The following is a 115,343-nucleotide window of genomic DNA, read 5'->3' on the forward strand; positions in this document are numbered from 1 at the left end:
AGCACTACTGCCTTATTATAGCTGGCTTAATTCTCAATATCCAAACCGTAGTAGATGTTGATAAAATTGCTATTGGTGGTGGTATCAGTGCCCAACCAATTTTAATAAGTGGTATTAATAAAGAATATGACAAATTGGTACAGGAAAAGAACCCTATCATAGGAAATACTTTAACTAAGCCTGCCATTGTTTCTGCCCATTTTAGGAACGACTCAAATTTATATGGGTCACTTTACAATTTACTGCTGCAAATTAATAGAGAAAATAAATATTAATTAGATTTTGAAAATCTCGAAGTAGATAACTTTGAGATTTTTTGCTTTCTCCTGTTACTTTTTTGCCAAAGAATTTTTTTAAGAAATCCCTCTCTTTTATTTCCGAGTCCACATTTGCGCTTTTTATATGGTAGAATAACTAAAGTTAATAGAGGAGGCTGTCATGACTAAAGTTAAGTATAAGCGTATAGTTTTAAAAATTTCTGGTGAAGCACTTGCTGGTGATGAAGGAACTGGAATTAATCCCACAGTCATTAGTCATTTAGCAAAAGAAATCAAATCAGTTCATGATCTCGGTGTTGATATTGGTATTGTGGTTGGTGGCGGTAACATGTGGCGTGGTGAAACTGGTGCAAAACTAGGAATGGAGCGTTCACAAGCTGATTATATGGGTATGCTTGCTACAATAATGAATGGTTTAGCTCTTCAAGATGGCTTGGAACATGTAGGTGTACCTACTAGACTACAAACATCTATTGAAATGAGGCAAATAGCAGAACCATATATTAGAAGAAAAGCAATTCGTCATTTAGAAAAAGGGCGAGTAGTAATTATGGGTGGTGGTACTGGTAATCCTTACTTTTCGACTGATACCACTGCTGCATTAAGAGCTGCTGAAATAGGCGCAGATGTTATTCTGATGGCTAAAAACGGAGTTGACGGAGTTTACTCTGCTGATCCGAAAGTTGATCCCAATGCTAAAAAATATACTGCACTTTCTCAGTTAGATCTTATTTCCAAAAACTTAAAAGTCATGGACAGAACGGCAAGTTCACTTTCAATGGACACGAACATTCCTCTAATTGTATTCAACGTTAATACTGAAGGTAATATTAAAAAAGTTGTTTTAGGCGAAAATATTGGAACAGTAATCGGAGGAGAAAATAATGAATAATGATGCAATTAAAAAAGCACAAGATAATATGAATAAATCTATTACCGTTTTTGAAAAAAACTTGGGCTCTATTCGTGCAGGTGTTGCTAATGCAGCTTTACTTGAAGGTGTAAAAGTTGATTATTATGGTGCCCCGACACCATTAACGCAAATGTCTAGTGTCACTATTCCTGAGCCGCGGGTATTATTAATCACTCCCTATGACAAAAGCAGTCTTGATAATATTGAACATGCTCTTTTGGCTTCAAACCTGGGCTTAACACCTGCAAACGATGGTAAGGTGATTCGTTTAGTGATCCCGCAACTTACTGGTGAAAGACGACAAGAAATTGCCAAAGAAGTCAACAAGATGGCTGAAGAGAGTAAGATTGCCATTAGGAATGTTCGTCGTGATGCTATGAACAGTCTAAAAAAACAACAGAAAGACGATGAAATCACGGAGGACGAACAACGCAATTTGGAAAAGAAAGTGCAGAAAGTTACAGACGATGCTACTAAAAAAATCGACAAAATTGCGGAAGAAAAGCGTAAAGAAATTACACAAGGCTAATTAAATGGCAAGTAAAAAAAATCAATTAAACCATTTAGCTATTATAATGGATGGTAATGGTCGTTGGGCAACCAAGCAAGGTAAACCGCGAATTGCAGGCCATTACGAAGGCATGAATAATGTCGAAAGAATTACTTTGGCAGCCGACCAGCTTGGCATAAAAGTCTTATCGCTATATGCATTTTCTACAGAAAATTGGGCCAGACCTAAGGAGGAAGTAGCATATTTGATGAACTTGCCAGTCCGTTTTTTTGATAAATTTATGCCTACCCTGATGAAGGAAAATGTCAAAGTGAATATTATGGGCTACTTGGATGAGCTGCCGCCTAAGACTTATGATGTTGTCCAAAGAGCAATGGCGGAAACTGCCACAAATAGCGGCTTAATTTTGAACTTTGCTTTTAATTATGGCTCTAGAAGAGAGATTACGACTGCAGTAAAAGAACTTGCTACGCTCGTTGAAACAAATGCGATAACCAGCGAAGAAATTGATGAGGAAATGATTTCCCACAGATTGATGACTGCGAGTTTTGGCGAATATAGCGATCCTGATTTATTAATTAGAACATCTGGTGAACAAAGGATTTCTAATTTTATGCTTTGGCAGTTAGCTTATTCAGAACTTGCTTTTAGTGAAAAAAATTGGCCAGATTTTACTAAAACTGATTTAGAAAAATTTGTTAAAGATTTTCAGAATCGTCATCGTCGTTTCGGCAAACTTGATGAATCGGATAGTTAGGTATTTATATGAAACAACGTATAATCACAGCAGTAATTGCTTTAATTTTATTTATTCCTATTGTAATTATGGGTGGGCTCTGGATGGAGTGGCTCACCGTCATCTTTGCAGCCGTAGGTATTAGCGAATTCTTTTTAATGAAAAAGCAAATTCTGGTTTCAGTCAATTTTTTATTGGCGTTACTAGCTACTATCACTTGGGCTGTACCAGATAATTTTATCCAGTCAATGCCATTTCACTGGACGAAATATGGTATTTATTTTGCCCTTATCATGCTAATGCTTACTTGGACTGTTTTAACTAAAAATAAAACCACCTTTGACGATGTAGCCGTTTACACTTTAGGCTCATTATATGTGGGCACCGGCTTTCATTATATGGCAAGTGTCAGAAATGCAAACAACGGTCTTGCACTCCTTTGCTACGTTTTTGTAGTTGTATGGCTAACTGATACAGGTGCATATATGATTGGTCGAAAAATCGGTAAACATAAGTTATGGCCTGTGATAAGCCCTAATAAAACTTGGGAAGGATCAATTGGGGGTACACTTTGTGCAGTTGTTTGTGCCGCAATTTATGTTTATTTTGTCAACTTAAACCATTCACAAGTTGAAATGATTATTTTTGCATTTGTGCTATCAATTGTTGGCCAAATGGGCGACCTCGTTGAATCAGCTTATAAGAGATACTATGGGGTTAAGGATTCGGGCAAAATATTACCTGGCCATGGTGGAATTTTAGATCGTTTTGACAGTATGCTCTTTGTTTTGCCTGTATTTGCTGCTTTAATGGGAATCATACACTAGGAGAATTCTTGTGAAAGGTATACTAATCTTTTTAGTTGTATTTGGAATATTGGTTTTTGTCCATGAATTTGGGCATTTTATTGTTGCTAAAAAATGCGGCATTTTAGTGCGTGAATTTTCGATTGGGATGGGACCAAAGCTTTTCCAAGTTCGACGCAATCCTACAACTTATACCATTAGATGGCTGCCTTTAGGTGGTTATGTTCGTTTGGCAAGTAAAGATGATGAAACTACGTTAGCTTCTGGTATGAGAGTAGTTTTGCAACTCAATCAGAAAAATGAAGTAGCCCGGATTGATGCCTCTGAGTCGGATGTCCCGATTGAAGGAATTCCAGTGCAGATCACTAAGTTTGACCTAGTTGATAAACTCTTTATTTCTGGATATGAAAACGGAGAGGAAGAAAAACTGGTAACATATCATGTTAATCATGATGCCACTATCATTGATCAATCAAATACTGAACTGATCATTGCTCCTCGAGACACGCAGTTTCAAGAAGCAAATGTCTGGCAAAAATTAGCTACCAATATTGCTGGCCCTTTGATGAATATTATTTTGGGTTTTGTTGTTTTTTTGATTTGGACTTTTACCGTTCCAGGACCAGCTACTACGGAAGTGGCAAAAGTAGCACCAAATTCCCCGGCTGCTAGTGCAAAACTTGAGCCTGGTTCAAAAATAACGGCTATTAATGGTCATAAAATAACCTCTTTTGAACAAATATCTGAAGAAATTTATCAAAGCAAAGGCCAAAAGATTAATATTGCGGTAGATAAAGAAAATCACCAAAAAGTGATAAGTGTTCAACCAAAAGTCGTTAAGGTGCAGGGGCAAAATGTTTATCAAATTGGAATTAGAGCAAAAAGCGATGATAGTTTTAATGCTAAGTTTAAGCGTGGCTGGGATACAGCCGTTTCAACTACGGGAATGATTTTTAATGCAGTTGGTGGCTTATTCCGTCATTTCAGCTTAAATAAACTTTCCGGTCCTGTTGGAATTTATTCTCAGACATCACAGGTTTCTAAAATGGGCTTCACATATATTTTGGCTTTTTTGGCAATGATTTCTATTAACTTAGGTATTGTCAATTTAATACCAATTCCTGGCTTAGATGGTGGTAAATTTTTACTAAATATTGTTGAAATAATTCGTGGTAAACCAATATCAGAAAATCATGAAGCTATAGTGGAATTAATCGGTTTCGGTTTATTGTTAGTTTTGATTATTGCCGTAACGGGCAATGATATCTACCGTTATTTTATTAAATAAAAACAATTTGGGAGAGAGAATTAATGCGTCAATCTAAATTATTTATGCCGACTTTAAAAGAAGCACCGGCTGATGCTGTTGCTGAAAGTCATAAATTGATGTTGCGAGGTGGATATGTTCGCCAAGTAACAGCAGGAGTTTATGCATATTTGCCCTTAGGATATCGCGTCTTAAGCAAAGCCGAAAAAATAATGCGCGAAGAAATGGCAAAAATTAATGTGCCGGAAATGGCAATGCCAGATCTTTTACCTGCGACATTATGGGAAGAATCGGGTAGATGGCAAAAATATGGTCCTGAAATGTTTAAACTGAAGGACAGACACGGTCGCCAAAGCTTGCTGGGTCCGACTCATGAAGAAACCTTTACAGATATTGTCGCTAAAGATTTAAAGAGCTATAAACAAATGCCGATCGCTCTTTTCCAAATTCAATCAAAGTTTAGGGACGAAAACAGACCTCGTTTTGGCTTATTAAGGTCTCGTGAATTTATAATGCTTGATGCCTATAGCTTTGCTGCCACTAAAGAGCAACTTGATCAGCAGTTTGAAGATGAAAAGAAAGCTTTTACGGCCGCTTATCATCGGTGTGGTTTAAAGGTTACACCGGTAATTGCTGATTCTGGTACTATGGGTGGTAAAAATTCGACAGAATTCCAAGCTCCTGCAGCAATTGGTGAAGATACTATTGCCACAAATGAAACTGGAACATATTCAGCTAACTTAGAAATGGCTTCAAGTGTCGATACTTTCAAGCAAGAAGAAGAACAATTAAAGCAAGTTGAAGAAGTTGCAACTCCAGGTAAAGAAAGTATTTCTGATCTTGTTCAGTTCCTGCAAGTACCAGCTACACGAATAGTTAAAAGTATTCTTTACATCGCTAATGAAAAAGAAAATGTGTTAGTTTTAATTCGTGGCGATAAACAGATCAACGAAGTAAAATTAAAGCATCTGTTAGATGTAGATTCACTTAGAGTAGCTACTGATGATGAACTAGAGCAGATTACTGGTGTTACCAAGGGTAGCGTCGGACCAATTGATGCTGGCTGGGCAGATCAAGTTGTTGCAGATAACACGGTAAAGGACCTGTATAATGTCATTGTTGGTGCTAATAAAACTGGTTTTCAATTTAAAAATGTGAATTTGAAGCGTGATATTAAACCTGATAAATTTGGAGATATCAGAGTAGCCAATGAAGGTGAACCAGATCCGGTCGATCATTTACCTTTAAAATTCACTACTTCTATTGAAGTTGGTCATATTTTTAAACTGGGAACATATTATACCAAGACTATGGGTGCAAACTTTTTAGATCAGAATGGTAAAGCCCAGCCTGTAATAATGGGTTCATACGGCATTGGTGTTACCAGAGTATTATCTGCAGTCATTGAACAGCATTTAACTAAAAATGGTGTAGCCTGGCCAAAAGAGATTGCACCTTTTAGTCTTCATATCGTTCAAATGAAAATGAAAGATAATGATCAATCTGCTCTGGCTCAAAAACTTGAAGAAAAATATAGTGCTAAGTATGATGTATTATATGATGATCGTAATGAACGTGCTGGCGTGAAGTTTGCGGATGCTGACTTATTAGGCGCTCCAGTTAGAATAACAGTCGGTAAAAAAGCAGCTGAAGGTGTAGTTGAAGTCAAAAGACCTGCCGACGAAAAAGCTACTGAAATGACACTGTCTGAATTAGATGATTTTGTTAATAAAGAGTTAGGATAATTTTCGTGACTGATAAAAATAAATTATTTTTAAGGTTATTGCAGCAAATCAAGTTTCCGCAAGAATTTGCAGATAATAAGTTGTTGCAAAAAGGCGAAATTGAGAACGTGGATGTTTACGCTAGAGAACACAGGTGGGATATCCACGTTCTTTTTACTACACCGTTAAAATTTGAAACTTTTGATGCACTAAATAAGGCAATAACCGCTAATTTTTCTTCTTTTGTAAATACTCGTTTATATATTCGTTCCCAGGATGGAGCGGATGACTACTTAACCGATTATTGGCACTATGCTGTCCAGAATTCTCAGGCTTTACAGCCGGTAGCTCGAGAATTTATTTCCAGCCATAAACCTAAAAAGGAAGATGGACGCTGGATTATTCCCGTAGATAATTTGGTTGTTGATGGGTTGCTTGAACAAAAGATGCTTGATGAGCTAGCTGAAGAAATGAGAAATTATGGTTTCTTTAATTTGAAGTTTGTGACTGAAATCGATGATGAAAATTCTCTCAATAATTTAGCCAGTCTTCAAGAATTGCAGGAACAGCATGAGCAAAATATGCAGGAAGAATATGATGCTGCTCCAACACAAGAAAAAGTCAAAACTTCAAGTTATCCTACTAAAAAAAGTCGTTATGGCAACCGTAAGCTCGATGAGAATCTGCCTATAACACAAATAAAAGATGTTATCGATGGCAGTAGAAATGTTGTAATTGAAGGAAATATTTTTAATATTTCTAGTAGGGAGCTAAAAACAGGTTCAATTATATTTACTGGTGAAATAACAGACTATACTGATTCCATCTCATTTAAAAAATTTGTTTCTGATAAAGATCAAATTCAAGGTATGAAAGACATAAAGCCTGGAACGTGGGCAAAAATGCAGGGATCAGCTTCTCAGGACCAATGGAGTCATGACACAGTTTTTAACATTTCTGCTTTGGAAATTATTGAGCATGTTGGGCGAACGGAAAAGTATCAAGGTGATGAAAAAAGAGTAGAATTGCATCTGCACACAAATATGAGTCAGCTTGATGCAACTAATACGGCAACAGACTTTGTCAAAACAGCCAAAAAGTTCGGCCAAAAAGCAATCGCTATTACAGATCATGCCGATGTTCAAGCCTTTCCAGAAGCATATAATGCTGGTAAAAAGAATGGCGTCAAAATTATTTATGGTCTTGAAGCTAATATGATTGATGATCATGCTCTACTTGTTCTTAATCCTGCATCAATGACTTATAAAGATCGTGAATTTGTCATTTTTGACGTTGAAACAACTGGTCTTTCTTCTGTTTATGATACAATCATTGAAATTGGCGCTGTTAAGATGAAAAATGGTGAAGTTCTTGAAAGATTTGACAAATTTATCAATCCCCACCATCCGCTAAGCGAACAGACAATCAACTTAACTTCAATTACCGATGAAATGGTTGGGGCTGCTGATGACGAAGCTATAGTAATTAAGCAATTTCAAGATTTTTATGGCGATCGACCACTTTGCGGCCATAATGTGCAATTTGACGTTGGATTTGTCAATGCTGCACTGAGACGGGCAGACCTCAGTGAAATAACTCAACCGGTAGTGGATACACTTGAAGTATCGCGCTTGCTCCACCCAGAACAATCAAGACATACGCTTGATTCATTGGCTAAAAAATATAATGTAGTCTTAGAGCATCATCATAGAGCCAATCAGGATGCTGAGGCTACAGGCTATTTAATGTTCAAGCTTTTGGAAGCTTTTACCAAAAAGTATCATGAAGATGATTTGGGTAAGATGAACGAATATGCTGCTCAAGGTCAAGTGTTTAAGAGAGCACGACCGCAACATATGACTATCTTAGCTAAAAATCAGACTGGTCTTAAAAACATGTATAGGTTGGTTTCAATCGCAAGTACGAAAGATTTTTATCGGATACCAAGAACACCAAAGTCTGATTTGGTAAAAAATCATGAAGGCCTGCTATTCGGTTCAGGTTGTTCTGACGGCGATGTTTTTGTCGCAATGATGCAGAAGGGCTACGATGAGGCTCGTAAAAAAGCCCGCTTTTATGATTATCTTGAAATTCAACCTCCTGCAAATTATTCCATTATGATTGAAGATCATTTGATCGCCGACGAAGCAGAACTTGAAGAAATTCTGACTAATATTTATAAATTGGGTAAGGAATTAAATAAACCGGTAGTAGCTACTGGAGACGCGCATTACATTGAAGAACACGATGCTATCTACCGTACAATTTTAATTTCGGCACAACGCAGCAATCCTGATAGAAACAAAAAGCAGCCTGATATGCACTTTTACACTACTCAGGAAATGCTGAACGCGTTTAACTTTTTAGGTGAAGATGTTGCAAAGGAAATAGTAATTACCAATCCTAATAAAATAGCTGAATCAATTGACGAAATTTCACCTATTAAAGATGGACTTTATCCCCCTCACATTGATAATGCAGACGAAGAAATGAAACGGTTGACATATGACAAGGCTCATGAGCTATATGGGGACCCGTTACCTAAGATAGTTCAAGACAGACTTGACATGGAACTCAACTCGATCATTTCAAATGGTTATGCAGTTATTTACTTGATTTCACAAAGATTGGTGGCTAAATCTAATAAAGACGGTTATTTGGTTGGCTCACGGGGTTCTGTTGGTTCCAGTCTTGTTGCTACAATGTCTGGAATCACTGAAGTCAATCCTCTGGCACCACACTATCGTTGCCCGAAATGTAAATACTCGCAATTCTTTGAAAATGGTGAATATGGTTCAGGTTATGACTTGCCTGATAAAAAGTGTCCCAAATGTGGCGCAGACCTAGTTAAAGACGGGCAGGATATTCCATTTGCAACATTTTTAGGTTTCCATGGTGACAAAGTTCCAGATATCGATTTGAATTTCTCTGGTGACTATCAACCAGTGGCTCATAACTTTATTCGTGTAATGTTTGGACCTGATAATTCGTACCGCGCTGGTACAATTGCCACAGTGGCAGATAAAACAGCCTATGGGTATGCTAAGCATTATGATGAAGAAAAAGAATTAAATTTGCGCGGAGCAGAACTAGATCGTCTTGCGGCTGGAGTCAGCGGTGTTAAGCGAACTACTGGTCAGCACCCGGCAGGAATAGTTGTGGTTCCAGATGATATGGATATTTATGACTTTACTCCGGTACAATATCCAGCTGATGATGTTAATGCTGCCTGGTTAACGACTCATTTTGACTTTCATTCAATTCATGATAATATCTTAAAATTTGATATTTTAGGACATGATGATCCAACGATGATTAGGATGTTGCAGGATCTTTCAGGCGTTGATCCCCTAACAATTCCACCTGATGATCCTGGAGTGATGTCATTATTTTCAAGCCCTAAAATATTAGGTGTGACTCCTGAACAAATTCAATCAGAAACAGGTACCTTAGGGGTACCGGAATTTGGTACTAAATTTGTTAGAGGGATGCTTGAAGAGACCAAGCCAACTACTTTTTCTGAACTGTTGCAAATTTCAGGTTTATCACATGGTACTGATGTCTGGCTAGGAAATGCCGAGGAACTGGTTAATAATGGCACTTGCAAGTTAAAAGATGTCATTGGTTGTCGTGACAATATCATGATGGACTTAATCCACTGGGGTGTTAAACCTGAAGTAGCCTTTTCAACAATGGAATCTGTACGTCATGGCCGCGGAATTAGTGATGAAGATATGGCTGTTTTAAAGAAAAATGATAAGATACCTGACTGGTATATTCCGTCTTGTCTCAAAATTAAATATATGTTTCCTAAAGCCCATGCTACAGCCTATATCCTTATGGCTCTTAGAATTGCCTGGTTCAAAGTTTATTATCCTGAAATTTACTATACAGCTTATTTTTCGGTCCGTGCCGACTTATTTGATTTGGTAGCTATGAGCCATGGTAAGAATACGGTCAAAAAGGCAATGGCCGATATTCAGAATCAGGGAAACGATGCATCGGCAAAGGATAAGAGTTTATTAACAGTTCTTGAAATTGCTAATGAATGTTTAGAACGTGGAATTAAAATTAAAATGGTCGATATCAATGAGTCAAAAGCGACCAATTTTAAAATAATAGATAAGCATACTATTTTAGCACCGTTTAATGCCGTCCCGGGACTAGGCAATAATGCCGCTAAGCAAATAGTGGCTGCCAGAACTGAGCAGAAGTTCTTGTCAAAAGAAGATTTGGCTAATCGGGGCAAAGTATCTCAGACAATCATGGATTATTTGGAGGATAACGAAGTCCTAGCTGGTATGCCAGAACAAAATCAACTTTCACTCTTTTAAAATTTTGCAGTATTAATATAAATGTGCTATACTTTTTAAAGAAGTTCGAATAAATGATTCGGAGTGGGCAAATTTGCTCACTCTTTTTATTACGGAGGAAAGTACTTGGCGAAAGTTAAAGATTCTGTTATCGAAGAGATCAAACCAATTATTGCTGAACGAAACGATGAGTTTGTCGATATGGAATATGTTAGAGAAAAGGGTCAGAACTATTTAAGAATATACGTTGACCGTGAAAATGGTATTGATATGGATGAAATTGCGGGGTTAAGTGAACTATTGTCTACGAAACTTGATCAGTTGCAACCTGATCCATTTCCAGATCCATATATTTTAGAAGTTTCTTCGCCTGGTATCGAGAGACCATTAAAAAATGCTTCTGACTGGCAAAGGGCTTTAAATGACTATGTACATGTTAACCTTTATCAAAAAGTTGAAGGCGAAAAGGAATATGAGGGAACTCTAAAATCTTATGATGATAACGAAATCAAGCTTGAAATAAAGGTAAAAACAAGAAAAAGGGTTTTATCACTTCCCCGTAAATTAATTGCAAATATTCGTTTTGCAATTGAGTTTTAGAAAGGTTGATTAAAAAATTATGTCTAAAGAAATGCTTGAAGCGTTTGCTACTTTGGAAAAAACTAAAGGTATAAAACAAGATGTAATTGTTGAAGCAATAGAAGCGGCATTGGTTGCGGCATATAAGAAGAATTATAACCAAGCAACTAACGTCATAGTTGAATTTGACGAGCGTAGAGGGGACTTCAAATTAATGACTGAAAAAACTGTCGTTGAGGAAGTTCATGATGAACGCCTGGAAATCAGTTTAAAAGATGCTTTGACAATTAACCGGGCTTATGAACTTGGTGATAAAATTCGGTTTGAGGTTGCACCCAAGAACTTTGGTCGTATTGCTGCTCAAACTGCTAAACAGGTTATTATGCAACATTTACGCGAAGCTGAAAGAAACCATATTATTGATGAATATTCGCAATATGAAGATGAATTGATAACCGGTACAGTTGAAAGACGTGATAATCGCTTTGTTTATGTTAAAATTGGTAATGTTGAAGCAGTAATGCCTCGCAATGATCAAATGCCAGGTGAAAATTATAATCCCCAAGATCAGATCCGGGTTTTAGTGACTCATGTTGGTTCAGATTCAAAGGGAGCCCAAATTACGGTTTCACGCACTGCACCTGATATGGTAAAAAGGTTATTTGAACAGGAAGTACCTGAAATTTACGATGGAACGGTAGAAGTTGTTTCAATTGCGCGTGAAGCAGGAGACAGAACCAAAATTGCTGTGAAATCGAATGATCCTAACATTGATCCGGTTGGTACTTGCGTTGGTCAAAGAGGCGCCAGAGTGCAAAATGTGGTCAATGAACTTGACGGTGAAAATATAGATGTAGTTAAATACGAGGAAGATCCATCAGATTATATAGCCAATGCTTTAAATCCTGCAGAAGTTATTGCCGTGCAATTTGGAGATGAAGACGATGAAAAAAGTGCTTTAGTCATAGTTCCTGATTATCAATTATCACTAGCAATTGGTAAAAAGGGACAAAATGTTCGGTTGGCTGCACGGTTAACAGGTTATAAAATAGATATCAGACCAGAATCAGAAGTAGAATTTGTTGATGAAAGTAGTGATCAAGCTGAAAAGGAAAATAAAGAGGCTCAATCTGATAATTTAGTAGCAAGTGATGCAAATTCTGCAAGTGATTTAACAGGTGATTCTGCTGAAGAAGAACCTGAAGAAACCAAAACTGAAGATGGACTTTCAGAGGAAGTTACTGACGGTGAAACGGTAGATACTACTGAAGAGTAATGCAAGGGGTGAAACTTTTTGAAAAAAAGAAAGATTCCAATGCGAAAAGACTTGTTAACTAATACTATGCAGCCCAAAAAAGAATTGGTTAGAATTGTGGTTGACAAAGAAAAAAATATTGCAGTTGATCCTACTGGAAAAAAACCTGGTAGAGGAGCATATGTCTCACTTGATCCAAGTCAGATCAAAAACGCTCAGAAAAAGGGACTGATTGAGCGCAGCTTAGGAACAAAAGTGCCTGAAGAGTTTTACCAAGAGCTTTATTCATATGTTGACCATCAAAAGGCAAGAAAAGAATTGTTTGGTGATAAATAGGTTTGCAAAATAGACAAAAAGCATTAAATTTAATAGGACTAAGCCAAAAGGCAGGTAAATTGGTTTCAGGATTTGAAATTGTGTCAATGGGCATAAAAGCTAAAAAAGTTAAGCTGATTATTTTGGCTCAAGACACACAGGTAGACACAACAGCAAAAATTACCAAAATTGGAAAACAAAATAATGTATCTGTGATTACAGAGTTTAATAGTAGTGAAATTTCCCAAGCTATTGGTAAAAAGCGTAAGGTTTTGGGAATTACTGATATTGGTTTTGGCAAAGCATTGTTACAAAAAATCAAAGAAGGAGTGTGATTTGATGACTAAAACAAGAATTTATGAATTGGCGAAAGAATTAGGCATCGATAATAAAACTGTGGTCAATAAAGCAAAGGACCTGGGGTTTGATGTTAAAAATCATATGTCATCACTTGAAGATACACAAGTAGAGCAAATAAAGGGTAGTTTCCGCAGCAGCTCCGCTCCCGCCAAAAAGCAAGAAAAACCAGCGAAAAAGAGCAGTAAAATTAAAATTTCTGTTACTTCAATTCGAAAAAATGAAAAAAAGCATGATGAAACTAAGAATAGTAAAAGTAAGAGAAAAAGCAATAACTTTCACAAGTCAAATAATAGATCTAGACAAAGTCAAGATCGCACTAGACAACATTCCAATTTGAGTCAAAAAGCTTCTAAGCCAGTAGCCCAAGATTTATTAAAGCAATTAAAGCAAAAACAGCGAGTGGAAGAGAAAAAATTAAATCAGCAGACAGAAAGAGCCCAAAAGTCTTATAAGGATAATCAGACTAAAATTAAACCAGCTGCTGATGAAACTAATAAATCTGTTTCTAAGACAGAAAATAAAGTAGTTAAAACTGAAACCACAGCCCCTAAAGTGACTGGACCAAAAATTCTTAAACCTTCACCAGCCAGGTTTAAGAATAATCAAAAGTCAACGCCTGTGCGTCAGCCTAAAATTTTAGATACTGCTGCTCCTGAACTCGAAAAAGAAGAAAAACGTCGTGGCAACGGTCATGGTCGTAATTCTGGCAAGCCAGGCAGAAAAGGTAAAAATCAAACTTATGGTGCAAATAATTATTCGAAGCATCAAGAAAAGCGTAAACGTAAAAATAAGAAGAAGCAGTTTGAACAAGTACCTAAAAAGCAGCCAACGCAAAGAAAAGAGCGGCCATTGCCAGATACACTGGTTTACGAAGTGGGTATGAACGCTCAAGACTTAGGAAAAATTCTGCACCGAGAGCCAGCTGAAATAGTTAAAAAATTATTTATGCTTGGTGTCATGACCAATCAAAATCAGTCCCTTGATAAAGATGCAATAGAGTTAGTAGCTGCTGAATATAATATTAATGCTCAAGAAAAGGTTCATGAGGATATATCTGACATTGATAATCTTTATGACAAGAGAATGAAAGCTTCTCTGAAATCTAAGCATCTAATTAAACGCCCACCAGTAGTTACCATTATGGGACACGTTGACCATGGTAAAACTACTTTACTTGACCGTTTGCGTCACACTCATGTTTCGGCCCATGAAGCAGGGGGAATTACGCAAAAAATTGGTGCTTATCAGGTAAGGGTTGATAATCAACCAATTACTTTCTTGGATACACCAGGACATGCTGCATTCTCAAATATGCGTGAACGTGGTGCAGAAATAACCGATATTGTTGTCTTGGTTGTTGCTGCAGATGATGGTGTAATGCCTCAAACGGTTGAAGCTATCGATCACGCTAAAAGTGCCAAAGTTCCAATTATTGTTGCCATTAACAAGATGGATGTTCCAGGAGCAAACCCAGAGCATGTTACTGAGCAGTTAATGAAGTACAATTTAATCCCGGAGAATTACGGCGGAGACACAATATTTGTTAACATTTCTGCCAAAACCGGTGAAAATGTTGATGAACTTTTGCAAATGATTCTCCTGCAGGCAGATGTGATGGAATTAAAAGCAGACCCAACACAAAAAGCAATTGGTACTGTTATTGAAGCTAGACTTTCTCGTGGACGCGGTCCTGTTGCCGACCTTTTAGTTCAACAAGGAACACTAAAGGTTGGCGATCCAATTGTAGTTGGGAATCGCTTTGGTAGAGTCCGTGTCATGACTAATGACCGTGGTCGACAAGTTGAAAAGGCCACACCGTCAATGCCGGTAGAAATTACCGGATTAAATGATGTTCCAGAATCTGCTGATAAAATAGTAGTATTCGATGATGAAAAGACTGCTAGAAGTGTTGGTGAACAAAGAGCGCAACAGGCTTTGCAGCAATCTCGTGAAAATGTACAACATGTTACTCTTGATAACCTGTTTGACACTATGAAGAAAGAAAACATGAAGGAAGTAGATGTTGTCTTAAAAGCGGATGTTCAAGGTTCTGTAGAGGCTTTACAGCAGTCACTTGAAAAGATAGAAGTTGAAGGTGTTCGTGTAAACATCATTCATGCTGGAGTTGGTGCTGTAAATGAATCAGATGTTACCTTGGCTGGCGCTTCGAATGCATTCATAATTGGCTTTAATGTTCGTCCAACAGCTACCGCAAAGTCACAAGCTGAAACAGATGGTGTAGATATTCGTTTGTACAGCATTATATACAAGGCTATTGACGATGTTAAAGCAGCCATGAAAGGTATGCTTGAACCAACATATGAAGACAAGGTTGTCGGTAATTTAACTGTACGCGAAACCTGGAAGGTTTCCAAGGTGGGAACAATTGCTGGTGTCTTTGTCGATTCTGGTTATGTTTCAAAAGATTCTGAAATCAATTTGATTCGTGATGGTGTTGTAATATATACTGGAAAAGTGGCATCACTTAAAAGATTTAAAGATGATGCTAAAATGGTTAAACAAGGGTTTGACTGTGGTTTAACAATTGAGGGCTACAATGATATCAAAATTGGTGATGAAATGGAAGCCGTTGAAAAGCAAGAAGTCAAACCAGAGTAATTAACTGGGAGGAAAGCATGAAACACAGAATTGGTCGTGTTGAAGGAGAAATCCTCCGTGAATTAACGAAAATTTTACGTAAAAATATTCGTGATCCACGTGTTAATGACGTTACTATCACAGCTGTTGAATGTACTAATGATCTCTCATATGCTACTGTTTACTACAGTATTCTTTCAGAAGATACAAAAAAGGAAGAAGAAGCTGCAGCTGGTTTAAATAAAGCCAAAGGTATGATGCGACATTTATTGGGCCAAGTCTTAACAGTTTACAAAGTTCCTGAATTGATATTTAAACGAGATAATTCAGTTAAATACGGTAGTAAAATTGATCAGTTAATCGCTGAAGTAAAAAAGCAGGATGCAAATCGAAATAATTAAGAAAAGCGCTGTTAGGCGCTTTTTTCATGGTTAGGGTATGGAAAAATGTTAAATGGTTAGGGTATGGAAAAATGTTAAATGGTGTTTTGGTAATAGATAAAGAAAAAGGCATGACGAGTGCTGATGTTGTCTATCACTTACGCAAAATCTTGCATATTAAGAAAATTGGTCATGCGGGTACTCTTGATCCAGATGTTACTGGTGTTTTACCAGTTGCAATAGGTCAGGCTACTAAGTTAATTGAGTTAATGCATACTCAAAACAAAAGATATATCGGTCAGGGAATACTTGGTATTGCCACCGATAGTTACGATACTAGCGGCAAAATAACAGCTAACAAAAAAATTAGGGCGGAAATCACTTCAACTGAGATAAAAGATGCAATGCAGGAATTTGTGGGACAAATTGAACAGGTGCCGCCAATCTATTCTGCCGTAAAGGTTAAAGGCAAGCATTTGTATGAATATGCACGAGCTGGCATTGAAGTAGAACGACCTAAAAGACAGGTCGAAATTTTGGCTTATAATCTTGTAAATGAACCTACCTTTGATAAAGAAAAGGGTCAAGAAACTTTTGATTTTGAAATTGAATGTAGCAAAGGTACCTATGTTCGTTCTTTAATAAATGATTTAGGTTCTAAGTTAAAAGTACCAGCAGTGATGAAATGCTTGCGTCGCACATCTAGTTCAGGCTTTGATATTAGTCAGTCTGTTAAATTGTCTGAAATAACAGAAGATCCTAAATTAGTTGATCAAATTATTCAACCAATTGATTCCTTTTTTACCAATTATGCACAACAGGATCTTGATGAAAAATTATGGTCTAAAGTTAAAAATGGTGCAGCTATTTCTTTGAAAACGAATGCAAATAATGTGGCATTACGTTACAATAATAAAGTTAAGGCAATCTATCGAAAAGATGGTACCATTTATCGCCCGTATTTAATGCTTTTACAAAATGAATAGGTGAATGAAGGTCTTATTATGGAAATTATCCATTTAACATACCCCTTTAAGGAAAACATAATTCCCCAAAATATTATTCTTGCTTTAGGTTTCTTCGATGGGGTTCATCGTGGACATCAAGAATTAATCAAAATTGCAAAAGAAAAAGCAACGCAAAAACATCTGCCACTAGTGGTAATGACGTTTGATCGTCATCCAAAAGAAGTCTATCAAAATAAAAAAGTTACTTACATAGATACACTTGCAGAAAAAGCCTACAAGATGCAAAAACTTAAAGTTGATTATTTGCTGGTGATGCATTTTAATGAGGCATTTAGTAAACTAACAGCACAGGAATTTGTTGATAATATAATAGTTAAATTACACGCAGATACTGTCGTAGCTGGTTTTGATTACACCTATGGTCCCAAAGACACTGCCAATATGAAAAATTTCCCTAAGTTTGCTCAGGGAAGATTCGATATTGTTAATGTCCCTAAGCAATCTTATGATGGTCAAAAAATTGGTTCTACGGAAATCAAGAAGGCAATAACTAGTGGAAATATGGAATTAGCTTCTAAGTTATTAGGTTTTCCTTATGTTATGTCAGGCTATGTTGGTCACGGTTTACGCAATGGCCATAAACTCGGTTTTCCTACAGCCAATTTGGTTTGGACTGAAGACAAGGTTGTTCCTAAAATTGGAGTGTATGCGACTAAAACCAAGATTTGTGGTAAGTGGTATGACTCAATGACAAGTGTAGGCTATAATGTGACTATCAACCAAGGGAAAAAGCTTTATATTGAGTCAAACCTATTTGGTTTTGATCAGGAAGCTTATGATGAGGAAATGGTAATTAAATGGTATAAGTATACCCGAGGTGAAATTAAATTTGCCAGTTTAAAAGAGTTAACAAAACAAATGAGTCAAGACGAGGCTGAAATTAAAAATTATTTTGCTGCGATGAATTAATTAATAATACTAAAAAAATGATTGACGTTTTTTAAGAAAAAAGTTAGCACTCAACTTGACATTCTGCTAAAAGCTAGTATCATATAAATTGTTAGCACCTAATCAGATTGAGTGCTAAAAGTGAGGGCGATATTTATGTTGACCGAACGTCAAGAATTAATTTTAAAAACAATTATCAATGATTTTACGCAGACACATGATCCTGTTGGATCCAAGACTGTTATGAACCAACTACCTATTAAGGTTTCAAGTGCTACTATTCGTAACGAAATGGCTGTTTTAGAAGATAAGGGTTTGATTGAAAAAACTCATTTGTCCAGTGGACGCGTGCCTTCAACTGAAGGCTACCGCTACTATCTTGACAACTTGGTTGAACCTTTACAAATTTCATCTTCTGTATACAAGCGAATCATTAGTCAGCTTGATCAACCGTTTCATCAGGTTAACGACATCGTACAGGCAGCTGTAAAAATTTTATCGGATCTAACAAATTACACAGCATTTGCGGAAGGTCCTGAAAATAGTGAATTAACTATTACTGGTTTTCGTATTGTGCCGTTGTTTAACAGACAGATTATGGCTGTCTTAGGAACTAGCGATGGTGACGTTCATGACCAGGTTTATACTTTACCTTATAATGTTAATGGTGATGAAATTGAACAGGCTGTGCGCATGATTAACGATCAGCTGGTTGGCAAAACTTTAGATCAAGTTACTCCTGACTATCTTAAAAAGACTTTGGGCAATAAACTTAAAGTTGCTCATGTCTCTGAACTGATTAGTTTGGTCGAGGATGTTATTAACGATGCTGCCAGTGAGCAAACCTATGTTGACGGTCAGATTAACCTGCTTAATAACATTTCTTTGGACGATGTTTCAAATTTAAGATCGCTCTATGAAATGATTGAGCATAATGATTTGATTTCCAATATTTTAGACAATAGGCAAAATTTGAAAAGCGACAGGTATCCCGTTCGAGTTAGTTTAGGATCCGAATTATCAAATGATTTGTTAAAGGATTACAGTCTGCTTACGGCAGAGTATAGCGTTGGTTCTCATGGAAAGGGTATAATTGCTTTACTTGGCCCTGATAATATGCCGTATTCTCAGGTGATTGGATTACTCGAGTATTTCAGAAACGAGCTATCTAAAAAATTACTTGATTATTATGGTAGATTTAAATAAAGGAGGTTAGCCGTGAGTAAAGAAGAAAATAATAATAGTAAGAACTCAAAAAAAGAGCCAAAAAAAGATGAACATAAAAAGTCAAAGGCAGAAGTAGAAAATTCTAAGGCTAAGGCTAACAAAGATAACAAACCTGAGTCTTTGGAAAGTAAATTGCAGCATAATTTGACTCAATTGCAAAAAGAAAAGGACGATTTGGAAGATAAGTATTTGCGCAGTCAAGCTGAGATGCAAAATATGCAAAATCGCTATAATAAAGAAAGAGCGCAGCTTATCAAATATGAATCTCAATCTTTAGCTAAAGATGTTTTACCCGCGATGGATAATTTAGAAAGAGCTTTAGCTACTAAAGTTGATGATGAAGCATCAAAACAGCTTAAAAAAGGTGTACAGATGACACTTGATTCACTTGTTAAAGCGATGAAAGATCACGGTATCAGTGAAATTACAGCTGAAGGTGTCAAATTTGATCCCAATTTACACCAAGCTGTTCAAACCGTTGCGGCTGAAAATGATGATCAAAAAGATCATATTGTACGAGTTTTGCAAAAGGGATACTTATACAAAGATCGTACTTTAAGACCAGCTATGGTTGTTGTAGCACAATAATTGAAAGGAAGCATATCAATGTCAAAAGTTATCGGAATTGACCTAGGAACTACTAACTCAGCAGTTGCCGTTTTGGAGGGTAAAGAACCAAAAATTATTACCAACCCAGAAGGAAATCGTACTACTCCTTCAGTAGTTGCTTTTAAAGATGGAGAAATCCAAGTTGGTGAAGTTGCCAAAAGACAAGCAATTACCAATCCCAATACTATTTCTTCTATTAAACGTCACATGGGCGAAACTGATTACAAGGTTAAAATTGGTGATAAAGCTTATACACCACAGGAAATTTCAGCAATGATCTTGCAATATATCAAGAAATTCTCTGAAGATTATTTAGGCGAGAAAGTAACTGATGCTGTTATTACCGTACCTGCATACTTTAATGATGCTCAGCGTCAAGCTACCAAAGATGCCGGTAAAATAGCTGGTTTAGATGTTAAGAGAATTATTAATGAACCTACTGCATCTTCACTTGCATATGGTTTGGACAAGGACGCAGAAGATGAAAAAGTCTTAGTTTACGACCTTGGTGGTGGTACTTTCGATGTTTCCGTACTGCAATTAGGCGATGGCGTCTTTCAAGTATTGTCAACTAATGGTGATACTCACCTTGGTGGTGATGATTTTGATAATAAGATTATTGATTGGTTGATTAAGAACTTTAAAGATGAAAATGGTGTTGACCTTTCAAAAGATAAGATGGCTTTGCAAAGGTTAAAAGATGCTGCCGAAAAAGCGAAGAAAGATTTGTCTGGTGTGTCAGCAACCCATATTTCACTGCCATTTATTTCCGCGGGTGAATCGGGTCCATTGCACCTTGAGGCTGATTTAACACGAGCAAAATTCGACGAACTGACTGCTGATTTAGTTGAAAAGACTAAGATTCCATTTGATAACGCCTTAAAAGATGCTGATTTAACAGTTAATGACATTGACAAGGTGATTTTAAATGGTGGTTCTACCCGAATTCCTGCCGTACAGGATGCAGTTAAGAAGTGGGCTGGTAAAGAGCCTGATCACTCAATTAACCCAGACGAAGCTGTTGCTTTAGGTGCTGCTATTCAAGGTGGCGTTATTTCAGGTGACGTTAAGGATGTTGTTTTACTTGATGTAACTCCATTATCACTTGGTATTGAAACAATGGGTGGTGTATTTACCAAACTTATTGAAAAGAATACAACTATTCCAACTTCAAAGAGCCAGATTTTCTCAACTGCTGCAGATAATCAACCAGCTGTTGACGTTCACGTTTTGCAAGGTGAACGTCCGATGGCTGCCGATGATAAGACTTTAGGACGGTTTGAACTAACTGATATTCCTGCAGCCCCTCGTGGTGTACCACAAATTCAAGTTACTTTTGATATTGACAAGAATGGTATCGTTAATGTTTCTGCTAAGGATATGGGAACCGGTAAAGAACAAAAGATTACAATCAAGAGTTCTTCTGGCTTATCCGATGAAGAAATTAAGAAGATGCAAAAAGAAGCTGAAGAGCATGCTGAAGAGGATAAGAAGAAGAAAGAAGAAGTTGACTTACGTAATGAAGTTGATCAATTAATCTTCTCCACTGAAAAGACCTTGAAAGATGTCAAAGGCAAAGTTTCCGATGATGATATTAAGAAGGTTCAAGATGCACTTGATGCTTTAAAGAAAGCTCAAAAAGACAACAATTTGGATGAAATGAAAGCTAAGAAAGATGAATTATCCAAGGTTGCACAAGACTTAGCAGTCAAATTGTACCAAGCTAATGGTGGAGCTCAAGGTGCACAAGGACAAGCTGGACCTCAAGCCGGACCACAAAATCCTGGTTCACAAGATGGTAATAATGGTTCAGCGGGTGAAGGTGAATTCCATAAGGTAGACCCAGATAAGTAAAGGGTTTATAATTGAATAAATTAGAAAAGAACTGCCAGGAAAAGTAGTTCTTTTCTTTTGTAAGGTTAAGGAGCTTATAGATGGCACAAGAAGATTATTATGAAGTGCTGGGAGTAGATCGCAATGCCAGTGATAAAGAAATTACCTCTGCTTATCGAAAACTTGCCAAGAAGTATCACCCCGATTTAAACCATGAGCCTGGTGCTGAGGAAAAATATAAAAAGGTTAACGAAGCCTATGAAGTATTACATGATAAGCAAAAAAGAGCCCAATACGATCAATTTGGTTCTGCCGGAGTCAATGGTCAAGGAGGTTTCGGGAGTGCTGGTCAAGGATACGGTGACTTTGGTGGCTTCGGTGATTTTGGCGATATATTTAATGATTTCTTCGGTGGTGCCTCTGGTGCCAGTCAACATCATGTAAATCCCACGGCGCCAACTCGCGGTGAAGACTTAGATTATACTTTGTCTATTGATTTTATGGATGCAATTACGGGTAAGAAAACACAAGTTTCGTATACTCGTAGTGAAACCTGCCCAACTTGTGGGGGCAATGGTGCTGAAAAAGGTACACATCCTATAACTTGTGATAAATGTCATGGCTCAGGCTATATGACCATAACTCAAAAATCTCTGATAGGTGTGATTCGACAGCAAGCTGTTTGTGACAAGTGTCATGGAAAAGGTGTAATTATTGAACATCCTTGTCAGACTTGTCATGGTAATGGCGTAATTGACGGTAAGAATACCATTGAAGTCAATATTCCTGCTGGAATAGATAATGGCCAGCAATTGCGTTATGAAGGTCAAGGCGAAGCTGGTAAAAATGGTGGTCCTTACGGTGATTTGTACATCAGCTATCGGATTAAACCGTCAAAGGAATTTGAACGTAAAGGTACAACTATCTATACGACCGTTCCAATTTCATTTGCCCAGGCAACGTTAGGCGATGAGATTAAAGTTAAAACAGTACATGGCGAAAAGAAGCTAAAGATTCCTGCAGGTACTCAACCAAATAAGGAATTTACCTTACGCGGAGAAGGTGTTCCATATTTGCGTGGCAACGGCAATGGTGATCAGATTACCACCGTTCAAGTTCAAATTCCAAAATCAATTAATGAGAAGCAAAAACAGGCTTTAGTTGATTTTGTCAAAGCAGGTGGTGGGTCAATAACACCGCAAGAAAAAGGCTTTTTTGAAAGACTAAAAGAAAAATTACAGTGATAATCAAGTTATCATGACTTAACTGATTAGATCTTTTTGATAAAAAGAAGAGAAAAATTGCAATGTTAGAATGTCCTAAGGGTTATAAATATTGGAATAAAAATGATACTGGGATAACTATATCGGCGGATGCACCTCAATGGGCAAAAAAGAATTTTACAAATATATGGAACTTTTTGCAAAAAATGGAAAACCTGATAAACACGGTATAGTCAAGTATTATTAACATTTTTGGCAATTTGAACAAGAGCTGATTCCTAAAATATAAAGGAATTAGCTCTTTAATTTTGGCATGTTTCTTATTTAGTTTTATACAGTCTGTTGAATTTGCTATAATAATAAAGATAGAGTAAAGGGTGCAAATTATTTATGGATATAAAAAAATTACAAGATTATCAAAAACACATTCGCAATTTTTCCATTGTTGCTCATATTGATCATGGAAAATCAACGATTGCGGACCGCATTTTGGAGTTGACAGATACAGTATCTGAACGCCAATTGAAGAATCAGATGTTAGACGACATGCCGCTTGAGCGCCAACGCGGTATTACCATTAAAATGAACTCGGTCGAAATTAAGTACCATGCCAACGATGGTGAGGATTATATTTTTCACTTAATTGATACACCGGGACACGTAGACTTTTCATACGAAGTTTCACGTTCTTTGGCCGCATGTGAAGGTGCACTTTTAGTAGTCGATGCTTCACAAGGTGTGCAAGCTCAGACTTTAGCAAACACATACTTGGCAATTGATGATGATCTCGAAATCTTGCCTGTAATAAACAAGATTGATTTACCCTCTGCTAATCCGGAGCAGGCTAAAGAAGAAATTACTGAAATGTTGGGACTAGATGCATCTGATGCTGTTGAAGTTTCTGGGAAAACAGGTCAGGGTATTAAAGAACTACTTGAACGGATTGTAAAAGATATTCCAGCACCACAAGGTAATTTGCAAGACCCACTTAAAGCATTAATTTTCGATTCTAAATATGATGACTATCGCGGAGTAGTTCTCTCTGTCAGAATTGAAGAGGGCACTGTTAAGCCTGGCGATAAAATAAAAATCATGAATACGGGTAAAGAATACGAAGTAACTGAAGTGGGTGTTTCCAGCCCACATCCAGTTAAAAAAGATATTTTAATTGCTGGGGATGTTGGCTACCTAACTGCCAACATTAAATCTGTTCGTGAAACTCGTGTCGGTGATACTATCACTAAAGCGGAACATCCCACAGCTGAACCATTACCAGGCTATCGGCAAATACCACCAATGGTATATTCCGGTATGTATCCAGTTGACAACTCTAAATATGATGATCTTAAAGAAGCTTTGCAAAAATTGCAGCTAAATGATGCTGCTTTAGAATTTGAACCCGAAACTTCGACTGCTCTGGGCTTTGGCTTTCGTTGCGGTTTTTTAGGCTTGCTCCATATGGATGTAGTTCAAGAAAGACTTGAGCAGGAATTTGACTTAGATTTAATAATGACTGCACCTTCTGTTGATTATCACGCAATTATGAATGATGGTTCCACAAAAGTAATTGATAATCCTTCAGATCTACCATCTGCTGGTGAATATAAAGAAGTGCAAGAACCTTTTGTCAAAGCAGAAGTAATGGTCCCTAATGATTTTGTCGGTCCAGTAATGGAACTCTGTCAGCGCAAACGTGGTGAATTTGTGACAATGGATTATTTAGACAAGTATCGTGTTAATGTTATCTATAATATGCCATTGGCTGAAATTATTTATGACTTTTTCGACGATTTGAAGTCTTCAACTAAAGGTTATGCTTCTCTTGATTACGAAATTACTGGTTACCGTGCAACTGATTTGGTTAAAATTGACATTCTTTTGAACAAGCAAGTTGTTGATGCTTTAAGTTTCATAGCCCACCGAGACGAAGCGCAAAATAGAGCAAGACAAATGACTTCAATGCTCAAGAAGTTGATTCCAAGGCAAAACTTTGAGGTAGATATTCAAGGGGCAATTGGGGCCAAAATAATTTCTAGGGCAACAGTAAAGCCTTACCGTAAAGATGTAACTTGGAAAATTCACACAGGTGACCCTGATAGAAGAGCTAAATTACTAGAAAAGCAAAAGAGGGGTAAAAAGCGGATGAAGGCTGTGGGACACGTTGAAATTCCTCAAGATGCTTTTATGGCAGTTTTAAAAATGAATGATGATGACTTAAATTCTAAATAGTAGAAAAAATAAAAAGGCTGAATTAAATTAATGATTGAATGGCGCGAGCGTAAAGGTGAAGAATTAGCTCCAGAATTGATTGAAAAGTATCAGCTTAGTCCGATTACGGCTAAGCTGCTTTCTTTGCGCGGAATAAATACTGACGCAAAACTTGCATTTTGGTTTAATGCAACTGAAGAAGATTTAGCAGATCCCTATTTAATGCATGATATGCAAAAAGCTGTTACAAGGATTAATCAGGCAATTGATGCAAATGAAAAAATTACTATTTATGGTGATTATGACGCAGATGGTATAACTGCCACCAGTATCATGATGGAAACGCTGGGAATTTTAGGAGCTGATGTCCATTTCTTCATTCCTGATCGCTTTAAGGATGGTTACGGACCAAATCTTGATGCTTACAAGAAAATTGCAGCAGACGGAACGAAACTAATTATTACTGTTGATAATGGTGTTACGGGAGTTGAAGAAGTAGACTATGCTAAAAGTATGGGCGTTGATACAATAATTACTGATCACCATAAATTTCAAGATAAAGTGCCTGAAAGTTATGCCATAGTTCATTGTAATTACCCTGGGCAAAAATATCCGTTTGATGATTACTGTGGCGCTGGAGTGGCCTATACAATTAGTCGGGCTTTGATGCAAGATTCAATGCCAGAATTACTGGAGCTAGCAATGATTGGGACAATCGGTGATATGGTTAAAGTCTCAGGAGAAGGTCACATTATCGTCAAGCGAGGCCTCAAAATGCTCAATGAAACCGAGAGACCAGGTTTAAGAGCCCTAATAAAAAAAGCTGGTTTGCAAATGGGACACATAGACGAAAATGATGTCGGCTTTAATATTGCGCCAAGACTTAATGCAGTTGGCAGACTGGATAATGCCAGTTTAGCTGTGGACCTTCTCTTGTGTGAAACTGATGATGAAGCAGAAAAAATTGCAGATAAAATTGAAGAGTTAAACGATAAACGCAAAAATTTAACTAGTAAAGTTTACAACTCCTGTCTCAGTCAAATTAAAAATAGCGGTTGGGAAAGAAATAAAACATTAGTTTTATATGATCCTAAGTTTCATGAAGGAGTTTTAGGATTAGTCGCCAATAAGCTTGTAGAAAAAACTCACAAACCAACTATAGTACTGACCAAAAATGACAGGGGAATCATAAAAGGTTCTGGGAGGTCAGTTGACGGCTTTAACCTTTTTAATGCATTAGAACCTCTAAAGAATAAGCTTTTTCTCAAGTTTGGCGGTCATGACTTTGCCTGTGGTCTGTCAATGACAGAAGACAAGATTTCTTCATTGCGCGCAACTTTCGAGAAAAGTTTTAAAGGAATTTATAATCTAAATATCCGCTATTATGATTGTGAATTACCATTTTCTAATCTTGACTTGAAAATAATTGCTGACATTAAAAAGGCGGGTCCGTTTGGCAGCGATAATGTGGCTCCTGTTTTCAGCATATTGCATCCCGCAATAAATAGTTACTTTTACATGGGAAAAGAAAAAAATCATATTAAGTTAAATATTAGAAAAAATAATAGGAACATTGATGTTGTCGGCTTCAATAAAAAATATTTGACTAAAATACTCTTACCTTATGTAGATCAAATATTTATTGAGCTGCAAGAAAATTGTTACCGTAATCAGGTTAAACTGCAAGGAATAATAAAAGGCATTATTTTTGCTGCGCCAAAATTAGCAGTTCCTGCACCTGTTATTGATCTGCGCGATGAAAAGTACATAATGGGATTTGCGGATAGGTATTTGATTTTTGATAAAAGAAATAAAAATACTGCCTCTAGCTTATATGATATTGATCCAGCTAAAATTACTTTGATAAATGATTATAACAATGAGGGTGAAGTAGCTGCTTTTCTTGATGTGCCCCGTAATCAGCAGGAACTTAACTTAGCTTTAACGAATAATTATGAACAACTTTATTTGCGCTTTATTATGGATCAACTGCCTGTTAAGCGGCTCCCGCCAAAAGCTGATTTTGTGAGGCTACTGAAATACGTGTATTCTCATCCTGGTTTGGCTATCACAGATTATCGAGAGGTTGGTTTATTTTTACAAATTGATTATAATAATATTCTTTTTATTTTGCGGGTATTTTTTGAACTAAAATTTATCAAATTAGAAGATGACAGAATAATCGGTGTTGCAAATCCAATAAAAAGAAAATTAACAGATTCTACTTATTTTAAGGCAACTAATTCCCAAATTAAATTTATAACTGATTTAAGAAAGATGCCAAGTCAGAAATTATTAATGTACGTGAATGAGCAATTAAAGCAACATTAATTTTTCACGTATTTAATGCTTTTAAGTTCAAAATCTGTTAGAATATTAAGGTCGAGTAAGCTTTAGCAAGAAAGTTAAGTTTTGGAGGTTTTTTCTTCTTATGGCAAACGATTTTGAGAAACATATTGCAAGTGTTAAGGATTTCCCTAATAAGGGTATTATCTTTCGTGACATTACCCCTGTTCTGCAGGATGGCAAGTTGTTTCAAGCAGCTACTCATAAGTTAGCTGAATACGTTAAAAGTAAAAATGCCGATTTAATTGTTGGTCCAGAGGCTCGTGGCTTTATTGTTGGTTGCCCTGTAGCTACAGAGTTAGGTATTGGTTTTGTTCCGGCAAGGAAGCCGCATAAGTTACCACGGGAAGTCGAAAGGGCTTCATATGATCTGGAATACGGTTCGAACAGCTTGGAAATTCATAAAGATGCTATTAAACCAGGTCAGCGTGTAGTAGTTTGTGATGATTTACTTGCTACTGCGGGAACTTTGAGAGCATGTAAAGAATTAATTGAAAATTTAGGTGGAGAACTAGTTGGTTCAGCTTTTTATATTGAATTACCAGATTTGAAGGGAAAAGAAAAATTGCCAGGACTTGACGTATTTTCACTCGTTAAATATCATGGTGCTTAAAAACGCGAAAGCCAGAATTTAAGTATAAATTTTTGAATTGGATTTAAATATAGCTTTTATATCAAGTGTTCTTAATAGTTAGACATTAAAGTCAACTATTAGGAACGCTTTTTTTCATGACTAATAAAAATGTTGTACAATTTTTTAATTTCAAAGAAAGCGATTTCCGAAAGATACAAATTTTTATGCTTTTTAAGTGCAAATTTTTTACAAGACCAAGTCAAGTATATATAATGATACAGTATTTTTAAAAAAGGAGAATAGAATAATTTGCAATTAAGAAGAGCAACAATGGCCGATTTTGACCGAATTATCGCTATTTTAAAAGACGGAGCCAATCAACTGGCTGAACGTGGTGTTGATCAGTGGCAAGGAGATTATCCGTCAAAAGAACAAATTAAAGAAGATATTGAAAACGGCTGGGCTTTTTTAGCTGTTTCTGAAGACCAGGAGACAGTTGGTGCTATTGCCATAGTGGACGGACCAGATCATGTTTATGATCATTTAGATGGCAAATGGTTGTCTAATACAAATAAATATGTGGTTATTCATCGTGTGGCAATTCATTCTCAGCATTCTGGTAAAGGCTATGCCACCAAGCTTTTACAGGCTGTTATCAATGATATCAAAAACAACAGAGACGACATTGACTCAATCAGAATTGATACTCACGAAGACAATAAGGCAATGCAACATTTGATTGCAAAGATGGGTTTTTCCCAAGTTGGTTATTTGCACGGAGCTTACCGACCAAATGAAACCTCATATGTTTATGAACTACTTAAATAAAAGAAAAATTGTTATCAAATATCACAATAGCAATCTATTCTGAAATTAAAAACCTGATAATGGAGTTTTTTCCATCACCAGGTTTTTCTTTGCTTTTATTTAATTAGCGATTCTTCATAATTGGTTGGTAAAAGAGATCAATCACTATGGCAGCCACTAGGGCAACAACAGAAGTGAGTAGTAAATTTATCCAGCTAATTTTTGTCATAGCAATTCCCAGTAAAGCTAATATTACGGTTAAGAGTACATCAGCTAGTTGGGTTAAGCCAACAGCTTTAGAAGGATAATCCTGCCAGAAAAATTTTTTAGTTCTGGTGATTAGGACGATGAACATTGCACTGAGAACTAAATAAACATAAACCATTGTTGATATTGTACCGTGACTCCAGCCATGAGTATTGAGGTAAGCAATACCTGCTATTCCAATTACCGTCCAGCCGAAAGCTAATGAAAAGGCAATCTTAGCCAATTTTGCCATATTCCAATTTTCAGGTTTATATGTGATATGGGTTCTGTCGGTACCGATCATCATCGTCACCATATTATTCATAATAGTATAAATAACCATTGCGTTTAAGGCCATTGGAATATAGTTGAAGAATAAATAGCCAAAGGTTAATAGCATGGTTAGTTGAGCAGTTCTCGCCAGCTTGGTTAATGACCATGTCGTCATTCTCTGGTAAACTCTGTGTCCGGCATCAAGTATCTTAACTATTGAAGATAAACCGTCATTTAAAAGAACCATTTTGCCTGATCTTTTTGCGACATCTGCAGCATTCGAAACGGCGATGCCAACCTCCGCTTGTTTTAAGGCTGGTGAGTCATTAACGCCATCACCGGTCATTCCCACAATATAGCCTTGCTTTTGAAAGAATTTAACCATGCGTAATTTGTCTTCTGGTAAAACATCTGCAATTCCAGCGAGCTTGCTTGTATCTGTTTGGTCAGTGAAATCATGAATAGAAATTACATCACCTTGCAAGTCAACCTGTTTAGCAACTGCAACGGCTGTTTTTTGGTTATCCCCAGTTAGCATAATCGGTTTTACTCCACGTTTTTTGAGTTCACCCAAAGCTTCTTTAGAATCAGATCTTACCATATCTTGCAAGATGAAAACACCGGCTAATTTATCATCAATTAAGAGAGCTACTGAACGACCGGCACTAAAATCAACTTCCTTAGCTTTTTCATTTGCATTTTTATCAATTAATGAAAGTTGTTTAAAAGAGCCCAGTTTAATATTATGGCCATTACAATTTGCCATTGAATAGCCGGTACTAGAGGTAAAAGGAGTAAAGTCAGAAGCTGATTTAACTATTAATCCCTTCTTTTTTATATATTCATCAATTGCAGTGTCTATTAACTTTTTATTTCTTTGATCTGTAGCAGCCGAAGCTAATTCCAGAGCTTCATTATCACTAAATGAGCTGAAGTTTGTCCATTGACCAACCGCTGTTTTATTTTCGGTAATAGTTCCTGTTTTATCCAGCAAAATCAGGTTAAGGTTTGCGGCATCTTGAATTCCAGTTAAATCTGAAGTTAGCACTCCTTCTTTACTAAGACGAGTAGCTTCAAATGAATTGGAAAGTGCAAAGGTAGAGGGCATGGCAACGGGAATTGAAGCTATAAACATCATTGCCAAAAATGGCAACATATTAATCAGGTTATTGATATCTCCTCCCTTGAAGAAGGAAGCAATAATAATTATTAAAGTTAAAATCCCATCAAGAATACATAAATAATAAATAATTTTAGTAAGTAATTGTTGCAGATGTCCCGGAGCAGCGGAATTATTAATTAAATTAATTGTTTTACCGGACCGAGAATTGGCTCCAGTAGCTGTAACAACAGCAAGGCCATTGCCTTCCGTAACGGTGGTACCGGCATAGGCTGTATCTTGCGGATTTTTCCGGACGGTTCTGGCTTCACCCGTGATTGAGCTTTCATCGGTAGAAACTTGACCATCAATTAGTTTTACATCTGCCGCCAAAACATCTCCAGCTTGCATACTGATTAGATCTCCAGGGACTAAATATTTAGAGTCAATGTTTTGCCATTGACCGTCCCTCTGAACAAAAATAGTAGGAGTCAATTTGTGCGAGATATTATTTAAAACGCGTCTTGACTGCTTTTTCTTGGAAGCTCCGTTCCAAGCAGCGAAAAGAAGCATTAAAAGAACGAATAGAGATTGTATCCATTTTCCCAAAATACACTCCAAAAGTAGAGCAGCTTCGAGAATCCAAGCTGATAAATTCCATAACTTTGATAAAAACTCTTTAAAAAAATTGAACTGGGGTTCCGGTACCTCATTTAAGCCATTTTTTTGCAAAAGTTCATCTGCTTGGGCTTGAGTTAAACCAGTGATTTTTTCCGACATAATTTTACTTCCTTAGTTTTAATACTTTAATTAACGTAGCATAAAAAGACCGCTTTTGCTATAAATTTATTCCCAATTTTGTTTTAAAAAATCCCAAAATAGTGTACACTAGGTATAGTAGTGTATTAGTACACTTCGCTTAAACAATTATGATTGTTCCAAAGTTTGTCGGAAGTACGCAGCTATACTTAATTTAATAAGGTGAGTCCCATGTCCTTTAAAAAGATACTTTTAGTTTCATTGCTAACAATTACGGCTTTCTTTTGTTTTCCTTTTTTTATTCATAATGAAATTGTGGATTACTTCAACCTTGCGATTCCGGAAACCAAAAGTTATGCTCAAGTACCGAAAAATACTCAACAATATTATAACGTTCAGGCTTATGATTCAAAAACTGGAAGTAAGCTTCCCTATAAAATAAATAGGGTAGGAGGATACGATCCTAGTTTGGAATATATAAAAATTGATCACAGAGGCCAATATGTTAAGGAAATTCAATATGTTTCTAAAAAAGAATTTTCAAAAGTTGTAAATAAATAGAAGTTCTAAAAATTTAAGGTAGCAGTAATTAAACTTGTTATATTTAAAAGTTGAACAAAAAGTAAATGTTTAGGCAAGCAGAAAGGAAATACCATGTTTGAAAAAATGTTAGTACCAATATATGTTTGTTTTTTAATCATCACTAACCAAATTCCTTTAAACCATAATTCATGGACTGATAGAGCAGATCCCACAATTGACGAAGCTATAAGTTATGCGAAAGTTCCGGGTAATACTCAAGAATATCTAAATGTTCAAGCAATAGATCCAGAGACTGGAAAAAAATTACCATATAAAATCAAGAGAGTGGGCGGCTATGAACCAGGTAGGCAATATATAAGGATTGACCACAAAGGTCAGTACGTCAGAAAGATTGATTATATTTCAAAAAACACTTACCTAAAGGCAATTAAAGGAGATAATGAGTAATCACTTTGTTATAATCTAAAAAAGGCATAAAAAAAAAGACATAAAAAAAGTCTGCATTATTGCAGACTTTTTTTAAATTGATAAATTAATCTTTATCAACGCTGTCTGGGAAGGTAGCTAAACGCTCGCCTTCGCCAAGTTCTTCTTCGATTTCAAGTAAACGGTTGTACTTTTCAACACGCTCTGAACGAGCTGGAGCACCAGTCTTCAATTGACCACCGTTAACGGCAACGGCAAAGTCAGCGATAAATGTATCACCAGTTTCACCTGAACGGTGGGAAATCATGGTGTTGTATCCATTCTTACGTGAAAGACGAATAGTTTCCAAAGTTTCAGTAACAGTACCAATTTGGTTTAACTTAATCAATGAAGCGTTACCGGCACCTTCCTTAATAGCTTTAGTCAAAAGCTTAGGGTTAGTACAAATAAAGTCATCCAAAACAATTTGAATTCTGTCTTTGTGGCTTTGAGTAAATTTAATCATGCCGTCAACATCATTTTCATCGTATGGGTCTTCAATTGAGATTAACTCTGGGAATTCGTCAAGTAACTTGTCGTAGTATTGAGCTAATTCTTCATCGTTAAATACTTTACCTTCGAAGTGGTACTTGCCGTCTTCTTTGTTGTAGAAGTAAGAAGCAGCACAGTCACAAGCTATGGCAATGTCTTCACCAGGCTTGTAACCAGCCTTAACGATAGCATCGTGTAAAGCTTGTAAAGCTTCTTCAGAGTTCTTCATGTTAGGAGCAAAACCACCTTCATCACCAAGGCCAGTTTCGTAACCCATATCTTCAAGAACTTTCTTTAAAGTGTGGTAAGTGTTAACGATCTTTTCAAAACCATCACGGAATGAAGTCTTCTTAACTGGAGTGATCATGAATTCTTGAACGTCAATACCGTTGTCAGCATGCTCACCACCGTTAATAACGTTGTGGAAAGTTTGAGGCATTTCAAGATCAGTGCCGCCAAGGTATCTGTATAAAGGTTGGTGGCTGTCTTTTGCGGCAGCAGCTGCAGTAGCCATAGATACACCTAAAATGGCGTTAGCACCAAGCTTAGCTTTGTTAGGGGTACCATCTAATTCAATCATTACGCGGTCAATGTTTGCCTGATCGTGTGGATCCAAACCCTTTAAGGCATCAGCAATTTTAGTATTTACGTTTTCAACGGCTTTGGAAACACCTTTGCCGCCTACACGACTGCCACCATCACGTAATTCAACTGCTTCATTTTCACCAGTTGAAGCACCTGATGGAACCTCAGCTTTACCAACGACACCATTTGATAAGGTTACAAAAGCCTCAACAGTTGGGTTACCACGTGAATCATAGATTTCCAGTGCATGAACATTTTCAATGACTGATTTTAACATCTAAAAACCTCCTAAATAATAAATGCTGTACTATTTTGTGTAAGTACATACATTAGTGGAGCACAAGCTCCATATCTACATCACAAATTTTAGCCTAAGTTTGTGATTATGTAAACATTTGTAAACGATTTCTAATGTTAAAAAATATTAAAAATATTTTTGTCGCTTTTTTTGCAGGTTTGATTTATTATTTAGCTATATATTTTTTAAAAAGGATAGTTTATTTCTATAAGGATATAAGATATGGATAAAGTAAAGTTAATAATCGACTCTGGTTCAAACGATAGAATGAATGATGATTTAACTGTCGTACCCCTAACAATGACCATTGCCGGAAAAGATTTTGTTGATGACGAAAATCTTGACATTGACAGTTTTATTGCTAGTATGGAAAAAAATACCGAAGAAGGTAAGACATCATGCCCTAGTATCAATCAATGGCTAAATGCTTTAAAGGGATCAGATTTAGCAATCATTATGACGATTACCAGCGGTTTAAGCGGAAGCTTTTCATCTGCATTTCAGGCAAAACAAATTTATGAAAAAGATCATCCTGGAAGTCATGTGCTTGTAGTTGATTCCAGAACGGCCGGACCAGAAATTTCTGTTATTTTGCGAGAAATTGAAAGGTTAGTTAATAGTAAGACCCGTTTTGTAGATTTAGAGCAAAAAATTTCGGATTACAAGACACATACACATTTACTTGTCGTATTAAAATCGCTTCATAACTTAGCACTAAATGGTCGGATAAACATGGCCGTTGCCAAAGTAGCAAAAGTTTTAAATATTGATGTGGTTGGCACCGCCAGTGATGAGGGTAAATTAGAGCCATTATCAAAAGTTAGAGGGATAAAGCGTGCTTTTAAAGAAATTCTTAAATTAATGGCCGAAATGAAATACAAAGGTGGGCGTTTGATTATAGATCATTGTAAAAATGAAAAAGATGCCCAAACTTTAAAAGAAAAAATTTTAGCAAGTTACCCTCAAGCAGAAATAGTAATTCGTTCAATGAGAGGGCTTTGTACCTTTTATGCCGAAGAGGGCAGCTTAATGATAGGCTTTGATGATTTATGATTTTTAATAGAAGAAAGTCCGCCATTTTTTTAAAATTAAATTTTGTGTAATATCGAAATAATTTAACGTATCAAAAAACAGCTCTAACTTTTTAGTTCAGGGCTGTTTTTTAAATAATCATTAGTAATAATTGTTGAGAAATGCTAAAACAGAATACTGCAAGCGATGTTGCTCCAATAATATCCGATGGAAAATGGGCTTTAAGGCTAATACGGGAAATGACCACCATTAGCCAAATTATCAGCAAAATCCAAAGCAGCCTGTTTCCTAGTCGTCCTGCAAAAAGATGCCAGATAATTAAAGCCATGACGGTACTTCCTAAAACGTGACCACTAGGGAAACTATAGCCATCTTCTAAATCTGAGTGCAGAATTGGACGTTTTCTGCGCATCCACTTTTTCAAAAAAATCCCAATTAAATCGGTAAAGCCTAAAGTAAATAAGGCCCAGAAGGCAAGCAAATTTTCATTATTGCTAATTAAAAAACTTGCCAGAAATACATCCAACACAACCAGCAGTTTTGGGTCGTTAATAAAAGCAATTATTTGCCAACCAATGCCATCACGTTTTCTGATCAATTTGTGATGCAGCCAATGATCGAATAGATTAAAACGCCGTGAATTTCTGACATTAAAGATAAGTAGTATTAGTATTAGAGCAGATATCGTTGCTAGCCAAAAGTTAATATTCAAAACACATCCCTACCTATAATTTATATTCGTTTGTATTTTAACAGCAACAAGGCAAAGGATAAAAATTAAAATCTACTCTTGAGTAAAACTTAATATTTGTAATTTAAAGGAAATTCAGAATCTGAGTTTTTATCAAAACTAGTTTTAGTAAGGTAATTATTTTAAAAGAAAGCTTGACTATAATTAAAACCAACTTAAAATTATTATTATCAAGTTAGAGCGTAATTTAGGAGGAAAAAATGAATAATAATCACACTTCTAAGCAAGAGACTGTGGGTGAAGCTATACGTGATATTGCTCACCATGAACATAACTTTGCTTTAGCTGATAATTCTACAAATCATATTGGTGATCTCGTTGTTTATGGCATCCTTTATCTTTTGACACTTTTGCTTTCTATTATTTGGTTTGACTGGCTATTTGTATTGTTAGCTATTGTGGCAATCATTAGCGTAATTCGTTACCAAAACTTCTTGCGACACAAGGTTAATTCCCAAAAGATGACATCGTTTTTCGTAAATACTAGTTTGATATCAACTGGAGTGAGGTCTTTTGTAATAGGAAACGCACCATTACTAGCTCTTAGTATGCATACTCAGGGAAGATTTAATTTCTTTATTTCTTTGCTAGTTGGCCTATTTACGGCTTTGATTGGAATAACTTGTCAGTATCATTACCTAACTAATCATCAAGTCATTGACAGGCAAAAGGAAGCACTAGGAAAGACCTGCAAAAATGCTGTTGACTTTAGTGTTAATAGTTGCAAAAAGGGTTATGTCAGCCAAGGCTTTTTCTTTGATATTGCGTGTGGTTTTGCGCTTTTGGCAAATTATTTTTCCTATAAAGAATTCATCTTAGTTAAATTTGAAGCTTGGCAATTTGTTTTAATTACTATTTTAATAGTATTGGGTACAGTTCTATTTCAAAGGTTTTTACATAATAAAGTTGTTTCAAATAATATAAGTAAAGACTTTATATGGGGCACTTTATTAATGACGGCTGCGCGCGGCTATCTGATAGCCATTGCACCCTGGGTTGCAATGTGTCTGTTCAAGGGCAATTCAATCAATTGGTTAGCAGCAAACCTCTTAGGAGCATTAGTAGCAATAGTTGGAACTGGATTGCAATATAAATATTTATATAATGTCAGAGTCTTTTAATTATAAGACTAAATTTGGATAACCTTAACAGTTGTGACGCTGATACAAAGAGAAGCCAGTAAAAGTAATTTCTTTCACTGGCTTTTTTAATACCGAAAGTAGATTTGGTTATAAAGCTTAATTCTATTTTTCTATTCATTTAATCTTTTTCAACAGGATTTCTTATAGAATGTCAAGTATCAAAAAGAATAAAAAATGGGTATACTAAAGGTATTTCAAAAGTCGCCCTTTGAAAGTTAAATATTTGTTTAACAGATAACGCTTATTGGCATACAGCTTGCTGATAATGCTGCTTTTTTCTATATTCATCAAAGTCTTTTGAAAATGAAATGCTGGTTCATCTTTATAGTTGTATTTCGACGAACTTAATTTGTTAATAAGCATTTTGCGTTGCAGACTATCTCTATTCAATATTAGAAGAGCTAAAAAAGCTGAGTATAAATCATTTTTTCTGATGAAGAAGAGTCATTTGTTTCAAGAATTTTGTGACCCAAATAAAGTTCTAAACTTTTTCTAGTGGGAACAAGAAAAATTTTCTGATTTTCATTCACTTTGTAAAGATAAATGGGAGATACGTGGGCAGCAGTGTTTCTAAAAAAGATAGTATTTGTGTTTTTGAATAAAAATAAAATAATGTTGAATCAAAAACTAAAGATGAGGGTACTGAAAAAGAAAGTAAGAACCCGCCCAGACCAGTAGATAACAGAATCAGTTCTAACTTTCACCAGTTGTTAGTTGACCAAGATGCAAGCTATTTGACCACTGAACCGCCAGCGATTGACGTTGACGACGATAAGCTTAATCAGCAAAACAAAATACGCTGGGTGACAACTTTGGCTTAAGGTTGAAAGAGCTAGTTATAGATGCGACTAATGCCAGTATAGTATGGCTACGTTACTGAATAGATGAAAAAAGATAATTTAGGTAAGCAATTGTACCACCTGATCAAATAACCCCGATATATTCTACTGATCTAAACTGTAGACTCGTTGCATTGAGGCGATCGTACAAAGAATTAAACCTAGACACAGTGAAGTATCACTAGGTGCATGAATATGGGATCTGGCAAACGGTTACTGCCTTTAAGTCAAGAAATTAGCAATTTCAATATTTACCAACACTAAAAGCGCATACGTGTGAAGAGTGCACTCATTTAGACGAAAAAGTCTTTGATTTAAAAGATAAAGTAGAAGGTTTAAATTACCCTTTAATACATCCATATTATAGATGTATGACAATGCTATTGCTTGATAGCTCTGAAAGATGGGCACATAACCCTGAAACGGGCAAGGGTGAATATGTTGGAAACATGTCCTTTGAGCAGTGGAACAAGCAAATTGAAATTAGATGTATTAAAGAAAAAGAACAAAACCGTATTAATAAATACGAAAAAGTTGTTTCTTCTATAAAAGAAGCGCATAATATGTCGACTAAAGGTAAGCCATTATCAGTGATTGGTAGATTAAGTAACGGTAAGCTAGTTAAGTATAGGTATTATGATGAAACAGGCTATGTTGACAAAGATTTAGACTTAACAGACCATGGCAATAAAAAATGCATAAGTTCGTACCACATTTACGTTTTTGGGTAAAACAATTTGATAAAACCCGTGGCAAAATAAGATTATATAGAAGAACTGTAGACCATTAACTGAAAACTAAATTGAGAACTTAAGGAGGTGGCACAATAATGAGTAAAATTAAGAGTTTAGCTCAATTTAGGGATTTAATTGAAACAGGATATGAAATAGAGTTCACTTTAAATAATCAGCGTTGGTTATTGGAGCCAGACCAGAATGCGGCTTATTTTACAGAAAGACGTGAGCTAGGCAGTGGTGATTATGTTAAAAAGTTCAAAGATACTAATGAAGTATTGAACTTTGAAATTGAGGGTAAAAAGTTATCCGAATTATATTCTAAAATGGATAATGTTCAATGGTAACTATAGATTCAAAGTTTTATATTAATCAGGTAGCATATATGGGTCCAAATAAAATGACTTTAGTACAGATTTTAGGTAATTTTCGTGCTAGAAATGTAACTTTTACTTTAAAAGATGGAACTAAACGTACAATTTTTGTTAATGAGATAGAAGACGAGTCAGATGATCAACCTGAAACGTTATTTATGGCAGATGACCCTAAAGATGATGTATGGATTTCAGATGTGGTCAGTGCAACAGCTTTATAGCAAGTAAACTATATGCCAGTAAAGAAGTAGGGCAAAATTGAAAAAAAGTGAAAAAGAAGCAATTAATGTCTTAAAAAATGCATTTAATACTAAAGAACTCTATATGTATACATTCACTATTCAAGATTATTTTGCAGATGAAACGGATCAACTAGCAATAGATAATCCTAAAATGGAAGATTATTTGAATGATGTTATTCCTGAGTTTACGGAAGAATACGATGAGACAAAAAAAGACATATGGCTAAATGATTTAAAAAAAATCATTAAAAAAGCAGAATTATTGGCATAAGTTTGAGTTTCACAGGACATATGCAGAATGAAAAATTTAGATACAATAGATAAGTTGATAAATATTCTTGGGTGCTCGGTTGCTTTTTATGTTAGCAACTTTTTTATCAAGTTTATGTCTTTGCTTTGTAGGAGGTATACTTCCATATAGCTTTTTAAAGAATACACATTATCTTGATATTTTTGATAAATATCAAGATAATATTCTAATAGTTCTTATTATGACTTTCTTTTTTCTGATTGTGCAAAGTGGAATAATATTTTAAAAAAGGTATGTTGATAATACGACATTAAATAAATGGAAAAATCAATATGAATATGGTGGTAACAGTCGACAAATCGAAATAAAAATTGGACTAATTGAACAGGAAAAACAAGGCTTAGCAAAGTTTCTTTCATTCTGATCTTATAAGATTAATGATAAATTACGAAAAAGCTTAAAATTAATGATTATGATAAGGAAAATATTGCAAACCTTTATTAAGCTTTAAGTAAATTATCTAAATATCAATCGAACAAGCCATTGTACCGTTCACTAAACTCTTGGAACGAAGAAGAACTGACTGATTTTTTTAAAAAAAGCCAGGTGCAATATTAGTAGAACCCAGTTACATTTCTGCAAGCAAAGCAATCTACGATGAAAATGATAACGTTCAAATTATTATTAGAAATAGCAAAAATGGCGTTGATTTATCAGATTATGGATTAGCAGAAGAAAAAGAGGTACTATTTGGACGTAACAGAAAATCCAAAATTCTAAAAGGTTATACCAAAGGTGAACAGATAATATTGGAGGTTGATGAAATTGAATAAGAAAGAGCCCTATTCAGACCTGCGCTGGCACTTACCTAGTGGTGGCAAGGTAATTGGAAGAGACCACCCAGAGACTGAGGAAGAAAAAAAGCAGACAAAAGAACTGATCGAGTTTGCTAAGAAACTACCTAAATCAGCTTTTGATAATGAACACCACAAAAAATTGAGAGAGCAAATAAGAGCGGCAAACAAAAAATATGGTTTGCCAGAAGACGAAAATTTATAACTCGAAGTTAAAGCAGCAATTAAGCTGCTTTTTTGTCCCCCGAGCAAGGCGTAAAACTGCTTATTTTTTTTGTGTTCGCCACACGTAAAAAAAGCGAGAGAGGAAACAAATAAATAAAACGTGAAGAACTAAAAAAATTAAATTTAACAGATGAACAAATTGACAAAGTAATGAGCCTACATGGCGCCGATGTTGAAAACTAAAAGTCCAAGATTAACGAACTGAATAAGACTAACGAGTCTTTTCAGTCGCTGATTGCAGAGCGTGACAAGGATTTAAAAACACTCAAAAAGCAAGTAGAAGACAAAGGCGCACAATCACTGATATTAAGGCTAACTATAGTAATGATTGGGATTCATATGAATTAAAAAATGAATGTTATTGGAGAACGCTAGTAGATCCATTTGATGTAGACGAATCTAATTATGTTGTTTCAATGGCAAACAATAGCCGTCAATTTAACCTTGATGAAAAAATACCCGAAATGGACAATTACATGTTTAGTAAACTATTTTTAGGAAACCAAACTAAAGATAGTGGCTAAGGTGTTACAACTAATACGTTGGACGAGAAGAAGATTTTAGCTGCCTTTGACGTTATGATAGTCGATTTTGACAACAGCCAATTTGAAGAGTTTGCCAAGCATGTTAATGCCCAGGTATCTGGTGGTAAACTTAAAAATGAAGTTAAGAAGAATGCTAAAAATGTTTTGGAAACATATAAGCTAAAGGCGTAAGTCTGAACATAGGTTAAAACTGGTAATTTAAGACGAAGTTGGATACTAAAAGGCACTTTTTATCGGGTTCAGATATCGCTATGGAGAAATTTAAAAATATATCAAATAAGCCACTCAGATTAATTTCTGGGTGGTTTATTTTGTTGTAAAATTAATTATAATTAAATTGAAAAGTGTATGTATAAAGCAGATAATCGAATTAAGTATTTTAAATTTAAGAAGGAAAATAATTATGAATATTATTTATGAGAAAGATTGGCGTGCCATAGTACCTACCCTATGTTGGAGTTGGATTACTGCTTTTATTTTAGCTATTCCAAAATTAATTGATATTTACTCTACAGATTATTATTTAGACAATCAAGCTGGAGTAGTTGTTTATAAGCATGGTTTGATTAATAAAAGACAAGAAAACATTGACCTTTATCGTATTAAAAACATTTCTTCAAGAGAAAATATATTTAGCGGAGGCTATATTTACGTTACATTTACCGACGGAACGGTGAAAACACTCCCATATATAAAAAATGCAAATGAGGTCTCTATTAGTCTGAGAAACATTGCTAATACAAAGCGTGTTGAGCAGGGAGTAAAACCAATTGAAATTTTGAAATAATAAAGAGTAATTTCCTAAATTGCTCTTTATTATTTTTATGCCGTGTGAATGCCGTGCGGAAGAATAATAAAAGCTTGTAATAGCTAATATTACAAGCTTTTTAACTTGATTTAAGGAGAGTACAGGATTTGAACCTGCGCGCCAAGGAAAAACTTGGTTCGCCGGATTTCGAGTCCGGTGCATTACCACTCTGCCAACTCTCCGTAACGAATAACATTATACCTTATCTAAAATTTTTTTCAACTTGTTGTTTATCCATAAAACTGGGTAATAGTCAGTATTCTGTAGTTTTTTATCTGTCGTGCAATGAAAAAGATAATGTTGTAAAAAATAATAATAAATGTTAAGCTACAAATTAATTTAAAATTAACTTATTTAACATTTTATTTAGACAGCCTACAGAAAAGGGTGTGGCAATGGACGGTTACCTAACTAAAAAATCAGCATTTAAAGAAGCACTTCCTACTATATTTGGTTACATTGGTATTAGTACAGCTTTTGGAATTATCGGTAAAGCAAGTGGCTTTTCTACAATCGAAGTATCTTTGATGTCTCTTATTATTTATGCTGGATCGGTCCAACTTACAACTCTCAATATGCTGGTTGCTGGCAGCCCGATAGCTTCAATTATTTTAGCGGCTTTTTTAGTTAATTCTCGGGTAATACTAATGAGTACAACCGTCGCAGGCTACTTAAAACAAGAAAATCTAAAAAGAAATATCCTGATTGGAACTTTTCTCACCGATGAGAGTTTTGCTCTCGGTATGAATAAAATAAATTATACAAAAGGCAAATTAAACTTTACTTGGTTTAATACTGTCAATATTATTTCTTATTTGACTTGGCAAGCTGGAACACTCCTCGGTGCAATATTAGGCGGCTTTATTACAGACCCTAAAAAGTTAGGACTGGATTTTGCCATTGTAGCAATGTTTATCGGTCTACTTTATTTGCAAGTGTTGGGTGACAAAAATCTTAATAAGATATTACAGATAATAGTAATATTAATATCTTTTGCGTTGACCTACTTATTGACCATTGTTTTGCCCGCTAATTTAGTAGTAATAGTTGTTACCCTGATTGGCTGCAGTTTAGGAATGGTGCTAAAATATGTCTTCTTCTAAATATATTTTAATAACGATTGTTTTGTGCGGAGTGACCACTTTGCTTTCAAGGGTGATACCATTTGTTTTATTAAAAAAATTTTCATTGCCACCAAAGTTAGTTGAATTTCTCTCTTTTGTTCCCATAGTAATTATGGCCGCACTCTGGTTCAGTAATTTAATTATAGCTAGGCCAGGGCATTTGCCTGAATTTAATTGGCAGTATGTTCTAGCATCCCTGCCGACCTTTGTAGCTGCAGTCATTAGTAAGTCTCTATTAGTCATTGTGATAGTGGGAATGATTTCCCTAGCGGTTCTGCGTTTAATTTAAAAACAAATTATAGAACGATATGATCTCCGAAATTAAGACAATTTCGGAGGTCATATTTTTTTCTAAATTATCTCAATAAGATAACATTGAAATTCATGAAAATCCCACTCTTACTCCTTTAAATCTCCAATCGTCTTGAGGTAGGTTTTGATCTTTTGTTCTACAAACTCAATATTATCTTCAATTTTCTTTTCTTCTTCGTGTAGATAATCTAATTGATTAAATAATAAAACTAATCTTTCGGGGATAGTTTGATTGCCCGCATAACGTAATTTGGCATATTTTTGCATTTCTCTAATGCTCATGCCTGTTTTTTTTAAGCGTGAGATAAAACTGATCCAAGCTACATCTTTTTCGCTATAAACCCGGCGATTGTTCTCATCTCGCTTTGGGAAAAGTAATTTTTGCCTTTCATAATAGCGTAATGTGTCAATTGAAAAACCACTAAGTTCTGAAAATTGACCAATTGAATACTTCATCGAATTTCCTTTCAAAAATAATTTTGATTTCAGTAAATAGTATATCGTCATATTTTATTACTTCAAAATTTTTTGAAAAGTAGTTGACATGGACTATACTCCAGCAATTATTCTAAAACTTGTTAAATATCAAAAAACAAAATGAAAAGGAGAAAACTATGACAAACGATGAACGCTATCAAAAGGGTCTGGAAAATTTAGAGAAAGTGGACAGGGAAGGAGGCCAGTCAGTTATTGACTCACTTGCTGGCTTATCAGAAGATGTGGGGCGCTACATTATTGAATTTGCTTTCGGTGACATCTATGACAGGAAAGTTTTAGATTTGAAGCAAAGAGAAATGATCACCATCACAACTTTGTTGACGCAAGGTGACACTGAACCCCAATTGAATGTTCATATTAATGGCGCCTTAAATGTTGGCTTAACGCCTGAAGAGGTAATTGAAACCTTTATTCAAACGATTCCCTATGTTGGATTTCCTAAAGTCCTGAATGCGATTACTGTTGCAAAACAAGTATTTAAAGACCGCGGAATTGATTTCACTAAGTCTCATAAGAGTGAATAAAGTTATGATAAAAACTAGTTACTGTTAACAAGTATGCTAGTTTTTTAATTTCATGTTTTTAAAATGTTAGCGAATGTGATTTTTTAGCATCAAAGACCAGAATATTTGAATTTAGGTTAATTAATATTTTGTATTAATGATTAAAGAAAGTGTTATATGGGAAGTTCATTATCAAAACGTGCTGCTGTGTCTGATACTATTCCAACTGTTTGTGGTTATCTGGGAATTGCAACTGCTTTTGGCGTGATCGGTCGAGCCACTGGTTTTTCGACTATTACTGTAATTTTAATGTCGCTTATTATGTACGCTGGCTCGGCAGAATTTACTACTGTTAGTATGCTGGCGTTGGGTAGTCCAATAGGTTCAATTATTTTTACCGCATTTATGGTCAACTCAAGAATGATTTTAATGAGTACGACTGTTGCGCCCTATTTTAAAAAAGATAGTTTGGGTAAGGGCGTTTTAATTGGTACGCTTTTAACTGATGAAAGCTTTGCTTTAGCTATGAATAAAATTAATTATACAAACGGGAAAATGAATTTTACCTGGTTTAATACCGAAAATATCATTTCTTATGCGGCCTGGGTTAGTGCAACAGTGATCGGTGCGGTGCTGGGCAATTTTATTAAAAATCCCCAAAAATTAGGACTAGATTTTGCAAATGTGGCAATGTTTATTGGGTTATTATATTTGCAAATAAAGGGTGATAAAAAGCTAAATAAGCTGCTGCAAGCAATAGTAGTTTTATTGACATTGGCGTTAACATACGGTTTAACGATATTTTTGCCCGCCAATTTAGTTATTATTGTTGTTACGCTTATCGGATGTACATTAGGGATGGTAATAAAACGTGTCTTCTTCTAACTATATATATTTAACAATTATCGGTTGTGGGATTACAACTTGGTTATCCCGGGTACTGCCTTTTTTTCTATTAAAAAAATTTTCTTTACCAAAAGTGGTAGTTGAGTTTTTATTATTTGTGCCAATTGTCATAATGTCAACTATGTGGTTTTGCAATTTATTCATAGCTCAACCAGGACAATTACCCAAGGTAAGAGTAGATTTTTTAATTGCTTCGGTACCAACTGTGGTAGCAGCAATTATTAGTAAATCTTTGCTAGTGATTGTAATTGTAGGCATAATATCTTTAGCAGTCCTACGCTTAATTTAGAAAATTTAAGTTAAAAATGGTATAATATTAATATTATAAATATTTTGGTTGGAGTTTAAGGCTTTCAAGAATTGTTCTTTGGTTTGGGTTGCCAAAGCAATTTGTGAAGGCCTTTTTTTGCTGTAGAAAGCGGGAGTGCAAATGATGTTTTTAGGTATGCTGAGCGTTATTTTATTAGCCACGTTAATTGGAGGACAATTTAGTGCCAGATTAAAATTGCCGGCAGTTGTTGGTGAATTGCTGGCTGGAATAATAGTTGGTCCTGCAGTTCTTAATCTTGTGCAACCTACAGAAATTATAAAAGTATTCTCCGATATTGGTGTGATTTTTTTAATGTTTTTGGCTGGCCTTGACAGTGATCTGAAAACTTTGAAAAGGTTACTGCGTCCCAGTATATTGGTGGCTGGATTTGGCATGATTGTACCAATCATTATTGCTTATGTCACTGGCATTATTTTTGCATTTTCTCAAGTGGAAAGTTTGTTTTTAGGCTTAACTTTTTCAGCCACCTCTGTTTCGATTTCTGTTGCAGTTTTGCAGGAAATGGGGCGCTTACAAGGAAAAGAGGGCATGACAATTTTGGGCGCAGCAGTAGCAGATGATTTGCTCTCAATACTACTTTTGAGCATTGTTAGTGGGCTAACGGGTTTATCTGAACCCGGCTCAAATAAGGGCAAAGATTTAATTCTAAGCCTACTGACTCAAGCAGCATTCCTGATACTTTTAGTTTTGGTTAGTGTTTACGTTATACCCCGTTTGATAAATTTAAGTCAGCGTCTGACATTACCGGTTCCAGAGACGCTAGTGGCAATGATTATTGTAGTAATGGCTTCTTGGGGAGCTGAGAAGGTGGGCTTTAGTAACCTGATTGGAGCCTTTTTTGCCGGACTAGCATTGAATCGTACTTCAGCGCAGAAAACTCTCAAAAAGAATTTTACGGTAATTGGCTACAGCAGTTTTATTCCCATCTTTTTTGTTAGTATTGGTTTAGACATGAGTATTAAAGGCATTCTAAATGACTTTATTTTATTTTTGGTCTTGGTAATTGGCAGTGTTTTTTCAAAATTGGTGGGAGCGGGGTTAGGAGCAAAACTAGCAGGTTTCAGTAATTCCAGTTCATTATTGGTTGGAACCGGGATGGTTTCTCGCGGTGAAATGGCTCTTGTTGTCGCACAAATAGGCTTAACTAACCATTTACTAGCGCCAGCGGCATATTCAACAGTGATCGGAGCAATTATTATGACCACTGTGGTTTCGCCCTTTCTCCTAAAATGGTCAATATCAAAAATGGTTCAGAAGTAATGAATCCTAAAAATACCAATTACTAACGCCATAATCATCTGCTAAGCCTTCTAGTCAAATCTCTTAAAATTGCTTAAAAGTTATGATAATATGAAAAACATGTTTTTTATTGTTAAATTTAAGCAGAAGGTAGGAAGGTCGAATGAAAATTCAGCCAGGTGCTGAAATCTTTAAATTAAGATGGTATATTAAGCAAATGCGCGGTTGGAGCTTTAAAACATATTTATTGTTAATGTTGGGAATAGGCATTATCATCGGTGTTACTGTAGCATCGCCCATCAGTCAAACTTCTTTGTTAACGATGATTGCTGCTATTCTGGGCTTTACGTGCACACTCGCTATCACTAACGCTAGGCAAATTAACGGTATCTTGGGTTTAGTTTCTGCTGCGATTTATATTATAGTTTCCGTATATGCTAAAAACTATGCTAATGTTATTTTACAAGCTATTTATATTTTACTATTGGATTTACCCGTCCTAATGTTGCCGTCCTGGTCTGAAGACACGGAAAAACATATTCATGGTTTAACGACTAAAAAATGGCTTATGACTGTTAGTTTTTTTGCTGTAGTTCTAGCTTTACTTTATCTGCTGGACACAAAGATTTTTAGTAGTCCACGTCCTGTAATTGATGCCACAGCTGGTGCAATAGGAATTACTGGTTCACTTCTTTGTATGTTGCACTTTCGCGAACAGTATTACTTTTGGACTATTCAAGGAATTCTATCAATTATTTTATGGGGAGTTACTGCATTTCAAGGAGATGCTAATCTTACACTATTTTTAACATATATTTTATATTTAACTAATGATTTACTTGCTTTTACTGATAAGCATGTTCACTGGTTTCATTAACAAAAAAGAAGTTTTGTTTGCACAAGACTTCTTTTATTTTTCCAAGTGTTCTTTCACAATTTTACTTAAGATTTTGGTTGCACCTTTACCGGCTTTATCATCATAATAAGATTGATAGCGTGTATCATTATCATAGGCATTAACAATACCCAAGTGAATTTTAGTAGAATAATTTGGCATGATGATCTGCAGCCATTTCTGGTGGTTTTTAAAAATAGCAGCACTTAAATCTTTTTCTTGCGTGGGATCTTTAACAACTGCTTGCAAATCTCGTACAAGATCGGCTTCCGTTTCTTTCATTTTATGATATTTTTCTTCAGTTAGTTGATTTTTTTCAGCCATATTTTCCTCCAACGAATTATTCAAATACTTAAATTACTATAACAACAAAATAAGTAAAAATCACATAAAAATACGTAGAATTTAATTCCAAATAATTGGTAAAGCTAAGCAGATGCTAAGAAATCAGTTAAATAAAGCGCTATAATAAAGAGAGAGGCGAATTAATGATTACTTTTGTTTGGGCAGAAGATCAAAAACACCAAATTGGTATAGATGGACATTTACCTTGGAAACTGCCTGCAGATCTACACCACTTTAAAAAAATCACTTATGGTCATCCAATTATCATGGGCCGTAAAACTTTTGTGAGCTTACCTCATCTTTTGCCGGGGCGCAAACACATAGTTTTGACGACTAGTTTGACTTTAAAAAATAAATATCGTGATAATAAACAGGTTTCAATTATTAATTCAGTTAAAGAATTACAAGACTGGATCAACAAGAATAGACAGCAAAATCTCTGTGTGATAGGTGGTAATTCGGTTTTTAACGCTTTAAAAAATCAAGTAGATTGTTTAGAAAAAACTGAAATAATGGCATCATTTAAAGCTGATGTTGCGATGACGAAAATTAATTATGATGACTTTACTTTAGTAAAAAAAGAATCTCATCAACCTGATAGTTTTAATCATTATTACTATGATTTCCTAACATATTTAAGAAAGGAGAAATAACATGAAACAGGTTATCACTTCAACAATTGTTTTTATAATCTGTATTATGACATTAATTAGCAGCTTTTTTCTGGCAGAAAACTTAAACCATAATTATTGGTGGCAAGTAATTGGTATGGCCATCGTTACTTTTGTTGTAGGACAATATTATTTCCAAATGATCAAATCATACCAATCAACTAAAAAATAATTTAATTTATGGTTGACAGATTATTTTTTCAATGTTAAATTAATAAACAATTAAATAATTAATACATCTTGAAAAGCAGAGTAACTAAAATTTTGCTAATAAAGAGAGCTGACGTTTGGTGAGAGTCAGTTAGCAATATTTAGTGAACATGGGCTTGAAATGATGACTACTAGTGATATTTAGCTAGTGGCGGAATTGCATCCGTTATAATTGCAAGCTATTGTTAGATAGCTGTTGAGGTTTATTACGTGAGTAATAGACAAATTAAAGGTGGTAACACGAAGCACTCGTCCTTATTTGAGGAAGAGTGCTTTTTTTATTGAAAAATTGGGAGGTTTTTCTGATGACAAAAAAGAGTCGCAATATAATTATTGGAGTGATTGCAGCAATTATAATTGTTGCTGTCGGCTGGTTTAGTTTTGGTAAAAAAAGTGGTGACCAAAAGAGTAATCACGTTGTAACTGTAGGTATAGTTAGTGAAACAAAACCAAAACAAATCATTTGGAACAAAGCTGCAAAATTGGCTAAAGAAAAATATGGAGTAACAATTAAGATCAAGAACTTTACCGATTACAATCAACCTAACAAGGCAGTTAAAAGTGGGGATATCGACCTTAATTCATTTCAACACTATGCATTTCTCAAAGCATGGAACAAAGCAAATCACGGCGGTGTAGTTGCAATTGGTCGAACTGAAATTAACCCTATTAGACTATATTCTAAGAAGTACCACAAATTGAGTGAAATTCCTAATGGCGCAACTATAGCTGTACCAAATGATGCAAGTAATGAATCTCGTGCACTCTTTGTTCTCAAAAATGCTGGTCTGATTAAGTTACGTAAAGGCAAAATTTTAGTTTCAGCTGCTGATGTAATTAAAACTTCTAAAAATATTAAAGTTAAAGAAGTTAGTGCCGATCAATGTGGCCGAGTAATTAATTCAGTTGATGCCGCTGTTGTTAATAATGACTTTGCAGGTCCTGCTGGTTTAGGTAAGAAACAGACAATTTTTGTTGAGCCAGTTAACAAAGACTCTCTGCAATGGGTAAACATCATTTGTGCAAAGAAAGGTCAGGAAAAGAATAAGGATTACCAGGCAGTTGTAAAAGCGTATCAAACAGCTGAAACTAAGCGTCTAGACAAAAAGTTTTATGGTGATATGAGTAAACCTGCTTGGGACGTTAAGTTTTAATGATCGGAGAAGATTGTAAATGGGTATTATTGATTTAGATCACGTTAATGTGGATTTCCCTAGTAAAGAAGGCAAAATTGTTCAGGCTGTTCATAATGTTAGCTTAACAGTTGAAAAGGGCGATATCTATGGCATTGTAGGCTTTTCCGGTGCAGGTAAGTCTACACTGGTTAGAACAGTCAATCTTTTACAAAAGCCAACTGCAGGCAATATTAAGGTTAATGGTACTGACTTTGTCAAAGATGGTAAACAAGTAATTGCTAATAAGGATTTACAACTAGCTCGCAGAAAGATCGGCATGATTTTTCAAAATTTCAACCTATTAAATGAAATTAGCGTAGTTGACAACGTGTCTTTTGCCCTGAAGCATTCCGGATTAAAAGAAAAAGAAATTAAAGAAAAGTCATTAAAGTTGTTAGACCTGGTGGATTTAAAAGATAAAGCTAACTTTTACCCAGCTCAACTTTCAGGAGGTCAGCAACAAAGAGTTGCGATTGCCAGGGCTTTAGCAAATGAACCAGATATTTTGATTTCTGATGAAGCTACGAGTGCGCTTGACCCTCAAAATACATTGCAAATTTTAACTTTATTAAAGAAGCTACAAAAAGACCTCAACCTAACTATCGTACTGATCACTCATGAAATGGCTGCAGTCAAAAAAATCTGTAATAAAGTTGCGTTAATGCAATCTGGTCAGGTGATCGAAAATGGCAATCTCCGTGAAGTAGTCTTGCATCCGAAAAAAGATTTGACTAAGAGTTTTGTTGGTGGTTCGTTGGAAGTTATTAATACTCTGAGGTCTCTTAAAATCAACAAATTAGATGACGATAATGAAGCTATTTATCAACTTGTTTATAGTATGGCTAACGTTACTAAAACTATCATTATTGATTTATACCGTAAAGTTGGGGTTGAAGCTAGTATGCTATATGGTAACGTAGAACTTCTTGATGATGAGCCAATCGGAACTCTGCTTGTTCAAGTTAAAGGTGATAAGACTAAACAGCAAGAAACAGTAGATTATTTAAAAAAAGAAAAAGTCGCTGTTACTCGTTTGAACGAAAAGGGGGATCTTTATGAGTAGTTGGTTTAGCAGAGTTTTTCCCAATGTTGTGCAACTGGGCTGGCTAGGTGATACTGGTTGGGGAACCAGTATTTTTCAAACATTATATATGACTTTTTGGTCCGGAATATTTGGGGGAATTTTAGGTTTAATATTCGGTGTAATTTTAGTTCTGACCAAAAGTGATGGAATTAGGCCTAATAAATTCTGGTTCAATGTTTGCGATAAAATTGTCTCAATTTTTCGTGCTATTCCGTTTATAATCTTACTAGCATTTATAGCACCCGTTACTCAAAAAATTGTCGGAACTCAGATTGGTATAAAAGCAGCTCTGGTTCCATTAACATTGGGCGTTTTTCCTTTTTATGCCCGTCAAGTTCAAGTGGCTTTAGAAAGCGTTGATCATGGTAAAATTGAAGCAGCACAGAGCTTGGGCGCTACGATTTGGGATATTATTTTTAGTGTTTATTTAAATGAAGCGAGATCAGAACTTGCTCGTGTTTCTACCGTTACAATTATTAGTTTAATTGGTTTGACAGCAATGGCTGGAGCCATTGGTGCAGGTGGCTTGGGTAATACAGCAATTTCATATGGATATAATCGCTTTAACAACGATGTAACACTCGTTGCAACGGTACTAGTTATCATTTTGATATTTATCGTTCAAGTGATCGGTGACTTTTTCGCTAAGAAATTAAATCATCAAAGTCGCTAATAAATAAAAAAATAAAAACAACGAGGCGAACTCGTTGTTTTTTTCGTACTTAACTATAGAACTATTTAACTGCGTCTTTCAAAGCTTTACCAGGTTTAAACGCAGGAACCTTAGTTGCAGGAATGGTTAAAGTTTCGCCAGTTTGTGGGTTTCTACCTTTTCTAGCTGCACGATTACGTACTTCAAAAGAACCAAAACCTATAATTTGTACTTTTTCACCTTTAGCCAAGTTATCCTTGATTGATCCGATTAAAGCATCGATGACTTTTTCAGCCACGTTTTGCTTAAGTTCTGCTTTTGCTGCAACCTCTTTTGTAAGTTCAGATTTGTTAATTGAAGCCATAATTCTTCTCTTTTCTATAAAAATTATACATATTCAATGCTGTTAAATAGTTCGTATTTTTTCTATACTAATCCATCTAAAGCATTGTGTCGCTTGATATCCGGCAACTTTTATTATTTTAGCACAGATAATGCTACCTTCAATAGTAAAAAGCTAAATGTTAACTTAATTTTTGCTGTTCTAACAAGCGGTTGACCATTTGCAGATAGTTCAAATAGAGAGGCTTAAAGCGAGAATGTTTTTCTTTTTGCCAAGGCTTGGGTTTACCGCAAAAATGTAAAATTGAAGTGTTTTTCATGACCCATTCTGTGTTAATTTCACCAGTACTTCTGGTCAAGTAAACTGAAAAAGCTCTTGCATCATAGTTCCAACGTGTTTCAGGAATTTTGAGTATCTCCTCGCCATATAAGTAGTTTAGAATATCTTGATCAGGCAAAATCAAAGTATCATGATGTTGTTCAATTGCCTGAGTAATATCTTCAATTTTGATCTTTTTTCTCATTTGGTCCAAATCCATTAGCATTATTCCAGAGTTAAAGTATCCAGTTGAGGTCCCAAGTCTGATATTATTGATTGAACTCATAATATCTGTTAGACCCTCGTGAACCGAGGCAGCAAACATTTTACCTTTAAGATCTAATTGCCATAATGGCACTACTGAGTTTATAACTAATATGTCCGGGTCGAGGTAAATAATTCTATGTAAGTCTGAAGGTAAAATTTTGCTTGAAAGTAGCCTAAAGTACATTTCCTTGGGGTAATCATGCAAATTTAACAATGAATTCGGGAATTTAATCTTTTTATTCATAGTTAAGGTTGATACTTTAATTCTGATTTTTGTGCCAAACTTTTTAAGTTTATTTAGAGCATGTTGATCAATATTGTCATAAATTAACCATACGTGGAACTCCTCAGTCATATTGTTCAGTCTGAGGGAATACATCATCACTTCAAGTGGTTTGATATAGTTTTGATCTATAGTAACCAATATTTCGATCGGTTCTTTTAGACGATTATTCATAAAGTCTTCCTTTACCAGTTTCTTGTTTATTTTCACTATTTATTAGTATAAAGCAAAACATGTTAAGATACCTCATAATATAAGTTGTAAAAATAACTTAGTGTGAAAACTCATAACAATATTACTTCTCTTAGATTTTGCAAAAGAAATTATTTATTCAAAGTAGTAGAATGTATATAAATAAAGTTTTAACAAAGAGGTATTAACATGAAGAAAAAATTATTGCTAAGTTTAACTGGAATTACTGCTTTAGTATTAGGACTATCCGTCAGTAAACCAGTCGTAGCTGCAACTTCGTCAATTCAAGGACAAAATCCTTCTACAACTAAAGAAACAAATACTGCGTATCAAAGTGACAGTAATAAGGAACAAACTAGCTCAAACGATACATCTGCAGCTGGTAGTTCCTCCAAAAATACTAATAATTTAAGTAAAGTTTTAAAGTATTTGCAAAAAAGTGTCATATTAAAAAAGTCAGCATATATTTATGATAATAAAGGTAAAAAGATAAAAAATAAAAAACTGAAAAAAGGAACAGTTGTATATGTTTCTGGCCTTAATACTGCTAAAGGACACAGCTTTTTACAAATAAGTACTAAAAGTAAGAAAAAACAATATATTAAACCAGGAAATGTTAAGATCCTTAAAATTAAAGTTTATAAAGTTAAGACAAACGCCAAAGTTTACGACAAAAAGGGTAGACTAGTGGTCAAAGGAAATAAATATGCGTTTGTTAAAAAAGGAGTAAAGATTCCCGTATATTACCTGAAGAAAATTAACGGACAAAAATTTGCTGGAATTTCTAAAACTCAATTTCTAAGATGGTCTGATTTAGTTCATTAAACTAATTAAAAATTGCTTTATAATAGTGGTACTTAAAGAATTGATAGAAAGAGGTACTAAAATGACTGATGCAGTTTTAAAAAGAGTAGCTATTAGGAAATATACGGCTGAAAAAGTCTCTGAAGAAGACATAAAAACATTAATTGCATCCTTTCAAGCATCTCCATGTGGTATGCACCAAGCTGATGTGATGCAGATGACAGTGGTAGAAGATGAGAATTTGTTATCTGAAATCGAGCAGGTAACAAGCGATGCTTGTTACAATGCTCCTTTATTGTTTATTATTAATGTCAAAAAGGTAATGAATTTGGTGAGAGAGATGCCTCAGTTGCAGCAGAGAATTTGATGGTAGAGGCAGCAGCACTTAACTTAGGTTCGGTTTATTTAATGAATGCAGCAAGTGTGCTTAATTCTGCTGAAGATTTAGAAAAGAAGTTGGAAGTTCCTGAGAATTTTGAGACTAGTGTCATTGTGGCCTGCGGCCATGCTGCAGAGCAGCCAAATGATGACAGATCAAATAGATATAAAGTTATTAGAAAATAACTGCTTTGAAGACTTAATATTAAAAGCTGTAGTCCAAATTTTAAATAATGTGGCTGCAGTTTTTTTGACAAAAATTAAATTTATTAAAGCCAGAATGGTTTATGGCTATCTTACTTGATATAATAAATTATGTAAGCGTTACATTTTTTTGCTTAAGGAGCAAGTATCATGAAAAAGATTATTAATGATCCAGCAAGTGTTGTACCAGAAATGGTTGAAGGAATGGTCAGATCATATCCCCAATATATTGTCAGGGTTAAGGATACTGAAGCTGTTATGAGAGCAGATAAAGATTCTATGACGGGCAAAGTCGGGATTGTAAGTGGTGGAGGTTCAGGACATGAACCTACTCACGCTGGCTTTGTGGGCAAGGGAATGCTAAGTGCAGCTGTTTGTGGACAAGTATTTACTTCCCCAACTCCAGATCAAATATATGAGGCCATTAAAGCTGTTAATCAAGGTCAGGGAGTTTTTTTAGTTATTAAAAATTATTCAGGCGATGTGATGAATTTTGATATGGCAAAAGATATGGCTGATATGGACAACATTAAGGTCAAGTCAATTGTGGTAGATGATGATATTGCCGTTGAAAATAGTACATTTACACAAGGAAGACGGGGAGTAGCAGGAACATTGTTTATGCACAAGATTTTAGGGGCAATGGCTCAAAATGGTGCCAGTCTAGACGAAATTGATGCAACAGCGAAAAAGGTATTGCCTAATATTAAAACAATTGCGGTTGCTTTGTCTGCTGCTACCAACCCTGAAACAGGCAAACCCGGTTTTGTTCTCAAAGATAATGAAATCGAATATGGAGTTGGTATCCACTCAGAGCCTGGATACCGGCGTGAACAGATTAAGCCTGCTAAAGATTTAGTAACTGAGTTAGTGGGTAAATTAAATGATGAAATGCACTTAGATCAAGATAAAAAATATGCCGTTCTGGTAAATGGTATGGGCGCCACACCATTAATGGAACAATATATTTTTAGTAATGATTTGCTAAATAAACTGGCTGAGTTCAATGTCAAACCAGCTTTCATGAAAGTAGGTAATTACATGACCTCACTTGATATGGCTGGTATTTCACTCACAATATTTGAATTAGCAGATGATAAGTGGCTTGAATATCTTAATCAGCCAGTTGAAACAATCGCTTGGTAAAGGAGAAATTAATATGAGCTTAACAGTTAAAAATGTGATTGAATGGATGAATAACTTTTCTTCCAAAGTTGAAGAGAATAAGCAATTTTTAAGTGATCTGGATACTGCGATTGGTGATGGTGACCATGGCTTTAATATGAGCCGTGGTATGACTGCGGTTAGTCAAAAATTGAGTACCGAGCCTAAAACGATTACTGATGCTTTTAAGCAAATCGCTATGACTCTCATTTCTACAGTTGGTGGTGCTTCAGGTCCACTTTATGGAACCGCCTTCTTAGAAATGGCAAAGAAGAGCAGCACAACTTCAGATATAGGAGATTTACTTGATGCTGCGTTAACAGGTATTAAAAAACGTGGCGGTGCTGAGCCCGGAGATAAAACTATGGTTGATGTATGGACTGTATTAGTGCCAGAGGTTAAAACTAACACATTAACTCAAGAAAAAATTGATTCAGCTGTAGCGGCAACCAAAGATTTAGTTGCGAAGAAAGGTCGTGCCTCTTATTTAGGCGAAAGATCAAAAGGCCATGTGGATCCCGGCTCACAATCTAGTGGATACCTTTTTGAAGCATTACTTGAAACAGAAGGTATCTTATGAGTTTAGGTATTACTTTAGTCTCTCATGTTCCAGAGATCGTTACCGGTTTGTCTGAGCTATTGGGACAGGTCGCAAAAGACGTCTCAATCACTACTGCTGGTGGAACTAACGATGAAGATATTGGTACCAGTATGGACAAAATTTTGCAAGCTTTTTCTGTAAATAAAGCTGATGAAATATTAGCATTTTATGATTTGGGCAGTGCCAAAATGAATCTTGAATTGGCGACAGAAATGACTTCTAAAAAAATTCATCTGTATGATGTTGCCTTTATTGAAGGAGCATATACTGCTGCCACCTTAATTGAGGCAGGGGTTAAGTTAACCGAAATTGAAGGACAGCTTAAGCCCTTAGCATTAAAGAAATAGAATAAATACTAGATTTATATTGAGTAAAAATAACACTATGCGTATTTTAATTTGATTTTAGACGAAAAATTCAGAAACATTTTTAAATCTTAGATTATAAAATAACAACAAAAGGAGATTTTTTAGAAAAATATTTTTATTTAAAGAAAGGGTTTACATAAGTAGAATTTTATATTATATTGAATCTGGGAGTAATTTACTACTAATCATTATTTTGGATTTCAAAAGTAAGTCCAATAATCGAAGTAGGAGATTAAAAATGAATAATAGCTTAACAATGCAAGTAGTGGGAGAGTTCCTTGGAACTATTATCTTGGTGTTGCTTGGAGATGGCGTTTGTGCCGGTGTCAATTTGAATAAGTCGAAGTCAAAAGGCAGTGGCTGGATCGTTATTTCTTTTGGTTGGGGCTTTGCCGTGACATTTGGTGTATTTTGTGTTAGCTGGCTTTGTCCAGGTCACTTTAATCCTGCAGTGTCACTAGGTATGGCAATTGCCAATAAGTTGCCATGGTCTTCCGTTTTGCCATATATGCTGGCCCAAACAGCTGGAGGCTTTATCGGTGGTATCTTAGTATGGCTAACCTATTTTCCTCACTGGCAAGAAACAACTGATCAAGATGGTATTTTAGGATCGTTTGCTACGACACCAGCTATAAGAAATTACGGTTGGAATTTCTTTACTGAGATGATTGCTACGTTTGTTTTGGTATTTGGCTTGTTGGGATTGACTAATACAAAATTAGCTCCAGGATTTAATCCATTGTTAGCTGGATTTTTGATTACAGCGATTTGTTTGTCTTTAGGAGGACCGACCGGAATCGCGATTAATCCAGCCCGTGATTTGGGACCAAGATTGGCTCACCAATTTATGCCGATTGCCAACAAAGGTGGTTCAGATTGGGCTTATAGCTGGGTTCCGATCTTTGGCCCACTTTTAGGCGGAGTAATTGCTGCATTATTGTTCAAAGTTATTGTATAAATAAAGCATAAGCTTTTAATAACACCTTCAAATTTCTAAAAATCGGAGGTGTTTTTTTGTATCTAATCCATTTTTTCTATTTAGTCTGATTTTATATAAAAACTCCTAGCTTCAAAATAGTTTCAAGTTAACTTTTAAAATTTTAATGCTCACTTACTAAGTATTTTTATTGTTCTATTGAGCTTAATTCTCTAGCATTATTTAAATTCATTTTTTTAAAAAATATATTATTAGCAATGATTTTCACTAAAACGGATTATATTCTATTTTAAAATTGTTAAAGGTACTTGTTTTTGGTTGCTCTAGTTTAGTATTATTAAAACTATATTGAATTAAAAAAGGCGGTTTAAATGAATAATTGGGCTGTAATATCAACTTGGAGTATGTCGTATGACGGATTGGTGAAAGCGGCAGAACTGTTGAAAAACGATGCAAGTGCTGGGGATGCTGTTGAAAATTTGATAAAAAAAGTTGAATCATATCCCCTTTATAAATCCGTGGGATATGGCGGACTTCCTAACGAAGATGGTGTTGTCCAAATGGATGCTGCATTCATGGACGGTGACACCTTGGCACAAGGTTCTGTAGCTGCGATTGAGAATGTAAAACATGCTGTTTCAGTTGCTCGAAGACTAAGCTTAAATAAGACTAATAGCTTTTTAGTCGGAGAAGGAGCGACTAAATACGCAATGCAAAATGGCTTTGAAATGACCAATATGTTGACTGAAAGAGCCAAAACTATCTGGCAGAACAAAGTAAAACAGCAACTTCAATCAGGCCTGCATCCTTATGATGGTCATGATACTGTAGGGGCATTAACTCTTGATCAAAATAGTTCGCTGGCTGCTGCTACATCAACTTCAGGATTATTTATGAAGAAAAATGGTAGAATTGGCGATTCACCATTATCTGGATCTGGATTTTATGCAGATAGTCACATTGGAGCTGCTGCTGCAACTGGACTAGGAGAAGACATCATGAAGGGCTGCCTTTCATATGAAATTGTCCGTAAAATGGTAGAAGGAAAGTCTCCCCAGGAAGCCTGTGATGCTACAGTTTATCCATTTTGCAAAGATTTAAAAAAGCGTTATGGTCAAGTAGGGGAAATTTCCCTCATTGCTTTGAATAAAAAAGGCGAGTGGGGCGTAGCAACCAATGTTGAGTTTCCTTTTTGTATTGCTGATAAAAAGCGAAAACCTCAGATATTAATGGCAAATCCCAGCCATCACAATAAAACCGAAATTGAACCAATTTCTCAAACTTGGTTAGATGACTACCAAAAGAAAATTAATGCTCCCGTAAAGTAAGCATTGCTAAGAAGAAAGTGAAGTTAAATGTTAAAAGAAGCATGTGTAGAAAATTTTGCTAAAATTCCTTATGTAATTAATAAAGGTGCTGACAGAATTGAACTAAATAATAATTTAGCATTAGGTGGCACCACGCCTTCTTATGGGGTAATCGAAAAAGCAGTTACTTATGCCTCTAATTTTCAAATACCTGTTATTGTGATGATTAGGCCAAGGGGTGGAAATTTTAGATACAGTGAAAGTGAAATAGAAATTATGGCCAGTGATTTAGAAATAGCAGCTAAATTAGGTGCTCAAGGAGTTGCCTTTGGCTGTTTAACCACTCAAAATCATTTGGATAAAGCAAAAATGGAACGTCTTATTTCACTAGCCAGATCTTTAAATATTGATGTTGTCATGCACATGGCTTATGACGCAATACCTTTAACTGAGCAAGAAGACGAACTAAACTGGTTAGCAAATAAAGGTGTCAAGAGAATTTTGACACATGGTGGAGATTTATCAATTCCTATTTTAAAAACAATTTCTCATTTAAAAGAAATTATTAACTGGGCAAACGGCAAGATAGAAATATTACCAGGTGGCGGTATTACTGCCAAAAATAGTAGTTTAATTGCTGAAAGATTGCATGTAGACCAGTTACATGGTACAAAAATTGTGGAATGAAATTAATTTTGTTTTTAACACAGGTAAAAATTTGATTACTGAAAAATAATTGCACATCAAAATATGCGGTTATTTAAAGCGATAAAGCATTAGTTTTATTTGTTTACAGAAGCTAAAATAAAGGCATTAAGTATTGACTTAATCATTTTCACTAAAAATTTAGTTGACAGGAAATAAGTCATTGATTAAAATATCTTTAATATTGATAAAGCGATGAAAAGATAAGTAAGTTTGCAAGTAACGTTTTAGAGAGTCCTGTTGCTGAAAAGGGACCGTGATGGTAAGCTGAAAGTAACTTTGAGCTATATGGTGAATGTTAGTAGCTATTATTGGGTACACCCATTAACGTGTTAGCGTATCGCAGTATGCCGTACGTGAAGTGACTGTGTATTTTTTATCGTCTTTTAGTGATAATTATTGCAGTAATTTAGGTGGTACCGTGCTTAAGCACCCTTGATTTGAAAATCAAGGGTGCTTTTTTATTTTCTAAATAAATTTATCAAGGCCCTTTATCTATATTAAGCGTTTATATTTATCAGGAGGAACTGTAATGGAAGAAATTGAAAGAGATGTTAATACCAAGCCTTTATCTTGGAAACAATATTTAGTAGTTGCATCATTGCTATTCGGTCTATTTTTTGGTGCAGGTAATCTGATTTTCCCAATTCATTTAGGCCAGCTTTCAGGAGCAAATTGGGGAATGGCCACTTTTGGCTTTTTAGTAACGGCTGTGCTTTTGCCACTATTAGCTGTTTTAGCTATTAGTGCCAGTCATGCTAAAGGGGTTTATGATATTGGTAAACCTTTGGGAAATAGTTTTGCTCTTGCGTTTATGGTTTTAATCCACTTGACACTAGGACCATTATTTGCCACACCACGGACCGCGAGTATTTCCTTTTCAGTTGGCTTGCAACCGGTATTGCCGAAATCGGCAACTAAGCCAGCACTTTTAATATTCTCGGCAATATTCTTCATTTTGGCTTTTATTATTTCTTATAAGCAATCTACGATTTTGACTAGTATTGGTAAAATTTTAAATCCTTTGTTTTTATTACTGTTATTTTCAGTTTTTTTATTAGCTGCAATTTCACCAATGGGTGCTGCCAGAAATCAAAATGTTACCGCGGCTTATCAAAGTGCGCCTTTCTTTAATGGCTTTTTAGAAGGATATAACACTATGGATGCATTGGCTGGTTTGGCTTTCGGCTATACAATAGTTTCAGCCGTAAGACAACTTGGTAAAACTTCTGCGAAAAGTAACGCAAAAGTGACTGCCAGAGCTGGTGTGATTGCTACAGGTGCAATTGGCATCATTTACGTTGGTTTAATTTGGGTTGGAGCAACGACATTAAATCAATTTAAAATTTCTGCTGAAGGAGGAACTGTCTTTAACCAAATTGTTACATATTATCTGGGTGACTTTGGTCATGCTTTACTTGCTACGTTAGTTACATTAACCTGTTTAACTACTGCAGTCGGTTTAATTGCCGCATTCGCGCAAGACTTTCACCGCAGTTTTAGTAAAATTAGCTATCATGGCTGGCTAACAATTATGACTATTGTTTCGTTCATTACTGCTAATTTTGGTTTAGACACAATTATTTCTTGGTCTACACCAATGCTAATGTTTTTATATCCAATTGCAATGGTGTTGATTATATTATCGATTTTTGGCTCTTTATTTGACCGTGATCCGGTTGTTTATTTTTGGAGCATTGTCTTTACCTTTATTCCGGCTGTTTTGGATATGATTGCTTCTTTTCCTGCGATAGTTAGCAAACAAGCATGGGCACTACAATTAAGAGCATTCCAACTACATTTTCTTCCTTTTGCCAACATAGGTATGGACTGGGTTATCCCGGCAGTTATTGGGTTAGCAATCGGTTTTATTGTTCATTTTTACCATAAACCAAAAACTAATTAATTGTGTAAATATTGTTCTATTTCTCAAGCCAATCTTTTGACAACAAATGTTTATAAAAGTAGATTAAAGAAAAAGCAATCTGTTTAATATAAAAGGTAGGATTGAGTAATTTGAATAATATGAACATGAATCATAGTGAAAATATGAATCATTCAATGAACGCTGATTCTTCAATGAAAATGGGAAATCAGGACATGATGATGCATGGTGGTCATATGATGCACATGGGAAACTTAAAGAAAAAGTTTTGGATTTCACTAATATTATCTTTACCGATTATATTTTTATCTCCAGCCATGGGCGTTCATTTGCCATTTCAGTTTTCTTTTCCAGGTTCTGAATGGGTTGTAGCCATTTTTGCCACTATTCTTTACTTTTATGGTGGCGAACCCTTCTTATCAGGTGCTTTTTATGAAATAAAAGCTAAAAAGCCTGAAATGATGACCTTGATTTCTTTAGGCATCACTACTGCTTATATTTATAGTATTTATGCTTTCGTTGAAAACAATATCTTAAGCAGTAAAGTTCATGTAATGAATTTCTTTTGGGAATTGGCAACTTTAATTTTAATTATGCTTTTAGGACATTGGATTGAAATGAAGTCCGTGATGAACGCGAATAGCTCAGTTCATGATTTAGCAAAACTTCTGCCAGATAAAGTTCACGTTCAAAATAATGGTCGAGCAGAAGATGTGGCAATCAATGATGTCCAAAAAAACGCTATCATTTTGGTCAAAGCCGGTGAAAGTATTCCTCTTGATGGCGTGGTATTAAATGGTTCAAGTCAAGTAAATGAATCGCTCGTTACTGGAGAATCAAGTGCAGTTACACGCAAAGTAAATGACAAGGTAATCGGTGGTTCGATAAATGGCTCTGGTACTTTAACTGTCAAAGTTACTAGCTCCGCAAATTCAGGCTTCTTGGCCAATGTCAATAAATTAGTGCAATCTTCTCAAATGAATAAATCGCGGCTGCAAAACTTGGCCGATCGAGTTTCCAGCTGGTTATTTTATGCTGCACTTATTTTTGGTATTATAGCTTTAATTGTTTGGACTAGTTTACGAGGAATTTCTGGTGGTCTTGAGCGGATGGTAACTGTTTTAGTTATTGCTTGTCCTCATGCACTTGGTTTGGCTATTCCTTTAGTAAATGCTAAAAGTACATCAATTGGTGCAAAAAATGGCTTGCTCATTAGAAACCGCAACGTCATCAGTGTTAGTTCAAAAATAAATTATCTTCTTTTAGACAAAACAGGAACTTTAACTGAGGGCAAATTTCAAGTACGAAAATATGATAGTTTAAGCAAAGGTTATGATTCTGAGGAAATCATCAAACTGATCGCTTCGCTTGAACAAGATTCCAATCACCCAATTGCTCAAAGCATTTTACAATTTGCTAAAGAAAAGCATCTTAACTTATATTCCTTATCAAGCAGTAAGACTTTGGATGGTAAAGGAGTTTCTGGAACTTTGAACGGAAAGGAATATCAGCTTGTAAATGAAAAAACTGCTAGAAGCTTGGTAGGTCATTTTCCGGAAATCGATGCTTTAAATTACACTTCCAGCTATTTAGTAACAGGAAATGAACTTTTAGGTTATGTAGCAGTTGGTGATGAAATAAAGAAAAATGCTGCAGCTTTAATTAAACAAATTAAAGATCTTAACATTACACCGGTGATGTTAACTGGCGATAATGAAAAAGTTGCGCAGAGTATTGCGCAGAAACTTAGAATTTCCGAGGTGCACTCAGGCTTAATGCCAGATGACAAACAAAAAATTGTTGCACAACTTCAGGAAAAAGGAAATAAAGTCATGATGGTGGGAGACGGAATAAATGATGCTCCCAGTCTTGCAAAAGCTGACATTGGTGTTGCTATAGGTGCAGGAACTGATGTTGCCGTGGACTCAGCTGATGTTGTTTTAGTCAACAGTAAACCACTTGATATTATCAGTTTCCTCAACCTTGCACAGCATACTCAAAGAAAAACCATTGAAAACTTATGGTGGGGAGCAGGCTATAATATCATAGCTTTACCACTGGCAGCAGGTATACTTGCACCTTGGGGAATTTTGCTATCGCCGGCTGTTGGAGCGATTTTAATGTCATTATCAACGGTCATCGTAGCTATTAATGCTGAAACACTAAAAATATAAAATTCTAATTAAGGCACTCAATAAGAGTGCTTTTTTGATAAAATAAAATTAATTTTAAAATTTTAAAATGATACCCCTTTTATTTTAAAATATTGAAAATAAGACTAAAAACCTGTATTATGAGTGCATGAGAATATTACTGCTTTTAATAGCTAAAATACTAACATTTGAAAAAGGAGATTTAGTATGAGTAAAGAAGAATATCGTGTTGAAAGTGATACAATTGGCCCGGTTAAAATCCCTAAAGATGCACTGTGGGGTCCTCAAACTGAAAGAAGTCGTAACAATTTTCCCAGTGGTGAATTAATGCCGCTTGCAATTATTCGTGCTTTTTTACATTTAAAAAAAGCTGCAGCTGAATCGAATGTAGAAGTTGGCGATGAACCAGCAGAAAAAGGGCAAGCTATTGAGGAAGCTATTGATCACTTGCTTAAGTTGGACGATCATGAATTGCGTCAAGATTTTCCTTTACATGTATTACAAACCGGTTCTGGTACTCAGAGCAATATGAACGTTAACGAAGTAGTAGCTAATCTAGCTAACAAGATGCATCCAAATTTGGATATTTTACCCAATGATGACGTTAACAGAGGACAATCTTCAAACGATACATATCCCACAGCGATGAATATAGTTGCAGTTGAGGCTTTAGATAAGCTTGAACCTGCCGTGCAACACTTAATTGACGAACTCAAAATTAAGCAGGACAAGTATTGGAAAACAGTCAAAGTTGGCCGTACTCACCTGCAAGATGCTACTCCGATAACTTTTGGTCAAGAGGTTTCTGGCTATATTTCAGCTTTAAAACATGATTTATCTTATATCAAAGAGCTTAAGCCAACATTATATGAACTGGCAATTGGTGGTACTGCTGTTGGGACAGGCCTTAATGCTGCACCTGGTATGACTGTCAAAATTGCTGACAAACTGTCTCAAGTCTATGGTCATGATTTTAAAGTTAATACCAATAAATTTTGGGGTTTAGCTCATCATTCCGGCATAGATGTTGTCCATGGTGCTTTAAAAACCTTAGCTGCTGACATGTTTAAGATAGCCCAAGATATAAGATTCTTAGCATCAGGTCCAAGGGCAGGCTATCACGAACTTAATATCCCGGCTAATGAACCGGGTTCCTCAATTATGCCTGGCAAAGTTAATCCTACACAGGCTGAGGCTGTAACAATGGCCGCTGCGAAAGTCTTTGGCAATGATACTACTATTACTTTTGCTTGCTCTCAAGGTAATTTTGAAATGAATGTCTATAAAACTGTCATGATTACAGCCTTTCTAGATTCTTGTGACATTCTAACCGGTACCATCAAAGGTTTTGCTGATAAGATGATTGCTGGCTTAACCGTAAATGCTGCAAAAATGGACGATTTGCTTGAGAGTTCTTTGATGACAGTAACGGCTTTGTCGCCTCATATCGGTTATCATGCTGCTGCTAAAATTGCGCAGACTGCGGATAAAGAAGGAACAACGCTTAAAGAAGCAGCTCTCAAAAGTGGCAAATTAACTGAAAAGGAATATGATGAATGGATGGATTATATGGAGATGACCAATATATCTCAAACTAATCCTGAAAAATAAATCTTTTAAATTTCTGTAGAGGAGAAATCAATGGTTAAATTTGTTTTTACGCCTAATAAGGCTTCTGAAATACAAAAAAGTTACGACGCAATTATAATCGGTGCAGGTGGTGCCGGCTTAACTGCAGCTATTCAGGCCCATGAATTAGGACTGAATGTTGCTATTTTTGAAAAGAATTCTGATTTAGGTGGGAACACAAACAGGGCTTCTTCTGGAATGAATGCTTCTGAAAGTCTTGTTCAAATAAAACAGGGAATCATAGATGATAAAGAAGATTTTTACCGTGAAACTCTCAAAGGCGGAGGAATGATGAATGACCGCGAACTTTTACGCTATTTTGTCGATCATTCTGCTCTTGCCATAGATTGGCTAAAAGATCACGGTATAGAGCTAACTAATTTAACTATTACAGGTGGGATGAGCAAAAAGAGAGCTCACCGTCCTGCTTCAATGGCACCGGTAGGCAATTATTTAGTAACTGGAGCTTTAAAGCAAATACAAAAAGATAAAATACCAGTTTTTAATAATGCAAAAGTAACTAAGCTTTTACAAGATAACAAACAGCAAGTAACTGGTGTTCAGGTTGATACTCTGAATGGACAAGTAAAAGTAAGTGCAAAGGCTGTTCTTTTAGCTTCTGGTGGCTTTGGTTCATCTAAAGAATTAATTAAAAAATATCGTCCTGACCTTGTAAATTATAAGACTACTAATCAGCCTGGTGCTACTGGTGATGGTTTAAAGCTTGCTAGTCAAATTGACGCTCAGCTGGAGCAAATGGACTTTATCCAAGTGCATCCAACTGCTCAAACTGATACTGACCACGTCTACTTGATAGGAGAGGGTCTAAGAGGAGAAGGAGCTATCCTCGTTAACAAATCTGGTAAAAGATTCGTCAACGAGTTAAGTACACGTAAAATTGTTTCTGACGCAATTAGCAATTTAAACGAAAACGGTGCTTTTTTGGTTTTCGATCAAGGTATTAGGAATAACTTTACTGCCGTTGAATTTTATGATCACGTAGGATTGGTTAGTCATGGGGAATCAATTTCTGATCTAGCTCAAAATATTGGTGTCACAGCTTCGAACTTGAACGAGACTATTACTAATTGGAATGAGTCTGTCAGAAATAAAACAGATAAAGAATTTGGCAGATCAACGGGAATGGAGCATAAAATTGCGCAGGGACCATTCTTTGCAATTCATATTAATCCGGCTATTCACTATACTATGGGTGGTATCCATATAAATCCTCAAACTGAAGTTTATGATACCGACGGTAATGTAATTAAAGGCCTCTATGCTGCGGGAGAAGTTTCAGGCGGGTTACACGGAAATAATCGAATTGGGGGCAACTCAATTGCTGAAACAGTCATTTTTGGTAGGCAGGCAGGAATACAAATGAGCAAGTTTGTCAAAAACCAATAACTATAATCAACTAAACTAACGCTTAAAAAGTAACTGTCAGCTGGTGGCAATCTTGATAGTTTTTTTTCAGATTCCACGTTTGTAAGTCGTGGTTTTGCAACTGATTTGTCTATTAAAATTATAACTTTACATAAACAAAATTATGTTTAATAAGTTTCTAGCTCTTTGTCGTTTAGCAGCGGCGAAGGGTTTTTTGTTTTAGGTTTTAAAAAAACGCTATGTCAAAAATACTAATTTTTACCTTATTAAAGAACCGAATTTTAAATATGTAAGACTTTTTTCATTTTTAAAAAATTAAAAAATAAATTATTTATTTTAAATATTGCAAATATCAGAAATAAAATTTATAATGTGGATGTAAAGGATTACATTTTTAAAAAATTCGAAAGGAAATGACTTAATGAATAAGAAAGTATTATTGGTTGGAGACGGAGCTGTAGGTTCAACTTTTGCAAATGATTTGCTGCAACATACTAACGTTGACGAGTTAGTAATCTGTGATGTGGTCAAGAAACGTCCGGTTGGAGACTCAATGGATTTGGAAGATATACTGCCTTTTACAGGTGAGTGTAATATTCATTCTGGTGAATACTCCGATGCAAAAGACGCTGCTGTGGTTGTTATTACAGCAGGTGTTCCCCGCAAGCCAGGAGAGAGTCGGCTTGATCTTGTGAATAAAAATGTTAGCATCTTGAAAAGTATCATTCAACCAGTAGTCGAATCGGGTTTTGATGGTATTTTCCTAGTTTCTGCTAATCCAGTTGATATATTGACAACTTTAACTCAAAAACTATCTGGCTTTCCTAAAAATAAAGTAATAGGGACGGGGACTTCGCTTGACACTGCTCGTTTAAAAGTAGATTTAGCTAGGAGATTAAATGTTCCTGTAGCTGAAATTAATTCTATGGTGTTGGGCGAACATGGTGATACATCATTTGAAAACTTTGACGAGTCAACTGTTAGCGGTAAATCACTAAAAGAATTTGCTAATATTGATAAAGATATTTTGAACCAAGTTGAACTGAATATTCGTCAAAAAGGTGGAAATATAATTGAAAATAAAGGTGCAACATTTTATGGCATTGCGATGATGTTAACGCAAATTGTTACTGCAATATTGACTAATCGTTCAATTTCTTTGCCTTTATCTGCACCGATTAATGGTGAGTATGGTATTAAAAGCAATCTTTATTTAGGCACTCCTGCAGTAATCGACGGATCTGGAATCAGTCAGGTAATTGAGACTGAACTTTCAGAGTCTGAAAAGGCAAAGATGGTGGACTCAGCTGCCAAAATGCAAGAAGTACTGAATAATATTGCTTTAGATTAATTAAAAAGAAGGCAAGAATAATGCAGGTTGGAAAGAGAATTTTTTTACAAAGAAAGCTTCCTCCAAAAGAAGTAATCTCTGCATATAAAAAGCTGCCATCATCAAATGTAGCTGACTGTATGAATAGGACAGGTGCAATGTCGCCCAGAATCAGACTGATGTCACACCCACATGAAGAAATGTGTGGTCCAGCTTTTACAGTTCATAACCGCCCAGGTGATAATTTAACTATTTATGCAGCCTTAAAATATTGCCAAGAAGGTGATGTGGTTGTCATTGATAATGAAAATGATAATACCAGGGCAGTCATTGGTGAAGTAATGATGACATGGCTGCGTGACCAAAGACATGTGGCTGGTGTAGTAGTTGATGGGCCAATAAGAGATATTGATAGTTTAAGTAACTGGGATTTGCCTATTTATGCTGTAAGTACCACTCCAGATGGCCCTTATAAAGAAGGGCCAGGAGAATTAAATGTACCGGTTTCTTGTGGTAACGTTAGTGTTAACCCCGGTGACGTCATTTTAGGTGACGCTGACGGTGTTATAAAAATTGCTCTGGAAGAAGCAACTGAGTTGTTGCCGGTTGTTCAGGATTTTCATGAAAAAGATGAAGCAAAAGCTGCTAGTTTTCATGATGGTTCAGGAAATATAGATTGGCTTGATGATGAATTAAAGAATAAGAATTATGAAATTATCGACGATTTTTATCGCCCGGAAAATTATAGGTAATTACTATGAAAACACTTGAAAAAGTTAATTATAAGGGCTTCGTTTTACCTTTAGTGATTGGCGTTATCCTATGGTGCATCACACCGTTAAGACCAAGCGGATTGTCTGCTCCAGCATGGGAAATGTTTGCCATTTTTGTAGCAACTATTGTTGGCTGTATTACAAAGCCTTTGCCAATAGGTGGCACTACATTGATTGGATTGATAGTCACAGTTTTAGTTGGTTTGGCTCCAATCAAAGATGTTGTAGATCCAAAAACTGGTAAAGTAACTTCTGGTATTCTCAGCGCCTTTAGTAATTCTGCTTCTTGGCTAATTGCTATGGCTTTTATCATGGCATATGGTATTAGCAAAACCGGTTTAGGTAATCGAATAGCGTATTGGATGATTGAGAAATTTGGTAAAAAGTCCATTGGTATTGGCTATGCTATTACCGGTTTGGAATTAGTTTTAGGAGCTTTAATACCATCAAATAGTGCACGTACAGGTGGTGTAGTTTGGCCGGTGACTGAATCAATCTCTAAAGATTATGACTCTCTTCCTAACGACCCTACAAGGAAGAAAATTGGAGCTTATCTTAGTTTTACCGCCTTCCATGCAAACATTCTGTCAACTGCTCTGTTTATTACGGGTGCTGCTCCTAATATGGTGGCATCCCAAATGGCAGCACAGAAAAATTATAATATGACTTGGATCAGTTGGTTTACGGCAGCAATAGTTCCTGTTCTAGTTGCAACTATTATTATTCCAATTGTGATTTATAAGATTTTTCCTCCAGAAATTAAAGAAACTCCCAATGCTAAAAAGTGGGCCAGTGACCGTTTAGCAAAAATGGGACCAGTGACAAAACCTGAAATGATTATGTCAATAGTATTTTTGCTGGCTATAATTTTATGGGTTTTATCCGGAATCTTCAAAATACCTCAATTAGATTCTACTTTTGTAGCCTTTTTGGCTGTTGGCTTGTTGCTGCTAACAGGCGTCTTAACTATGAAAGATGCTTTAAACCAAACTGGAGCTTGGAACATTCTAATTTGGCTGTCAATTTTAATATTTATGGCAAGTAAACTTATTTCCTTTGGCTTCATTGATTGGTTCTCTAAGACTATTCAGACTGGTCTTCACGGAATAAGCTGGCAAATAGTATTAGCTGTTTTAGTGATATTGATGTTTTACACCCACTACTTCTTTGCCAGTGGTACTGCACATATGACAGCATTATACCTGCCATTCTTATCTGTTGCTGTTGCTACAGGAGCTCCATTAGGATTATCAGCTATGCTCTTGGCGTTTACCGGAGCAATTAATGCTTCAACCACTCATTATGCTAATGGACCGGCTTCTATATTAGCTACAACAGGTTACATTAAGCAGAGTGAATGGTGGAAATATAACTTTATCTTAGGAATTCTTTATTTACTGATTTTCGGTGTGATAGGTACTTTATGGATGAAAGTTATTGGAATTTGGTAAATGCTTAAGGCAAATAACTTTATAACTAATGATGGTATTCGAATATCTTATTACGATACATTAAAAAGTGGTCAACCTATTTTAGCGGTTCCTGGCATAGGTAGTTCTGCAATATTATGGCAAGAGGCTGTAAGGCTTTTTGCAGAAGATTACCGCTTTATAATAATTGATCCTCGAAATCAGGGACGTTCTCAAAGAACGTTTAAGGGGCAGCGTATTAGTCGTCATGCAGCTGATCTAGCTGAGCTCATTAGCAGATTGGATTTAAAAAATATTATTGCTGTTGGTAATTCCATGGGAGCCGCAAACATTTGGGCTTATGTTTCACTATTTGGGTCGCAAAGATTGCAGGCAATTGTTGACTTAGATCAACCTCCAAAAATGGTTCAAGACAGCACCTGGCACTATGGATTTAAAGATCTAACTTGGAAAAATTATCCGGTTTATTTAAAGGCAGATCTTGGCAACGGTATTTTTGCTCATATCAATGATGAGATGTTTAAAAAGGCTAAAATTGAAGCTCAAAAATATCCGTATAATGCCGAAGAAAATTATCTTTGTCGAATAGATCATGCTGAGCAGGATTGGCGGGACGTTTTAATTAGCTTGAAAATTCCTATGCTAGTTTTAGCAGGACAAAATTCACCCTTTTTTGATTATCATTTTGCCTATGCTATGAGAAAATTAAATCCTAAAATTTCCACAGGAATAATAGCAAACTGTGGTCACTTAATTCAGGCGGAACAGCCTCTGAAAATGTATAAAGAAATTATGAAATTTTTGCAAGAATTTTAGCTAAAGTGAGAACCAAATAAATGGATAAAACTATAGACCTTAATTTAACTTTCCCAGACACGAAAGCAAGATGGGAAAATTTCTTAATTAATCATGGTATTAAAGATTTCAGCTCCCGCGAAGTTGATGTTCTCGATCATACTATTGGCTTAATAGATGAAGATGGCCATTTGGTTGGAACTGGTAGTATTGCTGGCAAAGTTCTGAAATACATAGCTGTGTCAAACGATGATTCTGTTCACGGGGCACGCTTTAATCAAATAGTTTCGGCTCTACAAGAATACCTTTTTGGTCAGAAAATTTATCATTCATTCGTATTTACCAAAGCCAAATATTCGTCTAGTTTCACCCATTTAGGTTTTAATGAATTGGCTCATACTGATACTGCGGCTTTTTTAGAAAGTGGAACACCAAGTATTCAAGACTTTTTAGCCAAAATACCTAGAATTAAAAACCAAAGTCAAAAAAAAGTTGCAGCAATTGTTATGAATGCTAATCCATTTACTTTGGGCCACCAAAATTTAGTACAACTGGCAAGTAGTGAAAATGATTTGGTTTATGTTTTTGTAGTGGCTACAGATGCTTCTCTATTTAAAACATCTGAAAGAATGGATTTGGTAAAAAAAGGAACTGCCAACTTTAAAAACGTGGTGGTAGTCAGCGGTGGAGATTACCTGGTTTCACGCTCGACATTTCCGGCTTATTTTTTAAAGTCACCCGATGAACTAATTACAACGCAAACCAAGATTGATGCTTTAATTTTTAAAAATATTATTGCACCAAGATTAACAATTAAGAAACGCTATCTAGGTACTGAGCCATTTTCAAGGACAACTAATTTCTATAATCAAAGTTTAGAAAAAATACTTAGTCCCAGTATTGTCGTTAAAATCGTGCAACGTTTTCGTGACAACGAAAAAATAATTACGGCAACTAGTGTGCGCCAATTGATCAAAAATAGTGATTTAAAAGATATTTCCGCTCTAGTTCCACCAACTACAATGAATTTTATAAATGAAAATTATCAAATTTTACAAGAAAGAATCGAGAAAGGAATGAACATTGATGGAAATTAAAACTGTTGGAGTAGCAGGAACATTAGAATCTTCGGATATTCAGATAATGATCTCTGCTGGTCAAAATGGGATTGAAGTTGATCTGGATTCAGAGGTAGCTAAATCATACGGTGATCAAATTAAAAAGGTAATAACTGAAACACTTAATAAATTTGGTATTACTAACGCAAAAGTTAAGGCTACTGACAAAGGAGCTCTTGACTGCGTGATTGCTGCAAGAACATTAGCAGCTGCTCAAAGAGCAACTGAAACTACTGACGAACCAAGATTGGAGGTATTGCAATAAATGACTTATGTTAGAAATCGTTTGCGTCGAACAATGATGTTTGTACCAGGTAATAATCCTGCAATGGTTAAAGACGCTGGCATTTATGGAGCGGACTCTATTATGCTGGATTTAGAAGATGCAGTTTCGTTAACTGAAAAAGACGCAGCCAGAATGTTAGTATTTAATGCTATTAAAACAGTTGATTTTGGTGGTGCTGAAATAGTTGTTAGAATTAATGGTCAAGACACACCCTTTTATGACGAGGATGTCAAAGCCATGGTTCGCGCTGGAGTAGATGTTATTCGTCTTCCTAAAACTGAATCGGCCGCTATGATTAAAAAATTAGTGGCGGATATGGAAAATGCTGAAGAACAGTATGGCGTTGAAAAAGGTTCTATTGGCGTAATGGCAGCGATTGAGAGCGCAAAAGGTGTTCTCAATGCTCCTGAAATTGCAACTGCAACCCCATTAATGATGGGCTTAGCTGTTTCAGGTGAAGACTATACTGCTGATATGCACACACACCGTTATCCCGATGGACGTGAACTTGAATTTGCCCGCAACATGGTTTTGCAAGCTGCCAGAGCAGCCGATGTTTATGCCTTTGACACTGTATTTTCTAATATGAATGATACAGAAGGATTTTACCGCGAAACAAAATACATCTATGAACTAGGTTATGATGGTAAGTCTTTAGTTAATCCAAGACAAATACCTATGGTTAACAAGGTATTTAACCCTACTAAGGAAGAAATTGAAAATGCTCTTTCTGTCCAAAATGCTATTCAAGAAGCAAAGGCAAAAGGCTCAGGCGTTATTTCAATGAACGGTAAAATGGTCGACAAACCAGTTGTTGAGAAGGCTAATCGTGTTATTGAAACTGCTAAAGCATCGAATTTAATTGATGAGGAGGGTAATTACATTGGAGAATAAAGTAAAACGCAATTTGCCAGATGATTTAATGACTAAGATGAATCTTAAACCATTTGAATCTGTGGAAATAGGTAACCCTGAAATAAAGAGAGTGGCTCCTAAAGTGCAAGTTACCACTGGTGAATCAAAAGTGGTAGATTCTTTAGAAGATGTAATTAAAAAGACTCTAAAAGACGGTATGACCATTTCGTTCCACCATCATTTTAGAAATGGTGATTTTGCTTTTAATAAAGTAATGAATCTAATTATTAAAATGGGCTATCAAAATTTAACTTTAGCTCCATCTTCTTTAACAGGTGTTATGAATGACACGGTAATTGAAGCAATAAAAAAGGGTGTCATTACCAATATCACATCCTCTGGAATGAGAGGTAGTTTGGGAGATTTTGTTTCCCACGGTGGCTTGAAAAACCCAGTGGTTTTCCGTTCTCATGGCAATAGAGCCCGTTCTATTGAAGAAGGAGAAATCAAAATTGATGTGGCATTTTTAGGAGTTCCAAATGCTGACCCTGCCGGTAACGCCAATGGTCAAGAAGGGGACGCAGTTTTTGGTTCCTTGGGCTATGCTTTGATTGATGCGCAATATGCGGATAAAGTGGTTTTACTCACAGATAATATTGTTGATTATCCAAATACACCTGCCTCAATTAAACAAACTCAAGTCGATTATGTTGTGAAGGTTGATCAAATTGGTGATGCTGATAAGATTGGTTCAGGAGCAACTCGTTTTACTAAGGACCCTAAAGAATTAAAAATAGCACAAACTGTTAATCAGGTAATTACTAATTCACCATATTATAAACAAGGCTTTTCTTTCCAAACCGGTTCTGGTGGAGCTGCTTTAGCTGTAACCAGATACTTAAGAGAATCCATGCTAAAAGATGGCATTAGGGCATCATTCGCGCTTGGTGGTATAACTAAGCCTACGACCGACCTTCTTGAAGAAGGACTAGTCAAGAAAATTATGGATGTCCAGGACTTTGACAAAGGTGCCGCAGCTTCAATGGCCCAGAATAAAAATCAACAGGAAATAGATGCCTCTTGGTACGCTGATCCTCATAATAAGGGAGCTGTAGTAAATAACTTAGATGTGGCTATTCTTTCTGCTTTACAAATTGATACCAATTTTAATGTTAACGTTATGACAGGTTCCGATGGTGTTATTCGCGGTGCCATAGGTGGTCACCAGGATGCAGCTGCAGCAAAAATGACTATTATCACCGCTCCGTTAGTACGTGGACGCAACGCTACTGTTGTACCAGAAGTGGAAACAGTCGTTACACCAGGAGATTCAATTGATGTTTTAGTGACCGAAAGAGGAATTGCAATTAATCCTCATCGTAAAGACTTAATAGCTGCTTTTGCTAAAGTTCCTGAACTCAATATTGTTGACATCAAAGAACTGCAAGAAATGGCGCAAAAACAGGTTGGAACTCCAAAGCCTCTTGAATATACTGATCGTGTTGTTGCTTTAATTCAGTATCGAGATGGCACAATTATTGATACGATTAAGCAAGTAAAAGATTAACTAATTATTTTAATGAAAGTGTGAGAATGAGGATGAAACTTGTTCTCACGCTTTTTAGTTATAATATAGAAATAGAAGGAAGATGATAAAATGGTAAAAACAATATTTGCTGAAGGAGAACCACAGAGTATTGCAGAGGTATTAGCAAATAAAGATGAAAGGGCACAGTTGCAACAAACAATATTTCAGAAATTTCCAAAATGTACGCTGCTAGATGTTAAATTAAACATTCCCGGCCCTATTAAAAATAATCGCTATTTAAAAGAAATTTTTGCTTCAGGTATTCTGAATTTGGAAGATATTTTGCAAAATAGCCAGTTACCTTTTACTTTATATAAGCATTGGGAGAGAGCAGCAGGTTCAGAAAATTTTTATCTCGTTAATGCTAATTATCATTCCGTTAAAAAAAAGGCAGTTGAATTTGAAAATAAGCGAAAAATTGATCGGCTATTTGATGCCGATGTATTAATTAGAAAACAAAAACAGGCAATATCCCGCAAAGATCTGGACTTGCCTGTTCGCAAATGTTTTCTATGTTCAAAACCCGCTAAAGAATGCGCTCGCTCAAGAACACATTCAGTTGCAGACCTGCAAAATTATATTACTAGCCTATATAATGAAGAGTTCTACAAAAAATCCGCAAATTAAAGTACCTCGTTTTTGCGTAAAACTCTTTCAGCTATACCCGAAGTAGTAATTAAATGTGTTATTATGCCAGATCTGAGAGCCCCCAAAAGTGCATCTTCCTTAAATCGGTTTTTAACAATTACGAACCGATCAGGAACTGCTAAAATGTCTGAAAGACTGATGCCAGATATATGAGGCTCAATCGGACTATAAAAGCGACCCTTAATATCATAAGGTCTGCCAAAAATAATTCCTGCTAGCTGATTTTTTTTAATTTCAGTAAACAGTTTATCAGCATAATAATCCATAAAAAATTGTCCTGATTCTAGTGATTGCATGGTACCAATGCTTGCAAATACCAGGTCAAGTTGTGAAAAATATTTTTCAATATACTGATAATAGGGTTCTTGCTGAATTTTTTTGACCAGTCCTGGATCAATTGCATAAAGAGGAGCGGGAAAAGTTAGACTTTTTGCATTAAATTTGTCAGCAGCATGTTGAATAAGTGGCTGCTTGCGTTTACTAGCATTTACCACTTGACCCAATAGTTGAACAAAAGTTAGGTCAGCGCGAGTTTCTGCTGAAAAATCATCAATAATGTCTCTTAAAAGTGTTCCCCAGGTTAATCCCACGACGTGAGCAGAATTAATATAATTTTGAATTTGTTTAGCGGCATAATTGACAATCATTTCATTGTCTTGATTTTTAGTTTCTTTATCCTCTAAGATATAAACTTCTTTCAGATCGAAAAGTTTTTGAAAGTCTCGTTCGAGATTTTGCGCTCTTTTGGGGCTTTGATAAATACTAATTTTTACAATGCCTTTATCTTCAGCTTCTTCTATTGCTTTTGCAATAAGATAACGAGAAAGACTATATTTTTTAGAAATTTCAGCAATATTTAACTTACTCAAGAAATAGTCATGTGCTATATTTGCAATTTCCTCATCTGTTAACAATGTCATTTGGTTATTCCTATTCTTCATACTCTACATTTGTTTTCATTATATTAGAAAAAGCGCTTTAATACTATAACCTAAACAACTTTTTATAATTAATTATCTTCAAAAACGAGACAAACGAATTATTTGTTCCTATTCCAATAGATCACAAAACTTAGCATTTGTAATTTTTTGCAAATCTTGCGGTTTTAAAAAAACACTGCGTCCAATTTTACCACTTGAAACTGCTATCTCGTTTTCTTTAGACATACTTTCATCAAGAAAAATAGGAAAATGATGTTTAAAATAAATACCAATAGGCGTATTGGCACCGTGAGCATAACCTGTAGTTTTTTCCAAATCTTTTAAAGGCAGCATTTCACATTTTTTGTTCCCAGAATTTTTCGCTAATTTCTTCATGCTTAAATGTTCTGTTACTGGTACAACCCCTACTAGAACTTTAGTATTATTTCCAGAACAAACGAGAGTTTTATAGACCAAATGTTCTTTCTCGTTTAAAATGGATGTATCCATTTGTGCTACGCCGCCCGAATCCTCGTGGGTGGCAAATTCTGCTTGACGATATGGAATCTTGTTCTTGTCTAAAATTTTTTCGACAAGTGTTTTTTCAATATTATTTTTCTTTTTTGACATATTGATCACCCTTTTCATGATAGCATTACAAAAAGGGAAAATAAAAAGGAAGTTTAAAAAATAATGAAATTATTGATTATTAAAATTGAAACTAGTCACGAAGTTGAAGATGCCTTAAACATATTTAGTAATGATGTCTTGCATTGTTTGGGCACCGAAGCTCGAAAGAGGTCTGACTTTGAACATGCTGGCTGGAAATCTGACTCAACAATCATTAAGCTTGATGAAATAAATGATTTACCTGAAGATTTACAGTTTTTAGCTTATTTTGATAGTGATCAAGATAAGGGAGAATTGATTGAAGAATACAAGCAAAAGTTATCTGAATTAAAAAGCTATGGTTTAAAAATAGGAAAAGCAGAAATAAGTGCTTCCTACATTAAAGATGAGGACTGGAATACTGTTTGGCAAAAGTTTTATCATCCAATTGATTTTTCTCGCCACTTGGCAATAGTACCTGAATGGGAAGAATATCAGCCGGTTTTCCAAGACCAAAAGTTGATAAAATTAGATCCTGGTTTGGCTTTCGGCACGGGTTCTCATGAGACAACGCAGTTAGCCCTGATTGGACTTGAGCAAACCCTTATAAGACCCAAAAAAGTTTGTGATGTTGGCACAGGTTCAGGAATTTTGGCTATTGCTTCTTCTTTTTTGGGAGCCAGTTCTGTTATGGCAACTGATATTTCAGATGAAGCAATTACTGCTGCTAAAGAAAATATATCTTTGAACAATTTAACTAATATTAAACTTAAAAAAACAAGCTTATTAGATAATGTTCAGGATAAATATGATATTATAGTTGCTAATATTTTGGCTGAAATACTCCTTGATTTAATTCCGGAGTTAAATAATCATCTTAATGAGGGTGGACAGGTCATTTTTTCAGGAATAGATTGCTCTCAGGCAGCAAAAATAAAGAAAGCCTTAACCGAAAATGGGTTCAAGGTTGTCCTATCAATGCAAAGTGGCCGCTGGATAGGGTTAATTATTGAAAGAAAAGATAACTAAAATGAGTTATAATAGATAATTAAATTAGTAAGGACTAACAAGTTGATTGACAAAATAAAAAATATACCTGTAATTAAAAAGATAAATAGTTATGAGGTGACACCAGTAATTTGCTGGAGCATTTTAGTCATGATCCTGCCGTTATTATTTAGTCTTTTTTCAATAGAGACTATTTGGCGTGTAAGTTTATTATTTATATTAGGTAACAGCTTTATCAGTTACCATGTTGGTAAACTAATTAAAAAGCGCAATCTCAAACATTATTGGCTTTTATTAATGCCGGGGTGTTTTTGTTTAATCGTTTTAATTAAATATGCTAATTACAACTTTCTGTTTGGGTTAATCTATCTCATTTTAGAAATTTTTGGCGTAATGGATAATCAAATTTATGCATAGCATTAGAAGGGTCGATTTATATGTCAAAGTACATTGAAATGACACATGAGCAGGTAATAGATACCTGTAAAAAATATATGAATGATGATCAAATTGCATTTGTCGAAAAAGCTTATGAATTTGCTGCAAACGCACATAAAGAACAAAAAAGAGCTTCAGGACAACCCTATATTGTTCATCCGACTCAGGTGGCTGGTACGCTTGCTAATTTGAGTCTTGACCCTGACACAGTTGCTGCAGGCTTTTTGCACGATACTGTAGAAGATACGCCAGTTACAAATGACGATATAAAAGAAAAATTTGGCAAAGATGTTGCTTTTATTGTTGATGGTGTCACTAAGCTAAATAAATACCAGTATAAATCACACCAGGAATTTTTAGCTGAAAACCACAGGAAAATGCTAATAGCTATGGCCAAAGATATTCGGGTAATTATGGTTAAACTGGCTGACAGACTTCATAATATGCATACTTTAGAGCATCTGCGTCCCGATAAGCAACGCAGAATAGCTTCAGAAACAATGGATATTTATGCACCCTTAGCAGATCGTCTGGGTATTGGGACAGTTAAATGGGAACTTGAAGATATGAGTTTCCATTACTTGAATCCTAAAGCATACTATCGCATTGTTAATTTAATGAGCCTTAAGCGTAGCCAAAGAGAAAAATTTATTCAAGATGCCATCAAGACGCTTAAGGAAAGCTTGGACAGTCTGGGAATTAAATACGAAATATATGGCAGACCCAAGCATATCTATTCTATTTATAAAAAGATGGTTAACAAGCACAAAGATTTTAATGAAATCTATGACTTATTGGCTGTACGGGTTATCGTTAAAACAGTTAAGGACTGTTACGCAGTGTTAGGAGCTGTTCATACGAAATGGAAACCAATGCCTGGCCGTTTCAAAGACTATATTGCTGTTCCTAAGGTAAATGGTTACCAGTCTCTGCATACGACTATTATTGGACCTGGCGGCCGACCACTTGAAATACAAATTAGAACAGAACAAATGCATGAAATTGCTGAATATGGTGTTGCCGCCCACTGGGCTTATAAAAGAGGTAATTTTAAGGGTGTAGAACAGACCAGTTCAAATGAAAAACTGGATATGGTGCGCGAAATTTTAGAATTAAAAGATGAAACTCAAGATGCCGATGAATTTATGAAAAGCGTTAAGAGTGAAATTTTTTCTGATCGCGTTTATGTTTTTACCCCCAAAGGCGAAGTTTACGAGCTGCCAAAAGGGTCAGTAACTTTGGACTTTGCTTATGAAATTCATACTCAGGTTGGCAGTCATGCAGTAGGAGCTAAAGTTAATGGTAAATTAGTACCTTTAGACTATAAGCTAAAAAACGGTGATGTCATTGAAATTATGACCCAATCTAATGCGACGCCATCTCGTGATTGGGTTGATTTGGTTAAAACTTCCCGTGCTCGCAATAAAATTAGGCGGTATTTTAGAAACCTTGACCGGGACCACAGTATCGAGCAGGGTCAGCAAATGGTTGCCGATAAATTGCGTGATCAGGGACTTTCACCAAAAGAATTTATGTCTAAAGATCATATCGAACCACTTTTGGAACAAATTAATTATCATACTGCTGATGAGATGTATGCCTCAATAGGCTTTGGTGATTTATCTGCTATTGGTGTAGTTAATAGACTGACAGCTGATTTACGCCGTGAAAACGAGAAAAAGAAGCAAAAGCAGCTAGAAGAAGAAATTCTTAACTCTGGGCAAAAGTCTGTCTCGGAAACAACAACGACTAAAAAAGATTCTAAAGCAATGAAGATCAAGCATAAAAATGGTGTCATGATTCAAGGTATTAGTGACTTGATGCTTCATTTAGCTAAGTGTTGTAATCCCGTCCCTGGAGATGAAATTGTTGGCTATGTTACTAAGGGCCGTGGCGTAACTATTCATAGAACAGATTGCCGCAATATTGTTAATAACGATGATAGCCAAGGCAGATTGATTGAAGTTCAATGGGAAAATGTTGAAGAAAATAGTGTCCAAGCCTTTAATGCTAATATTGAAGTTTTTGGTTACAATCGAGGGAAGCTGCTTACCGACGTAATCACTAAATTAAATACACTGACACCAAATATTAATAATATTTCAGGTAAAGTAAATGAAGATAATATTGCTCATATCTATGCGACAGTTGCAGTTAATAACTCTGCACAATTAGATGGAATTTTATCAAAATTAAGAGATATTCCTGATGTTTACCAAACAAGGAGGGCTGATAATTAATGCGAGTTGTCGTTCAAAGAGTAAATAATGCCAGTGTCAAAATTGCAGGCAATACGGTTGGACAAATTAATAAAGGTTTGTTATTGCTGGTTGGTTTAAAAGAAGGCGATGGGGTAGAGCAAATTAAAAAAGCTGCTACCAAGATTGCCAAAATGCGAATTTTTGAAGATGAAGATGGCAAAACCAATTTGGCAATTAAAGATGTTGGCGGACAAATCTTAAGCGTGAGCCAATTTACTCTATTAGCTGACACTAAAAAAGGTAATCGACCAAGTTTTATCAAAGCTATGAAACCACCAAAATCCGCAGAATTATGGGAGCAGTTTAATGAAGAACTCAAAAAAAAGGGCTTAACTGTTGAAACCGGAGAATTTGGTGCAGATATGCAGGTTGATTTACAAAATGATGGTCCTTTTACTATTGTGCTGGATCTGTAAAAATTAGGCTTAACAGCACTACAGGTTGACTTTTTGCCAGGAAAACTATAAGCTAAAAAAGAATTATCAATGACAAAGACTGAAGTATAGTTTTAATTTCAGAGACCGTCTGTTTGCTGCGAAGACGGAAAACAAACTAGCTGTGACCACTTTACCAGATAATAATCGCATCGCGAGCGTTATTCGCAGCAGGTAAAAGGTGGTACCGTGCTAATTCAGAGCGCCCTTGATTTATTCAAGGACGTTTTTTTATTAAAAGGATGATTAAATGAGAGTTCAAAGACCTAAAGGGACAGTTGATATTTTGCCAGACGAATCAGGTTCATGGGAAAAAGTAGAACAAATATTGCGTGATTTCTTTAAACAAGCAAATTACCGGGAAATTCGGACACCAAGTTTTGAAAATTATAGCGTTTTTGCTCGTTCAAGTGGTGAAACTTCAGATGTCGTTGAAAAAGAAATGTATGACTTTAATGATAAAGGCGGTAGGCATATTGCTTTAAGGCCAGAAGGAACAGCTGGAGTAGTTAGAGCTTATGTAGAAGATAAACTATATGCGCCTGAAGTGGTTAAGCCCTTAAATGTCTACTATATTGAGTCGACATTTCGATATGAAAGGCCTCAGGCAGGTCGTCAGCGTGAGTTCCATCAAATTGGTATAGAAAGTTTTGGTTCGGATAATCCCTTAGCTGATGTAGAAACAATTGTTTTGGCACATGATTTATTGGCCAAACTGGGTGTCAAAAATTATGAATTGCATATTAATACCTTAGGAAATGCTAAGGTTCGTCAGGATTATCATGACGCTTTAGTTAATTACTTTACACCTTTTAAGGATCAGCTTTCAGATGATTCAAAAAGGCGGTTAGAAAAAAATCCTTTGCGAATTTTAGATTCCAAAGATGAACAGGATAAGCAATTTTTACCTAATGCTCCTAGAATAATTGACTATTTAGATGCGGAATCAAAAGCAAATTTTGATCAGATTTTAGAAATGCTGGATCAATTGGACATTAGATATGTGATAGATAATGACTTAGTTCGTGGACTTGATTATTATACTGGTGTGATTTTTGAATTTATGGTCGAAGATAAAAGTATTTGGGAATCTGCTTCAACAATTTTAGGTGGTGGTCGTTATGATAACCTAGTTAGGGAATTTGACGGACCAGCTACACCCGCTGTTGGTTTTGGTATCGGAGAAGAACGGTTAATGCTGGTATTACAAAAACAAAATCCTGCTCTTTTTGCAGATCAAGGCATTGATTTCTTCATTACTAATATCGGTCAAGAAACACAGGTAAAAGCTGTTGAAATTGCCCGTCTATTGCGTAAAAACGGACTAAAAGCTCAATATGATGTTGACCAAAAGAAATTAAAGGCTCAATTTAAAAAGGCTGACAGAGCAAATGCTAAATTTGTTATTACTCTTGGCGCTAAAGAATTATCCGACGGAGTTTTAAATGTTAAGCGACTTTCTGATGGGCGAACTTTCAAGTTCAGTTTTGGTGATCTTGAAAATATGAATGCAGTAATGAAACAATTAAAGGAATAAAAATGAAACAAGTAGAAAAAAGAACTGATTATTGTGGCAATATTACCCCCAAATATCTTAACCAAGAAGTAAACTTATATGGTTGGGTTCAACGGGTACGTAACTTGGGTAATTTGGTATTTATTGATTTACGCGATCGCGAAGGTATAGTTCAGATAGTCGTTAACCATGATTCAGGTCAAGACTTGATGACTATCGCTGACGCACTGGGAAATGAATTCGTTATTCAGGTTAAAGGAAAAGTAGTTAAACGCTCCAGTATTAACCCAGATATGAAGACCGGAGAAGTTGAAGTTGACGCTAATGAAATCATTATTTTGAATAAAGCAAAGAACCCACCTTTTGAAATAAAAGATGATGTTGAAGTTGCTGAACAAACCAGATTAAAATATCGCTATTTGGATTTACGTCGACCAAGCTTGCAAAATGCGATCATTTTGCGTTCAAAAATATTGCAAGCCACGCATGAATTTTTTGATCAAAACGGTTTTATCGATATTGAAACACCAATATTGGGAAAATCCTCCCCTGAGGGAGCACGAGACTATTTAGTTCCTTCCAGGATTTATCCAGGTAGTTTTTATGCATTACCGCAATCTCCTCAACTTTTCAAGCAATTATTAATGGGAGCTGGCTTTGATAAATATTATCAGTTGGCAAGATGTTTTAGAGATGAAGATTTGCGCGGTGATAGACAACCTGAGTTTACTCAAATTGATATGGAAACGTCTTTTACTGATGAGCAACAGGTGCAGGACTATACTGAGGGTCTATTAAAGAAAATTATGAAAGATGTAATGGGGATTGAGTTAAAAACGCCAATTGCCCGTATTTCATGGACTGATTCAATGAATAAGTATGGCACTGACAAGCCTGATATTCGTTTTGGTATGTTGATTCACGATTTAAGCTCTGTTTTTAAAAATAGTGCTTTCAAAGTATTCTCTGGAGCTATTGCCAATGGTGGTTTTGTCAAAGGAATTGCAGTAAGAGGCGGTGCACAAAAATATTCTCGTAAACAAATTGAGAAAAAGCAAGACTATATTAAGCGCTATCATGCAAAAGGTCTGGCTTGGGTTAAGTTTGAAGATGGAGAATTTTCTGGACCTGTTTCACGGTTTTTAACTGCTGAAAATAAATCCGCACTAATTAATGAATTTGAGTTAAAAGGTGGGGAATTAGTAGTATTTATTGCTGATAAATGGAAAGTTTGCTGCGATTCACTTGATCATTTGCGTCGTGAATTTGCCAAAGAAACTGATATTATACCTAAGCACGTATTTGATTTTATTTGGGTAGTTGACTGGCCATTATTTGAATACGATGAAGGTTTCGGCAAATGGATTGCTGCACACCATCCTTTTACAATGCCGGATGATGAGGGCATCAAGCTCCTTGATACTGAACCGCATAAGGCTCATGCACGCAGCTACGATATCGTTATGAATGGTGACGAGCTTGGTGGAGGATCCATTCGAATTCACAAGCGGTCAATTCAAGAAAAAATGTTTAAGGCTCTCGGCTTTACCAAAAAGCGTGCCTACGAGCAATTTGGTTATTTGCTTGAAGCGTTAGATATGGGATTTCCACCTCATGCTGGTCTTGCCATTGGACTTGACCGATTTGCAATGCTTCTTGCAGAAAAAGACAATATTCGTGACGTACTGGCATTTCCAAAAAACGCTAATGCATCTGAACCAATGATGCATGCTCCGGCGCCTGTATCTGATCAGCAATTAAGTGATTTGGGTATAGTTGTCGAAGATAAGTATCATGATGATGTTGCAAAGATTGAAGCAAATTTAAGAGCACAGGCTGAAAAGGACGCTGCACAAAATACCACTTGGGATTAGCAAATTTAAAAATATTTTTTAATTAGAGCACAAGAGCTGTGAAGAAATTTTCACAGCTTTTGTGCTTTTTTATTTGTCCTCATTCATTTTTGCTTGAGGACATTTTCTTATGATCTAGCCTTTTCATAGATTTATATAATAAAAGTTGGGGGGTGTAATATTGGGTAAAAATAATGTTGATTTAAAGACTGGAACAGCTGTATCAATGTATTTTATAAAATATAATCAAATTATCAAGCTAGATCCACATAAAACTGCACTTTATAAAAATATATAATTCTACTGTTCCTATTGCCAGGGCTGCAATTAGGCTTTAAATAAAATTGCTTTTAGTATTTAATAATGAGAAAATTATTATTCAGTTTTATACTAGGAGGAGATATTATGACGGATAAATTTCACCGTGCCTTCGGGTGTTATGGTATTATTGGTGATCAACAAAGTTTAGTTGTTATCAAAAAAGAGGGTGGACCTTATATAAATCGTTATGACTTGCCAGGCGGCAGTTTGGAAGATGGAGAGCCATTAGACCATACGGTTAAGCGAGAAGTTAACGAAGAAACTGGATTAGTTGTGCAAGACTATGATCAAATTGGTGTTACCTCATTTAGATATCCATGGGACTATGAACAATGGCATTTTAATCAACATATCTGTGTTTTTTATAAAATCAATAAGTTTAGTGGTAATTTACAAACTACAGTTAAACAGTTTACGGGGCAAGATTCTTTAGGAGCTGTATCAGTTCCTCTAGAACAGCTCAATCTGGCGAATTCTTCGCCTTTGGTATTAAAAGCAAAAGAGATTTTGTTAAAGCCGGACAAGGTTGACTTATCAGACCAAACTTTTGCTAATTGGATTGTATTGGATCACCCAGTTTTTTAAACTAAAAAAGCGGTTAAGGAAAATTTCCTTAACCGCTTCTGTTTATACATAATTACCGCAAATTTTGTAAAAATGCGAGTGCTTTTGCATAGTTAGGTTCATTGGTTAACTCATGAATAAGTTCTTGATACAAGACTTTTTTATTTTCGTCTACAATCCAGATACTTCTGGAATCGAATTTCGTAGCGTCAATAAACAAACCCATTTTTTTGCCAAAGTCAAAACTCTCGTCTGACAAAAGCTCCATTTTGGATACACCCTCTGCAGCACACCAATTTTTCTGTTCTTCTGGAGTATTGGTAGAAATAGTATAGAAATTAATGCCATTAAAGTTATCGACTTCGCTGTTAAAGCGTTTAGTAGAAATACTGCAAACGCTTGTATTGATGTTAGGCACTACACTAATCAAAGTAACGTTATTAACCAAATCATTAGTTGATGCAACTGAACCATCCGACCTTTTTACTTGAAAATCTGGCAGTTTGTCACCAATTTTGATTGGTTCTCCATTAGTTGATAGTGGCTCACTTTTCATTGTTACTTGCATAATCATTACCCTTTCTCAAAAATAAAAACAATTACCATTTAAAGTTTAACCTATCAAAGAATAGTAACTCAATAAATCAGCTTTTTAATTGCTTTCAGTATAACTACTAATACGTTTAATAGCTTCTTTTAAGTTTTCATCAGATGAAGCATAGGATAGGCGCACATATCCTTGTCCGCCAGCACCGAAATAACTGCCAGGTGTTACCCCAACTTTGGCTTTTTCAGCTAAATCACTGGCAAACGCTACATCATCACAGCCAAATTTACTTGGAATTTTAGCAAAAATATAAAATGCCCCTTCAGGAGTAGCCATAGTGTAGCCATTTTTCTCAAGTCCATCCTGAAGAAGATGCATACGCTTTTGATATTTTTTTCGCGCAGCAACATAGTCCTGGTCTCCGTGATTCAAAGCCTCTGTAGCGGCTGCTTGAACATTGTCAGTCACTGCGGAAATTAAAAATGAATTCACCTTTATCATTGATTTCATTAACTCAGCAGGTCCAGCTATATAGCCTATACGCCATCCAGTCATGGCGACACTTTTTGAAAGCCCCGATAATAAAACAGTTCTTTCAGGAATGAATTGTGTCAATGAGTAATGCTTTTTTTGACCATAAATTAATTCAGCATAGATTTCATCACTGACAGCGAAAATGTCATATTTAGTAATAACAGCTGCTAACTCTTGCAAGTTTTTCTTTGAATAAACTCGTCCTGTTGGGTTAGACGGATCAGTGATAATAACAGCCTTTGCGCCTTTTCCCTCATTTTCCAAAGTTTCCGTTAATTTTTCCGGAGTTAAAAGAAAATGATCATTAGAAGTATCTACTTGAACTGGAATTCCGCCAGCCATTTTAATGATTCCAAAATAGACTCCCCAAACAGGGGTAGGTACAATTATTTTTTCTCCAGGATTGACTAAAGTCATGGCGGCAATATTCAATCCTTCAGAAACTCCAACTGTCGCACAGAGTTCACTTTTGGGATCATATGTAACACCTAAGCTTTTTGCTAGATATTTACTAACAGCTTCCAGGTATTTTTCTTTTCCAGCTTCAGGAGCATAATGAGAGTCATCACTATTGATGTCATCAATTGCCGCTTTTTTTATGTGTTCTGGAGTATTCAAGTCAGGTTCACCAATAGTCAATTTTATTATTCCTGGTATTGTGGAAATTTTTTGATTGAAGGATCTGATCGCTGGATTAGGTATGTTACTAATTTTCGAATTAATTTTTGCTGATAAATTTTTTGCTAATGTTGGCATAAAAAGAACCTTCCTTTTTTTATTGAAACCATATTATAACCCAGTATGTATCTAATTAAAATTAAGAAAAAGTATTTTTTTATAAAGTTTGAATTTAGTGTGTTTCCTAAAATTTTGTTATAGTTAATTAAGGAGGTTGAGATAAATGGATCAAGATCAAAAAGCTAAAAGGCTAAAAGAACTAACACCAGACCAGTTTCAAGTTACTCAAGAAGCAGCTACAGATTATCCTTTTAGGGGAAAATATGATGATTTTTATCAAAAGGGAATCTATGTAGACATTGTTTCTGGGGAGCCTTTGTTTTCAAGCGAAGATAAATATGATGCTGGTTGTGGCTGGCCTAGTTTTACCAGGCCAATTAAGAAATTGGTTTATCACCGTGATCAATCACATAATATGGAAAGAACTGAAGTTAAAAGTCCAGAAGGTGATTCACATTTGGGACATGTCTTTGATGATGGTCCTACTGATAGGGGAGGACTTAGATATTGCATTAACTCCTCAGCTTTAGACTTTATTCCTTTTGATCAATTGGAACAAAGAGGATACGGTGAATACCGTAAACTTTTTAAATAATAAAAATTATGTAAAAAGACCTGATTTTCAAAATCAGGTCTTTTTCACTGTTTAAACTATTTCTTGCTCCTTAAAACTGCCATAAACTCGTTCTACTTCAGTAACACTCATAAAAGCATAAGGATCGCTTTTTTTAACAATATGTAGAACGTCATACATATCATATCTATCAATAACTGTAATTAGAACTTTTTTCTCGTTATGGCTGTATGCACCCTCAACATCATGAAAAATAGTGATGCCCCGATGCATTTTTTCCTGAATACCATCAATGATTGTTTTAGGCTTTTCTGTAACAATAGTGACTTGTAATTTTTGATGCTGGGTATATACAGTATCGATTACACGGCCATTGATAAAAATTGTTAGGGCTGAATAAAGTGCGCGAGTCCAACCGAAAGCAAAACCCGCAGCAGCAATGATAATTAGGTTAATCAAAATACTGATTTTACCGTAACTAGTACCTGTTTTCCTTTGAATAACAATTCCAATGATATCCAGTCCTCCAGTTGAAATACCATTCTTCAAAGCAAAACCTGTTCCCAGTCCGTTGATCATACCACCAAAAATAGCACAGACAAGGGGATCAATATGCATATTTACTGGCTGAATGACTCTCATCATAATTGAACCGAGTATGACAGTAATAATGGTAAAGAAGGTAAATTTATGTCCAATTTTAACCCATGCTAAAAGCAACAGGGGCAAGTTAAGAACAAAATAAAGGACTGAAGTTGACAAGGTAAATGGCAAATATCGCTCACTCATAGTGTTAATCAATTGTGCAAAACCAGTTACTCCCGAAGAGTACATGTGGCCAGGTGTCCAAAAGAAATTTAAAGCTACTGCAACCGCTAAAGAATAGAAAAAAGATGCAGAAATTTTTGAAAGTAGATTATACCGTCGATTGAACGCGTCAAGTTGATCCATTGATAATAAATCCTTTTTTATTAAGCACTCTAGTTAACTTTTTTATAAAAATAACAAAATACTAGTTTTCATATTAAATATAAAAACTAGTATTTTTCTTAAGTATATTAACACAACTACCCAAAATTTAAAGCACTTTTGGGCAAAACTTTGGTTATTTTTGCCAATGTTTTTTTATAAAATCTGCTCTACCACCGGACTCTTCAAGATTGTACCTGAAAGGATTTTTTTTGTAAAAATCTTGATGGTAATCTTCTGCAGGATAAAACGGTTTAGCTGGCTCAATTTGAGTAACAATGGGGTCATCGAATTTGCCGCTTTTTTGTAAAGCTTCTTTTGAATTTTCAGCTGCTTCTTTTTGAGCAGGTGAATTATAAAAGATTACTGGACGATAGTTATCTCCACGATCCTGAAATTGTCCGCTTGCGTCTGTAGGATCAGTTACTTGCCAGTAGTAGTCCAATAATTTCTGATATGACATAATTTTAGGATCAAAAGTTATTTCCACCGCCTCTGTGTGACCAGTAGTTCCAGTGCAAACTTGCTCATAAGTAGGATTAGGGACATGACCTCCTGTATATCCAGAAATCACTTTTTTAATTCCAGGCAGTGAATCAAAAGGTTTAACCATGCACCAGAAGCACCCACCAGCGAAAATCGCAGTATCTAATTTTTCATTATTTGCTTGCATAATTTGGCCCTTTCTATGAACTAAAATCTGTTATTGCCTACTTCTATTTTATTTTTTGAGCCACCTTACTGCAATTAATCAGCCTAGAGATTCTTTAAACTTGGCGATTTATTAAATAAGCTATTTTCAGCTAAAAATATTTCCTTAGAAATTATTTTTGTACTCCTAAATGATTCATAATGATAGCTGCTGTTTCTTCAATTGAGCGGTGCGCAACATTAATTACAAAACAGCCTAATTTATCATAGAGTTTTTGCGCAGAATCTAATTCCTTTTTAATCGCATCAGTATTAGAGTAAGAGGTATCAGGACTCAAACCATAAGAAATCATTCTTTCACGCCTAATTTCATTTAAGACGGATAAATCGTTAGTCAAACCGATAATCTTTTTAGGATCAATTTGATATATTTCTTTAGGAATATGGGTGTCAGGCACCAGCGGTAAATTTGCTACTTTCAAGTTTTTGTTTGCTAAAAATAAAGATAGAGGGGTTTTTGAAGTCCTTGAAACTCCTAGGAGAACAACATCTGCTTCCAAAAATCCTTTAGGATCCTTCCCATCATCATACATTACAGCAAACTCCATTGCTGAAATCCGATCAAAGTATTTTTGGTTCATTTTGTGCTGAGCACCAATTTTTTGCTCGGGCTTAAGACCAGTCAATTTTTGGATAGACTCAATTGCAGGCGACAGAATATCTACGCTTTCGATGTGATGTTCTCTGACAAAGCGAATAACTGGTATTTGCATTTCATCTTTTACCAGACTGTAAATAAGTAACAAATTAGGGTATTGTATTATCTCTTCAAAAGTCTCCTCTAATTTTTCTTTGTTAATTATGAAAGGATATCTTCTGTAAGTGATTTGCGCGTCAGGAAATTGTGCTGCGGCGGCTACAGCATTATTGAACGCTGTATCTCCTGCAGAATCTGAAATAATTATAATGTTAACTTCTTTTTTTGGTGTTTCTTCAGCCATCATTTACTCCTTTTTTCATTTATTATACAATTTAACAAAAGTCATTAACAGATTAACTTTTTTCTAAAAAATATTGAACGTTTGTATTGACCGATTGTTGATGTTTGATATAATTTAGTTAAATGTATGACGGTAACGTCAAGAAATGGAAGGAGGGATCACATATGGCAAAGACAGTCGTTCACGAAAACGAGTCTATTGATGATGCTCTTCGTCGTTTTAAACGTTCCGTTTCTAGAAGCGGTACTCTACAAGAATACCGTAAGCGCGAGTTCTATGAAAAACCTAGCGTTCGTAGGAAACTCAAGTCTGAAGCAGCTCGTAAACGTAGACATTATTAATTATAAACGACTTTTATCAAAAGATAGAAGTCGTTTTTTATTACAATTATAAAAAGTTTAGGGCATTATTTAATTTAAACTAAGGTTCAAATTTGATATAATTTATCTAGACTTTACACAGAAAGAGGGAATTTATTTGAGTTTGTCTGAGCAAATAATGTCAGATATGAAAGACGCAATGAAAGCACGTGATAAAGTAAGATTAAACACAGTGCGCATGATAAAATCAGCTTTGATGAATGAAAAAATTAAAGCTGGTCATGATTTAACCGCTGATGAAGAACTGACAGTTCTCAGCAGAGAAAAGAAGCAGCGTGAAGAATCAATTGCAGAATTTACCAAGGCTAATAGAGACGACTTAGTAGATGAAACAAAACAGGAACTAGCTATTGTTGAAAATTATCTGCCTAAGCAAATGACAGATGAAGAGCTAAATCAGGCTGTTTCCCAAGCAATTTCTGAAACTGAAGCTAAGGGCAAGTCCGATTTTGGAAAAGTGATGAAAGCTTTGATGCCCAAAATAAAAGGTAAAGCTGATGGTAAAGCAGCTTCTAATGCGGTGCGTAAGCAGTTAAGTTAAACGCAAGAAAAGGAGCAGAGTTATTTGGCCCAAACCAATTTTATTCCTAAAAATCCCGAAAATATCCAAAAAATAGTTGGAGTTAATGATAGTAACTTGAATCTTTTATCAACTGGCTATAATACTAGTGTAATTGACACTGGTAATAGCATTGCCATTCAGGGTGAAGATAAAAATATCAAGAAAGTTTCAGCTGTTCTGCAAGCTTTGGATAATGTAGTTAATGCCAATATCAACATTGGTCCCGCTGATGTTGTGAGTGCTATGAAAATGGCCGATAAAGGTACTACAGAATATTTTCCTGACCTATACAAAAAGATTTTAATTCGGGATGCTAAAGGCAAACCGATTAGAGTTAAAAATATGGGGCAGAAAAAGTATGTAGAAGCCATTGAAAAAAATGATGTTGTATTTGGTATTGGTCCTGCCGGTACTGGTAAAACATTTATAGCGGTGGTATGTGCAATTGCTGCTTTTAAAAGAGGAGAAGTTTCTAGAATTGTGTTAACCAGGCCGGCAGTTGAAGCGGGTGAATCATTAGGCTTTTTGCCTGGTGATTTAAAAGAAAAAGTTGATCCTTACTTAAGGCCGATCTATGACTCTCTTTATGCCATATTAGGAACAAATACCACCGATCATTTAATGGAACGTGGAGTTATTGAAGTAGCTCCTTTAGCTTATATGCGCGGACGTACTTTGGACGACGCCTTTGTGATTTTGGATGAAGCTCAAAATACCACAGATGCTCAAATGAAAATGTTTTTAACAAGACTTGGTTTCAATTCAAAAATGATTGTTAATGGTGATATGACACAAGTTGATCTTCCTGGAAGACAACGTAGTGGATTAATTGATGCTCAGCGAATTTTGCAAAATATTGCTGAAATAAAGTTTATTTGGTTTTCAGCTAACGATGTAGTTCGTCACCCAGTTGTTGCCAAGATTATTAACGCATATGAAAAGGAAGATAAATAAAATTAATGAACCCAATTGATATTACTTTCAATGATGAAGTTGGTTTTCTTGATGATAAAACGCATGATTGGAAGAAATGGATTAATGAACTTCTTTTGCTTGCCAAAAATGATATTGCTAAAAAGAATAACTTGGAAATGAGTATCAATTTCGTTGGTGAAGAAAAAAGCAATGAAATTAATAAAAAATATCGTGGCAAAGACAGACCGACTGATGTTATTTCATTTGCTATTGAAGATGGCGAAGACCTATTAGATTACAGTACATTTGAAAATGACCCAGAATTCAGTGAAGACATAGGCGATTTATTTATGTGTCCAAGTGTGATTATGCGTCATAGCAAGGATTATGGCACAGGTTGGGACCGTGAATTTGGTTATACCTTGGTTCACGGTTTTCTGCATCTTAATGGGTATGATCATATCAAACCAGATGAAGCAAAAGTAATGTTTAAAATTCAGGGTAAGGTTTTAGAGGATTATGGGTTACCACTATATCCGGATCAACTTGATGAAGGCAGAGGAAAATAATGACTGATGATATGAAAAATAAATCTGGTTTTGTTGCTTTATTAGGAAGACCAAATGTTGGTAAGTCTACTCTAATGAATTATTTAGTAGGTCAAAAAGTTGCTATCACCTCGAGTAAGCCGCAGACTACGCGTAACAAGATTTCTGGTATTTTAACCACAGATGATATGCAAGCAGTTTTTGTTGACACTCCCGGGATATTTAAGCCCCACCTTGATTTAGATAATTATATGGATAAAGCCAGCTTGTCTAGCTTAAACGATGTCGATCTCATTTTATTTATGGTTGAACCAGAAAAAATGGGTAAAGGTGATGCTTATATTGCTGATTTGCTAAAAAAAGTGAAAGTTCCAGTTTTGCTTCTTATTAATAAAGTAGATCAAGTCAATCCTAACGCACTGCTGCCTATAATTGATCAATATCGTCAACTGAACATTTTCAAGGAATTCTTGCCAGTTTCTGCAACGCAGGGAATAGGAATTAGTGATCTGATTCAGGTTTTGCATCAATATTTACCTGTAGGACCTAAATATTATGGAACAGATCAAGTAACTGATCGTCCCGAATATTTCATGGTGGCAGAATTAATTCGTGAACAAATTTTAAACCTGACTGCTGAAGAAGTTCCTCATGCTACCGCTGTTTGGGTCGAACAAATGAATAAGCATGAAAATAATAAACTGCAGATTGAAGCTACTATCTATGTTGAAAAGAGTGGTCAGAAAGGGATTATTATTGGCAAAGGCGGAAAGATGCTTAAGCAGATTGGCATTAATTCCCGGCGTCAAATTGAGGATTTGTTAGGTGAAAAAGTCAATTTGCATCTCTGGGTTAAAGTTCAACATAATTGGCGTTCTGATCCGCGCTTTTTAAAGCAAGTAGGCTATAATCCAAAGGATCTTAGCTAAAATGGCTCGACAATTAAAAGAAGTGCAGGGAATTATTTTTAAAAGGCAAAAATACCGTGAGGCAGATTTATTGGCAAAAATAATGACCAAGAATAATGGAATAATTTCTTTACTTGCTCATGGAGCACTTAAGCCAAAGTCAAAATTAGGCGCATCTTTACTTAATTTTTCCTATGGAACTTATGTCATATATTTTACTGGTCACGGTCTGAGTACGCTCAGAACTTATAAAAACGTTAGTCAATTTGACGGTTTGTTCAATGATTTAACTAAAAATGCTTATGCTTCTTTTATCCTTGATTTGATAGATCATGCTTTTGTTGAATATCAAAATCTGGGTAAATACTATAATCTAGCAAATTTCGCGTTGCAAAAAATTAACACTGGAACTGATCCTGAAATGATTACTCAAATTGTACAAATGCAACTGTTGCAAGCTTATGGTGTTGAGCCAGAAATGCGTCATTGCGTTATTTGTGGTAAAGAACAAGGTGGGTTTGATTATTCGATTAAAAGCGGTGGCATTTTATGTAGTCAACATTTTTATACAGATCCTGGGCGATTACATTTAAAACCAAAGGAAACTGCTGTTTTAAGAACGATCTTTATACTTCCCTTTGAACGGTTAGGCGATATTAAAATTAATATTGCTACAAAAAAGGCGACCCGTAAGGCTATTGACCGTATTTATCAGGAAACAATTGATCTTAACCTTAAAACTAAAAAATTTTTAGATGAACTTAAATTAAACGAATGAGTCTTCTGCTTCAGTGATTTTTATGGTAAAATAATAATGTATTTTGGCGATAATGAGGATAAAAAAAGTACCTGTTAAGCGAGTGCTAAACAGTGGGAGAGCATCTGGGAAAAGGCACCTCTAGTCAATTTAATTAAGAGCAGGAATTATTTCCTGAATTAGGGTGGAACCGCGATTAAATCTCGTCCCTATGCATGTTTTGCATAGGCTTTTTTTATGGTCTGATGCAGGAAGGAAATATAAATGGCAAAGAAAAAATTAACTATTCAAGATATGGTTTTTAAATTAGAAAAATTTTGGTCTTCAAAGGGATGCATGGTAATGCCTTCTTACGATGTTGAAAAAGGCGCGGGGACAATGAGTCCTTATACTTTTTTACGTGCCGTGGGACCAGAACCATGGGCTGCATGTTATGTTGAGCCATCTAGACGTCCGGCTGACGGCAGATATGGTGATAATCCTAACAGATTGTTTCAACATCATCAATTCCAAGTGGTGATAAAACCTGCACCTGAAAATATTCAACAATATTACTTAGATAGCTTAAAAGAGCTAGGTATCAATACACTTGAGCATGACATTAGGTTTGTAGAAGACAACTGGGAAAACCCCTCAATGGGTTGTGCCGGTGTTGGTTGGGAAGTTTGGCTTGATGGAATGGAAGTAAGTCAGTTTACCTATTTTCAAACCGTTGGTGAACTTGATGTTAAACCCACAATGAGTGAAATCACATATGGAGTGGAACGGTTAGCTTCTTATATACAGAATGTCAACTCTGTTTTTGACCTAGAGTGGGGCAATGGCGTTTTATACCGAGATATTTTCAAAGAAGCTGAATATGAGAACTCCAAGTATGCTTTTGAAGAATCAAATCAGGAAGATCTTTTACAGTTTTTTGATGTCTATGAAAAAACGGCTAAAGAATTAATCGGCCTAAATTTAGTTCAACCAGCTTATGATTATATTTTAAAATGTTCACACACTTTTAACTTGCTTGATGCTCGGGGAGCTGTTTCAGTTACTGAAAGAGCGGGTTATTTAGCTCGAATCAGAAATTTAGCTCATGAAGTAGCGGTATGTTTTGTAGAAGAGCGCGAAAAAAGAGGCTTTCCGTTATTGAAAAAAGCAGAAGATAAGAAAGCGGGACTTGAAAATGGCTAGAGATTATTTATTTGAAATTGGTACTGAGGAAATGCCTGCTCATGTTGTTGAACGGAGCGTTAAACAGCTTGCGCAAAGAACAGAAAAGTTTCTTAAAGAAAAAGGTCTTAAATTTAAATGTACTAAAACCTTCTCAACACCTCGGAGATTAACTGTTTTAGTTGAAGGTTTGGCTGAAAAACAAGAAGATATTGATGAAGTAAAAAAGGGACCTGCGAAGAAAATCGCTCTTGACCAAGATAAAAATTGGACCAAAGCCGCTCAAGGATTTGCCCGTGGACAAGGAATGACTACTGACGATATTTACTTTGACAAATTAAAAGGTACAGAATATGCCTACGTACATGTAAAAAAAGAGGGCAAAAAAACAAGTGATATTTTGTTGGGTATGAGTGAAATCATTAAGTCTATGACTTTTCCAACAAAAATGCGTTGGGATTCTCATGATTTTGAGTTTGTCCGTCCTATTCATTGGCTTGTTTCACTATATGGCAGTGATGTAATACCAGTTAAAATTCTTGACATTACGGCTGGAAGAAAAACGGCAGGGCACCGTTTTCTAGGAGACAGTGTGGTTTTAGCTAATAGTACCGATTATGAAGATGCTTTAAAAGATCAGTTTGTAATTGTTGACGCAACTAAACGCCGTAAAATGATCATTGACCAAATGAACAAATTGGTTGAGAAGAATAATTGGCAAATTGAGCCTGATGAAAGTTTACTTGAAGAAGTGACAAATTTAGTTGAATATCCTACAGTTTTTGCAGGTTCTTTCGATAAAAAGTATTTGCAGATGCCAAAAGAAGTTCTTATTACTTCGATGAAAGATAATCAGCGTTACTTTGAAGTCTATGATCAAAATGGAGCGTTAATTAATCATTTTATTGCTGTGCGAAACGGTAATAAAGATTATTTAGAAAATGTGGTTTCAGGAAATGAAAAGGTTCTGGTAGCACGACTTGATGATGCTCAATTCTTCTATGATGAAGACAGAAAATATCCATTAAGTCACTTTGTACAAAAATTGGATAATGTTTCATTTCATGACAAAATTGGCTCAATGTCTGAGAAGATGAAACGTGTCAAGATCATTGGTGATTTCTTAGCAAAAAGATGGCATCTAGATAAGCAAGTTGTCAGCGATTTCGATCGTGCCAGCCAAATATATAAGTTTGATTTGGTAACTCAAATGGTAGGAGAATTTGCTGAATTGCAAGGTGTCATGGGCAGGCATTATGCCAAATTGGCTGGTGAAAAGGATGATGTTGCTGCAGCAATTGAAGAGCATTATATGCCAACCACTTCTGAAGGGAATTTGCCAAAAACAACTGTGGGCTCATTGTTATCTATTGCAGATAAATTAGATACTATAATTACTTTCTTTGCTGTTGGTATGATTCCCAGCTCATCAAACGATCCATATGCTCTTCGCCGCTATGCTTATGGTATTGTTCGCATCTTAATAAATCAGAATTGGTCATTACCTTTTAATGATGTCTTACCAGAGATTGTGTCGGCTCTTGAAAATCAAACTCCGGCTAAACTACCTAAAAAAGTTGAGCAGGAAGAAGAAATTTCTTTATTTATTCGTGATCGTATTAAACAATACTTACAGAAAAATAATTATAAATATGACATAATTGATGCAGTTTTAGCTTCAAGCCAGCAAGATCCAATACAAATTTTAGCTGCAGCAAAAGTTTTGCAATTACATCATGACGATGATAAATTCAAACCAGTAGTAGAAAGTTTAATCAGAATTAATAATATTTTGAAAAAGGCAAAATATAAAGGTAAGAATATTGTTAACAAGGACTTATTTGATAATGATACTGAAATCCAACTTGCCGAAGGAGTTAACGATTTAAGTAAAATTAATAAATTAGCAGATCTTTATGACGGATTTGTGAAATTACAGCCCGTAATCGATCTTTACTTCGAAACTAATATGATTATGGCTAAAAATGAAGCTGTTAAAAATAATCGTTTAGCACAGCTAAGTGATGTGGCACAACTTTCAAAGCGATTGGGTGATTTAAGCAAATTAGTCATTAAATAAAAAGTAGGTGGAAAGATGGCCGGTCTTATACCTGAAGAAACTATTGCTAAAGTTCGTAATAATGTCAATATTGTAAATGTCATAAGCCAGTACGTTTCTCTAGAAAAGAAAGGCAAAGATTATGTTGGTCTTTGCCCATTTCATGAAGAAAAAACTCCTTCATTTACTGTTAATGAAGGAAAGCAATTTTTTAAATGCTTTGGCTGTGGCAAAGGTGGTAATGTGTTTTCTTTTTTAATGTATAAAGAAAATCTCACATTTCCTGAGAGTGTTCAAAAAGTTGCTGATTTTGGTCACATTGATATTGGGCAATATAATAACCAAAAACCAAAGTTTTCCAATATTTTAATAAAAATTAATGAGGAGGCTGCAAATTTTTATCATAAAGTATTAGTTGCAACAAATGCTGGTAGACCAGGATATAATTATGCCAAAAAGCGTGGTCTTAACGATGAAATAATCGCTCATTTTCGTATTGGCTATGCTCCTAAACAGAATAATCTGCTTTTGACCTATTTAAGAGGTCAAAAATTTAAAGATAAAGATTTGGCTGAGAGTGGTTTATTTGTGCAATCTCAGACTGGTGAATTATTTGATCGCTTTAGAGATCGACTGATGTTTCCTCTTAGTAATGAAGGAGACTATGTTGTTGGGTTTTCTGGCAGAAGGCTTTCGCAAGATAAAACAGAAGCCAAATATATTAATAGTCCCGAAACTAAAATTTTTACTAAGTCTAAAACTCTTTTTCATTTTGCAGAAGCAAAAAAAGCAGTTCGCAATGAAAAACATTTAATTTTGTACGAAGGATATATGGATGTAATTGCGGCCTATAAAGCAGGTATTAAATCCGGTATAGCTTCGATGGGAACCAGCTTAACTGATCAACAAATATATATGTTACGCAGGATCACTAAAAATATTATCATTAATTATGACGGAGATAATCCAGGAATTCATGCTGAAGAACGTGCAGCCAGAATGTTTAATAGCATTGGTGGCTTTAATTTAGGGATAGTAGTTCTGCCTGAAAAGCTGGATCCTGATGAATATGTTAAGAAATATGGTTTGGAAAAATATCAGGAAGAAGTTAAAGGTGCGTTAACTCCTACAGACTTTTTTCTTAAAAGGCTGGCTCAAAAATATAATTTAGCAAATGACCGTGAAAAATTAGCTTATCTCGATGAAGCAGTGAAAGAAATAGCTCAATTGTCTAATCCAGTAGAACAAGATTTATATTTGGATAAAATCTCCCAACAACAAGGTGTTTCTAAGGATTCACTCAAAGTTAATTTTACCAAATATCGCAGGCAACAAAATGCGGCTAGAAGACACCAAAACAATTATGGTGTGCAACCTGAAGAAGCAAATAATAATTATTCTGATTCTCCTGTAGAACCTGAACAGAATTTTAGTAAAAACGATCCTGTTCAAACACGGTTACTATATTTATTTATTCATTCAGAACATGCTCGTGAATATTTATTATCACACCAATTTTTATTTCCAGATCCCAAATATCAAAAATTAGCGGAATTATGGTTAAATTTTAGTGAAAATCAAGAAAATGCAGGAGTTAATAGTTTTTTAGATTTTATTCCTAGTGAACTTCAAGGTATAATAGTTAATGCTGAAATGACAGACATGCCCCAGGATTTTTCAGACCGCGAAATTGATGAGCAAATTAATGCTTTAAACATGCGTAAAATTGATTTTAAATTGCATCAACTAATGAATGATTTACAAGATGCCAAGCGTAAAACTGATACTGATGAAATATTAAGTATTACTCGAAAAATTTTGCAGTTAAAAAGGATCCAGGGTTAAAGGGGGGCTTATTGTGGTAGAAAATGGAAAAACCGCTAACACCGAAAAATTGTCTTTAGACAAAATGGTCAAAAAGGTAGTTAAAGATGTTAAAAAAGATAAATCTATTACTGAAAAAGAATTCGTTGCTCAATTGATTAAGCCCTATAAACTACAGGGAAAAGCAGTTGACCAATTAGTTCAGGAATTTGAAGATAATGGCATTAGTATTGTTGATGAGAAGGGAAATCCTTCGAGATTAGCCCTAAAAAAGCAAAAAGATGTTGAAAAGGCTGAATTAAAAGATATGTCGGCACCTTCAAGTGTCAGAATGAATGATCCAGTCAGAATGTATTTGAAAGAAATTGGTCGAGTACCACTTCTAAATGCTGATCAGGAAATCTCCTTGGCTAAAAGAATTGAAAAGGGCGACGAGGAGGCTAAACAAGAATTGGCTGAGGCCAACCTTCGTTTAGTGGTTTCTATCGCTAAGCGTTATGTAGGTCGTGGCATGTCATTTTTGGACCTTATCCAGGAAGGTAACATGGGTCTGATGAAGGCAGTAGATAAGTTTGATTACAGCCTAGGCTTCAAATTTTCAACCTACGCAACTTGGTGGATTAGGCAAGCTATCACTCGTGCAATTGCTGATCAAGCTAGAACTATTCGAATTCCGGTTCACATGGTTGAAACCATTAACAAGTTGATTAGAATTCAGAGACAATTGTTGCAAGATTTAGGACGTGAACCTACTCCTGAAGAAATAGGTGCGGAAATGGATATGCCTACTTCTAAAGTTAGGGACATTTTAAAGATTGCGCAAGAACCTGTATCTTTGGAAACTCCTATTGGTGAAGAGGATGATTCACATTTAGGCGATTTTATTAAAGATAAAGATGCAACTAGTCCTGAACAACATGCTTCATATGAAATGCTCAAAGAGCAACTAGAAGAAGTACTCGATACTTTAACTGATCGCGAAGAGAACGTTTTAAGATTACGTTTTGGCTTGGATGATGGTCGTACTAGAACACTTGAGGAAGTTGGTAAAGTGTTTGGAGTTACGAGAGAACGGATCCGTCAAATTGAAGCTAAGGCCTTACGTAAATTGCGTCATCCAAGTAGATCCAATCAATTACGCGATTTCTTAGATTAATTAGCCAAACAAAAGACAAGATTTAAAAAAATCTTGTCTTTTTGTTTATTTAAAGTTTAATCCGTAAATTCCATGATTATCAGCTAAATCCCATTGCTGCAAAAGTAATACCAGCTACACTTGCATTAATCATTTGTAAATTGTGGCCGGTATTGGCTGCTCTATTAGGTTAGCAATATGAAGTATTCCAAAGATTAAGCCGTCTAGTAAAACTGCTCCTATAATCTGATATCGAGAATTTTGCAGTAACTTGAGTAATATGCTTAAAACACAAAAACGCATCAACCATTCTTCAGCTATACCGGCTGCTATGCCTTAGCAAATAAAGTTTATTATATGTTTCGTAGTGATCTGAAAATCCCTGCTCGTGAGCAGTTGTCCCCAGTTATCTGCTACTTAAAAGCATTAAACAAAAAGTTAATAATAAATAAAGCGATAGACCCCAGAATAGCATACTTAGCTCTTGAACACAGTCTCAAGCCCGGAGTTTGATAGCCATTTATTCATCACAACTACTGAAGTGATGACAAAACAAATTGACCCGGTAATTTCAGTTTTATTAAGCATTTGTAGCCAAGAAGGGTAGCAATATATCGTCAACATTTCCGGAATAAAAACTATTAGACTTAAGAATAATAATAAAGTTATGATTTGCCCAATTACACTATTTATCTTTCCCTAGGACAGTTCTGCCATAGGAACTAGCATATCCAATTCATATAAAGTAAATGGAATTAACAACCAGATAAGGTTCTTATTATTAAAAACTTAGATAAAACCTGCTCCAATTGTGAGAAGTACTAAAAAACATATTTGGATGTTAATGGCTTGAAAATAATGATTGAATTGGACTATTTTTCTTTCACGATGTTTTTCGCGTAGAAGGGTTATTTGTAGAAATACCAGTATGAACAAAACTGGCAGAACTACCACTGCCACAATTTTACTTTTGGTCAGGGATTTAATTTAAAAAAATAGCACAATTGCCACAATGATCAGAATCTTTCGCACTATTATTTGCCCTAGATGCCAACGCTTAATTGCTTGTTCAGAAAGCATTTCAAATTCTCCTTAAAATAATTCATCCCTCTTACCGTCTAATATGTGTTCATCAATATTTTCATTAAAGTATACCAGCAAGTCGCGGTCAAAATTATAAGCTAACTTATGTTGGAAAAGTTCTTCCTCAGTCATCCAAGTCAATTCACCCTCCCTTGAGGCTTTGACTGTACCGGTAAATTCAGTCGCTATATAAAAAAGAACGAGGTAACGGTGATCGTTTTCATCATAAAATTGCTTAATACCACATAGGCGCGGATCCTTAATATCTAAATTTGTTTCTTCCTTAACTTCCCGTACCACTGAATCATGAAAAGATTCATGATCTTCAACATGGCCACCTGGAAAAGTAAGCCCTGGCCAATATGGGTCATTGCGATCCAAAACCAATATTTTATTTCTGCTTTTAATCATACACATATTTGTTAAAGTAACAGGTTCGGTTCTATCCATTAAGTCAAAAATCTCTTTCTTTTAAATCTTATTATCAATTATAAAATAGCAATTTAGAAAGAAAAAGAAAGTTTTTACACTTTGTTTTAATATAGCAGCTATGACTTTTGCTTTAGTCGAGATCAAGTTAGCAGACGTATCAGCGTTGTTTGGCCGCCAGTTTATTTTAGAAACCAAAAATAAGAGTATTTAATAGCATTATTTTATTTTATCTAAGAAAAAAGCATTATGCTAAAATTCTATTATAAAGAAAGTAGGATGAAGATGAATTTACGATTAAATACTTTAGCGCAAATGGTTGATCAAGGAGCCCGTATTGCAGACATTGGGACAGATCACGCTTATCTACCGATCCAATTAGTTAAAGAAGGCAAAGTTGATTATGCTATCGCCAGTGACGTAGCAGCTGGGCCATTAGAAAATGCGGAAAAAGATATTGTTACAGCAGGTCTAAAAAATAAAATTGAAACTCGTATGGGATCAGGTTTGGAAACTATTAGTAAAGAAGACAGAATTGACACAGTAGTAATTGCTGGTATGGGTGGCAAATTAATGACCAATATTTTAAACAAAGCTTGGTCAAAAAATTTTCATTTTGCTACTTTAATTTTAGAGCCAAATGTGGGAGAACCGACCGTTCGTGAATGGCTTTCAGTGCATAGGTATCAAATTATAAATGAAAAAATAATAGCTGAAGCGGGACATATATATGAACTTATAAAAGCCCAACAGGTAGAAAATGCTATCAGTTTAACAGATAAGCAAATATTTTTTGGCCCTAAAATATTAAAAGAAAAGAATCGAGTTTTTTACCAAAAGTGGCGTGATCAGCTTGCATATCACCAAAAATTATTGCTTAATTTAAACAAAGCAAAAGAAAAAGACTTTGCTCATATCCATAAAATTGAAGCTGAAATAAAAATGATTGAGGAAGAAATAAATGATTAAAGTAGAGGATATAGTTGCTGTCTTAAGACAACATTTTCCAGAAGAAATAGCTAGCAAAGGCGATCCAGTTGGTATCCAAATAGGCTCTCTTGAGCAGAATGTCACTAAAATAATGACTACCTTAGATGTTAGACCACAAGTAGTTGATGAAGCAATTCAAAAAGGGGTTAATTTGATTATCAGCCATCATCCCTTGATGTTTCGTCCTGCTCCAAACTTAAACTTTGCTAATCCCCAATACGCTATGTACGGTAAAATAATTGCTCATGGCATTACGGTCTATTCCATTCATACAAATTCAGACAAGGCTGAAGATGGCTCAAGCGACTGGCAAGCTGAAGAATTGGGTTTGAAAGACGTTGAGCCTTTTTGTCCAGATGATGATGGCATTGCCATAGGACGTAAGGGGAGATTGCTTCAGCCACTTTCTGCCAAGGAATTTGCTTATTATGTCAAAGACAAGATGCATGTAAAAATGGTAAGATTAATTACTGCTGATAATCAGCAGACTATTTCTTCAGTTTGTTTTATCTGCGGTGATGGCGGCAAATATTGGCATCAAGCAGTAGAAGAGAATATTGATGCTTTTATTACAGGAGATGTTTATTACCACACAGGCCATGATATGATTTCTGCTGGTCTAACGGTAGTTGATCCAGGACACTATACTGAAAAGATTTTTAAAGAAAAAATTTATCAAAAGTTGCTTGAATGGAATAAAGAAAACTCTTGGGATGTCGAAATTATCCAATCTGAAGTATCAACTAACCCATTTCAAGATTTATTTTAATTAAGGAGATAAGATGGAGTATCAAAATTTATTACCAAGATTTTTAAAATATGTAAAAGTTAATTCACGTTCTGATGAACATTCAGATAGGTTTCCTTCAACAAAACGTCAAGAAGATTTCCAAAAAGAAGTAATTCTACCTGACCTAGAAAAACTAGGCTTATCTGATGTGCATTATAATCAGAAATCAGGCTGTGTCATTGCGGAAATTCCGGCTAATGTAGATTATGATGTACCTGTAATGGGACTTCTAGCGCACTGCGATACTGCAGACTTTAATGCGGAAAATGTTAAACCGCAAGTTCATGAAAATTATGATGGCAAATCAAAAATTAGGCTTGGAGATTCCGCATTTTATTTAGATCCTGCAGAATTTCCGAACTTAAGAAAATATGCTGGCCAAACTATTATTACGGCCTCAGGTGACACCTTATTAGGTGGGGATGATAAATGTGGGGTAGCGGAATTAGTTACATTAGCAGAATATTTGTTAAACCATCCTGAAATTAAACACGGCAAAATTCGCCTTGGTTTTACTCCGGACGAAGAAATTGGCATGGGGGCCCAACATTTTGATATTGATGAATTTGGTGCAGATTTTGCCTTCACAGTAGACGGTGGAGCTCCTGGAAAGTTAGATTGGGGCACTTTCTCCGCAGCTACATTTACTCTGGATATCCAAGGCGTAAATGTACATCCTTCAGTAGCTAAAGATCAGATGATTAATGCTATCCAAGTTGGCATTAACTTCCAAAATCAACTTCCGCAAAACGAAGTCCCTGAAAAAACTGCGGGTAGAGAAGGCTTTTATCATCTAACCAATTTTACTGGTACGGTGGATAACGCTCAAATGGAGTACATCGTTCGCGATTTTGAAAGAGATGGTCTGGAAGATCGTAAAAATAAAGTCAAGGCTATTGTTAATCAAATGAACAAGGAATTCGGTACTGAGAGAATTAAGCTTAACATGAGAGATCAATACTACAACATGGCCGATATTCTTAAAGATCATATGGAGATTGTTAATTTGGCAAGAAAAGCATATAAGGAAGAGGGCTTAACAATCAATGAAGATCCAGTAAGAGGAGGAACTGATGGTTCACTTCTGACTTATAGAGGCTTACCTTGTCCCGACCTTTTCTCTGGTCAAGAAAACATGCATGGCAGGTTTGAATATACCGTTCTTGAGTCTATGGCAAAAGCAGTAGATGTCATGATAAAAATGGTACAAATGAATGCTACTGCTAATAAATAGTGAAACAAAAACGGCTCTTTTTAAGGCTGTTTATAAAAAGATTAAAAATTAAAAGCTTGTTCTGATAAAGGAATTTAAGCTTGTAAAAGGTTAGCAAAATTATGCACAGTTATTAAAGCTATGCTAAAGAGCACCTAAAATCATTATCAAAAATGGTTTTAGGTGCCTTTTTTATTTTTTGTAATACTAACAGCTAAGATGTGGAACATTTAAATTATTCTAAGACTTTTGATTAAAAATAAATTTGCAAAAGAATAAAATTTATTTTATTATACTAGTGAACTACATATGTAATACACTAGTATAATAATTTTTAGTAAGGATGATTAAGAGTGAAAAATATTAATGCACTACAACTGGATAATGTTAGTACATTTGTTGGCAAAACTGTGCTAGTCAAAAATGCTACTTTTGAAGTTAAACCAGGTGAAATAATCGGTTTGATAGGTCCTAATGGGGCTGGGAAAACCACCATTATGAAAACTATCCTCGGTTTAATGAAATTCAAAGGAAAAGTTGTAGTTAATGGGCGAGAAGTTTCTGAAAATGATCATCAGGCTTTAGATAAGGCAGGTGCGTTAATTGAACATCCTGCTATTTACCCATTTCTTACTGGTAAACAAAATTTAACTCTTTATGCCCATGACCAAAAAGATATGGTAAGTTTGATTTCTGATTTACAAATGGGTTCCTATATTAATAATAAGGCTAAAGGGTATTCTCTTGGTATGAAGCAAAAATTAGGAATAGCAATCGCCTTACTAAATCAACCTCAAATTGTAATTCTTGATGAACCAATGAACGGACTGGATATTGAATCAACTATTAGAGTAAGAAAACTAATCAAAAAGTATTCTGACCAAGGAACAGCTTTTTTAATTTCAAGTCACATTTTAAGTGAATTACAAAAAGTAATGACGAGAGTTGTCTTAATCTCTGGGGGACAAATCATATTGAATAAAGAAGTTGCAGAATTTGAAAAAATTAGTCATCAAAAATATCATTTGACTACTGACAACAATAAACTTGCAAAAAAGATTTTTGCTACATATCAGATCACGTTTACAGCTAATGAAAACTATTTGATAGTAAGCCAAACGGATATATACAAAATACAAGATCTGCTTTTTAAAGAAGGAATTCATTTAAAGGAGATGTTGCCTCTTGAGGCCAACCTTGAACAGATTGTAGTTGATATTTTGGCGGAAAAGAGGGGTTAGTTACCATGAATACAAATTTTAAACGGGAAATCTATAAGTTTAGCCATGAAAACATCGCTTTGTATGGTCTGATTGTTCTCATTGTAACAATGACTTACAACTTTTTTACTAAACCTATTACGCGCCAATCCCTTAGCTACGGATTTGGTGCAATTGAGTGGATTCCTTTAATAGTTATTACCGTAGCATCTGCAATTTTTTCAATGGAATACAAGAATAACACGATTATCATGTTGGAGTATAAGACTTCAAGCAAGCATCAAATTTTCTTTGCCAAGTTTTGGGTTATTTTAATCTATAGTTTTTTCTTAACAGTAATCGCATTTCTACTTACTCTGATTTTAAGCATGTTCTTTAATGCTGCCAGGTATGATTGGTTAGTTAACAAAAATGGTAATAATCTTTTAAATGATCTGCTAATTAACTTAGCAGGAGCATTGATTTATTCTTTTTTTAGCATTGGTTTATCTTTTATGCTCATTATGCTGGTTAAAAATAACGCTGTAGTAGTTTGTTTTGGAATTGTACTAGCATTTTTTGGTGCCAGTTTTTCGAGGGGATTAATGCAAAGCTTTCCCAATTTTATAGGTACAATTAAATGGAATTTTTTAAATATGATTTTTATTTCCCAGCAATTATCAAATCCAAGCCTTAGCTTAAAATCGAACTTATCAAGTGTTGAACTAATTATAGCCAATATCGTTTACGGCATAATTTTTATGGCCTTGGGATACTATCTATTCAAGCATCGACGAGTATAAAGAGAGGAGATAACTAAAATGATTTATAGTATTAAGCAAGAATTATATAAATTAGTACACCGCAAAATTAGCTGGATTGCAGCTCTCATATTATTTTTTCTAATGCTTATTACCGGTTTCGCTTTAGCAGATGAAAGTAAAAAGCTGATTTTAACATTAACTTTTGATTCTTCTGATTTTATCATGTTTATCCTAGTGATCGTAGGTGCCACGTGTTTTTCAATGGAGTTTCAAAACAATACGATTTTGACACTTTTATATAAGTCTTCTAATAAAGTGTATGTTTACTTATCAAAGTATATTGTTTTGTTCATATACGATGTTTTTCTGCATCTGCTAGCTCTTTTTTATACAATTTGCCTGCGTTACACCTTATTTAATTATCAAGTTAATTGGTCAGAACTATATCTATACCATCAGCCTGTGTGGCTAAACATGTTGACCGCTTTACTAATTGATTTAGTTACTACGATGTTAATTATTGCTATTGTCTTTTTACTCTCATGTTTAATTAACAGTAATGCAGTTGTAATTACTGCAAGTTTATTAGTGACGCTCATGGGTCAAAGCATTTCTTCCGACTTAATGAACGGAAAAAAGCTAGTAGGCATTATGAAATGGAATCCCTTTAATATGGTCGATTTAACTAGGCAATATGCTAATTACAGCATGTATGCTTTAACTACCCAACTGAACAATCAAGAGCTTTTAGTAGGTAGTCTAGTCTATATTTTTATTTTTGTGATTGCTGGCTATTTAATCTTTCGGAGAAAAAGATTTTAAACAAATAATTGCATCAGCTTTAAGTTTATTGTAATATTATAGTGTATTATAAATGTAATACAGTTAGAGGGGAAATATGAAGTTTAAAGATGATAGGCCGATATATGTTCAAATCCAAGAAAATTTATGTCGCCAAATAATTACCGGAGAACTTAAACCCAGTCAGAAAATTCCCTCTGTCCGTAATTTAGCAACTCACCTAGTGGTCAACGTGAACACTGTTCAAAAGGCGCTCAGGCAAATGATCATATCGGGGCTTTTAATTACTAAAAGAGGAGAGGGTAATTTTGTGACTAATGATAAAAAATTACTGGAAAAAACTAAAAGAGACATTATCATATCTGAACAAAGTAAATTTGTGCAGAATATGAAAGCCTTAGGAGTTTCAGCGAGAAAACTTAATTTAATTTTAACTGAACACTTAAAGTAGGGAGTAAAAAATGGAAAATCTATTGGAAATAAGAGATTTAACTTACAAGAAAAATTTAAAAACAATTTTGGATAACATCAATTTAAATTTACAACCGGGAAAAATTGTAGCCCTTCTAGGTGAGAATGGTGCCGGGAAAACAACTTTAATGCGCATTATCAGTGGTATGGCCAAAAACTACCACGGTACAGTTACTATTTCAGGTAAGAACAATGTTGCAGAAAGAAAAGCACAACTCTCATTTACTGATGGATTAACTGGTTTTGCTAATTCAACGAAAATCAAAGAAATTGTCAAATTTTATGAGATCATCTATCAAGATTTTGATCAAAATCAATTTGAACAGTTGCGTCAGTTCATGAAATTAGATTCAGAGATGCGTTTATCTGAAATGTCCAAAGGAATGAAAGAAAAGTTAGTCATTGCCTTGGCATTTTCGCGCAAAGTTGACCTTTATTTATTAGATGAGCCCTTTTCGGGGATAGATGCCATGGCGCGCAAAAAAATAATTAATTCGATCATTTTATGGAAACCGGAAAATTCAACGATTCTTGTTTCAGATCATTTTGTCAACGAAATAGCTAGTATGCTTGATGAAATCGTCATTATTAAAGACAAAACCATTTACACGCACAAATCTACTGAGGAGATCCGCGAACATCATAAAAGTGTTGAAGATTATTATGAAGGTTTATACGATGCGGAGGAGGAATAATGAACGTTTTCAATCATTTGTTTGAAAAGTTACTGCAGAAAAAAGCCAAAAATGTTTATCTTTTAGTTATTCTGCAATTCATTAGTTCTCTAGCTTCAGCATTCTTTACTTATTTTAGTTTTTATTCTGGCAGATTTCACTTTAATTCGCACGAGAATCTCGAGTTTTTACCTGGTTGGATGGCTCTGTTTGCATCATTAACTTTCTTGTTCGGACCGATTCTATTTATTTTAACTGTAGTTGAAAATGAACGGTTAAATAGAAATCAAACATGGCGTTTAGCACCAATCAGTGATGGCAAGTTTTATGTTGCGAATATTTTAAGTTCATTTGTTTCTTTGCTTTATTTTGTGCTGCTAGATGTGTTAATTGCAATTTGTTTTTTATTTTTATCAATATTTACTAATCCTAAATTTGGCAAAAATTTACAGATTGATGTTGATTTAAACAGTACTGCAATTCTTGATTTTATTGGCATTATGTTACTGCTAATTCTTACTTGTCTTTTTCTTTACTTTTTGGTTAGTTTCCTTAACTTTTCCAGTCAAGCAATTTTAGACTTTTTACCACATGCATCAAGTCATATTCTAATTTCTTTTGTGCGCATATTTATAATTATCGTCTTGGTGGGATTACTAGTTAGGCTCTATAGCGTCTTTGCCAACTATATTATCAATATAGTTTTACTAAGATCTACTGGTCTTGCGGGATTGGAATCCGTTGTATTAATGATGTTTATCATTGATTTAATAATACTTGGTATTAACGTCTTCTTAATCAATCATTTTTTTGAAGCAGGAGAGAAGTAAAACCTAATACTGTTTCAATGTTTTCATAGTAGAAGGGAAAAGCATGACTTCTTTTAAAAATTTATTTGGCAGATTCTTTGTAGAAAAAGCCAAGAAAGTTTATTCATTTTTAATTATTCAAATAGTTGGTGCTTTAGCATTTTCCATTTTTGGGCTACTGATTGGTACAGGTGAGTTCGGTGAATTTTTAAATCTTTACTCCGAGCTTTTACCTGATTGGTTAATGGACTTTTGTCTATTGAGTTTCTTTTTTATCATTTTCTTTTTTATTTATATGGCTGTCAAAAATGAGCGGATTAATCGCAGTCAAACTTGGCGTTTAACTGCAATCACTGATGAAAAATTTTATATTGCTAATAGTTTAAGTTCGTTTATAACTTTTATCTATTTCATTATTCTTAACATTATTGTTGCAGGCATCTTATTATTTGTTTCATTTTTTATGGACAAGGCTTTTCGTAATTCATGTGAAAGAATTTTTAAGCAATTTAGACCAAATTTTGAACTGAATACAATTCGTTTAATTTTTGATATCATGTTACTCTTACTTTTATGTTGCTTTTTCATTTCGTTATTGATCAGCTTTTTAAATTTTTCCAGTAAAGCCATCATGGATTATCTTCCTGTAGCTTCAAACGGATTAATTGTGAAGCTATTACATATTTTTATTGTTATCGTAATAGCCTTGCTTTTTACCAAAGTAGAAAAAATTTTTGTCGACCAAGTTTTAGGCAGTCTTTTAAATTTTTTAAACTTAAATCCGGCTTACAACAACACTTTACCCTATCTTAATTTAATTGTTGTAGTTGTTAATTTAATTGTGTTCATCATTAATATCTTTTTATTTAAGCATTTCTTTGAAGCAGAGTAAAAAATAGAGGCATAATACCAATTTTATATGAACGACAATTTGTCATCGAGCAGAATTAAAAAATAAGGAGTTAAAAATGACAGAATTTAGCAGGTTATTTAATCGATTATTTAAAATTAAAGCAAAAAAATTACACGTATTACTTTTTTTCCAGATAATTGCAGCTTTCGCATGTGCCTTTTTTACTTATTATGAAGTGATAAATTGGCATATCCGCAAAAATCCCCAAAATAATGTCGGAATTATACCGGAATCGGCTATATACTTTGTCTTCTTGGCCTTTTTTATCATCTTTTTCGTTTATTTTATTACGCCATTACAGAGCGAGAAATTTAACCGCAGTCAAACCTGGCGCTTAGCTGCAATAAGCGACGGTCAATTTTATCTAGATAACGTATTAAGCACATTCGTATCTTTCATTTACTTTATTGTACTTGAATTCGTTGCTGCAATAACGCTTCTATTTTTATCATATTTTACCGACAAGCCTGTTGTATACTTTTTCCGCGATTTTTTAAAAAACATTCTACGCAATCTTGACATTAATGTATTCTGGATAATACTTGGTACGATCGTTTTAGCTATTTTAAGTTGTTTCTTTTTATATTTTGTTATCAGTTTCTTTAATTTTGCCAGCCGAGCAATACTAGATTTTGTCCCTGCAAACATTAATGGAGCAGTTGTGAAAGTATTACACATAGTCATAATCTTCGGATTAATCTGGTTCTTCTTTAAAATCCAAAATATCTTTGTTTACAAAGTTCTTTTATCAATTATTCATCCGACTAATTATGGACTTAATTTTTCTAGTAGTTTACCTTTTGCAATTTTGGCAAATGCAATTTGTGATCTTATTTTATTAGGCAGCAACATTTTCCTAATCAATCATTTTTATGAAGCAACTGAACATAAGTAGGGTTTACTATTAAGAAGTAAAAACTTACCAAATATTTACAAAAAGTAGTTTAACTACAATAATTAAAAGGTTTGCGGAAAAAATCAATCTAGTTTATGATAGTGTATTATAGGTGTATTACGGCCAAAGGATGGTGGACCTGTGGAATTTAAAGATAACATTCCTATTTACTTACAAATTAAGCAATACCTATATCGACAAATAATTACCGGTAAATTAAAGCCAGGTAAGAAAATCCCTTCTGTACGTGAACTGGCAGTGCAACTTACTGTGAATGTCAATACCGTGCAACGTGCCTTACAACAGATGAATTTTGAAGGCATTTTGTACACCAAGAGGGGAGAAGGTAATTTTGTCACTGAAGATACTACTTTACTTGATAAAACGAAAAGGGAACTAATTGATGATGAAATGGATAAGTTTGTACATAGTATGAATTCTTTAGGAGTATCTGACGAACAAATTCTGAAATCTTTATCTGAATATCTTAAAGAGGAGCATGAATAATGGCAAACCCTTTAGAAATAACTGATTTAGTTTACAAAAAGAACCAGAAAAAAATTATTACTGATTTAAATTTAACACTCAAACCGGGAAAAATTGTTGCTCTTTTGGGCGAAAACGGTGCAGGTAAAACCACATTGATGAGAATTATCAGCGGAGTTGCCAAAAATTATCACGGCACGGTAAAAGTTGCAGGCTTTGCTAAGGAGGCTGAAAGAAAAGACCATCTTTCTTTTACTGACGGTTTAACTGGATTTTCCCACTCCGTCAAAGTTAATGAAATCGTCAAGTTTTACCAAATTCTATACCATGATTTTAGTCTAAAGCAATTTGAGCAGTTAAGAAAATTCATGAATTTAGATTCTGGCTTACGCTTATCTGAAATGTCCAAAGGAATGAAAGAAAAGCTGATAATTGCTCTAACTTTTTCCAGGAAAACGGACTTGTATCTTCTGGATGAGCCCTTTTCTGGAATTGATGCTATGGCTCGTAAAAAAATTATCAAATCGATCATCTTATGGAAGCAGGAAAAGTCTACTATTTTAATTTCTGATCATTTTGTCAATGAGATTGCGGCGGTTCTCGATGAAGTTGTCATTATCAAAAATAAGACAATTTGTATGCAAAAGTCTACTGAAGAAATTAGAGCAGATAACCAAACAGTAGAAGATTTTTATGAAAGCTTTTACCAGAGAGAGGAGGAGGAATAATGGCAATTTTTAATCGTTATTTTACCGTACTCTTTAGGTTAAAAACTAAATGGATTTCTCTTCTGTTAATTATCCAGACTGTTGCCTCATTTGCGATGACTTTTTTCAATTTTAATAACGGCCATGTTTATATCAACAGACAAATTTTTTCTAACTTTTTTACATTATGGCTAGCTATTTTTATTGTACAAGCATTGCTTTTTATAGGCATATTTTATTTAACTACTTGTTTTCAAAATGAACGCGTAAGTGGTAACCAGACTTGGCGCTTAATACCAATTGATGATAAAAAATTCTACTTTGATAATATTTTAAGCTCATTTGCTGCCTTGCTTTTCTTTGCGATATTGGAAATTATCTGCACGTTAATTTTAAGTGCTGTAACTTTCACTTTTGATGGTCAGTTTCATAGCTCTATAATCGAAATGTTTGCTGATATTGGAAGGCATTTGCAACAAGTTGATCTGGAAATTATGTTTGATTTCTTTGGTGCACTTATGATGGTCATTCTTTGCGCGTTTTTGGGTTACTTCATAATTAGTTTTTTAAATTACTCTAGTCGTGCACTTTTAGACTTTCTGCCGCAAGCATTGAGTAAAATTTATGTTCGCGTCATTGCAGTTTTCATAATTATTTTGGTTGCCTGGCTTATGATCAAAGCAAATGACGTTGGCCTAAAAATAATTTCTTTTCCATTTAAATTTATGTTTGGCGAAACATCTGGTACAAATGATGATTTGGCTTTAGCATTATTATTAATGCTTATTATTAATATATTATTTTGGTTTTTTGATACAATTCTTTTCAGTAAGTTTTTTGAAGCAAGAGAAGGCAAATAAAAAATTCGCATACTAAAAGGCGCTAAAATTTTTTAGCGTCTTTTTAACAGCCAAAAAAGACCCTTAAGACAAACAACAAAAATGTCAATCCAAATAAAAGACAATGAAAGCCAAAGCAGCAATGTTCTTTGCTATTAGGCTTTGGGTTTTTCTTGAAATAATAAACGCTATTAAACTGATCAAAAGCAAGATAATTTCTATAATTATTCCTATGACTAACATTTCTCTCAAATTACCAAAAATAAAAGCCTGCAATTATCCAAGATGAACTGCAGGCTATACTTATAACTAACTTTTCAATGATTCGCAGCAAGGTAATCATACAGCTGATTAATTTCTTCAGGAGTAAATTCACCTTCACCAGTTTTCATCGCATGAATCTTTTCAACTGACAAATGACTAGCAAAAGCTAAATCCGTATCAGTAACATGATGTTTGACTTGAAAGTCAATAATTGCATCGGATAATTCCTCTAACTGCTGATTCATATTAAATTCTCCTTTACAATTTATTTTAACGGAAAAATACTAAAATTCAATGAAAATTAAAGTTAAAAACCTTGAATTTTATTAAATGGCCAATATCTGAATTTGACTTTGCCAATCAGATTCTGTCTTTTAACAGGTCCAAAAATATGCGAATCCTTAGATATATCGCGGTGATCACCCATTACCCAATAATAACCCTTAGGGACTTTATAAGTAAAATTGGTCGTATACGTCTGTCCTTGAGCATTATTAGCTTTTTTAAAGTGATTTTCTAGATAAGGCTCAGGTAAGAGCTTACCATTGACGTACATCTTATCATTCTTGGAAACCAGCTTATCACCCGGTAATCCAATTATGCGCTTGATATAGTAGGCTCCTGGCAAATCATTTGCGGCTTTAGGGGCTAGCAATACAACTACATCATTGCGCTTAGGTTTGAAATGGCGTACAGCGATTAAGCGATCATTATCTTCAAAGGTTGGTTGCATTGATGGCCCTGAAACTCTATCATTAGAAAGTACGAAATGGAATAAAACAAAGAAAATTCCTAAAATTACTGCCATCATTATGACGACATCAAGAATAAATTTGCCTAAGCTTTCTTCCTCTTCGTCTTGGTTTTTTGTAACTTTTTTTGCCATAAAATATTCTCCTTTTTCATGTTACTCTTTATTATAACTGAAATCTGGTCGTTTGAATGTTAAAATCATTATAGGTATTTGATAATGACAGATTTTTTAAGTAAAATTAACCAATTGGATGCCAAACTTAATATCGAGTCTGTGCATCAACAAGTAATGGAAATAAATAATATTGTTGCTATCATTAGGCAAAAGCAGGTATTAAAAAGAGCCCCCAAAAAGCTGGGTTTTTTACCCGATATTGCTGAAGAAATTTGCAGCAACCATTTTCATTCTAAAGATCAGCTAGATGATTTCAAAACAGTTAATCAGTTGCTAAATAATATCCGGCAATTTTTAGCAATTAAGTTTGGCTTATGGTCAATTCCGAATCTAGAAACTGCTCAAACAATTAAAGATCAGCTAAAAATTAACAAAGGTTTGGAAATAATGGCAGGCAATGGTTATTGGAGTAAAGCATTGTCTAAAGTTGGCGTCAAAATGACTGCTACGGATAATTTAGATTGGTCAAGGACTTCAAATACTGGAGCCCAAGCATTTGTGCCTGTTAGTAATTATGACGCTGTAACAGCTGTCAAGCAATTTAGTGATGTCGATTTAATAATTTGCTCCTGGGCGCCTAACTTTGGCAACAGTGATGAAAAAGTTGTTGCTACTTGGCAAAAATTCAATTGTGCCACACATCTACTGTTTGTAGGTGAAAGAAATGGTGTGACCAATTCTGCAGCTTTTTGGCAAAAGGAGCCATTTCTTCATTCTAAGAAACTAAGTCTAATCAATCAGACATTTACAAGTTTTGATTTTATTGATGAACAAATTTTTGAGATAGCACATGAGATTTAAAAAAATAATTTTAGTTATTATTATATTTTTATCGTTTCTGGGAATTGGCAGCATGCTGTCAAACGTCCAGTCAC

118 protein-coding genes, 1 tRNA gene, 2 pseudogenes and 2 other annotated features (2 of these 123 cut by a window edge) are annotated in these 115,343 nt (G+C 35.2%); of the genes and pseudogenes, 102 read left to right on the top strand and 19 right to left on the bottom strand.

Annotated features, from left to right (window positions below):
* The 24 genes from AAA915_RS00280 to AAA915_RS00395 all read left to right on the top strand — a co-directional run.
* Positions 1-275, top strand: partial view of an ROK family protein gene (locus AAA915_RS00280; RefSeq protein ID WP_338198830.1) — the 3' portion only. 637 nt of this gene lie to the left of the window's left edge; the window shows 275 of its 912 coding nt (coding positions 638-912); its start codon lies beyond the left edge, outside the window; its stop codon occupies positions 273-275.
* A 163-nt stretch (positions 276-438) separates the two neighbouring features.
* Positions 439-1,170 (top strand): UMP kinase, encoded by a 732-nt coding sequence (gene pyrH / locus AAA915_RS00285; RefSeq protein ID WP_294604177.1) that lies wholly within the window; start codon positions 439-441, stop codon positions 1,168-1,170.
* Positions 1,163-1,720: a ribosome recycling factor gene (gene frr, locus AAA915_RS00290; protein WP_338198834.1), complete on the top strand. Its 558-nt coding sequence runs from the start codon at positions 1,163-1,165 to the stop codon at positions 1,718-1,720. Before pyrH ends, frr begins: the two co-directional genes overlap by 8 nt.
* Before the next feature lie 4 nt (positions 1,721-1,724).
* Positions 1,725-2,459, top strand: coding sequence for an isoprenyl transferase (locus tag AAA915_RS00295; protein ID WP_294604179.1), 735 nt, complete (start codon positions 1,725-1,727; stop codon positions 2,457-2,459).
* A gap of 8 nt (positions 2,460-2,467) precedes the next feature.
* A complete protein-coding gene (locus AAA915_RS00300) occupies positions 2,468-3,265 on the top strand; it encodes a phosphatidate cytidylyltransferase (RefSeq protein WP_338198838.1) in 798 nt (265 codons plus the stop codon).
* A 10-nt stretch (positions 3,266-3,275) separates the two neighbouring features.
* On the top strand, positions 3,276-4,532 hold the full coding sequence (gene rseP, locus AAA915_RS00305; RefSeq protein ID WP_338198839.1) for an RIP metalloprotease RseP: 1,257 nt from the start codon (positions 3,276-3,278) through the stop codon (positions 4,530-4,532).
* A gap of 23 nt (positions 4,533-4,555) precedes the next feature.
* A complete protein-coding gene (locus tag AAA915_RS00310; protein WP_338198841.1) occupies positions 4,556-6,256 on the top strand; it encodes a proline--tRNA ligase in 1,701 nt (566 codons plus the stop codon).
* 5 nt (positions 6,257-6,261) lie between these two features.
* Positions 6,262-10,569, top strand: a complete 4,308-nt coding sequence (locus AAA915_RS00315; protein ID WP_338198843.1) for a PolC-type DNA polymerase III — start codon at positions 6,262-6,264, stop codon at positions 10,567-10,569.
* 105 nt (positions 10,570-10,674) lie between these two features.
* Positions 10,675-11,148, top strand: a complete 474-nt coding sequence (gene rimP / locus AAA915_RS00320; protein WP_338198845.1) for a ribosome maturation factor RimP — start codon at positions 10,675-10,677, stop codon at positions 11,146-11,148.
* 19 nt (positions 11,149-11,167) lie between these two features.
* Positions 11,168-12,403, top strand: coding sequence for a transcription termination factor NusA (gene nusA, locus AAA915_RS00325; protein ID WP_338198847.1), 1,236 nt, complete (start codon positions 11,168-11,170; stop codon positions 12,401-12,403).
* 18 nt (positions 12,404-12,421) lie between these two features.
* Positions 12,422-12,718 carry an RNase P modulator RnpM gene (rnpM, locus tag AAA915_RS00330; protein WP_110446180.1) on the top strand — a complete coding sequence of 99 codons (297 nt, stop codon included), beginning with the start codon at positions 12,422-12,424 and terminating at the stop codon, positions 12,716-12,718.
* A 2-nt stretch (positions 12,719-12,720) separates the two neighbouring features.
* Entirely contained in the window at positions 12,721-13,032 is a 312-nt protein-coding gene (locus AAA915_RS00335) for a L7Ae/L30e/S12e/Gadd45 family ribosomal protein (RefSeq protein WP_338198851.1), read from the top strand.
* Between the two features lie 4 nt (positions 13,033-13,036).
* Complete coding sequence (infB, locus tag AAA915_RS00340) at positions 13,037-15,676, top strand: translation initiation factor IF-2 (protein WP_338198853.1); 2,640 nt, start codon at positions 13,037-13,039, stop codon at positions 15,674-15,676.
* Between the two features lie 17 nt (positions 15,677-15,693).
* Positions 15,694-16,056: a ribosome-binding factor A gene (locus AAA915_RS00345; protein ID WP_294756341.1), complete on the top strand. Its 363-nt coding sequence runs from the start codon at positions 15,694-15,696 to the stop codon at positions 16,054-16,056.
* Between the two features lie 71 nt (positions 16,057-16,127).
* Positions 16,128-17,021 (top strand): tRNA pseudouridine(55) synthase TruB, encoded by an 894-nt coding sequence (gene truB / locus AAA915_RS00350; RefSeq protein WP_338199801.1) that lies wholly within the window; start codon positions 16,128-16,130, stop codon positions 17,019-17,021.
* A gap of 18 nt (positions 17,022-17,039) precedes the next feature.
* Positions 17,040-17,972 carry a riboflavin biosynthesis protein RibF gene (ribF, locus tag AAA915_RS00355; RefSeq protein ID WP_338198857.1) on the top strand — a complete coding sequence of 311 codons (933 nt, stop codon included), beginning with the start codon at positions 17,040-17,042 and terminating at the stop codon, positions 17,970-17,972.
* A gap of 135 nt (positions 17,973-18,107) precedes the next feature.
* Positions 18,108-19,157, top strand: a complete 1,050-nt coding sequence (gene hrcA, locus AAA915_RS00360) for a heat-inducible transcriptional repressor HrcA (protein ID WP_338198859.1) — start codon at positions 18,108-18,110, stop codon at positions 19,155-19,157.
* 12 nt (positions 19,158-19,169) lie between these two features.
* Positions 19,170-19,766, top strand: coding sequence for a nucleotide exchange factor GrpE (gene grpE, locus AAA915_RS00365; RefSeq protein ID WP_338198861.1), 597 nt, complete (start codon positions 19,170-19,172; stop codon positions 19,764-19,766).
* An 18-nt stretch (positions 19,767-19,784) separates the two neighbouring features.
* Positions 19,785-21,641, top strand: coding sequence for a molecular chaperone DnaK (gene dnaK / locus AAA915_RS00370; protein ID WP_338198863.1), 1,857 nt, complete (start codon positions 19,785-19,787; stop codon positions 21,639-21,641).
* Positions 21,642-21,721: 80 nt separating this feature from the next.
* Positions 21,722-22,864 carry a molecular chaperone DnaJ gene (gene dnaJ / locus AAA915_RS00375; protein ID WP_338198864.1) on the top strand — a complete coding sequence of 381 codons (1,143 nt, stop codon included), beginning with the start codon at positions 21,722-21,724 and terminating at the stop codon, positions 22,862-22,864.
* Between the two features lie 369 nt (positions 22,865-23,233).
* On the top strand, positions 23,234-25,072 hold the full coding sequence (gene lepA, locus AAA915_RS00380) for a translation elongation factor 4 (RefSeq protein ID WP_294756330.1): 1,839 nt from the start codon (positions 23,234-23,236) through the stop codon (positions 25,070-25,072).
* Between the two features lie 33 nt (positions 25,073-25,105).
* Positions 25,106-27,382, top strand: a complete 2,277-nt coding sequence (recJ, locus tag AAA915_RS00385) for a single-stranded-DNA-specific exonuclease RecJ (RefSeq protein ID WP_338199803.1) — start codon at positions 25,106-25,108, stop codon at positions 27,380-27,382.
* Positions 27,383-27,482: 100 nt separating this feature from the next.
* Positions 27,483-28,010 carry an adenine phosphoribosyltransferase gene (locus AAA915_RS00390; protein WP_338198867.1) on the top strand — a complete coding sequence of 176 codons (528 nt, stop codon included), beginning with the start codon at positions 27,483-27,485 and terminating at the stop codon, positions 28,008-28,010.
* Between the two features lie 270 nt (positions 28,011-28,280).
* The gene (locus AAA915_RS00395; RefSeq protein ID WP_338198869.1) at positions 28,281-28,799 is read left to right on the top strand and encodes a GNAT family N-acetyltransferase; all 519 of its coding nucleotides are present in this window, start codon (positions 28,281-28,283) and stop codon (positions 28,797-28,799) included.
* A gap of 103 nt (positions 28,800-28,902) precedes the next feature.
* Here the strand turns inward: AAA915_RS00395 and AAA915_RS00400 are convergent, their stop codons facing one another.
* Positions 28,903-31,176 (bottom strand): HAD-IC family P-type ATPase, encoded by a 2,274-nt coding sequence (locus AAA915_RS00400; protein WP_338198871.1) that lies wholly within the window; start codon positions 31,174-31,176, stop codon positions 28,903-28,905.
* Positions 31,177-31,386: 210 nt separating this feature from the next.
* Between AAA915_RS00400 and AAA915_RS00405 the strand changes: the two genes are divergently transcribed.
* Positions 31,387-31,716, top strand: coding sequence for a YxeA family protein (locus AAA915_RS00405; RefSeq protein ID WP_338198873.1), 330 nt, complete (start codon positions 31,387-31,389; stop codon positions 31,714-31,716).
* A 93-nt stretch (positions 31,717-31,809) separates the two neighbouring features.
* On the top strand, positions 31,810-32,145 hold the full coding sequence (locus tag AAA915_RS00410; protein ID WP_338198875.1) for a YxeA family protein: 336 nt from the start codon (positions 31,810-31,812) through the stop codon (positions 32,143-32,145).
* 85 nt (positions 32,146-32,230) lie between these two features.
* Here AAA915_RS00410 and eno read toward each other — a convergent pair whose 3' ends face one another.
* Positions 32,231-33,517, bottom strand: coding sequence for a phosphopyruvate hydratase (gene eno / locus AAA915_RS00415; protein WP_110446171.1), 1,287 nt, complete (start codon positions 33,515-33,517; stop codon positions 32,231-32,233).
* Between the two features lie 243 nt (positions 33,518-33,760).
* Between eno and AAA915_RS00420 the strand changes: the two genes are divergently transcribed.
* A complete protein-coding gene (locus AAA915_RS00420; RefSeq protein ID WP_338198878.1) occupies positions 33,761-34,591 on the top strand; it encodes a DegV family protein in 831 nt (276 codons plus the stop codon).
* A gap of 109 nt (positions 34,592-34,700) precedes the next feature.
* Here the strand turns inward: AAA915_RS00420 and AAA915_RS00425 are convergent, their stop codons facing one another.
* Complete coding sequence (locus AAA915_RS00425) at positions 34,701-35,282, bottom strand: phosphatase PAP2 family protein (protein WP_338198880.1); 582 nt, start codon at positions 35,280-35,282, stop codon at positions 34,701-34,703.
* 239 nt (positions 35,283-35,521) lie between these two features.
* Here AAA915_RS00425 and AAA915_RS00430 point away from each other — a divergent pair, with 239 nt between their 5' ends.
* The 9 genes and pseudogenes from AAA915_RS00430 (at position 35,522) to AAA915_RS00470 (ending at position 41,313) form a co-directional block, all read left to right on the top strand.
* Positions 35,522-36,442: a hypothetical protein gene (locus AAA915_RS00430; RefSeq protein WP_338198882.1), complete on the top strand. Its 921-nt coding sequence runs from the start codon at positions 35,522-35,524 to the stop codon at positions 36,440-36,442.
* A 677-nt stretch (positions 36,443-37,119) separates the two neighbouring features.
* Positions 37,120-37,284: pseudogene (locus tag AAA915_RS00435) on the top strand (phage portal protein); the annotation flags it as partial.
* Between the two features lie 395 nt (positions 37,285-37,679).
* Positions 37,680-38,033: a hypothetical protein gene (locus AAA915_RS00440; RefSeq protein ID WP_338198884.1), complete on the top strand. Its 354-nt coding sequence runs from the start codon at positions 37,680-37,682 to the stop codon at positions 38,031-38,033.
* 98 nt (positions 38,034-38,131) lie between these two features.
* Positions 38,132-38,383, top strand: a complete 252-nt coding sequence (locus tag AAA915_RS00445) for a hypothetical protein (protein WP_338198886.1) — start codon at positions 38,132-38,134, stop codon at positions 38,381-38,383.
* Positions 38,377-38,631, top strand: a complete 255-nt coding sequence (locus AAA915_RS00450; protein ID WP_338198888.1) for a hypothetical protein — start codon at positions 38,377-38,379, stop codon at positions 38,629-38,631. Before AAA915_RS00445 ends, AAA915_RS00450 begins: the two co-directional genes overlap by 7 nt.
* Before the next feature lie 37 nt (positions 38,632-38,668).
* Positions 38,669-38,923: a hypothetical protein gene (locus AAA915_RS00455; RefSeq protein WP_338198889.1), complete on the top strand. Its 255-nt coding sequence runs from the start codon at positions 38,669-38,671 to the stop codon at positions 38,921-38,923.
* An 804-nt stretch (positions 38,924-39,727) separates the two neighbouring features.
* Complete coding sequence (locus AAA915_RS00460) at positions 39,728-39,961, top strand: hypothetical protein (RefSeq protein ID WP_338198891.1); 234 nt, start codon at positions 39,728-39,730, stop codon at positions 39,959-39,961.
* A gap of 562 nt (positions 39,962-40,523) precedes the next feature.
* Positions 40,524-40,697, top strand: a complete 174-nt coding sequence (locus tag AAA915_RS00465) for a hypothetical protein (RefSeq protein ID WP_338198892.1) — start codon at positions 40,524-40,526, stop codon at positions 40,695-40,697.
* Positions 40,698-40,929: 232 nt separating this feature from the next.
* Positions 40,930-41,313, top strand: a complete 384-nt coding sequence (locus AAA915_RS00470) for a PH domain-containing protein (protein ID WP_174795586.1) — start codon at positions 40,930-40,932, stop codon at positions 41,311-41,313.
* 113 nt (positions 41,314-41,426) lie between these two features.
* Here AAA915_RS00470 and AAA915_RS00475 read toward each other — a convergent pair.
* A tRNA-Ser gene (locus tag AAA915_RS00475) sits at positions 41,427-41,516 on the bottom strand.
* A 213-nt stretch (positions 41,517-41,729) separates the two neighbouring features.
* On the opposite strand from AAA915_RS00475, the gene AAA915_RS00480 reads away from it, so the two are divergent.
* Positions 41,730-42,437: an AzlC family ABC transporter permease gene (locus AAA915_RS00480; protein WP_338198895.1), complete on the top strand. Its 708-nt coding sequence runs from the start codon at positions 41,730-41,732 to the stop codon at positions 42,435-42,437.
* Complete coding sequence (locus AAA915_RS00485; protein WP_046324933.1) at positions 42,424-42,747, top strand: AzlD domain-containing protein; 324 nt, start codon at positions 42,424-42,426, stop codon at positions 42,745-42,747. The genes AAA915_RS00480 and AAA915_RS00485 overlap by 14 nt, the downstream gene beginning before the upstream one ends.
* Positions 42,748-42,857: 110 nt before the next feature.
* Here the strand turns inward: AAA915_RS00485 and AAA915_RS00490 are convergent, their stop codons facing one another.
* On the bottom strand, positions 42,858-43,226 hold the full coding sequence (locus AAA915_RS00490; protein WP_338198898.1) for a MerR family transcriptional regulator: 369 nt from the start codon (positions 43,224-43,226) through the stop codon (positions 42,858-42,860).
* A gap of 158 nt (positions 43,227-43,384) precedes the next feature.
* On the opposite strand from AAA915_RS00490, the gene AAA915_RS00495 reads away from it, so the two are divergent.
* The 5 genes from AAA915_RS00495 to pnuC all read left to right on the top strand — a co-directional run bounded on the left by AAA915_RS00495 (position 43,385) and on the right by pnuC (position 47,124).
* Positions 43,385-43,792: a carboxymuconolactone decarboxylase family protein gene (locus tag AAA915_RS00495; RefSeq protein WP_174795484.1), complete on the top strand. Its 408-nt coding sequence runs from the start codon at positions 43,385-43,387 to the stop codon at positions 43,790-43,792.
* Between the two features lie 156 nt (positions 43,793-43,948).
* Positions 43,949-44,656 carry an AzlC family ABC transporter permease gene (locus AAA915_RS00500; RefSeq protein ID WP_294830064.1) on the top strand — a complete coding sequence of 236 codons (708 nt, stop codon included), beginning with the start codon at positions 43,949-43,951 and terminating at the stop codon, positions 44,654-44,656.
* Positions 44,643-44,966 (top strand): AzlD domain-containing protein, encoded by a 324-nt coding sequence (locus AAA915_RS00505; RefSeq protein WP_338198903.1) that lies wholly within the window; start codon positions 44,643-44,645, stop codon positions 44,964-44,966. The genes AAA915_RS00500 and AAA915_RS00505 overlap by 14 nt, the downstream gene beginning before the upstream one ends.
* 141 nt (positions 44,967-45,107) lie before the next feature.
* Positions 45,108-46,268 (top strand): cation:proton antiporter, encoded by a 1,161-nt coding sequence (locus AAA915_RS00510; RefSeq protein WP_338198905.1) that lies wholly within the window; start codon positions 45,108-45,110, stop codon positions 46,266-46,268.
* Between the two features lie 142 nt (positions 46,269-46,410).
* Positions 46,411-47,124, top strand: coding sequence for a nicotinamide riboside transporter PnuC (pnuC, locus tag AAA915_RS00515; RefSeq protein WP_338198907.1), 714 nt, complete (start codon positions 46,411-46,413; stop codon positions 47,122-47,124).
* 33 nt (positions 47,125-47,157) lie between these two features.
* On the opposite strand, the gene AAA915_RS00520 is transcribed toward pnuC, so the two are convergent.
* Positions 47,158-47,490 carry a TipAS antibiotic-recognition domain-containing protein gene (locus AAA915_RS00520; RefSeq protein ID WP_338198908.1) on the bottom strand — a complete coding sequence of 111 codons (333 nt, stop codon included), beginning with the start codon at positions 47,488-47,490 and terminating at the stop codon, positions 47,158-47,160.
* Positions 47,491-47,630: 140 nt separating this feature from the next.
* Here AAA915_RS00520 and AAA915_RS00525 point away from each other — a divergent pair, with 140 nt between their 5' ends.
* The 5 genes from AAA915_RS00525 (at position 47,631) to AAA915_RS00545 (ending at position 51,300) form a co-directional block, all read left to right on the top strand.
* Positions 47,631-48,140 carry a dihydrofolate reductase gene (locus AAA915_RS00525; RefSeq protein ID WP_294830057.1) on the top strand — a complete coding sequence of 170 codons (510 nt, stop codon included), beginning with the start codon at positions 47,631-47,633 and terminating at the stop codon, positions 48,138-48,140.
* A gap of 1 nt (position 48,141) precedes the next feature.
* Positions 48,142-48,330 carry a hypothetical protein gene (locus tag AAA915_RS00530; RefSeq protein WP_294830055.1) on the top strand — a complete coding sequence of 63 codons (189 nt, stop codon included), beginning with the start codon at positions 48,142-48,144 and terminating at the stop codon, positions 48,328-48,330.
* A 59-nt stretch (positions 48,331-48,389) separates the two neighbouring features.
* Positions 48,390-48,628, top strand: a binding site (T-box leader).
* A 42-nt stretch (positions 48,629-48,670) separates the two neighbouring features.
* Entirely contained in the window at positions 48,671-49,522 is an 852-nt protein-coding gene (locus AAA915_RS00535) for a MetQ/NlpA family ABC transporter substrate-binding protein (RefSeq protein WP_294602725.1), read from the top strand.
* Between the two features lie 19 nt (positions 49,523-49,541).
* On the top strand, positions 49,542-50,606 hold the full coding sequence (locus AAA915_RS00540; protein ID WP_338198909.1) for a methionine ABC transporter ATP-binding protein: 1,065 nt from the start codon (positions 49,542-49,544) through the stop codon (positions 50,604-50,606).
* Entirely contained in the window at positions 50,599-51,300 is a 702-nt protein-coding gene (locus AAA915_RS00545) for a methionine ABC transporter permease (protein ID WP_122026132.1), read from the top strand. The genes AAA915_RS00540 and AAA915_RS00545 overlap by 8 nt, the downstream gene beginning before the upstream one ends.
* A gap of 61 nt (positions 51,301-51,361) precedes the next feature.
* Here AAA915_RS00545 and AAA915_RS00550 read toward each other — a convergent pair whose 3' ends face one another.
* Both AAA915_RS00550 and AAA915_RS00555 read right to left on the bottom strand, forming a co-directional pair.
* Positions 51,362-51,643: an HU family DNA-binding protein gene (locus tag AAA915_RS00550; protein WP_122026131.1), complete on the bottom strand. Its 282-nt coding sequence runs from the start codon at positions 51,641-51,643 to the stop codon at positions 51,362-51,364.
* A 160-nt stretch (positions 51,644-51,803) separates the two neighbouring features.
* Positions 51,804-52,664: a glycosyltransferase family 8 protein gene (locus tag AAA915_RS00555; RefSeq protein ID WP_338198912.1), complete on the bottom strand. Its 861-nt coding sequence runs from the start codon at positions 52,662-52,664 to the stop codon at positions 51,804-51,806.
* A 207-nt stretch (positions 52,665-52,871) separates the two neighbouring features.
* Here AAA915_RS00555 and AAA915_RS00560 point away from each other — a divergent pair, with 207 nt between their 5' ends.
* The 21 genes and pseudogenes from AAA915_RS00560 to citX all read left to right on the top strand — a co-directional run bounded on the left by AAA915_RS00560 (position 52,872) and on the right by citX (position 75,005).
* Complete coding sequence (locus AAA915_RS00560; protein WP_338198914.1) at positions 52,872-53,507, top strand: SLAP domain-containing protein; 636 nt, start codon at positions 52,872-52,874, stop codon at positions 53,505-53,507.
* 61 nt (positions 53,508-53,568) lie between these two features.
* Positions 53,569-54,050, top strand: a pseudogene (locus tag AAA915_RS00565) (nitroreductase family protein).
* Between the two features lie 168 nt (positions 54,051-54,218).
* The gene (dhaK, locus tag AAA915_RS00570; protein WP_338198917.1) at positions 54,219-55,214 is read left to right on the top strand and encodes a dihydroxyacetone kinase subunit DhaK; all 996 of its coding nucleotides are present in this window, start codon (positions 54,219-54,221) and stop codon (positions 55,212-55,214) included.
* A gap of 13 nt (positions 55,215-55,227) precedes the next feature.
* Entirely contained in the window at positions 55,228-55,812 is a 585-nt protein-coding gene (dhaL, locus tag AAA915_RS00575) for a dihydroxyacetone kinase subunit DhaL (protein ID WP_294830041.1), read from the top strand.
* Entirely contained in the window at positions 55,809-56,180 is a 372-nt protein-coding gene (gene dhaM, locus AAA915_RS00580; RefSeq protein WP_338198920.1) for a dihydroxyacetone kinase phosphoryl donor subunit DhaM, read from the top strand. The genes dhaL and dhaM overlap by 4 nt, the downstream gene beginning before the upstream one ends.
* 259 nt (positions 56,181-56,439) lie before the next feature.
* Positions 56,440-57,159, top strand: a complete 720-nt coding sequence (locus AAA915_RS00585; protein WP_338198922.1) for an MIP/aquaporin family protein — start codon at positions 56,440-56,442, stop codon at positions 57,157-57,159.
* A gap of 350 nt (positions 57,160-57,509) precedes the next feature.
* A complete protein-coding gene (locus AAA915_RS00590; protein WP_338198924.1) occupies positions 57,510-58,466 on the top strand; it encodes a glycosylasparaginase in 957 nt (318 codons plus the stop codon).
* A gap of 27 nt (positions 58,467-58,493) precedes the next feature.
* Positions 58,494-59,132, top strand: a complete 639-nt coding sequence (locus AAA915_RS00595; RefSeq protein WP_338198926.1) for a copper homeostasis protein CutC — start codon at positions 58,494-58,496, stop codon at positions 59,130-59,132.
* Positions 59,133-59,336: 204 nt separating this feature from the next.
* Positions 59,337-59,590 (top strand) — a binding site (T-box leader).
* A gap of 92 nt (positions 59,591-59,682) precedes the next feature.
* Positions 59,683-61,056 (top strand): branched-chain amino acid transport system II carrier protein, encoded by a 1,374-nt coding sequence (gene brnQ, locus AAA915_RS00600; RefSeq protein ID WP_338198928.1) that lies wholly within the window; start codon positions 59,683-59,685, stop codon positions 61,054-61,056.
* 101 nt (positions 61,057-61,157) lie between these two features.
* Positions 61,158-63,209, top strand: a complete 2,052-nt coding sequence (locus AAA915_RS00605; RefSeq protein WP_338198930.1) for a copper-translocating P-type ATPase — start codon at positions 61,158-61,160, stop codon at positions 63,207-63,209.
* 186 nt (positions 63,210-63,395) lie between these two features.
* Positions 63,396-64,799: a class II fumarate hydratase gene (locus AAA915_RS00610; RefSeq protein WP_338198932.1), complete on the top strand. Its 1,404-nt coding sequence runs from the start codon at positions 63,396-63,398 to the stop codon at positions 64,797-64,799.
* Positions 64,800-64,829: 30 nt separating this feature from the next.
* A complete protein-coding gene (locus AAA915_RS00615; protein ID WP_338198934.1) occupies positions 64,830-66,224 on the top strand; it encodes a flavocytochrome c in 1,395 nt (464 codons plus the stop codon).
* 400 nt (positions 66,225-66,624) lie between these two features.
* The gene (locus tag AAA915_RS00620; RefSeq protein ID WP_338198935.1) at positions 66,625-67,554 is read left to right on the top strand and encodes an L-lactate dehydrogenase; all 930 of its coding nucleotides are present in this window, start codon (positions 66,625-66,627) and stop codon (positions 67,552-67,554) included.
* Positions 67,555-67,574: 20 nt separating this feature from the next.
* Positions 67,575-68,285: an RraA family protein gene (locus AAA915_RS00625; RefSeq protein WP_338198937.1), complete on the top strand. Its 711-nt coding sequence runs from the start codon at positions 67,575-67,577 to the stop codon at positions 68,283-68,285.
* Positions 68,286-68,290: 5 nt separating this feature from the next.
* On the top strand, positions 68,291-69,757 hold the full coding sequence (locus AAA915_RS00630; RefSeq protein WP_338198939.1) for a DASS family sodium-coupled anion symporter: 1,467 nt from the start codon (positions 68,291-68,293) through the stop codon (positions 69,755-69,757).
* Positions 69,758-70,552: an alpha/beta fold hydrolase gene (locus tag AAA915_RS00635; protein ID WP_338198941.1), complete on the top strand. Its 795-nt coding sequence runs from the start codon at positions 69,758-69,760 to the stop codon at positions 70,550-70,552.
* Between the two features lie 20 nt (positions 70,553-70,572).
* Positions 70,573-71,628 carry a [citrate (pro-3S)-lyase] ligase gene (gene citC / locus AAA915_RS00640; protein ID WP_338198943.1) on the top strand — a complete coding sequence of 352 codons (1,056 nt, stop codon included), beginning with the start codon at positions 70,573-70,575 and terminating at the stop codon, positions 71,626-71,628.
* Positions 71,618-71,914 (top strand): citrate lyase acyl carrier protein, encoded by a 297-nt coding sequence (gene citD, locus AAA915_RS00645; protein WP_338198945.1) that lies wholly within the window; start codon positions 71,618-71,620, stop codon positions 71,912-71,914. The genes citC and citD overlap by 11 nt, the downstream gene beginning before the upstream one ends.
* On the top strand, positions 71,915-72,829 hold the full coding sequence (locus AAA915_RS00650; RefSeq protein WP_338198947.1) for an aldolase/citrate lyase family protein: 915 nt from the start codon (positions 71,915-71,917) through the stop codon (positions 72,827-72,829). It begins immediately after the preceding gene.
* Positions 72,819-74,357: a citrate lyase subunit alpha gene (citF, locus tag AAA915_RS00655; RefSeq protein ID WP_338198949.1), complete on the top strand. Its 1,539-nt coding sequence runs from the start codon at positions 72,819-72,821 to the stop codon at positions 74,355-74,357. The genes AAA915_RS00650 and citF overlap by 11 nt, the downstream gene beginning before the upstream one ends.
* A gap of 90 nt (positions 74,358-74,447) precedes the next feature.
* The gene (gene citX / locus AAA915_RS00660; protein ID WP_338198951.1) at positions 74,448-75,005 is read left to right on the top strand and encodes a citrate lyase holo-[acyl-carrier protein] synthase; all 558 of its coding nucleotides are present in this window, start codon (positions 74,448-74,450) and stop codon (positions 75,003-75,005) included.
* Here the strand turns inward: citX and AAA915_RS00665 are convergent.
* A complete protein-coding gene (locus AAA915_RS00665; RefSeq protein WP_338198953.1) occupies positions 75,002-75,946 on the bottom strand; it encodes a sugar-binding transcriptional regulator in 945 nt (314 codons plus the stop codon). The genes citX and AAA915_RS00665 overlap by 4 nt on opposite strands.
* 129 nt (positions 75,947-76,075) lie before the next feature.
* The gene (gene ybaK / locus AAA915_RS00670) at positions 76,076-76,576 is read right to left on the bottom strand and encodes a Cys-tRNA(Pro) deacylase (RefSeq protein WP_338198955.1); all 501 of its coding nucleotides are present in this window, start codon (positions 76,574-76,576) and stop codon (positions 76,076-76,078) included.
* Positions 76,577-76,639: 63 nt separating this feature from the next.
* Here ybaK and prmA point away from each other — a divergent pair, with 63 nt between their 5' ends.
* The 6 genes from prmA to AAA915_RS00700 all read left to right on the top strand — a co-directional run bounded on the left by prmA (position 76,640) and on the right by AAA915_RS00700 (position 84,971).
* Entirely contained in the window at positions 76,640-77,584 is a 945-nt protein-coding gene (gene prmA / locus AAA915_RS00675) for a 50S ribosomal protein L11 methyltransferase (protein ID WP_338198957.1), read from the top strand.
* 416 nt (positions 77,585-78,000) lie between these two features.
* Entirely contained in the window at positions 78,001-80,241 is a 2,241-nt protein-coding gene (locus AAA915_RS00680; RefSeq protein WP_338198960.1) for a RelA/SpoT family protein, read from the top strand.
* Entirely contained in the window at positions 80,241-80,678 is a 438-nt protein-coding gene (dtd, locus tag AAA915_RS00685; RefSeq protein WP_338198962.1) for a D-aminoacyl-tRNA deacylase, read from the top strand. Before AAA915_RS00680 ends, dtd begins: the two co-directional genes overlap by 1 nt.
* 268 nt (positions 80,679-80,946) lie before the next feature.
* Complete coding sequence (hisS, locus tag AAA915_RS00690; protein WP_338198964.1) at positions 80,947-82,233, top strand: histidine--tRNA ligase; 1,287 nt, start codon at positions 80,947-80,949, stop codon at positions 82,231-82,233.
* A gap of 2 nt (positions 82,234-82,235) precedes the next feature.
* Positions 82,236-84,086 (top strand): aspartate--tRNA ligase, encoded by a 1,851-nt coding sequence (gene aspS, locus AAA915_RS00695; protein ID WP_338198966.1) that lies wholly within the window; start codon positions 82,236-82,238, stop codon positions 84,084-84,086.
* A gap of 384 nt (positions 84,087-84,470) precedes the next feature.
* Positions 84,471-84,971, top strand: a complete 501-nt coding sequence (locus AAA915_RS00700) for an NUDIX hydrolase (protein ID WP_294604405.1) — start codon at positions 84,471-84,473, stop codon at positions 84,969-84,971.
* Positions 84,972-85,023: 52 nt separating this feature from the next.
* Here the strand turns inward: AAA915_RS00700 and tpx are convergent, their stop codons facing one another.
* The gene (gene tpx / locus AAA915_RS00705; protein ID WP_338199807.1) at positions 85,024-85,518 is read right to left on the bottom strand and encodes a thiol peroxidase; all 495 of its coding nucleotides are present in this window, start codon (positions 85,516-85,518) and stop codon (positions 85,024-85,026) included.
* Between the two features lie 84 nt (positions 85,519-85,602).
* Entirely contained in the window at positions 85,603-86,787 is a 1,185-nt protein-coding gene (locus AAA915_RS00710) for a pyridoxal phosphate-dependent aminotransferase (RefSeq protein WP_338198970.1), read from the bottom strand.
* Between the two features lie 145 nt (positions 86,788-86,932).
* Here AAA915_RS00710 and msrB point away from each other — a divergent pair, with 145 nt between their 5' ends.
* Positions 86,933-87,364: a peptide-methionine (R)-S-oxide reductase MsrB gene (gene msrB, locus AAA915_RS00715; RefSeq protein ID WP_338198972.1), complete on the top strand. Its 432-nt coding sequence runs from the start codon at positions 86,933-86,935 to the stop codon at positions 87,362-87,364.
* Positions 87,365-87,415: 51 nt separating this feature from the next.
* On the opposite strand, the gene AAA915_RS00720 is transcribed toward msrB, so the two are convergent.
* The 3 genes from AAA915_RS00720 to AAA915_RS00730 all read right to left on the bottom strand — a co-directional run bounded on the left by AAA915_RS00720 (position 87,416) and on the right by AAA915_RS00730 (position 89,964).
* Complete coding sequence (locus AAA915_RS00720; protein WP_338198974.1) at positions 87,416-88,294, bottom strand: YitT family protein; 879 nt, start codon at positions 88,292-88,294, stop codon at positions 87,416-87,418.
* 154 nt (positions 88,295-88,448) lie between these two features.
* Positions 88,449-88,985, bottom strand: a complete 537-nt coding sequence (msrA, locus tag AAA915_RS00725) for a peptide-methionine (S)-S-oxide reductase MsrA (RefSeq protein WP_338198976.1) — start codon at positions 88,983-88,985, stop codon at positions 88,449-88,451.
* A 151-nt stretch (positions 88,986-89,136) separates the two neighbouring features.
* On the bottom strand, positions 89,137-89,964 hold the full coding sequence (locus AAA915_RS00730; protein ID WP_187157218.1) for a pyruvate, water dikinase regulatory protein: 828 nt from the start codon (positions 89,962-89,964) through the stop codon (positions 89,137-89,139).
* A 164-nt stretch (positions 89,965-90,128) separates the two neighbouring features.
* Here AAA915_RS00730 and rpsU point away from each other — a divergent pair, with 164 nt between their 5' ends.
* The 10 genes from rpsU (at position 90,129) to rpoD (ending at position 100,234) form a co-directional block, all read left to right on the top strand.
* Positions 90,129-90,305: a 30S ribosomal protein S21 gene (rpsU, locus tag AAA915_RS00735; protein ID WP_009560161.1), complete on the top strand. Its 177-nt coding sequence runs from the start codon at positions 90,129-90,131 to the stop codon at positions 90,303-90,305.
* A 136-nt stretch (positions 90,306-90,441) separates the two neighbouring features.
* Positions 90,442-90,885, top strand: coding sequence for a GatB/YqeY domain-containing protein (locus AAA915_RS00740; protein ID WP_338198986.1), 444 nt, complete (start codon positions 90,442-90,444; stop codon positions 90,883-90,885).
* Positions 90,886-90,909: 24 nt separating this feature from the next.
* A complete protein-coding gene (locus AAA915_RS00745) occupies positions 90,910-91,860 on the top strand; it encodes a PhoH family protein (protein WP_338198988.1) in 951 nt (316 codons plus the stop codon).
* 5 nt (positions 91,861-91,865) lie between these two features.
* Entirely contained in the window at positions 91,866-92,390 is a 525-nt protein-coding gene (gene ybeY, locus AAA915_RS00750; RefSeq protein WP_338198990.1) for an rRNA maturation RNase YbeY, read from the top strand.
* On the top strand, positions 92,390-93,298 hold the full coding sequence (gene era, locus AAA915_RS00755; RefSeq protein WP_338198992.1) for a GTPase Era: 909 nt from the start codon (positions 92,390-92,392) through the stop codon (positions 93,296-93,298). Before ybeY ends, era begins: the two co-directional genes overlap by 1 nt.
* Position 93,299: 1 nt before the next feature.
* On the top strand, positions 93,300-94,055 hold the full coding sequence (recO, locus tag AAA915_RS00760; RefSeq protein ID WP_338198994.1) for a DNA repair protein RecO: 756 nt from the start codon (positions 93,300-93,302) through the stop codon (positions 94,053-94,055).
* A 243-nt stretch (positions 94,056-94,298) separates the two neighbouring features.
* Positions 94,299-95,216, top strand: coding sequence for a glycine--tRNA ligase subunit alpha (glyQ, locus tag AAA915_RS00765; protein ID WP_046324875.1), 918 nt, complete (start codon positions 94,299-94,301; stop codon positions 95,214-95,216).
* Entirely contained in the window at positions 95,209-97,275 is a 2,067-nt protein-coding gene (glyS, locus tag AAA915_RS00770; protein WP_338198997.1) for a glycine--tRNA ligase subunit beta, read from the top strand. The genes glyQ and glyS overlap by 8 nt, the downstream gene beginning before the upstream one ends.
* Before the next feature lie 15 nt (positions 97,276-97,290).
* Positions 97,291-99,099: a DNA primase gene (gene dnaG / locus AAA915_RS00775; protein WP_338198999.1), complete on the top strand. Its 1,809-nt coding sequence runs from the start codon at positions 97,291-97,293 to the stop codon at positions 99,097-99,099.
* Between the two features lie 13 nt (positions 99,100-99,112).
* Complete coding sequence (rpoD, locus tag AAA915_RS00780) at positions 99,113-100,234, top strand: RNA polymerase sigma factor RpoD (RefSeq protein WP_084619548.1); 1,122 nt, start codon at positions 99,113-99,115, stop codon at positions 100,232-100,234.
* 129 nt (positions 100,235-100,363) lie between these two features.
* On the opposite strand, the gene AAA915_RS09210 is transcribed toward rpoD, so the two are convergent.
* Both AAA915_RS09210 and AAA915_RS00785 read right to left on the bottom strand, forming a co-directional pair.
* Positions 100,364-100,546: a CPBP family intramembrane glutamic endopeptidase gene (locus AAA915_RS09210; RefSeq protein WP_420915100.1), complete on the bottom strand. Its 183-nt coding sequence runs from the start codon at positions 100,544-100,546 to the stop codon at positions 100,364-100,366.
* A 759-nt stretch (positions 100,547-101,305) separates the two neighbouring features.
* Entirely contained in the window at positions 101,306-101,746 is a 441-nt protein-coding gene (locus tag AAA915_RS00785) for an 8-oxo-dGTP diphosphatase (protein ID WP_338199002.1), read from the bottom strand.
* A gap of 264 nt (positions 101,747-102,010) precedes the next feature.
* Here AAA915_RS00785 and AAA915_RS00790 point away from each other — a divergent pair, with 264 nt between their 5' ends.
* The 14 genes from AAA915_RS00790 to AAA915_RS00855 all read left to right on the top strand — a co-directional run bounded on the left by AAA915_RS00790 (position 102,011) and on the right by AAA915_RS00855 (position 113,297).
* On the top strand, positions 102,011-102,694 hold the full coding sequence (locus AAA915_RS00790; RefSeq protein WP_338199004.1) for a tRNA (adenine(22)-N(1))-methyltransferase: 684 nt from the start codon (positions 102,011-102,013) through the stop codon (positions 102,692-102,694).
* Positions 102,687-103,484 (top strand): Nif3-like dinuclear metal center hexameric protein, encoded by a 798-nt coding sequence (locus AAA915_RS00795; RefSeq protein ID WP_338199006.1) that lies wholly within the window; start codon positions 102,687-102,689, stop codon positions 103,482-103,484. The genes AAA915_RS00790 and AAA915_RS00795 overlap by 8 nt, the downstream gene beginning before the upstream one ends.
* Before the next feature lie 13 nt (positions 103,485-103,497).
* Positions 103,498-104,739, top strand: coding sequence for a peptidase T (gene pepT, locus AAA915_RS00800; RefSeq protein ID WP_338199008.1), 1,242 nt, complete (start codon positions 103,498-103,500; stop codon positions 104,737-104,739).
* A gap of 332 nt (positions 104,740-105,071) precedes the next feature.
* Positions 105,072-105,959: an ABC transporter ATP-binding protein gene (locus tag AAA915_RS00805; protein WP_338199010.1), complete on the top strand. Its 888-nt coding sequence runs from the start codon at positions 105,072-105,074 to the stop codon at positions 105,957-105,959.
* 5 nt (positions 105,960-105,964) lie between these two features.
* Positions 105,965-106,720 (top strand): ABC transporter permease, encoded by a 756-nt coding sequence (locus AAA915_RS00810; RefSeq protein WP_338199012.1) that lies wholly within the window; start codon positions 105,965-105,967, stop codon positions 106,718-106,720.
* Positions 106,721-106,738: 18 nt separating this feature from the next.
* Complete coding sequence (locus AAA915_RS00815) at positions 106,739-107,503, top strand: ABC transporter permease (RefSeq protein ID WP_338199014.1); 765 nt, start codon at positions 106,739-106,741, stop codon at positions 107,501-107,503.
* Between the two features lie 76 nt (positions 107,504-107,579).
* Positions 107,580-107,933, top strand: a complete 354-nt coding sequence (locus AAA915_RS00820) for a GntR family transcriptional regulator (RefSeq protein WP_338199016.1) — start codon at positions 107,580-107,582, stop codon at positions 107,931-107,933.
* A 10-nt stretch (positions 107,934-107,943) separates the two neighbouring features.
* Complete coding sequence (locus tag AAA915_RS00825; protein WP_294601709.1) at positions 107,944-108,648, top strand: ABC transporter ATP-binding protein; 705 nt, start codon at positions 107,944-107,946, stop codon at positions 108,646-108,648.
* Positions 108,648-109,457: a hypothetical protein gene (locus tag AAA915_RS00830; RefSeq protein ID WP_338199019.1), complete on the top strand. Its 810-nt coding sequence runs from the start codon at positions 108,648-108,650 to the stop codon at positions 109,455-109,457. Before AAA915_RS00825 ends, AAA915_RS00830 begins: the two co-directional genes overlap by 1 nt.
* A 43-nt stretch (positions 109,458-109,500) precedes the next feature.
* The gene (locus AAA915_RS00835) at positions 109,501-110,328 is read left to right on the top strand and encodes a hypothetical protein (protein WP_338199021.1); all 828 of its coding nucleotides are present in this window, start codon (positions 109,501-109,503) and stop codon (positions 110,326-110,328) included.
* 76 nt (positions 110,329-110,404) lie between these two features.
* Positions 110,405-111,244 (top strand): hypothetical protein, encoded by an 840-nt coding sequence (locus AAA915_RS00840; protein ID WP_338199023.1) that lies wholly within the window; start codon positions 110,405-110,407, stop codon positions 111,242-111,244.
* Between the two features lie 141 nt (positions 111,245-111,385).
* A complete protein-coding gene (locus AAA915_RS00845) occupies positions 111,386-111,751 on the top strand; it encodes a GntR family transcriptional regulator (protein WP_338199025.1) in 366 nt (121 codons plus the stop codon).
* Positions 111,751-112,458, top strand: a complete 708-nt coding sequence (locus AAA915_RS00850) for an ABC transporter ATP-binding protein (protein WP_338199026.1) — start codon at positions 111,751-111,753, stop codon at positions 112,456-112,458. The genes AAA915_RS00845 and AAA915_RS00850 overlap by 1 nt, the downstream gene beginning before the upstream one ends.
* Positions 112,458-113,297: a hypothetical protein gene (locus AAA915_RS00855; RefSeq protein WP_338199028.1), complete on the top strand. Its 840-nt coding sequence runs from the start codon at positions 112,458-112,460 to the stop codon at positions 113,295-113,297. The genes AAA915_RS00850 and AAA915_RS00855 overlap by 1 nt, the downstream gene beginning before the upstream one ends.
* Positions 113,298-113,593: 296 nt before the next feature.
* On the opposite strand, the gene AAA915_RS00860 is transcribed toward AAA915_RS00855, so the two are convergent.
* Positions 113,594-113,785 carry an LBP_cg2779 family protein gene (locus AAA915_RS00860; protein WP_046324857.1) on the bottom strand — a complete coding sequence of 64 codons (192 nt, stop codon included), beginning with the start codon at positions 113,783-113,785 and terminating at the stop codon, positions 113,594-113,596.
* Between the two features lie 62 nt (positions 113,786-113,847).
* Entirely contained in the window at positions 113,848-114,426 is a 579-nt protein-coding gene (gene lepB / locus AAA915_RS00865; RefSeq protein ID WP_338199032.1) for a signal peptidase I, read from the bottom strand.
* 84 nt (positions 114,427-114,510) lie between these two features.
* On the opposite strand from lepB, the gene AAA915_RS00870 reads away from it, so the two are divergent.
* Both AAA915_RS00870 and AAA915_RS00875 read left to right on the top strand, forming a co-directional pair.
* On the top strand, positions 114,511-115,269 hold the full coding sequence (locus tag AAA915_RS00870; RefSeq protein ID WP_338199034.1) for an SAM-dependent methyltransferase: 759 nt from the start codon (positions 114,511-114,513) through the stop codon (positions 115,267-115,269).
* Positions 115,270-115,321: 52 nt separating this feature from the next.
* Positions 115,322-115,343 carry the 5' end (the start) of a hypothetical protein gene (locus tag AAA915_RS00875; protein ID WP_338199036.1) on the top strand. The gene runs 881 nt beyond the window's last position, so 22 of the gene's 903 nt are visible here — the first part of the coding sequence; its start codon is at positions 115,322-115,324; its stop codon lies off the right edge, out of view.

Origin of the sequence: Lactobacillus rizhaonensis (assembly GCF_036246345.1) — a bacterium.
GTDB lineage: Bacteria > Bacillota > Bacilli > Lactobacillales > Lactobacillaceae > Lactobacillus > Lactobacillus rizhaonensis.

What these genes read in the sequence shown, in the direction of transcription:
- pyrH (WP_294604177.1), top strand. Translation starts at nt 439, where the DNA reads ATGACTAAAGTTAAGTATAAGCGTATAGTTTTAAAAATTTCTGGTGAA.
- frr (WP_338198834.1), top strand. Translation starts at nt 1,163, where the DNA reads ATGAATAATGATGCAATTAAAAAAGCACAAGATAATATGAATAAATCT.
- AAA915_RS00295 (WP_294604179.1), top strand. Translation starts at nt 1,725, where the DNA reads ATGGCAAGTAAAAAAAATCAATTAAACCATTTAGCTATTATAATGGAT.
- AAA915_RS00300 (WP_338198838.1), top strand. Translation starts at nt 2,468, where the DNA reads ATGAAACAACGTATAATCACAGCAGTAATTGCTTTAATTTTATTTATT.
- AAA915_RS00310 (WP_338198841.1), top strand. Translation starts at nt 4,556, where the DNA reads ATGCGTCAATCTAAATTATTTATGCCGACTTTAAAAGAAGCACCGGCT.
- nusA (WP_338198847.1), top strand. Translation starts at nt 11,168, where the DNA reads ATGTCTAAAGAAATGCTTGAAGCGTTTGCTACTTTGGAAAAAACTAAA.
- infB (WP_338198853.1), top strand. Translation starts at nt 13,037, where the DNA reads ATGACTAAAACAAGAATTTATGAATTGGCGAAAGAATTAGGCATCGAT.
- AAA915_RS00345 (WP_294756341.1), top strand. Translation starts at nt 15,694, where the DNA reads ATGAAACACAGAATTGGTCGTGTTGAAGGAGAAATCCTCCGTGAATTA.
- truB (WP_338199801.1), top strand. Translation starts at nt 16,128, where the DNA reads ATGTTAAATGGTGTTTTGGTAATAGATAAAGAAAAAGGCATGACGAGT.
- ribF (WP_338198857.1), top strand. Translation starts at nt 17,040, where the DNA reads ATGGAAATTATCCATTTAACATACCCCTTTAAGGAAAACATAATTCCC.
- hrcA (WP_338198859.1), top strand. Translation starts at nt 18,108, where the DNA reads ATGTTGACCGAACGTCAAGAATTAATTTTAAAAACAATTATCAATGAT.
- dnaK (WP_338198863.1), top strand. Translation starts at nt 19,785, where the DNA reads ATGTCAAAAGTTATCGGAATTGACCTAGGAACTACTAACTCAGCAGTT.
- dnaJ (WP_338198864.1), top strand. Translation starts at nt 21,722, where the DNA reads ATGGCACAAGAAGATTATTATGAAGTGCTGGGAGTAGATCGCAATGCC.
- lepA (WP_294756330.1), top strand. Translation starts at nt 23,234, where the DNA reads ATGGATATAAAAAAATTACAAGATTATCAAAAACACATTCGCAATTTT.
- AAA915_RS00390 (WP_338198867.1), top strand. Translation starts at nt 27,483, where the DNA reads ATGGCAAACGATTTTGAGAAACATATTGCAAGTGTTAAGGATTTCCCT.
- AAA915_RS00400 (WP_338198871.1), bottom strand. Translation starts at nt 31,176, where the DNA reads ATGTCGGAAAAAATCACTGGTTTAACTCAAGCCCAAGCAGATGAACTT.
- AAA915_RS00405 (WP_338198873.1), top strand. Translation starts at nt 31,387, where the DNA reads ATGTCCTTTAAAAAGATACTTTTAGTTTCATTGCTAACAATTACGGCT.
- AAA915_RS00410 (WP_338198875.1), top strand. Translation starts at nt 31,810, where the DNA reads ATGTTTGAAAAAATGTTAGTACCAATATATGTTTGTTTTTTAATCATC.
- eno (WP_110446171.1), bottom strand. Translation starts at nt 33,517, where the DNA reads ATGTTAAAATCAGTCATTGAAAATGTTCATGCACTGGAAATCTATGAT.
- AAA915_RS00420 (WP_338198878.1), top strand. Translation starts at nt 33,761, where the DNA reads ATGGATAAAGTAAAGTTAATAATCGACTCTGGTTCAAACGATAGAATG.
- AAA915_RS00430 (WP_338198882.1), top strand. Translation starts at nt 35,522, where the DNA reads ATGAATAATAATCACACTTCTAAGCAAGAGACTGTGGGTGAAGCTATA.
- AAA915_RS00440 (WP_338198884.1), top strand. Translation starts at nt 37,680, where the DNA reads ATGCTATTGCTTGATAGCTCTGAAAGATGGGCACATAACCCTGAAACG.
- AAA915_RS00445 (WP_338198886.1), top strand. Translation starts at nt 38,132, where the DNA reads ATGAGTAAAATTAAGAGTTTAGCTCAATTTAGGGATTTAATTGAAACA.
- AAA915_RS00450 (WP_338198888.1), top strand. Translation starts at nt 38,377, where the DNA reads ATGGTAACTATAGATTCAAAGTTTTATATTAATCAGGTAGCATATATG.
- AAA915_RS00470 (WP_174795586.1), top strand. Translation starts at nt 40,930, where the DNA reads ATGAATATTATTTATGAGAAAGATTGGCGTGCCATAGTACCTACCCTA.
- AAA915_RS00480 (WP_338198895.1), top strand. Translation starts at nt 41,730, where the DNA reads ATGGACGGTTACCTAACTAAAAAATCAGCATTTAAAGAAGCACTTCCT.
- AAA915_RS00485 (WP_046324933.1), top strand. Translation starts at nt 42,424, where the DNA reads ATGTCTTCTTCTAAATATATTTTAATAACGATTGTTTTGTGCGGAGTG.
- AAA915_RS00490 (WP_338198898.1), bottom strand. Translation starts at nt 43,226, where the DNA reads ATGAAGTATTCAATTGGTCAATTTTCAGAACTTAGTGGTTTTTCAATT.
- AAA915_RS00495 (WP_174795484.1), top strand. Translation starts at nt 43,385, where the DNA reads ATGACAAACGATGAACGCTATCAAAAGGGTCTGGAAAATTTAGAGAAA.
- AAA915_RS00500 (WP_294830064.1), top strand. Translation starts at nt 43,949, where the DNA reads ATGGGAAGTTCATTATCAAAACGTGCTGCTGTGTCTGATACTATTCCA.
- AAA915_RS00510 (WP_338198905.1), top strand. Translation starts at nt 45,108, where the DNA reads ATGATGTTTTTAGGTATGCTGAGCGTTATTTTATTAGCCACGTTAATT.
- pnuC (WP_338198907.1), top strand. Translation starts at nt 46,411, where the DNA reads ATGAAAATTCAGCCAGGTGCTGAAATCTTTAAATTAAGATGGTATATT.
- AAA915_RS00525 (WP_294830057.1), top strand. Translation starts at nt 47,631, where the DNA reads ATGATTACTTTTGTTTGGGCAGAAGATCAAAAACACCAAATTGGTATA.
- AAA915_RS00530 (WP_294830055.1), top strand. Translation starts at nt 48,142, where the DNA reads ATGAAACAGGTTATCACTTCAACAATTGTTTTTATAATCTGTATTATG.
- AAA915_RS00540 (WP_338198909.1), top strand. Translation starts at nt 49,542, where the DNA reads ATGGGTATTATTGATTTAGATCACGTTAATGTGGATTTCCCTAGTAAA.
- AAA915_RS00545 (WP_122026132.1), top strand. Translation starts at nt 50,599, where the DNA reads ATGAGTAGTTGGTTTAGCAGAGTTTTTCCCAATGTTGTGCAACTGGGC.
- AAA915_RS00550 (WP_122026131.1), bottom strand. Translation starts at nt 51,643, where the DNA reads ATGGCTTCAATTAACAAATCTGAACTTACAAAAGAGGTTGCAGCAAAA.
- AAA915_RS00555 (WP_338198912.1), bottom strand. Translation starts at nt 52,664, where the DNA reads ATGAATAATCGTCTAAAAGAACCGATCGAAATATTGGTTACTATAGAT.
- AAA915_RS00560 (WP_338198914.1), top strand. Translation starts at nt 52,872, where the DNA reads ATGAAGAAAAAATTATTGCTAAGTTTAACTGGAATTACTGCTTTAGTA.
- dhaK (WP_338198917.1), top strand. Translation starts at nt 54,219, where the DNA reads ATGAAAAAGATTATTAATGATCCAGCAAGTGTTGTACCAGAAATGGTT.
- dhaL (WP_294830041.1), top strand. Translation starts at nt 55,228, where the DNA reads ATGAGCTTAACAGTTAAAAATGTGATTGAATGGATGAATAACTTTTCT.
- dhaM (WP_338198920.1), top strand. Translation starts at nt 55,809, where the DNA reads ATGAGTTTAGGTATTACTTTAGTCTCTCATGTTCCAGAGATCGTTACC.
- AAA915_RS00585 (WP_338198922.1), top strand. Translation starts at nt 56,440, where the DNA reads ATGAATAATAGCTTAACAATGCAAGTAGTGGGAGAGTTCCTTGGAACT.
- AAA915_RS00590 (WP_338198924.1), top strand. Translation starts at nt 57,510, where the DNA reads ATGAATAATTGGGCTGTAATATCAACTTGGAGTATGTCGTATGACGGA.
- AAA915_RS00595 (WP_338198926.1), top strand. Translation starts at nt 58,494, where the DNA reads ATGTTAAAAGAAGCATGTGTAGAAAATTTTGCTAAAATTCCTTATGTA.
- brnQ (WP_338198928.1), top strand. Translation starts at nt 59,683, where the DNA reads ATGGAAGAAATTGAAAGAGATGTTAATACCAAGCCTTTATCTTGGAAA.
- AAA915_RS00610 (WP_338198932.1), top strand. Translation starts at nt 63,396, where the DNA reads ATGAGTAAAGAAGAATATCGTGTTGAAAGTGATACAATTGGCCCGGTT.
- AAA915_RS00615 (WP_338198934.1), top strand. Translation starts at nt 64,830, where the DNA reads ATGGTTAAATTTGTTTTTACGCCTAATAAGGCTTCTGAAATACAAAAA.
- AAA915_RS00620 (WP_338198935.1), top strand. Translation starts at nt 66,625, where the DNA reads ATGAATAAGAAAGTATTATTGGTTGGAGACGGAGCTGTAGGTTCAACT.
- AAA915_RS00625 (WP_338198937.1), top strand. Translation starts at nt 67,575, where the DNA reads ATGCAGGTTGGAAAGAGAATTTTTTTACAAAGAAAGCTTCCTCCAAAA.
- AAA915_RS00630 (WP_338198939.1), top strand. Translation starts at nt 68,291, where the DNA reads ATGAAAACACTTGAAAAAGTTAATTATAAGGGCTTCGTTTTACCTTTA.
- AAA915_RS00635 (WP_338198941.1), top strand. Translation starts at nt 69,758, where the DNA reads ATGCTTAAGGCAAATAACTTTATAACTAATGATGGTATTCGAATATCT.
- citC (WP_338198943.1), top strand. Translation starts at nt 70,573, where the DNA reads ATGGATAAAACTATAGACCTTAATTTAACTTTCCCAGACACGAAAGCA.
- citD (WP_338198945.1), top strand. Translation starts at nt 71,618, where the DNA reads ATGGAAATTAAAACTGTTGGAGTAGCAGGAACATTAGAATCTTCGGAT.
- AAA915_RS00650 (WP_338198947.1), top strand. Translation starts at nt 71,915, where the DNA reads ATGACTTATGTTAGAAATCGTTTGCGTCGAACAATGATGTTTGTACCA.
- citX (WP_338198951.1), top strand. Translation starts at nt 74,448, where the DNA reads ATGGTAAAAACAATATTTGCTGAAGGAGAACCACAGAGTATTGCAGAG.
- AAA915_RS00665 (WP_338198953.1), bottom strand. Translation starts at nt 75,946, where the DNA reads ATGACATTGTTAACAGATGAGGAAATTGCAAATATAGCACATGACTAT.
- ybaK (WP_338198955.1), bottom strand. Translation starts at nt 76,576, where the DNA reads ATGTCAAAAAAGAAAAATAATATTGAAAAAACACTTGTCGAAAAAATT.
- prmA (WP_338198957.1), top strand. Translation starts at nt 76,640, where the DNA reads ATGAAATTATTGATTATTAAAATTGAAACTAGTCACGAAGTTGAAGAT.
- AAA915_RS00680 (WP_338198960.1), top strand. Translation starts at nt 78,001, where the DNA reads ATGTCAAAGTACATTGAAATGACACATGAGCAGGTAATAGATACCTGT.
- dtd (WP_338198962.1), top strand. Translation starts at nt 80,241, where the DNA reads ATGCGAGTTGTCGTTCAAAGAGTAAATAATGCCAGTGTCAAAATTGCA.
- hisS (WP_338198964.1), top strand. Translation starts at nt 80,947, where the DNA reads ATGAGAGTTCAAAGACCTAAAGGGACAGTTGATATTTTGCCAGACGAA.
- aspS (WP_338198966.1), top strand. Translation starts at nt 82,236, where the DNA reads ATGAAACAAGTAGAAAAAAGAACTGATTATTGTGGCAATATTACCCCC.
- AAA915_RS00700 (WP_294604405.1), top strand. Translation starts at nt 84,471, where the DNA reads ATGACGGATAAATTTCACCGTGCCTTCGGGTGTTATGGTATTATTGGT.
- tpx (WP_338199807.1), bottom strand. Translation starts at nt 85,518, where the DNA reads ATGCAAGTAACAATGAAAAGTGAGCCACTATCAACTAATGGAGAACCA.
- AAA915_RS00710 (WP_338198970.1), bottom strand. Translation starts at nt 86,787, where the DNA reads ATGCCAACATTAGCAAAAAATTTATCAGCAAAAATTAATTCGAAAATT.
- msrB (WP_338198972.1), top strand. Translation starts at nt 86,933, where the DNA reads ATGGATCAAGATCAAAAAGCTAAAAGGCTAAAAGAACTAACACCAGAC.
- AAA915_RS00720 (WP_338198974.1), bottom strand. Translation starts at nt 88,294, where the DNA reads ATGGATCAACTTGACGCGTTCAATCGACGGTATAATCTACTTTCAAAA.
- msrA (WP_338198976.1), bottom strand. Translation starts at nt 88,985, where the DNA reads ATGCAAGCAAATAATGAAAAATTAGATACTGCGATTTTCGCTGGTGGG.
- AAA915_RS00730 (WP_187157218.1), bottom strand. Translation starts at nt 89,964, where the DNA reads ATGGCTGAAGAAACACCAAAAAAAGAAGTTAACATTATAATTATTTCA.
- rpsU (WP_009560161.1), top strand. Translation starts at nt 90,129, where the DNA reads ATGGCAAAGACAGTCGTTCACGAAAACGAGTCTATTGATGATGCTCTT.
- ybeY (WP_338198990.1), top strand. Translation starts at nt 91,866, where the DNA reads ATGAACCCAATTGATATTACTTTCAATGATGAAGTTGGTTTTCTTGAT.
- era (WP_338198992.1), top strand. Translation starts at nt 92,390, where the DNA reads ATGACTGATGATATGAAAAATAAATCTGGTTTTGTTGCTTTATTAGGA.
- recO (WP_338198994.1), top strand. Translation starts at nt 93,300, where the DNA reads ATGGCTCGACAATTAAAAGAAGTGCAGGGAATTATTTTTAAAAGGCAA.
- glyQ (WP_046324875.1), top strand. Translation starts at nt 94,299, where the DNA reads ATGGCAAAGAAAAAATTAACTATTCAAGATATGGTTTTTAAATTAGAA.
- glyS (WP_338198997.1), top strand. Translation starts at nt 95,209, where the DNA reads ATGGCTAGAGATTATTTATTTGAAATTGGTACTGAGGAAATGCCTGCT.
- dnaG (WP_338198999.1), top strand. Translation starts at nt 97,291, where the DNA reads ATGGCCGGTCTTATACCTGAAGAAACTATTGCTAAAGTTCGTAATAAT.
- AAA915_RS00785 (WP_338199002.1), bottom strand. Translation starts at nt 101,746, where the DNA reads ATGGATAGAACCGAACCTGTTACTTTAACAAATATGTGTATGATTAAA.
- AAA915_RS00790 (WP_338199004.1), top strand. Translation starts at nt 102,011, where the DNA reads ATGAATTTACGATTAAATACTTTAGCGCAAATGGTTGATCAAGGAGCC.
- AAA915_RS00795 (WP_338199006.1), top strand. Translation starts at nt 102,687, where the DNA reads ATGATTAAAGTAGAGGATATAGTTGCTGTCTTAAGACAACATTTTCCA.
- pepT (WP_338199008.1), top strand. Translation starts at nt 103,498, where the DNA reads ATGGAGTATCAAAATTTATTACCAAGATTTTTAAAATATGTAAAAGTT.
- AAA915_RS00810 (WP_338199012.1), top strand. Translation starts at nt 105,965, where the DNA reads ATGAATACAAATTTTAAACGGGAAATCTATAAGTTTAGCCATGAAAAC.
- AAA915_RS00815 (WP_338199014.1), top strand. Translation starts at nt 106,739, where the DNA reads ATGATTTATAGTATTAAGCAAGAATTATATAAATTAGTACACCGCAAA.
- AAA915_RS00820 (WP_338199016.1), top strand. Translation starts at nt 107,580, where the DNA reads ATGAAGTTTAAAGATGATAGGCCGATATATGTTCAAATCCAAGAAAAT.
- AAA915_RS00825 (WP_294601709.1), top strand. Translation starts at nt 107,944, where the DNA reads ATGGAAAATCTATTGGAAATAAGAGATTTAACTTACAAGAAAAATTTA.
- AAA915_RS00830 (WP_338199019.1), top strand. Translation starts at nt 108,648, where the DNA reads ATGAACGTTTTCAATCATTTGTTTGAAAAGTTACTGCAGAAAAAAGCC.
- AAA915_RS00835 (WP_338199021.1), top strand. Translation starts at nt 109,501, where the DNA reads ATGACTTCTTTTAAAAATTTATTTGGCAGATTCTTTGTAGAAAAAGCC.
- AAA915_RS00840 (WP_338199023.1), top strand. Translation starts at nt 110,405, where the DNA reads ATGACAGAATTTAGCAGGTTATTTAATCGATTATTTAAAATTAAAGCA.
- AAA915_RS00850 (WP_338199026.1), top strand. Translation starts at nt 111,751, where the DNA reads ATGGCAAACCCTTTAGAAATAACTGATTTAGTTTACAAAAAGAACCAG.
- AAA915_RS00855 (WP_338199028.1), top strand. Translation starts at nt 112,458, where the DNA reads ATGGCAATTTTTAATCGTTATTTTACCGTACTCTTTAGGTTAAAAACT.
- AAA915_RS00860 (WP_046324857.1), bottom strand. Translation starts at nt 113,785, where the DNA reads ATGAATCAGCAGTTAGAGGAATTATCCGATGCAATTATTGACTTTCAA.
- lepB (WP_338199032.1), bottom strand. Translation starts at nt 114,426, where the DNA reads ATGGCAAAAAAAGTTACAAAAAACCAAGACGAAGAGGAAGAAAGCTTA.
- AAA915_RS00870 (WP_338199034.1), top strand. Translation starts at nt 114,511, where the DNA reads ATGACAGATTTTTTAAGTAAAATTAACCAATTGGATGCCAAACTTAAT.